Below are 115017 nucleotides of genomic sequence, written 5' to 3'. Positions count from 1 at the left end.
GCAGCATCAGCACGGCCGCCGCTACGAACACTCCTGCACTGCCTCCGAGGCTGAACATTGCACCGCCAGCGGCCGCGCCCGTTGCGATGGCGGACTGCACAGATGCCACCACCATGCCCCCGGCGCTTTCCGCCTGATCAGGTACCGCTCGGGCGACCCAGTTCGACCACGCCACCGGCACACCACCAAAGGCCAGGCCCCAGATCGCCAGCAGTACCGCCTGCCCCGGCACCGACGCCGGCAACAGCACCAACGCCAGTGCTGCGACGCCGACCAGCGAGGGCATCAGCACCAGAGTGGCCAGAGGGTGGCGCTCCAGAAACCTCCCGGCTAACAGCGTGCCGACGAAGTTCGCCACACCGAACCCCAGCAACATCAGTGACAGCCCTTGCGGGCCGATGCCGGTAGTCCCTTCAAGGAATGGCCGAACGTAAGTGAACATCGCGAAGTGCCCGCTGTGCACCAGCACGCAACCGAACATGCCCATGGCAATGCCCGGGCGCTGCAACACCTCGAGCACGGTGCGCAGGCGTGCCGGCCGGCGCGGCGCAAGGCGCGGGAGAGTGAGCGACTGGAAAGCCAGGGTCACTATGCCGACCGCCGCCGCTGCAAAGAACGCGCTGCGCCAGCCATATAACCCGCCCAGATAACTCCCCAGCGGCACTGCAACTACCGTCCCGATGGCAATGCCGCTGAAAATGATCGAAAGCGCCCGAGGCAACAAAGCACTCGGCACCAAGCGCATCGCTACCGCCGCCGCCATGCTCCAGAAACCGCCAAGGGCAATGCCCAGCAAGATGCGCATCAACAACAGCACCGCGAAGCTGGAGGAAATGGCGACCAACAGATTGGAAGCGACCATCAACGTGGAAAAACCCAGCAACACCCAACGTCGGTCGATGCCGCGGGTCAGGCCTGGCACCAACAAGCCAGCGAACAGCGCCACCACGGCTGTCACCGTTACCGCCTGGCCAGCCAGCGCTTCGGACACTCCCAGGTCGGTAGCCATCAGCGTCAACAAACTGGCCGGAAGGTACTCAGCGGTCAGTAACCCGAACACACCCATTGCCAACGAGAAGACGGCCATCCATGCGGGCGTCGCAGGCTCTACGTCCGCGCCGACGCCGGGATAGCGGTCGGATACGGCGTTACATACACAGTCAGTCATTGCTCGATCTCCCAATCTTCATTGCGAGCCGAAGTCTAGGCGCCGAAAACTGGATGATCTATGATCCTAAGTCTCAACTTTTTGACTAAAACACCTGAACGATGCCTGCAGATCAGTTTGCTCTTTCCTCGGACCTCATTAACGAGCTGTTGCGCGGCATGCGCCTGCGTGGCGTTGAATACCGGCGTATCCAGGCGGGTCCAACTTTTGGGCTGCGTTTCGCGGAAAAACCTGGGCACGCCTGGTTCCACTTCCTGGCCGTCGGCAATGCGGTACTGCGAATGGAGGACGGCAGCACCTACGCGCTGTCTGCCGGCAACGCCGTGTTCATCTCCCACGGCGCAGCTCATCAACTGTTTTCCCATCCGGACGCGCCTGTTCAGGACATTGATCGTCTAGGCGGCGCGCCCTTAGGTGACACCGTCAGCGCGGTGGATGCCGGAACCGATGCCAGTCCCACGCCGAGCACTATTTTGTTCAGCGGTTGCATGGAGTTTGAACTGGGTAGTATTCATGGCCTTGGCCGGCTGATGCCGGGCCTCATGCTGATTGATGCCGGCGGTCAGCGTTACCCCGGGCTGGTGCCGATACTGACCACCATGGAACGCGAGGTCAGCGCCGCCCGTGTCGGCTTCGCCGGGATCCTCGCGCGGTTGGCTGACGTGGTGGCTGCCATGGTCGTTCGTGGCTGGGTCGAGTGCGCCTGCGGGAATGCCTCTGGCCTGGTCGCCGCCTTGCGCGATCCACGCTTGGCCGGTGCACTGCTTGCGCTCCATCAACATCCGGGCCGCGACTGGACCGTTGCGCAGCTGGCCGAGCACTGCAATACCTCACGCTCGGTCTTCGCGGAGCGCTTCCAGGACACGATTGGCATGACCCCGCTGCGCTACGTCACCGAACTGCGAATGCGGCTTGCGAGCCAGTGGCTGACCCTCGAAAGGCTGCCGATTGAAGAGGTGGCGCAGCGTTTGGGCTATACATCCCAGGCCGCTTTCAGTCGTGCATTCAAGCGCATTACGGGTAAGACACCGGGTTTGAGTCGTAAGGTTAAGCAGCCCGCTACGACTTGAAACCGCGCGCAAGGAGTCGATGATCCGAGCCCCTGGCTCATTTACCACCCGTCACATCGAGGAATGTACCGGTAACAAATGACGCCTCCGCGCTGGCGAGCCATAGAATCGCCCGTGCCACTTCCTCGGGCTGACCGCCCCGCCCCATGGGGATCGAGTCCTTCACACGATCGACCCGCCCCGGCTCACCGCCACTGGCGTGCATGTCGGTATAGATATGTCCGGGGCGAATGCAGTTGACGCGTATCCCCTCCCGGGCCACCTCCTTTGCAAATCCAATGGTGAAGGTCTCCAAGGCGCCCTTTGACGCCGCATAGTCGACGTACTCATTGGGGCTGCCAAGGCGCGCCGAGGTCGATGAGACATTGATCACCACGCCTCCCGGGCCGTTGTGGCGGTAAGACATGCGCTTCACCGCTTGCTGAGCACAGAGTATTGGCCCAATGGCATTGACCGCAAAGATGCGCTGCATCCGCTCGAAGCCGAGGTCCTCCAGACGCGACTGATGCGCCAGCATCCCGGCGTTATTGACCAGGACGTCGATGCGTCCGAACGAGTGGTCGATGGCTGTGAACAAATCGCAGACTTGTTGCGGGTCCGCACGATGGGCGCCAGCGCCACCCCCGCTGCCGTGATGCGTAACGCCTTGCCACATTCAAATAACTGCAGTCCCCAGAGCGCCTCGAGATGCTTGAGCTGGTGACTGACCGCGCTTTGAGTAACATTTAGCTCCTGTGCGGCTGAAGTGAAGGTCAAGTGCCGGGTGGCAACTTCGAATGCGCGCAAGGTCGCGGTAGGCGGCAGGTCTCTCATAAGGGCAATATCCGGCGAGTGATCAAAACAGAGCATGCATGAACGCAAGCTCATGATAGAACCAAGCCCACTCGAAACAACACTTAGGGAACCATCGCATCAGCGTCAGCGGCTTCCCTCTCTTTTGAAGGTTCCACTGAGAGCCAGTGATTTTGTAGAGTAAAAACGCATAAAAATAAAAAGGGGTCGCGAGATAAAATCTCGCAACCCCTTGAATTATATGGTCGGGACGGAGTGATTCGAACACTCGACCCCTAGCACCCCATGCTAGTGCGCTACCGGACTGCGCTACGCCCCGACTAGGCGTGAATCTTGTTCCGCTTCTCAACGGAACGCTCAGGAATATATCGCAAGCTTTTGAAAACTGGAAGTATTTAAAGCAGAAATTTTATTTCTTGAGCACCACCAGCACATCTTCAAGCTCGGCGATCATCTGGCGGATCATTTGTTTGTACTGGGTTGTATCGTCCTTTGCCTCATCACCGGAGAGGCGCAGGCGTGCGCCGCCGATGGTGAACCCCTGGTCGTACAGCAGCGCGCGGATCTGCCGGATCATCAGCACGTCTTGTCGCTGATAATACCGGCGGTTTCCGCGGCGCTTGACCGGGTTGAGTTGAGGAAACTCCTGCTCCCAATAGCGCAGCACGTGCGGTTTTACCGCACACAGCTCGCTGACTTCACCAATGGTGAAGTAGCGTTTGCCCGGGATGACGGGTAGTTCGTCGTTATGACTTGGTTCCAGCATAAGCCTCAACTCGGGCCTTCAACTTCTGCCCTGGACGAAAGGTGACCACACGGCGAGCCGTGATCGGGATTTCTTCTCCCGTTTTCGGATTGCGGCCAGGCCGCTGGCGTTTGTCCCGAAGGTCGAAATTGCCGAAACCGGACAACTTGACCTGTTCGTTGTCTTCGAGAGCGTGCCTGATTTCTTCGAAAAACAGTTCGACCAATTCTTTGGCCTCCCGTTTATTCAGGCCCAGCTCCTCATACAGACGTTCCGCCATCTCAGCTTTCGTCAGAGCCCCCATACGTCACTTCCTTAACGTGGCGTTCAACCTGTTTTCGAGCGAGGTGAGGATATTCTGCGTTGCGGTATTCACCTCATCGTCATTAAGAGTGCGCGATGGATGCTGCCAGGTCAAGCCAACTGCAAGGCTTTTTCTATGCGGATCAATGCCTTTACCCTGATACACGTCAAATAGCCTGAGGTCCGTCAGCCATTCGCCTGCATTTTCACGGATTACCTCCAGCACAGCGCTGGATGCAACGTCGCGATCGGCCAGCAACGCAAGGTCACGACGCACTTCAGGAAAGCGCGATAACTCTTGGAATTTCGGCATTTTCCCTTGGGCCACTTCGGCCAACACCAGCTCGAAAACGAAGACTGGACGGTCGAGGCCCAGGGTTTTCGACAGTTCCGGGTGGATGGCACCGACATAGCCGACTTCACGCCCGTCTCGCTCGATGCGGGCGGTCTGCCCTGGGTGCAGCGCCGGATGCTTGCCTGGTACGAAAGTGAATGCGTCGAGCGCGCCGGCGAAGCCCAGCACCGCTTCCACGTCAGCCTTGACGTCGAAGAAGTCGACGACATCGCGACCTTGTGCCCAGCCTTCCGGCAAGCGACTGCCGCAGACGACACCGGCCAGCATCGACTCCTGCTTCAAGCCGTCCAGCTGACCGACGAAGCGCAGGCCGCTTTCGAACAGACGCACGCGATCCTGCTGACGGTTCAGGTTGTGCTGCAGAGACTTGACCAGGCCCGGCCACAGGGACGAGCGCATGGCCGCCATGTCGTTGGAAATCGGGTTGGCCAGCAACAGCGGCTCGACACCCGGATTGAACAACTCGAACTGGCGCGGATCGATGAAGCTGTAGGTGATCGCTTCCTGATACCCACGGGCCACCAGCAGGCGGCGCAGTTCCGGCAGGTCGCTGCGGGCTTCGGCCTTGGCTTGCGGGGCCAGGCGCGCTTGCGGGTAGCGGACCGGCAGACGGTTGTAGCCATACAGGCGGGCCAGTTCTTCGATCAGGTCGACTTCCAGGCTGATATCGAAGCGATGGCTTGGCACTTCGACGCGCCACTGCCCTGCCCCATCGGCGCTGATGTTCAGGCCGAGGGCGCTGAGCAGGCGTTCGACTTCGGCCGGCGCCATTTCCATGCCCAGCATCTGGGTGATGCGCTGGGCACGCAGAGTGACCGGTGCAATCTTCGGCAGGTGCTCTTCGCTGACGGTCTCGATGATCGGGCCGGCTTCGCCACCGGTGATCTCCAGCAGCAGGCCGGTGGCGCGCTCCATGGCTTCACGGGCCAGCTGCCAGTCCACACCACGCTCGTAGCGGTGCGAGGCATCGGTGTGCAGGCCATAGGAACGCGCCTTGCCAGCGACGGCGATCTGGTCGAAGAACGCGCTTTCCAGGAATACATCGCGGGTCGTGGCGGATACACCACTGTGTTCGCCGCCCATGACGCCAGCAATCGCCAAGGCGCGGGTATGGTCGGCAATCACCAGGGTGTCGCTGCGCAGGGTCACTTCCTGGCCATCGAGCAACACCAGCTTTTCACCCTCTTCGGCCATGCGCACGCGGATGCCACCCTTGATTTCGGCGAGATCGAACGCATGCAACGGTTGACCCAGCTCCAGCATCACATAGTTGGTGATGTCGACGGCGGCGTCGATGCTGCGCACGTCGGCACGACGCAGGCGCTCGACCATCCACAGCGGTGTTGGCTTGGACAGGTCGACGTTGCGGATCACACGCCCCAGGTAACGCGGGCATGCCGCCGGCGCCAGGACCTCAATCGAACGCACTTCGTCATGCATCGCCGGCACGGTTGCGACCACAGGACGCGTCACGGGGGCGGCATACAGCGCGCCGACTTCGCGGGCCAGGCCGGCCAGGGACAAGCAGTCGCCACGGTTCGGCGTCAGGTCGACCTCGATGCTTGCATCGTCCAGACCCAGGTACTCACGGATGTCCTGGCCCACCGGCGCATCAACCGGCAGTTCCATCAGGCCATCGTTACCCTCGCCGATCTGCAGTTCGGCCTGGGAGCACAGCATGCCGTTGGACTCGACGCCACGCAGCTTGGCCTTCTTGATCTTGAAGTCGCCTGGCAGCTCGGCACCGATCATGGCGAACGGGATCTTCAGGCCCGGACGCACGTTGGGTGCGCCGCAGACCACCTGGAAGGTTTCCGCGCCATTGCTGACCTGGCAAACCCGCAACTTGTCAGCGTCCGGGTGTTGCTCGGTGCTCAACACCTCGCCCACCACCACGCCGCTGAATTCTCCGGCGGCCGGCGTTACGCTATCGACCTCAAGACCGGCCATCGACAGGCGAGCGACCAGCTCGTCCTGGCTTACCTGCGGGCTTACCCAGCCGCGCAGCCATTGTTCACTGAATTTCATCCTGTTCTCCTAATAAATTCGTTACCACGACCTAGCGAAATTGCGCAAGGAACCGCAAGTCGTTGTCGAAGAACAGGCGCAAGTCATTCACACCGTAACGCAGCATGGCCAGGCGCTCGGCGCCCATGCCGAAAGCAAAACCCGAGAATTCTTCCGGATCGATACCGGACATACGCAGCACGTTCGGGTGAACCATCCCGCAGCCCATCACTTCCAGCCAGCCAGTCTGCTTGCAGACACGGCAGCCTTTACCGCTGCACATCACGCACTCCATGTCGACTTCAGCGGAGGGCTCGGTGAACGGGAAGTACGAAGGGCGGAAACGCACCGCCAGTTCTTTTTCGAAGAACACCCGCAGGAACTCTTCGATCGTGCCTTTAAGATCGGCGAAATTGATGTCGCGGTCGACCAGCAGGCCTTCGACCTGGTGGAACATCGGCGAGTGGGTGATATCGGAGTCGCTGCGGTACACACGGCCTGGGCAGACGATGCGGATCGGCGGCTGCTGCGATTCCATGGTGCGGACCTGTACCGGCGAGGTATGGGTGCGCAACAGCATGTTCGCATTGAAATAGAAGGTGTCATGCATCGACCGGGCCGGGTGATGGCCTGGGATGTTGAGTGCCTCGAAGTTGTGGTAGTCGTCTTCGACCTCAGGGCCTTCGGCAATGCCGTAGCCGATGTGGGTGAAGAACTGCTCGATGCGTTCCAGGGTCCGGGTCACCGGATGCAAGCCACCGGAAGTCTGGCCACGGCCAGGCAGGGTCACGTCGATGGACTCGGCGGCGAGCTTGGCAGCCAGGTCCGCCTCCTCGAGCAATGCCTTGCGCGCATTGAGGACTTCTGTGACACGCTCCTTGGCAACGTTGATCAGCGCACCGACCTGCGGACGCTCTTCGGCTGGCAGGTTCCCCAGGGTCTTCATCACCTGGGTCAACTCGCCCTTCTTGCCAAGGTAGTGAACCCGGATTTGCTCCAGGGCATTGATATCTTCAGCGCTTTGCACAGCCTCTAGTGCTTGAGCGACCAGCGCGTCCAGGTTTTCCATGTACAGACTCCAGATACAAAATAGGGGAAGAGCTTTAAGGCTCTTCCCCTATTTATGACGTTTGACACCTGGGCCCACAGAGGTGAGCCCGGGTGACTGCCGGGGGTACTTAAGCCAAGGTGGCTTTAGCTTTCTCGACAATCGCAGCAAACGCCGCTTTTTCGTTCACTGCCAGATCAGCCAGAACCTTACGGTCGATCTCGATGGACGCTTTTTTCAGGCCAGCGATGAAACGGCTGTAGGACAGACCGTTAACACGAGCACCAGCGTTGATACGAGCGATCCACAGAGCGCGGAACTGACGTTTTTTCTGACGACGGTCACGGTAGGCGTATTGGCCTGCCTTGATTACCGCTTGCTTGGCAACACGGAATACGCGGGAGCGCGCGCCGTAGTAGCCTTTAGCAAGTTTCAGAATTTTTTTGTGACGCTTACGGGCAATGACGCCACGCTTTACACGAGCCATGAGTTACTTCCTCTATTCTTGATCCAAAAATTAACGAAGGCGCAGCATGCGCTCGACTTTTGCCACGTCAGACGGATGCAGCAAGCTGCTACCGCGCAGTTGACGCTTACGCTTGGTCGACATTTTGGTCAGGATGTGGCTCTTGAAAGCGTGCTTGTGCTTGATACCGTTAGCAGTTTTCAGAAACCGCTTAGCAGCACCACTTTTGGTTTTCATCTTTGGCATGTTCGGATACTCCGCATTCAGTTGATAAACATAATCGCAAGGCCTGCCGTGCCCTGTTGATTACTTCTTCTTTTTCGGGGCGATGACCATGATCAGCTGGCGTCCTTCCATCTTAGGATGCTGTTCGACCGAACCGTACTCGAGCAGGTCTTGTTCAACCCGCTTGAGGAGTTCCATCCCCAGCTCCTGGTGGGCCATCTCACGGCCGCGGAATCGCAAGGATACCTTGGCCCTGTCCCCGTCACTCAGGAAACGTACCAGGTTGCGCAGTTTTACCTGGTAATCCCCTTCCTCCGTCCCTGGACGAAACTTGATTTCTTTTACCTGAATCTGCTTCTGGTTTTTCTTCGCCGCGGCAATCTGCTTCTTCTTCTCGAAGATCGACTTGCCGTAGTCCATCACCCGGCAAACCGGTGGGACTGCGTCCGCGGAAATTTCTACCAGATCAAGCTTTGCTTCTTCAGCAATACGAAGCGCTTCATCAATCGAGACGATGCCAATCTGCTCGCCGTCAGCGCCAATTAACCGAACCTCGCGTGCCGAGATATTCTCGTTGATCGGGGCTTTCGGTGCAGCTCGTTTATCTTGTCTCATTTCACGCTTAATAATAATTACTCCAAATCTGGGCGACCACGCCGGGAAACCGCTTGCGCGAGGAACTCAGCGAATTCGGCGACGGGCATCGAGCCCAGGTCAGCACCTTCACGAGTACGCACAGCGACAGTCTGCATCTCGACCTCCCGATCTCCAATAACCAAGAGAAAGGGAACCTTGAGCAAAGTATGCTCGCGGATTTTAAAGCCGATCTTTTCATTTCTCAAGTCGGACTTGGCACGAAATCCGCTTTGGTTGAGAGTTTTTTCGACTTCGGCGGCAAAATCTGCCTGTTTATCAGTGATATTCATGATCACTGCCTGGGTCGGTGCCAGCCACGCAGGGAACGCACCCTCGTAGTGTTCGATCAGAATCCCGACGAAACGCTCGAACGAACCGAGGATCGCGCGGTGAAGCATGACCGGGTGCTTGCGGCTGTTGTCTTCGGACACGTATTCGGCGCCCAGACGGATCGGCAGGTTAAAATCGAGCTGCAGGGTACCACACTGCCAGACGCGACCGAGGCAATCTTTCAGCGAGAACTCGATCTTCGGACCGTAGAAAGCCCCCTCGCCCGGCTGCAGGTCATACGCAAGGCCCGCGCTATCGAGGGCGGCGGCCAGGGCCGCTTCGGCGCGATCCCACAGCTCGTCGGAACCGACGCGTTTTTCCGGACGAGTGGACAGCTTCATCTCGACTTCGGTGAAACCGAAGTCCCGGTAGACGTCCATGGTCAGCTTGATGAAGGCGGCGGATTCGGCCTGCATCTGCTCTTCGGTGCAGAAGATGTGGGCATCGTCCTGGGTAAACGCACGCACACGCATGATACCGTGCAGCGCACCCGACGGCTCGTTGCGGTGGCAGGCACCGAACTCGGCCAGGCGCATCGGCAGCTCGCGGTAGCTTTTCAGGCCCTGGTTGAACACCTGCACATGGCACGGGCAGTTCATCGGCTTGATGGCGTAGTCGCGGTTTTCCGACTGGGTGGTGAACATGTTGTCGGCGTAGTTGGCCCAGTGCCCGGATTTCTCCCACAGGCTGCGGTCGACCACTTGCGGCGTCTTGATCTCCAGGTAGCCGTTTTCACGCTGGACCTGACGCATGTACTGCTCGAGCACCTGGTACAGGGTCCAGCCATTCGGGTGCCAGAACACCATGCCCGGGGACTCTTCCTGGGTATGGAACAGGCCCAGGCGCTTGCCGATCTTGCGGTGATCGCGCTTTTCGGCTTCTTCGATGCGCTGGATGTAGGCCGCCAGTTGCTTCTTGTCCGCCCAGGCAGTGCCGTAGACGCGCTGCAACTGCTCGTTCTTCGCATCGCCGCGCCAGTAGGCGCCGGACAGCTTGGTCAGCTTGAAGGATTTGAGGAAACGCGTGTTCGGCACGTGCGGGCCGCGGCACATGTCGACGTATTCTTCGTGGTAGTACAGGCCCATGGCCTGCTCGTCCGGCATGTCTTCCACCAGGCGCAGCTTGTAGTCCTCGCCACGGGCCTTGAAGACTTCGATGACTTCGGCGCGCGGGGTGACTTTCTTGATGACGTCGTAGTCTTTCTCGATCAGTTGCTGCATGCGCTGTTCGATGGCGGCCAGGTCGTCCGGCGTGAAAGGACGCTCGAAGGCGATGTCGTAATAGAAGCCTTCGTCGATGACCGGCCCGATGACCATCTTCGCGCTCGGGTACAGTTGCTTGACCGCGTGGCCAACCAAGTGTGCGCAGGAGTGGCGAATGATCTCCAGCCCCTCTTCATCCTTGGGCGTGATGATTTGCAGCGTCGCGTCGCTGTCGATGACGTCACTGGCGTCGACCAGTTTACCGTTGACCTTGCCGGCCAGGGTGGCCTTGGCCAGGCCCGCGCCGATGGATGCGGCGACCTCGGCTACGGAAACCGGGTGATCGAACGAACGTTGACTGCCGTCGGGAAGAGTAATAGTTGGCATGGCGCCTCCTCTCCTAGTGGTGACCCCTACCAAAGGTCACGTGGGTTGGGATGAGCCAGTACAAGATCCAGTCCAGGCCATTCAATGACGAACGCCTGCCTTACAGCGGCAGGAGCCTTGCGGCCAACCGGGAAAACCGAACCAGAGTGACTGGGATTCAAATCAGGGTTATTCGGACTCTTTGCCACCGGGACGAACGCTCGTCCGCAGCCTGGAAATAGCCGAGCCCGGCATGCTAGCACAGATGAACGGTCATCGATGCACAAGGCTGTCACAGGAAGGCAAATCGTCCGCTTTTATGCCAGAGTGCTGAACTTGATCGGCCCTAGCGCCCTCGAATCACAGAACATCGACCCACAAGGAGCATCCCCGCATGCGTCTCAATACCCTGTTCGCCGTAGTCGCCCCCATTGCTCTGCTGCTGCCGTTGAGTGCCCACGCCGAATGGCCAAAGGGCGAGCGGGATAAATACATGGCCCAATGCACGCAGGCGGCTACCCCGCAGATTGGCGCGGCGGCGGCCAAATCCCACTGCGCCTGTGGCGCCGACGCCATCAAGTCCTACCCGGCGAGTGATATCCAGGCGCTGATGGACAACCAGGCCACCCCGGAGCTTCAACAAAAAGCACTGGGCCAGATTGCAAAATGCAAGGCCACTGACAAGCCGAAAAAGTAAGGAAACAGGTCTTCCAGATAGACGCCACGAGGCTTAAAAACATTGATTTCAGGCTTTTTTGGACGATTTATTCAGGTTTTACAGCTTTTTTTATCGTCTTTACTTTCGGCTCAAGGCCTTTAAAACCGGGCCTTTCAGCGGGTAAAGGCGATAAAGTAAACACGACTGATTGGCAAACAGCGCCTGCGGGGGGCTCCCAAATCGAACATTTCGACTATGATACCCGGGTGTGCCCAGTTGGCCTGAGCAGCACAGTACACTGAAAATATATGTTTCTTGGAGATACACCATGTCTAATCGCCAAACCGGCACCGTTAAATGGTTCAACGATGAAAAAGGCTTCGGCTTCATCACTCCTCAAGGTGGCGGTGACGACCTGTTCGTACACTTCAAAGCTATCGAAAGCGACGGTTTCAAAAGCCTGAAAGAAGGCCAGACCGTTTCCTTCGTGGCTGAGAAAGGCCAAAAGGGTATGCAAGCTGCACAGGTTCGCCCAGAGTAATTTCTCGGCGCACAAAAAAACCCCGTCCATGTGACGGGGTTTTTTATGGGCGATTGAAAACCCTCAATCAGCCACAGTTCACCCGATTGATCACCAGGTTGGCATCGGTATTGAGGTTCAGGCGATCGGAGCGGTACTCGAGCGTGACCATGTCGTTGGGCTTGAGGATCCGGGCATTCTGCGCGCCGGCACGGGTACGGGCCTGCTCCAGCAACTGGGGCGAGGCCTTCTGGCCAATGGCGAACTCGGCGGCCTTTGCTTCGCAGCGGCTGTGACCGGTCTCGGCCGCCACAGGTTCGGGGGTCGATTCAGAGGTGCTGCTGCAACCGCTCAAGAGCATGGCGGCCAGCAAAGTACTCAATGACGCGAGCTTCCAAGGCATGAAGCCTCCTTTTTTCGATGAATAAACAGAGAGCGTGCGACAGCCTAAACGGCGCTTGGTTTCAACGCCGCAACCATCAGGCCGGGAAAGCTGGCAGTTTGCCTGAGCCCACGGCCCTGTTCAGGCCTGAATCGTGACTGGATATGAACGCGGCTCAATAAACGTCAATGTAATCGAAGGGCGGATTGGGCCAGTTGTCCTTCAGCGCGTTGTAGATCTGCATGACCCAGACCTCGTCGCTGGCAGCGACCCGGCCGACGTACCCCGAGCCCTTCGCCCACGTTTCGAGCCGAAACCGCAAACCCTCGATGTCAACGCCACCGACCACACCCGAGGACAGATAGGCGATGCCGTCCTTGGTCACGCGCAGCTGGGTATGCTCGTCGTCACTGGCCGAGGCCAGCAATTGACGAACCGCCTCGACGGTCAGGCCATCAGGAGCGTTCAAATCTATCTGCACGGCGAAGCCCCTTTGAAAAATAAAAGAACAAGTGTCGCACAGCCCTCCCCCAATGCCTAAGTCGCAGTGCCAAATCCCGGGCAAAAATGTTTAACTCAGCCTACAGACCTTCAACTCGCGAGCCCGACCATGAGTACCGTCAGTATCGAAGCCACCATCAATGCCAAATGGTCGGAGGGCCACAGCTCCTATAGCCCGGGCAGCCCGGAGGAGCTGGCAATCATCTGCATAGAATTGTTGGTGAAAGAGTTGGGGATAGAAGTCGCCCGCAACTTCATCCAGCAGACATTCGAGCGCTACCCGAGCATCGTCGACGCCGTGGATTGAGGCACGCGCCCGCAGGTCCAGCCTGGGGGCGCGCGATAGCCAGGCAGGTTATTTCAGGCGCGCCAGGCGCTCGGTCAGCAGGTCAAAGAACCCTTGGGCATCACCGTTTTCCACCCAGAACGCGTTCTTCGGCGCCTTCAGGCCGTCGTACCAGTCGACGATGGTCTGCCCGAACGTCGGCCCCTCGCGACTGTCCACGACGACATTGACTGAACGGCCAGTGAACAATTGCGGCTTGAGCAGGTAGGCAATCACGGTCGCGTCATGCACCGGCCCGCCCGTCATGCCGTAGTGCTCCATGTCGCCCTTGACGTATTCGTTGAGGATATCGCCCACCAGCTTGCTGGCATTGTTGTTCAGCGCCGCGATCTGCTTCAGGCGCGCCTCGCTGGTGAGAATCTTGTGGGTCACGTCCAACGGCAGGTAGGTCAGCTTCACACCGCTCTTGGCCACCACCTCGGCCGCCTGCGGATCGGCGAACAGATTGAACTCGGCCACCGGGGTGATATTGCCGCCGTTGAAGTGCGCACCGCCCATGATCACCACTTCTTTGATGCCCTGGACAATGTCCGGCTCCTGGATCAACGCCAGCGCCAGGTTGGTCTGCGGTCCCAGCATGGCAATGGTGATGCTGTGGGGCTTGGCCGCCTTCAGCGTGTCGATCAGGTAGTTGACGGCATTGCCTTCGGCGAGCCCCTTCTTCGGCTCATGCACCGTGACACCCGACAGGCCTTCCTTGCCATGGATGTTCTCTGCGTAGATGGGTGTGCGCATCAAGGGTTTCGGCGCGCCGGCGTAGACCGGCACGTCTTCGCGCCCCGCCCATTCACGGGCCAGGCGAGCGTTGCGCGAGGTCTTGTCCAGGCGCACATTGCCGGCGACGGTGGTCAGCGCACGGATATGCAGCTCCTCGGGCGACGCCAGGGCGAACAGCAGCGCCACCACGTCGTCGGCGCCTGGGTCGGTGTCGATGATCAGGTCGATCTTTTCCGCCGCCTGGGCGCTCGTTGCAGTGATCAATGACAAAAGCAGCAGACTCCGGATCAGTTGATGCATTTTCTCAGCATAGCGGTGCATGGCGCACTCCTTGTGCAGGGTTGAACAGGGTTAGAACGTCACTCCAGCGACCAGCACGATATTGCAGTACGGCGAGCATTCGCCTGTGCGAATGATCGCCCGCGCCTGTCGGCTGATGACCTTGAATTGCTCATGGCTGACCAACGCCCGCTCACCCAACGCCCCCTCGGCATTCAGTGACTCCAGGGTTGCCAGGGCCAACGGCTGTTTGTCGAGGATTTCCTCGGCCAGGACATGGCTTTCCACCTGCATTTCGCTGAGCACCACCTTCAAGGTACTGACGAAGTCAGGAATGCCATGGGTCAAGGCCAGGTCGATCAATTCGACCTGGGGCGGCACGGGCAGGCCGGCATCACCGATGACCACCTTGTCGCCATGGCCGAGGGAAGCGATCAGTCGGGACAGTGCCACATTCAACAACGGCGTCTTTTTCATGATTTGAAAGCCTGTACTTCCAGCAACGTGGGGATTGAAGGTTGCGCGCCGGCGCGGGTGACCGACAGCGCAGCGGCGACCTGGCCGAAACGAATCGCATCGACCTCGCTTTTGCCGCTGGCCAAGGCTGCCGCGAAGCCGCCGACAAAGGTATCCCCGGCGGCTGTGGTATCCACTGCCTTGACCCGCGGGGCCGGGAAATGCTCGAAGCTGGCGCCGTTGGCAAACATCAGCCCCTGGGCCCCCAGGGTGACGATCACCTTGCCGGCACCGGCGGCGATCAAATGCGCCGCGGCGGCCTCTGCGGTTTCCAGGGAATCCACCGCCAGCCCGCTCAGCACCGCGGCTTCGCTTTCATTGGGAATCAGGTAGTCGACGCAGGCGTACCAGTCGGCGGGCAACGCATGGGAAGCCGGCGCGGGGTTGAGGATGACGATTTTGCCCAACTCACGCCCGCGCTTGAGGGCATGGCCGACGGTGGCATCCGGCACTTCGAGCTGGCAGATGATGACATCGGCGCTTTGCAGCACGTCATCGACACCGTCCAGGACCTCGGCGGTGAGCGCACCGTTGGCACCGGCGACGATAACGATCGCATTCTGGCTGTTATCGTCGACGACAATCAGCGCCACGCCGCTGGACCCCTTCTCCACGCGGACCGCCTGGCAGTCGATGCCCTCGGCCAGCAACGCGCCGCGCAATTGTTCGCCATAGGCATCGTCGCCCACGCAGCCGACCATCGACACCTGCGCCCCCAGGCGCGCGACGGCTACCGCCTGGTTGGCGCCCTTGCCGCCCGGGATGGTGGCGAACGACTCGCCGATCAGGGTTTCACCGCCACGGGGCAAGCGCGGCGCCCGGGTCACCAGGTCCATGTTCAGACTGCCTATTACCACTACTTTTGCTGGCATACATCACTACTCATCAATTCGGTTCAGCGGTATTGGGCGAATGTACCGGACAGCGGTGCAGTCGACTCTCGCAAGACAATACTCGGCGTCACGATCCGCTGGTCGGTGGCAAGGCCCGGCGTAGCGATACGCCGCAGCAGCACTTCGGCCGCCATTTCCCCGAGCTGCAGGATCGACTGCCCCACCGTGGTCAACGCCGGGTAGACATAGCGGCTCATCTGGATGTCATCGAAACCGATGACCGACAGTTCGCTGGGCACACGCACATTGCGTTCAGCCGCGGCGCGCAGCACACCGATGCCGATCATGTCGTTGGCCGCGAAGATCGCGCTGGGCGGCAGCTGTTCAAGCAGTTGCGCAGCGGCGCGGTAACCGCCGGTACTGGTGAAATCGCTTTCGAGCATGCGCTCGACGGGCAGCTCGATCCCGGCCTCTTTCAGCGCCCGGCAGTAACCGGCCAAGCGCATCTGCGCCACGCTGGTATCGGCCGGACCGCCGATGAAGGCGATGTCGTGGTGACCCAACTCCAGCAGGTGCCGGGTCGCCAGGTAGGCGCCGTATTCATGATCGATGCGCACCAGGTCCGCGTCGACGCCATCGAGCCCACGGTCGACGATGACCATGGGCGTGCGCACGCTGGACAGGCCCTCGGCCAGGCCGACATCGCCTCCGGCGGACGCGAAGATCAGGCCATCGATGCGTTTTTCCAGCAGCACCCGCAGGTAGCTGCGTTGCTTGTCCGGGTTGTCGTCGGAGTTGCACAGGATCACGCAATAGCCGTTGCGCTCACAATAATCCTCGATGCCCCGGGCCAACTCGGCAAAGTAAGGGTTGAGGCTGTTGGGCACCAACAGGCCGATGGTCGCCGTGGTCTTGGCCTTGAGCGACCGGGCCACGGCGCTGGGCACATAGTCCAGGCGCTCGATGGCCGCCTCGACCTTGAGCCGCACCTCCTCGCTGACCGGCCGCGTCTTGTTCACCACGTGGGACACGGTGGTGTAGGAGATCCCCGCGAGCGCTGCTACATCCTTGATCGTCGCCATGGTTCAGCCCCGCCGACTGGCGCGCTGACTGCGATAGGTATCGAGTACGACCGCCACCACGATCACCGCGCCGGTGATGATGCGTTTGGTCGGCTCGGTAGCGCCGATCTGCGCCAGGCCCGCCGCCAGCACGGAGATGATCAACACGCCGAAGAAGGTACTGATGACCGAGCCGCGCCCACCCATCAGGCTGGTACCGCCGATGACCACCGCCGCGATCACCTGCAGTTCCAGCCCCGAGCCGGCGTTCGGGTCCGCGGCCTCCAGGCGGGAAATCTGGAACAATGCCGCCACGCCGGCCAGCAAGCCCATCAGGCTGAACACCAGGATCTTGTAGGGTTTTGGATTGATGCCGGCCAGGCGCACGGCTTCTTCATTGGTGCCGATGCCGATCAGGTAGCGACCGAATACCGTGCGGGTCAGCACCGCCTGGGCAATGAAAATCACCAGCAAGGCGATGATGAACGAAGGCGAGATACCGAAGGCGATGGGGTTGGACAGCCAGGCGAACGAGTCGCCGATGTAGGCGGTCCGGGACCCGGTCATCTGGTACGCCAGGCCCCGGGCCATTTCCAGCACGCCGAGGGAGACGATGAACGATGGAATCCGCCACGCAACGGTGATCGAACCGGTGACCGTACCCGCCAGCGCCGCCACGGCCATGCCGAGCAAGGCCGATGGCCAGACGCTCCAGCCCCAGCCGAGCACCGCCACGCTGACCGTCGAGGCCGCCAGTGCCAGCACCGAGCCCACCGACAGGTCGATGCCGCCGATGATCAGGATGAAGGTCATGCCGACCGCCAGCACCATCAAGTCGGGAATCTGGTTGGCCAAGGTGCTGAACGTGTCATAGGACAGGAAGTGGCTGCTCAGGGTTGAGAACAGCGCGACCATGGCCAGCAGTGCGCCAGCCAGGCCCAGGTAGGTCCCGAGGCCATAGAAGTTGCCACTTGATTTGCCAACGGCAGATGCGGTTTTCATGAAAAATCCCTAGGCGCTGCTTCGTTGAGCAACGCATCACGTTTCTGGTAGCCGGCGAATGCCGCGGCAAGCAAGTCATCCTGGGTCCAGCTGTCGCGCTCGAAGGTGTCGATCAGGCGCCCGGCGGACAGCACGCCGATCCGGTCGCAGATCAACATCAGTTCCCGCAGGTCACTGGACACCACGACCAGCGCCTTGCCCTGGCGAGTCAACTCGCCGAGCAGCGCATAAATGTCGAATTTGGCGCCGACGTCGATGCCGCGGGTCGGCTCGTCGAACAGCATGACGGCGCAATCGCGTTCGAGCCAACGCCCGATCACGACTTTCTGCTGGTTGCCCCCCGACAGCTCGGACACCAACTGGGTCGGGCTGGAACTGCGGATGCGCATGGCATCGACCTGGCGCTGCGCCAGGGCCAGTTCGGCGCTGCCATTGACCAGGCCGGCACTGGAAATCTCCGGCATGTTACCCAGGGCAATGTTGGCGGCGATGGACTGTGTCAGCAGCAAGCCTTCGCCCTTGCGGTCTTCGGTGATCAACGCGATGCCATGGGCCACGGCATCGGACGGCGAGCGAATGCTCACCACCCGGGCCGGCGAACCCAGCGCCACCGTACCGCTGTCGGCCGGATCGGCACCGAAGATCAACCGCAACAGTTCGGTGCGCCCTGCCCCGATCAGGCCGGAGATGCCGAAGATCTCGCCACTGCGGACTTCGAAGGACACGTCGCGGACCTTGTCGGAACGGGTCAGGCCCTTAACGGTCAACGCCGGCGCGCCGATCTGGCGAGGGCCAAGGTCGATATGCTCGCCCAGCTCCCGGCCGACCATCAGGGTCACCAGTTGCTCGCTGTCGTAGTTGGCCATCGGCTCGACGCAGACCAGGTTGCCATCGCGCAGTACCGCAATGCGCTGGGCGACCCGCGCCAGCTCTTCGAGGCGATGGGAAATGTAGATGATCGCCACGCCACGTGCCTGCAAGCGGGTGATCTGCTCAAAGAGCATTTCGACTTCGCGGGCCGTCAGCATGGCGGTCGGCTCATCGAGAATCAGCACATGGCAATCGCCAATCAGGTTGCGGGCGATCTCGACCATCTGCTGGTGACCGATCCCCAGCTCGCCGACCAGCGTGTCGGGATCGATCGCATCGAGCCCCACCTGGGCCATGGCCTCGATGGCCGCCTTGCGCAATTGCTTGCGACTGATCCAGCCGCCGTGGCTGGGCAGGTTGTCGAGGAACAGGTTTTCAGCCACGGACAGGGTCGGCAGCAGGTTGAGCTCCTGCATCACCATGCGTACGCCCAGCTCTTCAGCCTGGGTCCGGCTGCCAGGACGATAATCCTGCCCCTGAAATTGCATCTGCCCGGTCGTCGGCGTCACCAGCCCGCCGATGATCTTGGACAGGGTGCTTTTGCCGGCGCCATTTTCACCGGTCAGCGCCAGCACTTCACCGCGCATCAACGTCAGGTTGATATCGGTCAGTACCGGCTGGGCATAGGTCTTGCCGATACCGCTGACGCACAGGACAGCGTTCGGGTCGCGAACGGACATATCAAACTCTCCAATGCGCTCGCCCGGATGGGCGAGCACCGTTGTGTCGCCAGGATTACGGCTTGGTCACCAGCTCGACCGGAGTTTCGATAACGCCGTTGGTACCGCTGTCGACTTTTTCGCCCTTGAGCATCTTCAGCGCTGTTTCGATGCCGAACACGGCTTGCTTGGCGGCGAACTGGTCGGCAGTCGCCAGGACACGACCGTCCTTGAGCATTGGCTTGATGGCGTTGATGTTGTCGTAGCCCACCACCTGCACTTTGCCCGCCTTGCCCGCCGCGCGCACGGCCGATACGGCACCGACCGCCATGCTGTCGTTACCGGCCAGCAGTGCCTTGATGTTCGGGTATTCGCTGAGCATCGACGCGGCGACCTGGTTGCCCTTGTTGATTTCCCAGTCGCCGGATTGCAGGGACACGACCTTGATCTGCGCCGCGTCCATCGCATCCTTGAAGCCCGCGGTACGTGCCTGGGCGTTGGTGGTGGTGGAGACACCTTCGATGATGCCGACTTCGTCACCGGCCTTGAGTTGCTTGGCCAGGTACTCGCCCACCAGCCGCGCGCCCTTGCGGTTGTCAGGGCCTACGAACGGCACGTTGATGTTCTTGCTCTTGACCACGGCCGGATCGAGCTGGTTATCGATGTTGATGACCGTGATGCCGGCATCCACGGCTTTCTTGATCACCGGCACCATGGCCTTGGAGTCCGCTGGCGCGATGATCAGGGCATCGACCTTGGACACGATCATCTGCTCGACGATGCGGATCTGGTTGGCGGTGTCGGTTTCATCCTTGATCCCGTTGGAGATCAGGTCGAAATCGGCGGAGTGTTCCTTCTGATAGGCCTTGGCGCCGTCTTCCATGGTCAGGAAGAATTCGTTGGCCAGGGATTTCATGACCAGGGCAACCTTGGGTTTTTCTGCGCTCTGGGCGAATGCCGAGGAGAGAGGCAGCGCAGCGGATGCGGCCGCGAGCATGGCAACAGCGAGAAGGCGTCCAGCGAATGGCAACTTCATGGGTTCACTCCGATCTTATGATTATTGTGAGCAAATCAATGCACGGAACGCCGCGCAAACGTTTGCGTGAAGTGAACTATGGTAAGGCTTCGCAGATTTGTCAACGTTGCGGTTTGATCCGCAACGTCGCAGCTCAACGTAGAAGCTCAGGCCGTCGTATTGACCACCGAACCCGAACCGCTGCCCTTGGACAACTCCGTGACCAGGTGGCCAGTGACTTCCAGCAAAGCGCCACTGGTGTCGGCGATCTGCCCTTGGATTGCCATGACCGCCGAAGTCTTGGCTTCCTCCGAGGCATAGTCGCGCGCCTGGGCGGCGGCCAGTTGTTGTTGCTGCTCCCTGAGCTGCTGCTGAAGCTCTTGCATCCGCTTGAGCAGCACCTGGACCGCTACGCTCTGGGTGCTACCGCCCTCCTGCGCCTGATCGGTTGCTTCAGCGCCAGCGCCCATGCCCGTACGGACCTTGCCCGAGTCTTGCGTTGTACCCAGCGCCTCATCGGCGGCCTGGTCTTCTGCCTCGCTCAAAGCCTTCAGGGTGGCGGCGGATTTTCCGCCGATGGTCACCGCTGCCGCATTGGGAAAGCCGATGGAAAACGACATGTCAAAACTCCATAGAGGGGGATTCCTAGGAAGGACATCGCCCGCCGAAGCACTTTCTTTAGCGCCCGATGAAATCAATCAATAGCTTCGCTACATCGAGCAGGTGACACCTGTTTACGCAAACAGATAAAAAATTCCTTTCTCCTACACCAAAACGAAAAAAGTGCTGTCAGACGATCCTCTTGAATTTTAAGTAGTTGCGTAAATGCCTACGGTTAAATACTGTATGCCCGTACAGCTTAATAAGGATAACCCTGTGGCCACCCCCTCCGCTGCAACTACCCCCTTAGATTCCTATACGCGACTCGGCCTCCGGGTCTCGAAAATCATCAACGCCTCCACCGCGCAAAAAGCCAAGGCCGCCCTGATCTTCCGCCTGCCCGACGAGCCGGTGGATGAATGGGAACGTCTCCTGGAAGAAATCGACGAGAACGACAACGTGACCCTCGCCTATCGCGACGACGGCGGTGTGCAGGTTTTCTGGGTTGTGCCGAAGGAAGATTGAGCCTGATGAGTGTTCGCTGTTTAGCTTTTTTGCTTGTGTTCATCACCATGGGCGCACAGGCCGGTGCCCCGCGCACCTTCAACGAAGCCAAGAAAATCGCCTGGAAACTCTATGCCCCGCAATCCACCGAGTTCTACTGCGGCTGCAAATACACCGGCAATCGCGTGAACCTGGCCGCCTGCGGTTACGTACCGCGCAAGAATGCCAGCCGTGCCGCCCGCATCGAGTGGGAGCATATCGTCCCGGCCTGGCAGATCGGCCATCAGCGTCAATGCTGGCAACAAGGCGGTCGCAAGAACTGCACCCGCTATGATCCCGTCTATCAACGGGCCGAGGCCGACCTGCACAACCTGGTGCCGAGCATCGGGGAAGTGAATGGCGATCGCAGCAATTTCAGTTTCGGCTGGCTGCCGGAACAAAAGGGCCAATACGGCTCATGCCTGACCCAGGTGGATTTCAAGGCCAAGAAAGTCATGCCCCGCCCCTCCATCCGGGGGATGATCGCCCGGACCTATTTCTACATGAGTAAGCAATATGGCCTGCGCCTGTCGAAACAGGACCGGCGCCTGTACGAAGCCTGGGACAAGACCTACCCGGTCGAAAGCTGGGAACGCCAGCGCAACCAGAGCGTGGCGTGCGTCATGGGTCGTGGGAACGAGTTCGTGGGACCGGTGGACATGAAAGCCTGCGGTTGACCTCGCACTCGTGAACAGCACAAAACCAACTGTGGGAGCGAGCTTGCTCACGATAGCGGTGGATCAGCCAACGTTGATGTTGACTGACATGTCCCTATCGCGAGCAAGCTCGCTCCCACAGGTTTTGTGGCTTGGCTGACTTTTTGGGCTGCCCGATTATTGAGCCGTCGGGTAATCCACCACCAACGTCTCGATGTTGCGCTTCTTCGCCCGGACCAGGGCGGCCGTGACCTGTTCCTGCTTGGCTTGGGCTTCGGCCTCGGAGCTGAAAGGGCCGACCAGGACGCGCTCCTTGCCGTTCTCCCGCACCACGTTCGACATGAAGCTGTGCTCGATGAGCCAACCGGTCAGGTCGCTGACAGCCTGCGGTGTCTCGCCACGAACCTCGACGGCCCACTGCGGCGCGGCAGCGACGGCCGGTGCGGAGGTGGCGGCGGGCTTCGGCTTCGGTGCTTCGACGTCACGCCCTTCACCGCATCCTGCCAGCACCAATACCGCGATAACCCAAGCCAATTTACGCACAACGTTTCCCCTGGAAGACATGAGGCATGGATTTTAGCACCCGTGCCCGTCAAGATCGCCGCAAACAATGCTCAAAACACGAGAATCCTGCCCGGCGTCTCTGTATAGTCGCACCCTGGGAATTAATGCTGCGTCTGCACGTCAGAAAGAGGCACCCACATTGTGACACTTAGCACTAATCTATAAGCAGTACCGACATCTGCACTGTCTGAATCAGGTGCCCTATAAAGCAATCAAGGAGAACACCATGCTGATACTCACCCGCAAAGTCGGTGAAAGCATAAACATTGGTGACGACATCACGATCACCATTCTGGGCGTTAGCGGCCAACAAGTACGGATCGGCATCAACGCCCCGAAAAACGTTGCGGTGCATCGTGAAGAGATCTATCAGCGTATTCAGGCCGGCCTTACCGCTCCTGACAAGCCGCAAACTCCCTGAACATTGCAGCAGTCCGCAGCCAGCCCGTTTGCATCGTCGCAGTGGCTGGCTAAAGATCCTGGCCGACTGCGCCGTCCCCTGCCTCTCCCCGCCTTCTTTCACCCCGTCCGTGAATCGATACTAATGGCATGGCGCTTGGCAAGGCTGTCAGACGTTTCGTTTTAATGATGACGAAGCAGGCGTTCGCGGCCGGTCAGCCCAAGCCCACGCCGCGCGCCATGCCTGTGGCGGCGACGACCATCAGGATCAGCAACAAGGCTTCGATGTGGCTGATCCGTGCAAGTCGGCCGGCGTTCGAAGGATCGATCGCCACCCCTTTGCGCATTGCCATCCGCCATTTGATCAGGGCGATCATCGGTACGATCTCTAGCAGCAGAATCAGCAGCAACAACGTCATCTTCAAGTGAAAAAGCGGTTGATGCAGGTAATAGTCCGTGCCTTTTTCGTACCCGCCGAAAGCGCGCATCCCCCCGGTCACCAACAGCACCAGCGCCGACAGGCCCCACAGGTTGTCAGCCACCAAGACACCCCGGACCGCGTCCACACCGCCCGCCAGGCGCCGTAGCGCCGTGCCGCGGGTCAGCACCGCCCAGAATCCGAGGGCGAACGCCAGCAGATGAATTGCCGCAAGCGACCAATGAGCCAACATGGAAGACTCCTGACAGTGGGAACGTCGAATCGACCAGACAGTACTAGCTCATAAAGGAATGATTGCCAGGCTGAGCACAAAAAAACTGTGGGATCTTCAATGAATGCGATGCCTGTGGACCGCTCAAAAAACTGTGGGAGCGAGCTTGCTCGCGATGGCAATCTTTCATTCAACATGATCGTTGACTGATCCGACGCTATCGCGAGCAAGCTCGCTCCCACAGGGGGATTGGATTGTACGCGCTAAGAAATCCTAGTCCGCCAATCGCCAGGTCGTCCCGCCCTTCCCGTCTTCCAGCACCACGCCCATGGCGGTGAGCTGGTCGCGGATGCGGTCGGATTCGGCCCAATCCTTGTTGGCTCGCGCCGCCAGGCGTGCCTGGATCAATGCCTCCACCTCGGCGGCGTCCACGCGGCCCGCGGCACCGGCCTGCAGGAAATCATCGGCTTCGAGCTGCAACACACCCAGCACGCTGGCCAGTTCTTTCAGGCGGGCCGCCAGGCCGGCCGCTGCATTGAGATCGCTCTCACGCAGACGGTTGATCTCACGCACCATCTCGAACAGCACCGCGCAGGCTTCCGGCGTGCCGAAGTCGTCGTTCATCACTTCGGTAAAACGCGCCACGAACGCTTCGCCACCGGCAGGCGGCACGGCGGGCAGGCCCTTCAACGCATGGTAGAAACGCTCCAGGGCACCCTTGGCGTCCTTGAGGTTGTCTTCCGAGTAGTTGATGGCGCTGCGATAGTGGCTCGACACCAACAGGTAGCGCACGACTTCCGGGTGGTACTTGTCGAGCACGTCGCGGATAGTGAAGAAGTTGTTCAAGGACTTGGACATCTTCTCGCCGTTGATCCGGATCATGCCGCAATGCATCCAGGCATTGGCGTAGGTCTTGCCGGTGGCCGCTTCGCTCTGGGCGATTTCGTTTTCGTGGTGGGGGAATTCCAGGTCGCTGCCGCCGCCATGAATGTCGAACGTCTCGCCCAGGCAGCAGGTGGACATCACCGAGCATTCGATGTGCCAGCCCGGACGCCCGGCGCCCCATGGCGATTCCCAGCTTGGCTCACCCGGCTTGGCCGCCTTCCACAACACGAAGTCCAGCGGGTCCTGCTTCGACTCGTCGACTTCGATGCGTGCGCCGATGCGCAGGTCTTCGATCTTCTTGCGCGACAGCTTGCCGTAGCCCATGAACCTGGCGACGCGGTAGTACACGTCGCCATTGCCCGGCGCGTAGGCATAGCCCTTATCGATCAAGGCCTGGATCATCGCGTGCATGCCCGGAATGTGGTCGGTGGCACGCGGCTCCATGTCCGGCTTCTTGATATTCAGGCGCGCTTCATCTTCATGCATCGCGGCGATCATGCGCTCGGTCAACGCTTCGAACGACTCGCCGTTCTCGTTGGCGCGGTTGATGATCTTGTCGTCGATGTCAGTGATGTTGCGCACGTAGGTCAGGTCATAACCGCTGAACCGCAGCCAGCGGGTCACCAGGTCGAAGGCGACCATGCTGCGGCCATGGCCGAGGTGGCAGTAGTCGTACACGGTCATCCCGCAGACGTACATGCGCACCTTGTTGCCATCCAGCGGCTTGAAGACTTCTTTGCTCTTGGTGAGCGTGTTGTAGATCGTAAGCACGGTGTTTCCTTAAGACTTGATCACTGGCCCCACGAATCACGCAGGGTCACGGTACGGTTGAATACCGGCTGACCTGGTTTCGAGTCCTTGATATCCGCGACGAAGTAGCCTTCGCGCTCGAACTGGAAACGGTCTTCCGGCTGCGCATTGCCCAGCGAGGGTTCAGCACGACAACCGGTCAGCACTTGCAGTGAGTCAGGGTTGATGTTGTCCAGGAAACTCGCGCTGTCTTCGGCCTTCTCCGGGTTCGGAGAGCGGAACAGGCGATCGTACAGGCGCACTTCGCACTCGACGCTGGCAGCGGCCGGCACCCAGTGGATCACGCCCTTGACCTTGCGGCCTTCAGGGTTCTTGCCCAGGGTGTCCGGATCGTAGGAGCAACGCAGCTCGACGATGTTGCCGTCGGCGTCCTTGATCGCTTCGTCGGCACGGATCACGTAGCTGCCGCGCAGACGCACTTCGCCGTTCGGCTCCAGGCGCTTGTAGCCTTTTGGCGGCTCTTCCATGAAGTCATCGCGGTCGATGTAGATTTCACGGGCAAACGGCAGCTTGCGCACGCCGAGTTCTTCTTTTTGCGGATGACGCAGCAGTTCGAGGTTTTCGACCTGGTCTTGCGGGTAGTTGGTGATCACGACCTTCAACGGACGCAACACGCACATGGCGCGCGGGGCATTCGCATCCAGATCCTGACGGATGCTGAACTCGAGCATGCCGAAATCGACCACACCGTCGGAACGGTTGGTGCCGATCATCTCGCAGAAGTTGCGGATCGATGCCGGCGTGTAGCCACGACGGCGGAAGCCCGACAGCGTCGACATGCGCGGGTCGTCCCAACCGTTAACGTGCTTCTCGTCCACCAGTTGCTTGAGCTTGCGCTTGCTGGTGATGGTGTAGTTCAGGTTCAAGCGGCTGAATTCGTACTGACGCGGGGTGGCCGGTACGGGCAGGTGCTCGAGGAACCACTCGTACAGCGGACGATGACTTTCGAACTCCAGGGTGCAGATCGAGTGGGTGATGCCCTCGATGGCGTCCGACTGACCGTGGGTGAAGTCATAGTTGGGGTAGATGCACCATTTGTCGCCGGTCTGGTGGTGATGGGCGTGACGGATGCGGTACATGATCGGGTCGCGCAGGTTCATGTTCGGCGAGGCCATGTCGATCTTGGCGCGCAGCACCCGTGCGCCGTCCGGGAACTCACCGGCGCGCATGCGCGCGAACAGGTCCAGATTCTCTTCCACGCTGCGCTCACGGAACGGGCTGTTCCTGCCCGGCTCGGTCAGGCTGCCGCGGTACTCCTTGGCCTGCTCGGGAGTCAGGTCGCACACGTAGGCGTTGCCGGACTTGATCAACTCCACCGCCCAGTCGTGCAACTGGTCGAAATATTGCGAGGCGTAGCGCACCTCACCGGACCATTCGAAACCCAGCCACTTGACGTCGCTTTCGATCGCGTCGATGTACTCCTGGTCTTCCTTGGCCGGGTTGGTGTCGTCGAAACGCAGGTGCGTGACGCCGCCGAACTCCTGGGCCAGGCCGAAATTCACGCAGATCGACTTGGCATGGCCGATGTGCAGGTAGCCGTTGGGCTCCGGCGGGAAACGAGTGACGATCTGTGTGTGCTTACCCGAATCCAGGTCCGCCTGGATGATCGGGCGCAGGAAATTGACCGGCACGGCCGGGCCGGTCTTGGAATTCGAGGTAGGGTCGACAGTGGGCTTGCTCATAGGATCCTTGAACAGACAAGTGCGCGGCCGGGTGCGGCCTGATAAATCAAAGCCCGTATCATAGCCGATGCTGTCAAGTACCTGACAGGCCAGGCCGGCAAACGATTGAATTTAATCGACGGCCAGATGAAAAACAGCCTCGAAATTCGTGCCCGGCACGCTAAACTGCCCAACCTGGCCGATTGCAGCCAGACCGGTTGCGGGCGTTTGTGCCCCGAAACCCACGAATTCCTTGAAAGAGTACCGACCATGAGCAAAGTCAAACTGACCACCAACTTCGGTGACATCGTTCTGCAACTGAACGCCGAGAAAGCGCCGCTGACCGTGGCCAACTTCATCGAATACGTCAACGCCGGCCACTACGAAAACACCGTGTTCCACCGCGTCATCGGCAACTTCATGATCCAGGGCGGCGGCTTCGAACCGGGCATGAAGGAAAAGAAAGACAAGCGCCCGAGCATCCAGAACGAAGCCGACAACGGCCTGCCGAACAAAAAGTACAGCGTTGCCATGGCCCGTACCATGGAGCCGCATTCGGCCTCCGCGCAGTTCTTCATCAACGTGGCCGACAACAGCTTCCTGAACCACAGCGGCAAGACCGTACAGGGCTGGGGCTACGCGGTGTTCGGTGAAGTGATCGAAGGCACCGACGTGGTCGACAAGATCAAGGGCGTCGCCACCACGTCCAAGGCTGGCCACCAGGACGTCCCGGCAGACGACGTGATCATCGAGAAAGCCGAGATCATTGAGTGATATTGCTGATTTCAGACTTGCATCTGGAAGAGGAGCGCCCGGACATCACCCGGGCGTTTCTGGATTTACTCGCCACACGCGCTCGCTCGGCGCAAGCGTTGTACATTCTGGGCGACTTTTTCGAAGCCTGGATCGGCGACGATGCCATGACGCCGTTCCAGCGTTCCATCTGCCAGGCCCTGCGCGAATTGAGCGACAGCGGCACGGCCATCTTCCTGATGCACGGCAATCGCGACTTCATGCTGGGGCAGGCCTTTTGCAAAGCGGCCGGCTGCACCCTGCTCAAGGACCCGAGTGTCGTGCAGCTCAATGGCGAGCCGGTGCTGCTGATGCATGGCGACAGCCTCTGCACCCGCGACGAAGGCTACATGAAGCTGCGGCGCTGGCTGCGCAACCCGGTCACACTGTTCATCCTGCGTCACCTGCCGCTGGGCAGCCGCCAGAAACTGGCGCGCAAACTGCGCAGTGAAAGCCGCACGCAGACACGCATGAAAGCCAACGACATCGTCGACGTCACGCCCGAAGAGATCCCGCGGATCATGCAGCAATACGGCGTGAAGACCCTGGTCCACGGCCACACCCACCGCCCCGCCATCCACAAGCTGCAACTGGGCGAACACGCCGCCCGGCGCATCGTGCTGGGGGACTGGGACAAGCAAGGCTGGGCGTTGCAGGTGGATGAACAGGGGTTTGCGTTGGCGCCGTTTGGGTTCGCCCCGCCGCCGCTGTTATCAGCGCCCGAGACACCTCTCAGCCCGACCTGAATTCCCCTGTGGGAGCGAGCTTGCTCGCGATAGCGGTGTTTCAGTCAACATAAAAGTTGACTGTCATGCCGCCATCGCGAGCAAGCTCGCTCCCACATTGAATTGTATTGACCTTTGGATCAGTGCCCAGCCGACGCCGGCCCCGCCTTCGCCGCAAACGGCGGCTTCGCCAACCACACCAGCACGATCAACCCCATGAATGCCCAACCCAGCAGTGTGAAGTAATCCACGGTGGAGAGCATGTACGCCTGGCTGTTGAGAACCTGCTCGAGCCGGGCATAGGCCGGAGCACTCGCGCCGCCAAGCTGGTTGAGCGCCTCGCGGGTGGCCGGCTCGAAAGTGCTGATGCTTTCGCTCAGGTAGGCGTGATGCTGGTCGGCCCGGCGGATCCAAATCCAGGTGGTCAACGATGCGGCGAAGCTGCCGCCCAGGGTCCGCAGAAACGTCGCCAGCCCCGCGCCGTCGGCAATCTGGTGCGGCGGCAGGTCCGACATCAGGATGCTCAGGGTCGGCATGAAGAACAGCGCCACGCCGATGCCCATGAACAACTGCACCAAGGCAATGTGCTGGAAATCCACCTCGTTGGTGAACCCGGCGCGCATGAAGCAGCTCAGGCCGATGGCCAGGAACGCCAGCCCCGCCAGCAAACGCAGGTCGAACTTGTGCGCGTACTTGCCGACGAAGGGCGACATCAACACCGGCAGGATACCGATGGGTGCCACCGCCAATCCGGCCCAGGTCGCGGTGTAGCCCATCTGGGTCTGCAACCACTGCGGCAGGATCAGGTTGATGCCGAAGAACCCGGCATAACCGCCCACCAACACAATGGTGCCGATGCGGAAGTTGCGATAGGCGAACAGGCGGAGGTTGACCACCGGATGGCGGTCGGTCATTTCCCAGATCACGAACACCGCCAGGGCAATGGCTGAAATCAGCGCACCAATGACGATGAAGTTCGATTCGAACCAGTCCAGGTCGTTGCCCTTGTCGAGAATCACCTGGAGCGCGCCAACACCGATGATCAGCGTGATCAATCCCACGTAGTCCATCGGCTGATGGCTGGTGACCACCGGCCGCGCCTTGAGCTGCTGGCGCACCACCATCGCCGCGAAAACGCCGATGGGCACATTGATGAAGAAGATCCACGGCCAGCTGTAGCTGTCGGTGATCCAGCCGCCGAGGATCGGTCCGGCAATCGGCGCCACCACCGTGACCATCGCCAGCAACGCCAGGGCCATGCCCCGCCTGGCCGGCGGGTAGACGGCAATCAGCAAAGTCTGGGTCATCGGGTACAACGGCCCGGCCACCAGCCCCTGGATGACCCGGAAGCCAATCAGCTCCGGCATCGAGGTGGAAATGCCACACAAGAATGAAGCGAGCACGAACAGCATCGTCGCCCACAAAAACAGCTTCACCTCGCCAAACCGACGGCTGAGCCAGCCGGTGAGCGGCAGGGCGATGGCGTTGCTCACCGCGAACGAGGTGATCACCCAGGTGCCCTGCTCCGAGCTGACGCCCAGGTTGCCGGAAATGGTCGGCAAGGCGACGTTGGCGATGGTGGTGTCGAGCACTTGCATGAACGTCGCCAGCGACAGCCCGATGGTGCTGAGCAACAGGCTGGGCGGCGTGAAGGACGCGTTATTGCTCATTGCGAAATCCTATGAAGCGAAGAGAGTCAATCGCGGGCAAGCCTTGCCCCCACTGGATCCAGGGTTGCCTGAACTCAGTGGGTAGGACACAAGACCTGTGGGAGCCGAGCTTGCTCGCGATGAGGCCCTTGCAGTCAATATCTCTGTAGCCGGTCATACCGCTATCGCGAGCAAGCTCGGCTCCCACAACTGATCAGCGCTGCGCGGTTTTGCTCGCCGCGGAACTGTTGTCGTGGATCAGGCGGGTGATCATCGCGTCGGCCTCGGCCAACTGCTGGTCATAGACCTGGGTGCTGAACGAGGCTTTCTGCGGTGGCTGTTGGGCCAGCACCGGGCCGCTCTGGTCGTGCAGGTTGACGCTGACCTGGGTCGACAGGCCGACTCGCAGCGGATGCTTGGCCAGTTCTTCGGGGTTGACATGAATGCGCACTGGCACCCGCTGGACGATCTTGATCCAGTTACCGGTGGCGTTCTGCGCCGGCAGCAAGGCAAACGCACTACCGGTCCCGGCGCCCAGGCTGTCGATGGTGCCGCTGTACTTCACATCGCTGCCGTACAGGTCGGCCTCGATGTCCACCGGCTGGCCGATGCGCATGTCGCGCAGTTGGGTTTCCTTGAAGTTGGCGTCGATCCACAGCTGATCCAGCGGGATCACCGCCATCAACGCCGTGCCTGGCTGCACCCGTTGGCCCAGTTGCACGGTGCGTTTGGCCACATAGCCGGTGACCGGTGCGATCAAGGTACTGCGGGCGTTGGTCAGGAACGCCTGGCGCAATTGCGCGGCGGCAGCTTGCACGTCGGGATGGGACGACACCACGGTATCGTCCACCAAGGCGCTGGTGGTCTTGAGCTGTTGCCGGGCATTGGCCAGGGCATTCTGCGCCGAGGTCAGGTCATCCCGGGCGTGGGACAGCTCCTCCTGGGAAATCGCTCCGCCGGCGGCCAGGTTCTTGCGTCGGTTGTAGTTTTCCTGGGCTTTCTGCACTTCGGCCTCTTGGGCATTGACCTGCGCCCGCATGCCATCGACGTTGCTATACAAGCCACGCACCTGGCGCACGGTCCGGGCCAGGTTGGCCTGGGCACTTTGCAGCCCGACTTCGGCATCGTTCGGGTCGAATTGCACCAGCACCTGGCCTTCACGCACCAGGTCGCCGTCATCGGCACCGATGCTCACCACCGTGCCAGTCACCAGCGGCGTGATTTCCACCACGTTGCCGTTCACATAGGCATCGTCGGTGCTTTCGCTCCAGCGGCCATACAGTTCATGCCAGCCCCACACGCCCAGGCCCGCGAGAATGACGATCAGCGCCAGTGCCAACAGCATGACCTTGCGCTTGCGTGGGTTGCCGCTGTCTTGTGTATTTTCGGATTGAGTCGTTTCGGCAGTCGCCATGACAAGTACCTCGAATCAGTGGGTCGGCGTGGCAGGGGTCGGCGTGGCCGCCGCCAGGGTCTGGGCTTCGAAACCACCGCCCAGGGCCTGCATCAGTTGGATCGACAAATCGATCTGCTCGGCATTCAGGTTCGCCAGTTGGCGCTGGGCCTGGAGCAATTGCTGCTCGATGCTCAGCACGTCCAGGTAATTACCGATGCCCGAGCCGTAGCGCTGGACCACGGTGTCGTAAGAGTTCTGTGCGATGTCGGTGGCATGTTGCTGGGCACCGATCTGGCGAGCGATGTCGCGCAACTGGTTGATGGTGTCACTGACATCGCCAAGGGCCGTGACCAGGCTCTTGTTGTACTGCGCCACTGCCAGGTCGTAATCGGCGTCCCGGGCATCCAGGTCCGCCCGCAGGCGGCCACCGTCGAAGATCGGCAACGACACGGTGGGCGCCACATTGAAGAAGCGGCTGGCCGAACCGAACATCGCATCGCCGAGCAATGACTGCACCCCTGCCGCCGCGCTCAGGTTGAGGTTGGGGTAGAAGTTGGTCTTGCCGGCCTCGATGTTCTTGCTCGCCGCCTCGACCCGCCAGCGCGCCGCGACCAGGTCCGGACGACGGCCCAGCAACTCGGCCGGCAGGTTCGAGGGCAAGGCGACCGCGCTGGCTTGCAGCACGTTGGGCCGGGCGATTTCATTGCCGCGATCCGGCCCCTTACCCAGTAGCACCGCCAGGGCGATCTTGGCGCTTTGCAGGCGTTTTTCTGCGTCGATCAAGGTCGCATCGGCGCTGGCTTCCAGGCTTTCGGTCTGCTGGAACTGGTACTCGCTGTCGATCCCGGCGCTGAGGCGGCGCTTGCCCAGGTCGAGCATCTGCCGGGTGCGCTTGAGGTCTTCGGCGGCCAGGTCATGAATGATGTGGGCCTGGCCCAAGTCGCTGTAGGCCCGGGCCACGTCGGCGGCCAGGGTCAGTTGCGCGGCCTGGCGATCGATCTCGGCGGCGCGGGCCTGGCCCAGGGCAGCTTCCCAGGCGGCACGCTGGCCACCCCAGAGGTCGAAGTTGTAGTTGAAGTCCACACTCAGCGAACGCAGGGTGCTGTACGCCCCGCCCTGCCCTTGCGGATCCTGGTCACGGGCCAGACGCGAACGGCTGACGCTGCCACTGGCATCCAGGGTCGGCAGGCGCGCCGCGTTGGCGGCATAGGCCGCGGCACTGGCCTGGTGGACCCGGGCGCTGGCGACCTGCATGTCCGGGCTGTCGCGCAGGGCTTCACGGATCAGGCCGTCGAGCTGCGGATCACCGAGGTTTTTCCACCAGTCGTTTTTCGGCCACGCGGCCGGCGACAGCGTGACCCCGGTCAGGGACTGTCCAGCCTGGAGGCTCTTGGCCTCGAGGCTGACGCCTTCGGTCTTCAGGCCGCTGTAGCTGGCACAACCGGCGAGGCTCATGGCCAACAGCACCAGGCTCAAGCGGGTACGCAAGGTTTGACGTTTCATTTCTCCCCCAATCGCAACACGGTGATGGGATCACCGGCAGCGAGCAGTATTTTCTTGAGGATGTCTTCGAGGGTTTGCAGCTCCTCGCGGCTGATGGCGCCGGCCAACTGGTTCATGGCGTCGGCACCGATGAACGGCAGGCGATCGGCGAGGGCCTGGCCGGCTTCGGTCAGCACCAATTGCACCTGGCGCCGGTCCTCCGCCGAGCGTTGGCGGACCAGGAAACCTTTCTGCTCCAGGCGATCGAGCATCCGCGTCATCGAGCCACTGTCCAGGGACAGGTAGCGACACAGCTCGACCGGTGTGTCGATGCCGTGCTGGGCCATGATGATCAACACCTTGAACTGGGCGGCGGTAATGCCGACGGGCTCCATGTGGGTGTCGATGATCCGGTCCTTGAGCAGCGCGGCGCGGCCGAGCAGCATGCCGAGGTGGCATTTGTGAAATTCGTCTGGGGTGAAATGCTTCATCTGAGCACCGTTTGCTGCCTAGGCAGTGAATGTATGTCGAGATATTACTGCTTAGGCAGCAAATGTCAAACAAATAGTTAGCTTGCTACGCACAAGCAGACAAAATGCAGATATCCCTGTGGGAGCGAGCTTGCTCGTGATAGCGGTATGACCTTCAACATCGTCGTTGACTGACACGCCGCTATCGCGAGCAAGCTCGCTCCCACAGGGGATTGGCTTTATATGGGGTTTGGGGAAGGGTTAGAAATCGCGCTTGTAGAAGATATCCAGCGAACTGGCGACGCCGCTGGCGGCTTCGAGGTAAACCTTCTTGCTGAGCTTGTAGCGCAGGGCGATGGTGTTGGCCGGTTCGAACACGCCGACGCCGTAGCGCAGGCTGAGTTTTTCCGAGAGGTTGCCGCTGGCGACCACGCTGGTGGTGTTGCCGCTGCCTTGGGTGTCGAGTTGGAAGTCATCGATGCCCAGGTTATTGGCCAGGCTGCTGGTCACGCCCGAACTGCCCATCAACCCCAGGCCCAACGCCGCCTGGGCGAGCATGTTGTTGTCCTCGCCCGTGGTGCTCAGTGGCCGGCCCAGTACCAGGTAGGACAACGCCTGCTCCTGGCTCATGGCCGGCTCCGAGAAGATTTGCGTGGTCGGTTGCTCGGCGCTGCCGCTCAAGCGGATGCCGGCGATCACGTCGTCGGTCTGGCGAATCGCTTCGATGTCCAGGTAGGGCTGGTCGATGGGGCCGGCGAACAGCAGCCGGGCCCGACGTACCGTCAGCCGTTGCCCGTAGGCCCGATAGCGGCCGTCGTTGAGCCACAGTTCACCGCGGGTGTCCATGTTGTCGCCGATGTGCACCTGCCCCTGGACGTTGGCCGTCAGGCCGAACCCCGAGAACGCGAGTTTGTCCTGGCCGACGATCACGTCGATGTCCATCGCCATGGCTATCGGTGCCTTGCCCTCCTCGGTCTGGTGGCCGACGATCACCGTGTCATCCGACACCTTGACGGTGGACGGCGGCAGTTCGCGGACGGTGATCTCGCCTTTGGGCACCAGGACCTTGCCGGCAATGGAAAGCCGCTCGCCCTGCATCGTGATGTTCAGGTCCGGGGCGACATCGAGCACCGCGTACGGTTCGACGGTGACCGGCAGTTGCGAGCCCTTGAGAGCCAGGTTCAGGCTCAGGGCCTGGCCCCAGCCGATGTTCCCGGCCAGGCTGCCCTGCCCGTGCTTGCCGCTTTTCCAGGCGCCGTCGAGCCGTACCGTTTCACCGGCAATCATCGCCCGCACCTGCAGGGCTTCGAGGCTGACCGGCAGTTCCGGGCCGGAGACTTCGCCGTCGCTGAGCACCAGGTCGCCGTTGACCTGGGGCGCGAGCAAACCACCCGACAACGTCCCGCTGCCGTTCAGGTGACCGGTGAGGGTTTCCACCATCGGCACGAACGGCCGGGCCACGGACAGGTCCAGGCCGGTCAGGCGGAACGAGCCGCTCAAGGGCTTGCTGGCCGGCAGCGGATTGATCTGCGCCTGGAGCACCAGCTCGCCGAGCTTGGCGCCGACGAAATTCAGGTCGGTGTCGATGCGCTTGGGGGTCAGGCGGCTATTGAGCGTCAAGGTCTGGTAGGGGAAGTCCAGCCATTGCGCCTTGTCCCCCGCCTTGTCACGGATGCGCAACGTACCGCCACTGGCGTCCACCAGGATCCGGCCATTCGGGCCACTCGCCGGCAGGTCCAGTTGCAGGTCCGCATTGAGCCGGCCCTGCCAGGCAAAGTCCTTGGGCATCCACTGGGCCAGGCTTTCGATGGGGAACTGTTTGAGGTGATAGCGCAGCTTCGGCTCCGGCATCAGCCGCTGGTCTTCACCGCACAGGCTGGCATCAAAGGAACGCCAGCAGTGAGCGCCGACGTTGAGCGTGCCATCGGCCAGGCGTTCCAGTTTCGCCGGGGCTTGCAGGCGCCAGGCTTGACCGCCGGCCTGCACCTCGCCGCTGGCCAGGCGTCCGCGCCAATTGCCCTGGTCGAGGGCGCCGTCGAGCGCCAGGGTCGTGTCGAGCTGAGGCCCTTGCAAGTCCAGGTTGAGTGTTTGCCGTTTGATGTCGCCCTGTGCGCTGACGGTCAGCACGCCCAGGGACGTTTCGCCGGCGCGGATGCCGCTGGCCTTGAGGTCGAGCTTGCCGCGCTGGGCGCTGTCGAGGGTCGCGTCCAGGTTCAGGCTTTGCAGGCGATTGTCCTGCAACGCCAATTGCGTGCCTTGCAGACCGAGCTTGCCTTGGGGCACCTTGAGCGTGCCGGCGACATCGACCCGGCCAACGACCTGGCCGCGCAATTGCGGCCAGAGCTGGGCCAGGCGGGTGAGCTTGATGTCGATCTGGCCGGTGAGTTTCTGTTGCAGGCTGCCGGTGCCGTTGATGCGGTTATCCCCCAGGCGGATGTCCAGCGCGCTGAGGTTCCACTGCTCGCCGGCACCACTGGCCTTGGCCTGGAACAGCGCCGGTTGGCCGCGCAGCTTGCCCTTGAGATCCAGGTCCGCGTCGAGCTCGAGGCGGTCGTTCTTCATCGCGCCTTTGCTGCGCAACGGCCCGGCCAGGGTGCCGGGCAGCTCGCCGAGCCAGTACGCCGGGTTGATGGCCGACAGTTGCAGCGCCGTGTCCCAGGCAATGCCGTCGGCAAATTGCAGGCTCAGGTGTCCTTCGGCCTGGCCCTGTCCCGCGGCGAGCTTGAGTTGCGGCAGATGGATTTGCGTCAGGTCGCCACTGAACGGGCTGTCCAGGCTGAAAGCCCCGGCGGGGCCGTCCAGCCCGGCCTGGAAATTGCCCAGGTAGTTGCCATCGGTGTACGAGACTTCGCCATTGAAGCTGCGCAACGTCACCTGCGGCTCGTCGATCAGCGGATACAGGCGATGCCAGGGGAAATCCAGCCAGGCGACTTTCGCCTCGGCGCTCAAGCCGTCGCGCCAGTCCACTTGCCCGCTGAGTTTCAGGCTTTGCTGATTGCCGGCGTCCAGGTCCAGGCCGACGATCCGTGCGCCATTGGCGTCCACGGTGCCTTGCAGCAGCAATGCCACTGGTCCTTTTTCGGCGGGCAACGTCGCCTTGCCAAGCAATTGATAGCCACTTTTCAGATCGCCTTCGCCAGTCAATTCCAACTGATTGAGCAACAGCGTGTCCGGCAGATCGGCGCTGGCCTTGAAAGCGTCGGCGGTGATGCGCACCTTGGCGGGCAGGTTGTCCGCCAGCGGTTGCAGCTCACCGGTCAACTGGCCTTGCAGGTAGCCGCGACTGTCGGCCTTGAGGTTGAGGGTCTTGAGCAGGTTGCCGTCGACTTTCAGGTCCAGGGCCCAGGGCGTGGCACCTGGCGCTGGCAAGGTCAACCGGCCTTCGGCATTCAACGGCCAGTCGCCGCCGGGCTTGAGCAAGCCGGACAGCGTCAGACCCAGCTCGTCGCGCTGCAATTGCACCGAGTCGATCAGCAAGCCCTCGGCGGTCCAGTGGGCAACCAATCGCAGGCCCTTGAGTTGCTCGCTGCCGTTGAACGACAGGCTGCCGACTTGCACATCGCCCAGTTCGATCGCGAGCGGCAAGTCCAGGTCCGGCAAGCTGATCGGGCCGCTGCTCGGCGCATCGGCCGAGGCGGGCAACTGCAAGGCGACCTGGTCGGCCTTGAGCTGTTCGATGCACAGGGTCATGCGCGCCAGGCACAACGGCGACCAGGCGAATATCACTCGATCCATCGCCACCCGACTGTCGCCCTGCTGCCATAGCAGGTGATCGGCGCTCCACTGCCCGCCCAGCCGGCCCTGGAAATTCTCCACGGCCAGCCCCGGCACCAGGCCGAGGGCCCAGCGGCTGCCAAATGCCGTGCCCAGCACCGCGCTCAAGGCCAGCACGACCGCCAGCAGCCCCCCGGCGAGCGCCAGCAGCGTTATCTTCACACCACGCTTCACAGCTCAGGCCCCATGGAAAAGTGCAATCGAATACCGCCTTCATCGTCCATCGCATGGGCCAGGTCGAGGCGGATCGGCCCCACCGGCGACACCCAGCGCACGCCGACACCCACACCGGTCTTCAGGCTCGGCAGCTCCAGGCTGTTGAAGGCGTTACCCTGGTCGATGAACGTCGCCACTCGCCATTTTTCCGCGATGGAATACTGATACTCGAGGCTGCCGGCGACCATGTAGCGACCACCGATACGGTCGCCCTCGGAGTTTTCCGGCGACAGGCTCTGGTAGTCGTAACCCCGCACACTCTGGTCGCCACCGGCGAAAAAGCGCAGGGATGGCGGAATGGATTTGTAGCCATTGGTGGCGCTGCCGCCGATTTGCGCCCGCGCCAGCAAGCGATGCTTGTCGAACACCGTGGTCAGGCCCTTGACCATGGCGGTGCCGTATACAAGGTTATTGTCCGAGCCCAGTCCTTCCTTGGCGACCTTGGTGTCGAACTGCAAACGGTAGCCGTTGTGCGGGTCGATGCGGTTGTCGCTGCGCAGATAGGAATAGCTCACGCCCGGCATCAACAGCGTGCTCAGGCCCGCATCGTCGCCGAGGCGGTACTCCTCGCGCTGCCACTTGAGCGACACCACCCGCTGCCAGCCGCTGGGCAACTTGCTGTGCCATTCCGGGCCCACGGTGAGCAGTTTGCTGAGGCTGTCGGTACCGGCCAGTTCTTCATATTGATAACCGCCGGCGTAGCGCATCTTGTCGGTCAGCGGCGGGTCCAGCGGCACGTCGTACCACAGGCCGACATTCTGCCGGGGCGCCGACACTTCCGCTTCCCAGCCATAGCTGTGGCCCTGGGGGTTGACCCAGTGGCGCGTCCAGTTGGCTTTGGCCCGGGGCCCGACATCGGTGGAAAAGCCCAGGCCAAGGCCCATGGTGCGCGGCTTGCGCGTATCGAGCTTGACCGCCACCGGAATGACATTGTTGGTGGCGGCGGTGGGGGCCGCATCCACCCGAACGCCTTCGAAATAGCCGCTCGATTGCAAGGCCTGGTTGAGTTCGGCAATCAGCTCGGAGTCGTACGCCGTACCGGCCTTGAACGGTACCATGCGTTGCAGCAGGTCTTCGTCGAACGGCGTGTCGCCCTCGAAGCTCACCGGGCCCAAGGCATAGCGCGGGCCGCTGTCGTAGACCAGTTCGATGTCGGCGATGCCCGCCTGGGGGTCCACCCGGAGTTTCTGCTGGGTGAAACGACCGCTGAAATAACCGTAGCGCGAGGCCTGGTTCTGGATCGCCCGCTTGGCGTCTTCATAGCGACCATGGTTGAGCACCGCGCCGGGCTTCAGCGCGGCGTTGTCGGGCACGCGAAAAGCCTTGAGCGAAACCGCCGGCCCATCGATGCGCACGGTGACGTTGCGCAGGTGCACCGGCTCGCCGGGGTCGATGGTCAGCACCAGCCGTGGATCCTTGCCGCCCTTGACCTGGCTGTCGATCTGCGGCTGGTAGTAGCCCAGCGCCTGGGCGGCCTTGCGCGCCTGTTCCTCGGCGCCGCGACTGAAGCGCAGCAAGGCCTCCTCGTCACGATCCCCCACGCCTCCGATGTAACCTTCGACGTTGGCCTTGAGTTCATCATTGGACGGCTGGACGCGTACTTCCAATTCACTGTTTGCCAGTGCCGCGCAGCTGAGGGACAGCAAAAGCGCGCCACCGGTCATTCTTCCTGGGAGGTTCATGGCGCGGATGCTATCACGAGCGTAGGTGCCTGATAGAGCCGGACATTTCCTAAAAGTTCGCCCGACTATGCCCTTGCACTTTGCAGAATCTGCGGGTTGGCGTGGAAGAACACATGCTCGCGGATCGGTCCTACCGCGACTTCACCGATTTCCTCGTATCCCTGGCGTTTATAGAACTCAAGGTAGCGCGGGTTGCCAGTGTCCAGCACCACCCCTTGGGAATGCTCGTCCACCGCACACCAGTTATGGACCGCCTCGAGCAACTGCTCGCCGAAATGCTTGCCCTGGAACTGTGGGTGCACCCCCAGCAGCGGCAACACATGGACCGCATCCGACGGCAGGCAGGCCAGCACCGCCGCGTGGTACTCCAGATAGCGCCGGGTGCAGCGAAAACCGGTGCTCAAGACCATGCGCAGGCGCCAGGCCCAGCTTTCGGTGATGCCCAGGCGTCGCTGCGGCGGGGCGATCAGGGCGATGCCAATCAGGCGGTCGTTGACCAGCAGGCCGATGGCCGGCAGGTCCTGGAGAAAATGCTGCTTGACCAGCTCGCGCACCGTGGCCCGTACCCGCTGTTCATAACCGGGACGCTCGGATTCGAACAGGTAGCTGAAGGTAGGCTCATGGCGATAGGCCTGGTACAGCAACGAACGGGCTTCACGGGAATAACCACTGTCGAGCATATGGACGTCGGCGATGGCGGTGGCGGTTTCAGGCATGGTGTTGGATCTCCTGGGGCGAGGCTCGATGAGGCCCTGCTCTTATGAGTACGAACCCGATGGGGTCGTGATCGTTCCTACATGCAAAGGACATTAGCAGCGCATTTGTCCTACTGCCACGCTGGCTCCCTTCCCACATGTCAGCTAGCATCGCAGTTTTGCCAGGACAGCCGACCATGAAGATCGTCTCCTTCAACATCAACGGGCTGCGCGCCCGCCCCCATCAGCTGGCGGCGCTGATCGAGAAGCACCAGCCGGATGTGATCGGGCTGCAGGAAACCAAGGTTCACGACGAACAATTCCCCCTGGCCGAGGTGCAGGCCCTGGGTTACCACGTGCATTACCACGGGCAAAAAGGCCACTACGGCGTCGCCCTGCTCTCCCGCCAGGCGCCGCTGAGCCTGTACAAAGGCTTCGAAAGTGACGACGAGGACGCCCAGCGTCGCTTCATCTGGGGCACCTTCGCCGATGCCAACGGCGTACCGGTGACCATCATGAACGGTTACTTCCCCCAGGGTGAAAGCCGTGACCACCCGACCAAATTCCCGGCCAAGGAGCGCTTCTACAACGATTTGCAGCAACTGCTGGAAAGCCGCTTCAGCAACGACCAGCCGGTGGTGGTGATGGGCGACGTGAACATCTCCCCGGAAGACTGCGACATCGGCATCGGCCCGGACAACATGAAGCGCTGGCTGAAAACCGGCAAATGCAGCTTCTTGCCGGAAGAGCGCGAATGGATGGACCGCCTGAAGAACTGGGGCCTGGTGGACAGCTTCCGCCACCTGAACCCGGACGTCACCGACCGTTTCAGCTGGTTCGACTACCGCAGCCGCGGTTTCGAGGACGAGCCCAAGCGCGGCCTGCGCATCGACCTGATCCTCACCTCCCACGGCCTGCTGCCGCGGGTCAAGGACGCTGGCGTGGACTATGAGCTGCGGGGCATGGAAAAACCGTCGGACCATGCGCCGATCTGGTTGCAGTTGAGCTGATTGCGTCACACCACCCCCTGTGGGAGCGAGCTTGCTCGCGATAGCGATCCAGCTGTCACATTGATCTTGAATGTGCCGCCGCCATCGCGAGCAAGCTCGCTCCCACATTGGATTTCGGTGCTCCGTCGCACCCCTGTCACCTTTCAGTAACCTGACTGACTTAATCTTCCGGCACTTCCTCGGGTTCAGAAGGTGCCGGCATGCGGCTGTGTGTTGTGGTTTTCATGGGCCTCTGGCTGCCGTTCGTGGCATGGGCCGGCAATTTGCCCATTCCCGAACAAGGCCCCGCCTTGCGCCTCCAGGGCTCCAATACCATCGGCGCGGCGCTGGGACCGGCCTTGGTCAGAGGCTTGATGGAAGATCAGGGCCTGCTCAGGGTCAGCAGCGAAATCACCGGGCGCGACAACGAGCAACGCATCGTTGGCCAGACCGCCGATGGCCGACGGGTGGAAGTCGACATCGCGGCCCACGGCTCCAGCACCGGTTTCACCGCCCTCAAACAAGCCAGCGCCGACCTGGCGGCCTCTTCCCGGCCAATCAAGGACAATGAACTGAAGGAATTATCGTCCCTGGGCGACCTGAAAAGTCCTGCCGCCGAGCAGGTCATCGCCATTGATGGCCTGGCGATCATCCTTCATTCCTCCAACCCGCTGCGCCAACTCGATACCGTGCAACTGGCGCGGATATTCAGCGGCGAGGCAAAAACCTGGGAGGCCGTCGGCGGAACGGGCGGGCCGATTCATTTGTATGCCCGGGATGAACAGTCCGGCACCTACGACACTTTCAAGGAACTGGTCCTCAGCCGACAGGGAAAACGACTGGATCCTGCCGCGCGGCGCTTCGAGTCCAGCGAACAGTTGTCCGACGCGGTCAGCCAGGACCCGCAAGGCATCGGTTTCATCGGTTTGCCCTACGTGCGCCAGGCCAAGGCGCTGGCCATTGTCGACGGCGCTTCCCAACCCATGCTGCCGCTCAACCACCTGATCGCCACCGAAGACTACCCACTCTCCCGGCGCCTGTTCTTCTATTTGCCCCCCTGGGGCACCAACCCGTGGGCCGAGGCATTGGTGGCGTTTACCCAAAGCGACAAAGGCCAGGCCATCGTCGCGGCCAACGGGTTTATCGCCCAGACCGTCGAGGCCATGGCCGTCACGCCGAATGCACTGATGCCCGAGGGGTACCAGGCCCTGAGCCGCCACGCACAACGCTTGACCGTGAATTTCCGCTTCGAAGAAGGCAGCGCCAGCCTGGACAACAAGGCCCACCAGGACCTGAGCCGCGTGCTCGACTATATACAGCAGCACGGCAAAGCCGACCGACGCGTGACCCTGGTGGGTTTTGGCGACGCCAAGGACGACCCGGCGCGGGCCGACCTGCTGTCCAAACTGCGAGCCATGGCGGTGCGCCGTGAACTGGTCAAATACGGCGTGGCGTTGCGGGAAGTACGCGGGTTCGGCGCCTTGATGCCGGTGGCGGCCAATAGCGAGGATGAAGGCAGGGTTCGGAATCGGCGGGTGGAGGTGTGGGTTTACTAGAACGACGCCATCAAAAAGCGCACCCGCTTTTGTGGCGAGGGGATTTATCCCCGCTCGGCTGCGCAGCAGTCGTAATCCGGCTGGCGCGGTTCATCTGTTTTTCCGTGGTGTCTGGTGTGGGGCTGCTGCGCAGCCCAACGGGGATAAATCCCCTCGCCACAGGAGTTTGTCCTTGCCGCAGGTTGTTTGCAGGGCTGAATGCTATCGATTAGCCAACTCCATGATCATCCTCGACAGCAGATAAATCCGGGGCACCACGCTCTCGACTTCCGCGTATTCCTCCGGCGTATGGATATTTCCGCCGACGATGCCAAAACCATCCAGCGTCGGCGTGCCGACACCGGCCGAGAGGCTGGCATCCGCCGCGCCGCCGCTGCCTTCCTCGGTGAGTTTGCGCCCCAGTTCGCCATAGATGCCTTGGGCCATGGCCATCAACCGGTCCGACTCCGCCGTCTGGGGCATCGGTGGCAGGCCGCGCTTGAGGCTGGTGGTGACTTCGGTATCGGCGATCAACTTGTCCTGCGAGACCCGGGCCAGGTCTTTTTCGATGCGCTCGAATTCTTCCGGCACCGCCGCCCGTACATCGGCCTTGGCGCTCGCCTGGTCGGGAATCACGTTGGTCCGGTCGCCAGCGTTGATCACCGTGAAGTTGATGGTGGTTTTCTTTTCCGCGTCGCCGAGCTTGCCCAGTTGCAGGATCTGGTGCGCGGCTTCCATCGCCGCATTGCGCCCCAGTTCCGGCGCGACGCCGGCGTGGGACGCCTTGCCCTTGACCTCCACCAGCGCCGTGGCACTGCCCTTGCGCCAGACCACCAGGCCGTCGGCCGGGCGACCCGGTTCGAGGTTGAGGGTCACGTCATGGGCCTTGGCGGTTTTCTTGATCAGGTCGGTGGCGGCGTCCGAGCCGGTTTCTTCGCTGGCGTCGAGCAGGAAAGTAATCTGCGCGTAGTTCTTGAAGTCCAGGTTCTTGAGCACCTTCAAGGCGTAGATCCCCGCGACGATACCGCCCTTGTCGTCCATCACTCCCGGCCCGTAGGCGCGGCCATCCTTGATATGGAACGGGCGTTCGGCGGCCGAGCCCTCCTTGAACACCGTGTCCATGTGGGCCATCAGCAGGATTTTCGCTTTACCGGTGCCCTTGAGGGTCGCCAGGATGTGCTGGGTACCGTCCGAGTTCGGCACCTTCTCGATGGTCGCGCCCAATTTTTTCAGTTCGTCGATGGCAATGTCGCCGACCTGGGTCAGCCCCGGCACATACCCGGAGCCGGAGTCGATATTCACCAGCCGCTCCAGCAACTTCAGGGCCTCGCCCTTGTACTGCTGCGCATCGCTCAGGATTTGTTGATGGGGTTGGGCAAAGACCATGGGGGTAAAGGCGCCAAGGGCCAGGCTCAGGCCGAGGCTGACGGCCAGACGGGAGCGAACAGCGGTCATCGTCATGATTTCATCCTTGTTCCGTATCGAAAGAGTGCCATGGGCACCCTACCCGACAATGAACCAAGGCTCCAGGCAGCAAGAGGCCATCTCAGACAGAAACGGTCGACGCTTCCAACACCGGTCGATGGCGGTGGCAAATGACCCGGTTACGCCCGCTGGTCTTGGCTTCGTACAGCGCCTGGTCTGCATCGTCGAGCCAGAGGGTCGCGTCGGCATATGCCGGGTTGAAGACCGCGACGCCAATACTCAGGCTCACTTTCAGCGCCGGGTCCCGCTCGTAGCTGAGGGTCGCGAAGCGTTCACGCAAACCGTCCATGGCCTGCACCGCGTTGTGTTGGGTCAGGTCCGGCAGAATCACGCCAAACTCGTCGCCACCATAACGCCCGACAATGTCGGCGGAGCGCAGGTTCTGCCTGAGCAGCTTGCCGAGCTGACGCAGCACGATATCGCCAGCCCCGTGGCCGTAGGTGTCATTGATGATCTTGAAATGGTCGATGTCGATCAATGCAATCGCGCCACGGGGCGTCCCGTCCGCTGGTTGGCGCACGCAACGCTGGAATTCCTCGTTGAGGCGATCTTTCCAGGCGCCATGGTTCAGCAACCCGGTCAGGCTGTCGGTACGACTCAGGGCCAGCAATTCACGCTTTTGCCGACCCAGGGTGTAGGCCTGGCGAAAGCAGATCCAGCCCAGTGCCATCGGATACAGGCACAGCAGCGGCAGACACGCGTAGATCTGCGCCGGGCTGGTCATGGGCACGCTGGTCAGCGGGAAGATGACCGTGCCCACGGCGATGCCTGCCACCTGAGCCATCACGCCAACGAGCAGGAAACGCAGGCCACCGATGGCGACGTTGTTCATCGCCATCATCGCCAGCGTGACGGCCGTGGGCAGCGGGTTGAATTGCATCGCCACGACCCAGAAGCCGCCGAGAAAGGCATCGATGAGCAGATTGCGGTGTTCGGCGTGGTACGGCACCGCGCTGCGACAGGCCCACCAATAAGACAGGTGCGGCCAGAGCAGGCCGTTGAACAGCATGAAACCCCAGACCCAGGGTGCCGGATCGAGGGGATAAAGCGCGGCGCTGACCAGCAGCAACCCCAGCGTCAGACCCAAGGCGCGCGATACATAGAGCCTCCTGGCCAACGACAGTCCCTTTTTTCCCGTTTTTTGCATGGACGCCTCTGCACCGCGGGTTCCCGAGTCATCGGGATGGGGTTGTCTGGAGTCTATCAGGGCAGCATCAAATAGCCACCACTGATGCAAGGGTATTTATTCACATTCAAATGCGAGACTCTGCCGGGATCTTGGCTATATATGACAAGGCATCCGTAAGCCTTGCGAAAGGAGGCCCCTGGGTAACGATGTTGCGGGTTTAAGCTTCACTTATCACCGACCGATCCGTTTGATCACATTCTGTCGCAGCCCATGGAGGGCAAAACATGCTGGTGTTGTTGGTAGTTCTTGCTGTACTTATCGCCTGGAGCTGGTTGACGTATCCCGGCATCGGCCATGTGATCTACGACATGAGCATGGCCTTGGAGGCACGCCTTTACCGGTTACGCAAAATCACCGTGCCCATCAGCGAGATGACCGTGTCGACCTGGCAGGGCGGGCCTTATGAAGCGTCCGCCAGCATCCTGATGCTGCATGGCTACAGCGGCGACAAGAACCTCTGGCTGCGTGTTGCCCGGCATTTTGTCGGCGATTACCGGGTGGTGATCCCTGATCTCCCCGGCCATGGCGAAACCGGCTTCAAGGCCGGCGGCGGCTACGACATCCCGACCCAGGCCCGGCGGATCATCGAGTTGCTCGACGCCTGCGGCCTGGACAAGGTCCATGTGATCGGCAACTCCATGGGGGGCCATCTCGCCGCGTGGCTGGCGGCCACTTCGCCTGATCGCGTGCTGACCCTGGCGCTGCTCAATCCGGCCGGCGTCACCTCCCCCCAGCCCAGCGACATGGACCGCCAACTGGCCGCCGGTCGTAATCCGTCCCTGGTGCATTCGCAGGAGGAGTTCATGCCGTTCTATGCAATGACCATGGCCTCGCCGCCCTGGGTACCGGGCATGGTGATGGCGGCCGTGGCCGAGCGTTATGTACAACACCGCGAAGAACTGGCGGAGATCTACGCAGACTTTCGCGCCAGCCCATCGATGGAGCCCCACCTGGCCGACATTCGCGCCCCTTCGCTGCTGCTCTGGGGCCGCCAGGACCGGGTGATCGATGTCAGCAGCGTGCCGGTGTGGAGCAAGGGCATCACGGACTTGCGCGTGGAAATCTGGGACGGGATCGGCCACCTGCCGATGATCGAGCAACCGGGGAAAACCGCTGCGCTGTACCGTGGCTTTCTCAAGGGGTTGGGGCAGTGATGGCGATGCGTAAAACAACATGAACCCCTTGTGGGAGCGAGCTTGCTCGCTCCCACAAGGATTCGTGGCGACTGAGGGGGTATCGACTCCATGAACATCCTCTACGACGAACACCTCGACGGCTCCTTGCCGAAGGTGGACAAACAGGCCCTGCTGCAAGCCCTCCAGGCACAGATTCCAGACCTGGACATCCTGCACCAGGAGCAAGACCTCAAGCCCTACGAGTGCGATGGCTTGTCGGCCTATCGCACCACGCCCCTGCTGGTGGTCTTGCCCAGGCGGGTCGAGCAGGTGCAGGCGCTGCTCAAGCTCTGCCATGAACAGAACGTCCCGGTGGTCGCCAGGGGGGCCGGAACCGGTCTGTCCGGCGGCGCCCTGCCCCTGGCCAGTGGCGTGTTGCTGGTAATGGCGCGGTTCAACCAGATCCTGCACATCGACCCCGACGCCCGCACCGCACGGCTTCAGCCGGGTGTGCGCAACCTGGCGATCTCCCAGGCAGCGGCGCCGTTCGGGCTGTATTACGCGCCGGACCCTTCTTCCCAGATCGCCTGTTCCATTGGTGGCAATGTCGCGGAAAATGCCGGCGGCGTGCACTGCCTCAAGTACGGCCTGACGGTGCACAACCTGTTGAGACTGGAAATCCTCACCGTCGAAGGCGAACGCCTGACCCTGGGCAGCGAAGCCCTGGATTCGCCGGGCCTGGACCTGCTGGCGCTGTTCACCGGCTCCGAAGGCTTGCTCGGGGTGATCACCGAAGTGACGGTCAAGCTGTTGCCCCGGCCCCAGGTCGCCAAGGTGCTGCTGGCCAGTTTCGATTCGGTGGACAAGGCCGGGCGGGCGGTGGCCGATATCATCGCCGCCGGCATCATTCCCGGAGGCCTGGAAATGATGGACAACCTGGCGATCCGCGCCGCCGAGGACTTCATCCACGCCGGCTATCCAGTGGACGCCGAAGCGATCCTGCTGTGCGAACTGGACGGGGTCGAGGCCGATGTCCATGACGACTGCGAACGGGTCCGTCAGGTGCTGGAGCAGGTCGGGGCCACCGAGGTGCGCCAGGCGCGGGACGAGGCCGAGCGACTGCGGTTCTGGGCCGGGCGCAAGAACGCCTTCCCGGCGGTGGGGCGCCTGGCGCCGGATTATTACTGCATGGACGGCACCATCCCCCGACGCGCCCTGCCCGAGGTGCTGCAACGCATCGCCAGCCTGGGTGCCGAGTATGGCCTGCGGGTCGCCAATGTGTTTCACGCCGGCGACGGCAACATGCACCCACTGATCCTGTTCGATGCCAACCAGCCCGGCGAACTGGAGCGCGCCGAAACCCTGGGTGGGAAAATCCTCGAACTGTGTGTCCAGGTGGGCGGCAGCATCACCGGCGAGCACGGAGTTGGCCGGGAAAAGATCAATCAGATGTGCACACAGTTCAACAGCGACGAACTGAACCTGTTCCACGCGGTAAAAGCGGCGTTCGATCCTCGAGGCCTGCTCAACCCCGGCAAAAACATCCCGACCCTGCACCGCTGCGCCGAGTTCGGTGCCATGCACATCCATGGCGGGCAGTTGCCGTTTCCCGAACTGGAGCGTTTCTGATGAGCCGCGAAGCCGACCAGGACGCCAGCGACCTGTTGCTCGAACAGGTCAATCGCGCACGGGCCAACGCCACGCCGTTGCGCATCCAGGGTTCGAACAGCAAGGCGTTCCTGGGGCGGAAAGTGGCCGGCGAAGTGCTGGACACCCGCGTGCACCGTGGCATCGTCCATTACGACCCCACCGAGCTGGTCATCACGGCGCGGGCCGGCACCCCGTTGCGGGAACTGCTCGCCGCCCTGGAGGCCGCCGGGCAACGCCTGCCCTGCGAACCGCCGACGTTCGGCGACGACGCCACGGTCGGCGGCATGGTCGCCGCCGGGCTGTCGGGGCCGCGTCGCCCCTGGGCGGGTTCGGTGCGCGACTTCGTCCTGGGTACGCGCCTGATCAGCGGCCACGGCACGGTGCTGCGTTTCGGCGGCGAGGTGATGAAGAATGTCGCCGGCTATGATCTCTCGCGCCTGCTGGCCGGCAGTTTCGGTTGCCTGGGGGTGATCACCGAAGTGTCCTTGAAGGTCCTGCCCAAGCCCCGCCACAGCCTGAGCATCCGTCTGGAACTGGGCAGCGCCGAAGCCTTGGAGACACTCGCCGAATGGGGTCGCCAGCCCCTGCCCATCAGCGCCGCCAGCCATGACGGCGACTGCCTGCACCTGCGCCTGGAGGGGGGCGAAGGCTCGGTCAGCGCCGCTCATCAACGTTTTGGTGGCGAGGTGATCGACGATCGATACTGGACGGCACTGAATGAACATCGGTTGGCATTTTTCGACGAAGGCTTGCCGCTGTGGCGCCTGTCATTGCCCAACCACATCGGCCCCCTCACCCTGCCCGGCGCTCAACTGATCGATTGGGGTGGCGCGCAACGCTGGTTGAAAACCGAGGCCGGCACGGTGCAAGCCCTGGCCCATGAAGTGGGCGGCCATGCCACCTGCTATCGCCAGGGTGCCAGCGACACACCGTTCCAGCCACTGGCCCCGGCGCTGCTGCGCTATCACCGGCAACTCAAGGCCCAGCTCGACCCCCTGGGACTGTTCAACCCTGGTCGGATGTACCCGGAGCTTTAGTGCCCTGTGTCGCAAATGCGTTCCTTTTTTGACGAGTGGCTGTTGTCGTCAGGCAAGGCGCCGCGACGAGTCATAGCCCGCTATGGCGAGGAGCGGCAACGCAGCATGACGACAACAGACGCCGTCAAAAAGGAACAGCATTTGTGATACAGGACACTAACTATGCAGACTCGGTTCAGTGAGGAAAGCAAAAACCTGCCCCGGGCCGAAGAAGCCGAACGGATCCTGCGCAGTTGCGTGCATTGCGGCTTCTGCAATGCCACCTGCCCCACCTACCAATTGCTCGGCGATGAACTGGACGGCCCGCGAGGTCGGATCTACCTGATCAAGCAAGTACTCGAAGGCCAGCCGGCGACAGCCAGCACCCAGTTGCACCTGGATCGCTGCCTGTCGTGTCGCAACTGCGAGAGCACCTGCCCGTCCGGCGTGGATTACCACAACCTGCTGGATATCGGCCGGGCGGTGGTCGACCAAGCCGTGCCGCGCCCCGCCGGCCAACGCGCACTGCGCCTGGGGTTGCGCAGCCTGGCCGTCAGTCCCGAACGGTTCAAGGCCCTGCTGCGCCTTGGGGCGGTCTTCCGTCCGTTGCTGCCGACGAACCTGAGCGCCAAGTTGCCCCGCCCCGCCCCATCCCACAGCGACCGCCCACCGCTGCGCCATGGGCGAAGGGTGTTGATGCTCGAAGGCTGCGTGCAACCAGGCCTGTCGCCCAACACCAACGCCTCGGCAGCGCGAGTACTGGATCGACTCGGCATCAGCGTGATCCCTTGCGCGCAGGCCGGCTGCTGCGGTGCGCTGGATTATCACCTCGATGCCCAGGCCACCGGACTGGACCGCGCCCGACAGAACATCGACGCCTGGTGGCCGCACCTGGAGCACGGCGCCGAAGCCATCGTCCAGACCGCCAGCGGTTGCGGCGCCTTCATCAAGGACTACGGGCACCTGCTGGAGCATGACCCTGCCTATGCCGCCAAGGCCAAGCAGATAAGCGAACGAGCGCTGGACCTGGTGCAAGTGCTCGGCAACGAACCGCTGGAACAGATCTGCGCAGCCAGGAACCAGCGCATCGCCGTCCATTGCCCATGCACCTTGCAGCATGCGCAGAAACTCGGCGGCAGCATCGAAGCACTGTTGACGCGGCTGGGCTTCAACCTCACCGAGGTGCCCGACGGCCATTTGTGTTGCGGTTCGGCCGGCACCTATTCGCTGACCCAGCCGGCCTTGGCGCGGCAGTTGCGCGACAACCGCCTCAATGCCCTGGAAAGCGGTCAGCCGGAGATGATTGTCACGGCCAACGTCGGCTGCCAGAACCACCTCGACGGCGCCGGTCGCACGCCCGTGCGGCACTGGATCGAGCTGGTGGATCAGTCCCTGGCAGAATGAAGTCCTGAAGATTCTTCGTTTGCCGGGGCCGGCGAAGGCTGCGATCTTTCGTTCAACTTTCCCACAGCCCTCGCCAGGAACTCTCACGATGAGCTTCGTCAGCCCCGACCTGATCCGCCAACGCTTCTCCAGAGCGATGTCCGACATGTACCGCGACGAGGTGCCGCTGTATGGCGCCCTGATGAAGCTGGTGGAGCACACCAACGCCCAGGTACTGGCCGAACAGCCGCAACTGGCCGCACACCTGCGCAGCACCGGCGAACTCGAGCGCCTGGACCTGGAACGCCACGGCGCGATTCGCGTCGGCACCGCCGCCGAACTGGCGACCCTGGGGCGACTGTTCGCGGTCATGGGCATGCAGCCGGTGGGCTACTACGACCTCACGCCGGCCGGGGTGCCCGTGCATTCCACAGCGTTTCGCGCCGTGCATGAAAGCGCGTTGCAGGTGAGCCCGTTCCGAGTGTTTACCTCGCTGCTGCGCCTGGAACTGATCGAGAATACCGAGCTGCGGGCCTTTGCCGAGTCGGTGTTGACCAAACGGCAGATCTTCACCCCCGGCGCCCTGGAGCTCATTGACCTGGCCGAGCGCCAGGGTGGCCTGACGCAAGCCCAGGCCGAGGACTTCGTCCTGCAGGCCCTGGAAACCTTCCGCTGGCACCACAGCGCCACCGTCACCGCCGAACAGTACCGGCAACTGAGCGCCCAGCATCGCCTGATCGCCGACGTGGTGGCGTTCAAGGGCCCGCACATCAATCACCTGACGCCACGCACCCTGGACATCGACATCGTCCAGGCGCGGATGCCGTTGCATGGCATCACTCCCAAGGCTGTGATCGAAGGCCCACCCCGTCGCCAATGCCCGATCCTGCTGCGCCAGACCAGCTTCAAGGCACTCGACGAACCCGTCGCCTTCACCGACCAGCCACAGGCCCAAGGTAGCCACAGCGCCCGCTTCGGCGAAATCGAACAACGCGGCGCCGCGCTCACGCCCAAGGGCCGCGCGCTCTACGACCAATTGCTGAACGCCGCACGCGATGCGCTGGGGGCGTTTCCCAACGAAGCCAACGCCGAACGCTACAACGCGTTGATGGCCGAACACTTTGTCGCATTCCCGGACAACCACGATGAGTTGCGCCAACAGGCGTTGGCGTATTTCCGTTATTTCCCGACGCCCAAGGGCCTCGCCGCCAAGGGCACCCTCGAGCCAGCAGCGTCCCTGGAACACTTGCTCGAACAGCAATACCTGCGCGCCGAGCCCTTGGTGTACGAAGACTTCCTGCCGGTCAGCGCCGCCGGCATCTTCCAGTCGAACCTCGGCGATGCCGCCCAGAGCCATTACGCCGGACAGTCCAACCGCCAGGCCTTCGAAGCGGCGCTGGGGCGCACGACCATCGATGAGTTGGGGCTGTACGCCGAGACGCAACAGCGTTCCATTGATGAATGCAGAGTTGCGTTGGGCGTATAGGAACGGACTGAAAGTCGGCCATGTAAGAAGTTGCGCTATAGATCGGCCACAAAACTCGATAATGAGCCGCCCCGCCTAAGGAGCCTCCGCGCCAACCCGAGACGCATATAGATGGCATTGCTCCGAGCGACCTCTTGCGCACATTCCGCCCTGCCGGAGCTATGAACTCATACAGAAACAACACAACCTACTGATTTGTATCGTTTTTTTATAAATGGCACGGCTCTTGATAACCGTTTGGCCACCTCGGACAACTGCTGTCCCAGGCCATTTTAGTTATCCAGGAAGGAGAGCGTCCATTGGCTACCCCCGCGTATATGATCATCAAAGGCATCAAGCAAGGTCTGATCACGGCTGGCGCGTTTACGGCCGACTCGGTTGGCAACTTCTATCAGGAAGGTCGCGAGGACCAAATCATGGTGCAGCGCTTCCAGCACCAAGTGACCATCCCGCGCGATCCTCAATCCGGCCAGCCAACCGGCCAACGCGTGCATCACCCCCTCGTCATCACGAAAGTGTTCGACAAGGCCACGCCGCTGCTGCAAGCGGCCCTCACCAGTGGTGAACTCCTTGAAGAAATTGTGATTCATTGGTTCCGGACTTCGGCGGCGGGCACCCAGGAACACTACTTCACCACCACACTGTTTGACGCGATCATCGTCGAGATCAAAGATTACATGTTCAATTGCCAGGATCCGGCGAATGCGCATTTCACCCATCTGGAGGATGTGCACTTCTCCTATCGCAAGATCACTTGGAATCACGAAGTCTGCGGCACGATGGGCTCCGACGACTGGCGTGTACCCGTCGCCGGTTAAACACACACAGCTGTCAACACATCGGCCAGGGCTGCTGTCCGATGTGCATTGAAGTAAACGGTGATATGCCCTGAGAGGTGTTCGCCCAGTGCGACGGCCTCGGCAATCCATGCACTGGTAAAGAGCCTGACACTGGGCGAACAGGCACAATAATAATGGAACTTTCAGAATATGTCCGCGAGGCTGTTTAAATAATTGTTTATTATTGAGACTATGCCGGTTGTGCAGGCGCTGAGTAGGAGCTGTCGAGTGCAACGAGGCTGCGATCTTTTATCTTTCGCTTGAGACTCAAGTGTTTCGGGAAAGATCGCAGCCTCGTTGCACTCGACAGCTCCTACACGCATAACTGTACAAACAGTTATACAAAACATGGCAGATGCAAAAGCTATCTGCACAGAAAAATTAAACAGTCATTAAAAAACTCTTTTTAATACCAGCCGGACTTCAGCCACGCCGCCCGGTTTTTTGCGCATCGGTGTCCCCCGCTTCAGGGTCACCCCGTTGCTGTTTGCGCTTGGCCGGGTCATTGGGTCGCAAGGCATCGTTATCGCGTTCCACTTCGCCGGGCAATGCGGGTGCGTCCGGGTTGGACGGGGTTCGATCGGGGTTGTGCTTCATGGCGAACTCCTTGGATATCGGGATTCAGGCATCGGGGTCGGCGACTTCTTCAGCGACATTGGCATCCGGAGAGCGCTGGTGCAGTTGCTCGGCCTGGTTCTTCAAGTCCTGCCAACGCGCCAGGTCGATGGCGCCCAGGCCGAACAGATCATTGGCCACCCGCATCAGCTCGGTGAAGTGGGCATCGGGGGACTGCTGCCAATAGGCCTTGTCGTCGAACAACTGCTGCCAGTCGGCCAGCGACGGAGGTTTGAGGTCATCGCTCATGGCGGGCTCCTGCGAGACATTCATCAGTTATGAGGGTCGAGGTTCGCAGGGAGTTCCGGCGATTCTCAGTAGCCGGTCATTTCCAGGTAACCCGTGCCGCCCTGGTTGCCACTGAGTCGTACCGGGCCTTCCCAATAGGGAATGCGCAGGTCCATCCAGGCCTCGGGGTTGAGTGCCTGAAGGGTCACGTCGAGTTGTTTGCCGGGGATCTTGATGGCCCAGCGTACCGGCATCGAACGTCCGGCGACCTGGGTGGTGTCCATAGGCACGAGACTGATCTCTGCGGCGTGCAGGGTTTGCGCCCCACCCTGGGCGTCGATCCAGGTACCCGTAAGGTACGGCGCGCCGTCCTTGTGGCGCATGCGATAGAGCATCAGGTGCTCGCCATTGTCCAGGTGCAGGGAGAACCAGTCCCAGCCGGTCTGGTTGGCGGTCAGGGGCTGACTGCTCCATTCGCGGTCAAGCCAGGCCGGGCCGCTGACCGTGTAACGCTGACCGTCGATTTCCAATTCACCGCTGGCCTGGAAAAACGGCTGGCTGTAGTAGTACGACGCCTGCCCCTGCGCGGATTTCTGGCTGAAACCTTGATCGCCCTGCAACACCAACGGGCGGCTCGACGTCAGCCGCAACGCATAGCTGAAGCGTCGGTCGCGCGCCTTCAATTGCATGTCCGCCAACGGCTCGGCCGCAGCAGCCTGGCTGGTGAATTGCCAGTCGTCGATCCAGGCATCGAAAGGCATCGCCTGCACCCCAGCCTGCCCCACTCCGCCTCGGGCATAACGCTCGGCGGCATGGTGCACGGTGGCAGAAGTGACCGCCGCATGGCCGAGCCAGATCGTCTGGTTGCGCCAGCCGCTGGCCTGGGGCGCGGCATCCAAGGCGTTGCGAAACAGCGTCCATTGCACACCGAAATCCCGGCCCTGGGCATCCTTGAGGTTGGCAGTGACGTACCACCACTCGATACGGAAACCGTCATGAATGCCGTGGTCGGCCGGAAAACCGAACGCCCGCCCAGGCACGACAGGCGTGAACGCGACGGCCTGGTCGCCGAGGCCGGCAAAGCCCTTTTGTGGCGGCGCTGAGTCATCACAACCGCTGAGCAACGCCAGCAGCAACACGCCAATTTTAATCTTCATGGGCAAAGGTCCTCAGCAAATCCGCCGGCTGCGTGCGGTACAACGCATACAGCGGCCAGGCCGATGCCAGGAGCGTGGCGAACATCGCCAGGGCCAGCAACTGCACCAATTGCAACGGGAACACCCGCAATGGCAGGCGCCAGCCGAAGGCCTGCACATTGATCACCGCGTCCAGGCACCAGGCCAGGGCAATGCCCAGCGGCAAGGCCAGGACCAGGGTCAGCAGCGCCAGCAACCAGGTCTGGCCGAGGTTGAGCAACATCAATTGCCGACGCGTCACCCCCAGTGCCCACAGCGGCGCCAACTGACCGAGACGACTCTGGCTCTGGGTCAGCAGGCTGATGAACAACGCCACCCCCGCCACCGCCAGGGTCAGGCTGTTAAGGGCGGCGGTGGCGGCGAAGGTGCGCTCGAACACCTGGGTCGACCAGCCCTTGAGCCGGGCCTGATCGACGATGCGGCTGTCGTCCAGGCTGAACCGGCTCTGCAACGCTGTCAGCATCGAAGCCATCGCGGACGGCTCGATACGCAGGTTAAAGCGATTCGGCGTCAGGTTCGGCCAGTGCGCCAGCAAATGATCGGCATTGACCAGCACATGCCCCTTGGGGTTGCCATAGTCGGCATAGATCCCGACGATCCGCGGCGTCCACGGCCCGCTGGGCGTCGGGATAGTCAACGGGTCGCCAATCCTCATCTTGAGGCGCCGGGCCAGCTGTTCGCTGAGCATCAGCGTGTCGGCATGGGTGAGTTGCCCCCAAGGCTCGTCACTGGCCGATTCCAACAGCGGCCAATGCTGGCGATAGTGGGGATGATCGATGATGCCGTGGATGTCCGTCGGCCAGCCTTGCAGCGGGATCGATACCTGCCAGATGGGCACGACGGCAGTGATCGCCGGTTGCTGCTTGAGCCAGGCGTGCAACTCCACCGCCTGGGCCGGGGTTTGCGGGTTGATGTACAACTCGGCGCTCAGCCGTTGTTCGAGCCAGTTGCTGAAGGTCTGGCGGAAGCCGGCAGTCATGCTGCCTGCACCGATATTGGCCGCCAGCGCCAACAACAAGGCCATCAGCGCCAGGCTCAACGTTGGCAGTTGCTGGCGGCAATCGGCGAGAAACCATTGCCCGAGCACCGAGCGGCTGCGGCGCACCAGCAGGTTCAGCGCGCGATTGAGCAACACCGGCAAGGCCAGCGCCGCCCCCAGCAACAAGCTGGTCATCAAGACAAAACCACTGGCCAGGCTGTCCCCCCCGATCAATGCCGACACGGCGATCAACCCCGCCCCTGTCGCCACCCAACCCTGGCGTCGCAGCCAGCGCCCATGGGCCTGATGCCAGGCCTGGGGATTGGCCAGCGCCAGCAAGGGCAAACGCGCCGCCCGCAGCAGGCTGTCGGCCCCGGCCAGCAGCGCGCCGAGCAGGCTCAGGCCGACACCGCTGAGCCACCACCCCAGGCTGAGGTTCAAATGCCCGGCCACTTCGGCACCGTACAAACCCCGCAGGCTCGCCGCGACATCGGGCAACAACAGGCCCGCCAGCCAGTAGCCGCTGAGTACCCCGGCGATCCCGCCCAGCAAGGCCAGCGCGCCCAGCTCAATCGCCAGACTGGTGACCAGCATCCGCGCACTGACGCCACAGGCCCGCAGGGTTCGCAGCAGGCTGCGGCGCTGTTCGAGGGCCAGGCCGATGGCGGCGTGAACGATGAACAACCCCACCACGAACGATAAAAACCCCAAGGCGTCGAGGTTCAGGTGAAAACTTTCGGTCAGGCGCGACAGGTTGTTTTCTTCATCGGCACGCGTCAATTGCAGCCGATCACGGAAGGCCTCCGGCAGCGCGGCGTTGAACGTGACGGGCAACAACAGCCGCGACAGCTGGTCCGGCAACCCGAGTACCGCTTGGGCAAAACCGATGTCCATCAACAGCACGCCCGGCGCCATGTCCACTTGGACATGCAGCGGCGGCAGCGATTGCCCATCGACTGTACGAGGCCGGTCGCCCTCGCCCAGCCCCAAGGCCTGCAAGGTTTGCGGGGCGACCCAAGTGCGACCGGGGTCGGTAAAAAACTCGACCACCTCGCTCATATCCCGCGCCTGCCCCGCCAGGGCCGTGCCGGGAGGCAACGACACCGGGTCGATGCCCATCAGTTGCAGGCGCTGATCCTCGTGCCCCTTGAGCAGCACCCGGGCCTGCAACACCGGCGATACCGGCCAGCCCTGGCGCCGCAAGTCGATAAACCATTGCTGAGGGAAGGTGCCGCCACCGGGGGCATTGAGACTGGCCTGGGGTTGGCCGCCGATCAATTGGCTGGCCCGGGCGTAGCTGTCCCGGGCCTGACTGTTCAGCGCTTGCACGCCGGTGAGCAGGCTGGTGGCGAGCCAGAGGCCGGTCAGCACGCTGAAGAATTGCACCGGGTGTTGGCGCCAATGGCTGAGCAGGGCCTTGAGGGTCTGGCGAAAGATCATCACCCCTGGGCCACCTGTGCCAACCGTCCGCCGTGCAACACCACGCGTAGGGCCAGGCGCGCCGCCACCCGTGGACTGTGGGTCACCATCAGCAGACTGGTGGGGCTGCCTTCCAGCAGCTCCAGCAACAGTTGCAACACTTCGTCGCTGGTGGCTTCGTCGAGGCTGCCGGTGGGTTCGTCAGCCAGCAACAAGGGTGGCCGCGAGGCCAGCGCCCGCCCCAGCGCCACCCGTTGTTGCTGCCCGCCGGAAAGCTGTTCAGGGTAACGCCGCAGCAACGCTGCAAGCCCGAGTCGCTGCACCAGATGGGCTTGCCAGGCCGCGTCATGGCGGCCGCACAGGCGCGCCTGGAACGCCAGGTTGTCTTCCACCGACAAGCTGCTGATGAGGTTGAACTGCTGGAACACCAGACCGATTTCCGTGCGCCGCCAGTTCGCCAGCTGGCTTTCGCTCATGCCGTCGAGCCGATATTCACCACTGCGGATGCTGCCGCGATCCACCTTGTCCAGCCCGGCGACCAAGTGCAGCAAGGTGCTCTTGCCACTGCCGGACTCCCCCATCAGCGCCAGACTGCTGCCAGGCATCAGGGTCAGGTCGACGCCCTGCAGCACCGGTAACGGGCCTTGGGGCGTGGGGTAGCTTTTAAAGACATCGCGGACTTCAAGCATGAACAGGCTCGATGAATGAACGTGAGGCTCAGGATAGCGGAATTAGCCGTAATGCCGGCCCAGGCGAGAGCTCGCGAAGGCGGTGTATCAGCTGGCGGTGATGTGGATGGGCAGGCCTCATCGCGAGCGAGCTCGCGCCCACAGGGCTCTGCGGCGTATGTGCAGTTTGTGGCTGCCGAAAATCCATGTGGGAGCGAGCTTGCTCGCGAAGGCGGCGTCATAGTCGATGAAGATGTTTGCCGGCCTCATACGAGCAAGCCCACTCCCAAAGAGCTCAGCGTATAGCGTCAATGCCCCACTGCCATTTCAACCTGGCCGGAATGCGGTGTCACGATGTTGTCCAGGTCGATATGTTTCCACGCTGGTTTCGCCCCCAGCCGCGCGTTGAAGCGGTAGTTGAAGGTGAAGTCGTCATCGGTCGGCTGGTTCAGGGATTTTCCATAGGCCGATTCGACCCCGACCGGGTCGTAGCCCATCAACTGCAACAACGTCGGGAAGATGTTGTAGTGGCTGGAGCGGTCCTTGTTCCGGGCCCAGGCATTGCGCCAATCGAGGGTCTGCAATTGGCTGCCCTGGATCACCACCAACGGCACCAAGCCTTCTTCGGCCACCGGGTCGCCGCCGCAATGGGTGTTAAGCCCGGGATTGCCGCGCTCGTGCAGATCCTGGCCGTGGTCGGAGGTGTAGATCAACACGGCATGGCTCAAATCGGCCTGTTGGAAGATTCGCTTGAAGAACTCGCCGACATTCCACAGCAAGGTGTTCTGGTAAGCGTTACGGTACAGCAGCCAGTCATCTTGCTGGCCATTGAAACCGTCGCGCCTGCCGGTGTCGGCCACTTCCTGGAACTGCCCGCGCGGCAAGGCCGGACGGTAGTTCATGAAGTCGTCGGGGTATTTGTCGTGCACTGGAAAATGCGCCCCCACCTTGTTGATCACCACCAGTTCGGCCTGGTGGTCGCCCAACAGCTCGATCAACTTCGCCGCCGCCGCCATGTCGCGGTCACGCACGCTGGCCTGGTCGAATTGGACGAATTCGTCGATGTCCTTTTTTTCCAGGTCGGTCATCAGGTTCTGCAGATTGCCGCCAGTGCGCTGGGCGTCGATGTAGACGGTGCGCAAGCCGGCCTGCTTGGCGTACTGCCAGATCGACGGCCGGGTGCTGTTGATGCGCATGTAGTCAGCGCGAGTACCGCCGTAGCGCAAGGTGACATTGGTGTCGGCGCTGCAATTGGCGATGGAAGCCGCGTAGCCGAAATTGAAAATATCCACGCCCTCGGGCGGTGTCTTCAGGCCGCTGTGCACGCCAGACGGCGTGTTGATATCCAGGTAATTGCCGCCAATGCTTTCATCGATGATCAGCACGATGTCCTGCTCGATCAAAGACGATCGCCGCGTCAGGGTGACCGGTTCCCGGGGGCCGATGGTGTTGTGCAAGGACTCGTAGGCGAAGAGATTCAAATAGGCCAACGGCGTGTACATCACCGGCAGGCCGCGCGCGCCCTCGCCCGCCCGCACGAACAGCACGCCACTGAGCGACACCACACCCAGCACGGGCGCGAGCACCGGCAGATAACCGGGCACTCGCAGCGCCCGACGAGGCTTGAGGGCGATGCCGAACAACAGCAACAAGCCGCCGATCGCCGCGTTGATGATCACCTCGCGATACTGATAGGCCGCTTCCTGGATGAACCCTCCCGAGTACACCAGCGAGACGAACTGGCTGTAGGTCAGGTAACTGTCCGTGACCTGGGTGTACACCTCGAAAAAAACCGCTGAAACGAACAGCGCCAAGGCAAACACATGCCTGACCATCGTCTGGCGTATGTAGGCGCACATCCACAGCGCCAGCACCAACAGCACGAACATGGCGCCGAACAGCAAGGTGGCCAAGCCCATGCCCAACGCATCGAGACGGTCGAGGTAATAGGCGTACCCCTTGAGCAGGTACAAAAACAGCAGCAATTCCTTGAGGTAGCGGGCCATGTTTTCCTCAACCGGATCGCGGTGTCGAAAGCACTTCGTTCCTGCACGTTAGCAGCCGATTTTCAAAGCGCAAGAAATGCCCCTCCCCAACCACGCGTCAAAAAAAAGTTGCCCCAAAAACGACACGAAAATAGGTAACAAAATATAAAAATCTATGGATAACGACCGTTTATCGTTTTCTTAAATGCCAGTCATACCCAGTAAAACAGCCACTTTGCTAGATCAGTCAATGACTTGATATCAGAAGGCCCGATTTCACTTGAATTGCCAACACTGACAACTGTCATTTTGCTGACACGCTTTTCTGAAGCTGCGCTATACCCCTCTAAACAGTTTCATCCGGGTTACATCATTCGGTCTGCGAGGCACGCCAAAAATGGACGTGAGCGTATTTGGTACGGGGTATGTCGGGTTGATCCAGGCGGCCGCAATGGCCGACGTCGGACACCGCGTTTTATGCATCGACATCGACCCGAACAAGATCCGGCAACTGCAACAGGCCGTCCCCACCATCAGCGAGCCGGGGCTGTCCAACCTGCTCGAAGACAACATCAAGGCCCGACGCTTGTCGTTCAGTTCCCAGGCCAGCGACGCGGTCAATCACGGCGAGCTGATTTTCATCGCCGTCGGCACCCCCGCCGATGAAGACGGCTCGGCCGACCTGAGCCATGTGCTGGCCGTCACCCGGCAGATCGCCGACTTCATGGACAGCGACCGCACCCTGGTCATCAAGTCCACGGTGCCGGTGGGCACCGCCGACAAGGTGGCCGAATGCGCCCGCCAGGCGTTGGCCCGGCGCGGCCTGAAACAGCTAAACGTGCGGGTGGTGTCCAATCCCGAATTTCTCAAGGAAGGCAGTGCCTTGGCCGACTGCATGCGGCCGGACCGGATCATCGTCGGCACTGCCGACCCGGTGGCCCGCGACCAGATGACGGAGCTCTACGCGCCCTTTTGCCGCAACCACGAAAAACTGATGTTCATGGACAACCGCAGCGCCGAACTGACCAAGTACGCCGCCAATGCCATGCTCGCCACCCGCATCAGCTTCATGAACGAACTGGCCAACCTCACCGAACGGCTGGGCGCCGACATAGAAGCGGTGCGCAAGGGCATCGGCTCGGACCCGCGCATCGGTTATCACTTCATCTACCCCGGCTGCGGTTTCGGCGGCTCGTGCTTTCCCAAGGACCTGCGGGCCCTGCTGCACACCGCCGAACAAAGCGGCATGCCACTGCGCCTGCTGCGCAGCGTCACCGACGTCAACGACAGCCAACGGCACATCCTCTTCGAGAAACTGGCGAAGCAATTCCCGGATGGCCTGGCCGGCAAATCGATTGCCATCTGGGGCCTGGCGTTCAAGCCCAACACCGATGACATGCGCGAAGCCCCCAGCCGCTACCTGATGGAAGCGCTGTGGCGCGAAGGCGCCCGGGTCCAGGCCTATGACCCGGAAGCCATGTCCGAATGCCGCCGTCTCTACGGCTACCGCAAGGACCTGAACCTCTGTGCGACCCGCGATGACACCCTGGAAGACGCCGACGCCCTGGTGATCTGCACCGAGTGGAAGAACTTTCGCGTGGTGGATTTCGACCTGCTGGCCAGCAAGTTGCGCGCCCGTGTGATCATCGATGGCCGCAACCTGTACAACCCCGAACACCTGGCCGCCGCCGGGCTGTTGTATCGCGGTATCGGGCTGCGCCACACCGTGCCCGGCACCCCGGCACCAGGGCCACAGGCGTGAACATCCTGGTCACCGGCGCAGCCGGTTTCATCGGCGCCCATGTCGTGTTGCGGCTGCTGCGCGACGGCCATCGGGTGTGCGGGCTGGACAATTTCAACGACTACTACGACCCGCAGCTCAAGCACGACCGCGTGGCCTGGGTGAACGACCAGGTCGGCACCTTCCCCTTGGCGCGGCTCGACCTGGCCGACGCACCGGCCATCGACGAATGGTTCCAGGCCCGGCGCCCGGACGTGGTGATTCACCTCGCGGCCCAAGCCGGCGTGCGCTACTCCCTGGAAAACCCGCAGGCCTATGTCGACAGCAACATCACCGGCTTCCTGAACATCCTGGAAAGCTGCCGCCGGTATCCGGTCAAGCACCTGATCTACGCCTCCTCAAGCTCGGTATACGGCGCCAACCCGCGCACGCCTTATTCGGTGCAGGACAATGTCGATCATCCACTGTCGCTGTACGCGGCCAGCAAGAAATCCAATGAACTGATGGCCCACAGCTACAGCCACCTGTTCGGTATTCCCTGCACCGGCTTGCGGTTCTTTACGGTGTACGGCCCTTGGGGCCGGCCGGACATGTCGCCGATCCAGTTCGCCCGCGCCATTACCGAAGACCGTGTGCTGCAGCTGTTCAACCACGGCGAGCACCAGCGCGATTTCACCTACATCGACGACATCGTCGAAAGCATTGCCCGCCTGATCGAACAGGCGCCCCGGGTCACGCCCTTGCTGGATCACGAACAACCGGGCCCGGCCACCAGCCGCGCACCCTGGCGGATCTACAACATCGGCGGACAGCACCCGGTGGCGCTGCGCACCTATGTCGCGCTGCTGGAAAAACACCTGGGACGCACTGCCCGCGTCGAACTGCTACCTCTGCAAGCGGGCGACGTGCTCAACACCTGCGCCGACGCCAGCGACCTGGCACGGGCCACCGGCTTCACGCCGGGCATCGAACTGGACGACGGCCTGGGCCGCTTCATCCAGTGGTTCCTCGAGTACTACCCACTGCCTGCCCACGCGCCGCTTGCGGCCCAATCTCAGCGGAGGAGTCTATGACCCGACATGAGCAAATCATTGCGATCAATGCCCCCGGACGCGATAAACGTGTCGATCCCGAGCACCGCAGGCGCCTGGACGCGGCCATTCACCGCCAAGGCCGTGGTTGGTTGACCGGTCGCGACGGTGGCCGGCCCTGGACGGTCTCGCGCACCAATCGGGTGGTGGCCGGCCTCGGCGCACTGGCGATCCTGGTGGTCTTCTGCCCGCTGTTGCTGGGCCTGGCACTGCTGGTCAAGTTTTCCAGCCCGGGCCCGGTGCTGTTCGTACAGAAACGCACCGGCTATCGCGGCCGGGTGTTCGGCATGTACAAGTTCCGCACCATGGTCGCCGACGCCGAAGCCCTCAAGGAGTCGCTGCGCCACCTCAACAAACACGGTGCCGATGCCATCGATTTCAAGATCGACAACGACCCGCGCATCACACCTATCGGCCGGTTCCTGCGCCGCAGCAGCCTCGACGAACTGCCGAACCTGATCAACGTAGTGACCGGCGACATGCGCCTGGTGGGCCCGCGGCCGACCTCGTTCAACGCCTATCGCTACAAGGACAACCATCTTGTGCGCCTGAGCATCTACCCCGGCATGACCGGCCTGTGGCAGATCTCCGGGCGCAGCAATATCGACTTCGACCAGCGCGTGGAATTGGACCTCAGCTACATCGCTGAACAAAGCCTGTGGCTGGACTTGAAGATCCTGATGCTTACCCCCTTCAAAGTTTTCAGCGGCCACGGAGCGAGTTAAATGGACGGTTCAACGAATATCCTGACCATAGCCAGCCCGAGCGAGACCAACCTGACCTCGACCGTGCTCGACCCTTCCCTGCGGACCCTGCTCTTGACGTCCGCCAACACCGGCACCGGCACCAGCACCAGCGCCATGGCACTGGCCGCTCAGCTGGCGCAGATGAGCAACGGTCGCGTCCTGCTGGTGGATGCCAGCCAGTCACCGCGCAACCTCAGCCAGCAACTGGCGTTGCACAAGGAACGCGGTTTCACCGACCTGCTGTTCAACAGCCTCGCTCCGCCCCTGTTGCAGGACTGCGTGGTGCAGGCATCCAGCCTGCCCTTCGACGTACTGCCCCACGGTCGCCTGGGCCGCAATGCCGAGCGCCTGAACCCCGAGCGCCTGCGCCCGCTGTTCAGGCAACTGGCGGCGCAGTACCGCTTTGTGGTGATCGACGCCGACGCGGTGTACTCGGCCAGCGACACGCTGGTGCTCAGCACCCAGGTCGATGGCGTGGTGCTGGTGGTGCGCGGTGAAGACACCCGCTGGGAAGTGGCCCAGGCCGCCCGCCAGCGCCTGTCCCAAGCCGGCGCGAAAGTGGTCGGCAGCGTGTTCAATCGCCGCAAGTACTACATGCCCAAATGGCTCTACAACAACCTGTAAGCCCGCAAAAGGATGACGAGATGAACGCCAGAATGCTTGTCCTGCTGTTGCTGCCGCTTGCCGGTTGCTCCAGCACCAGCGATACCCGCTCGATGCCGGTGCAGATCCTCACGGCCGCACCGGCCAACGCCCAGGCCACCGACATGCCCAAGGTCGAACAGACCCTGCGGCCTCAGGACGTGCTGGATGTGATCTTCCACATCAGCACCACCGGGCCCCAGGCCTATCGGGTGCAGCCGGGCGACCAGGTGGCCCTGAACTTCACCGCCGCCAGCCAGCTCAACGGCACGCAACAGGTGATGCCCGACGGCAGCATCGAACTGCCAGGGGCCAACACCTCAGTGAAAGTCGCCGGCCTGACCACCGACGAAGCCCGCCTGGCGGTCCAGCGTGCCTATGACCAGAAGATGCTGTTCCAGCCCAATCGCAACCAATTGACGGTAATGGTGACCAGCCCGCTGAGCAGCGAGACAAACCTGCGCAACACCCTGACCCACCCGGCCACTGGCATGAGCCGGGAGATCATCGTGGGCCGGGATGGTTACGCAAGCTTCCCGGAAATCGGTGCCGTGCCACTGCAAGGCATGACCGTGACCCAACTGGAAACCTTCCTCAACGAGCGCTACGCCCAGTTGCCAGGCCACATGACCGTCGACGTGCTGCTCAAGTCCACCGCCGGCAACGAGATCTATGTCCTCGGTGAGGTGGCGCAGCCTGGTTCCTACCCGATCCGCCGGCCTATCTCAGTCCTCGAGGCCCTGACCCTGGCTCGTGGCACCAACGTCAAGGCCCGGCTCGACTCGGTGGTGATCATGCGGCGCAACGGCAACCAGGTCGAAGCCCGCCACTATGACGTGGAAAAAGCCCTGAGCGGTGACGCCTCGCAGATCGCCTACTTGCAGCCGGAAGACATGCTGTACGTGCCCAAGACCGGCTTGGCCAAAGCCGGTGAAATGGCTCGGCAACTGGCCGACGTGGTGCTGTTCCAGGGCGTTGGCGTCAGCCTCGGCTACCGCCTCGACAACAAAAGCAGCGGCAACAACTGACCCAGGTGACCGATCATGAACCCCAAGGAAAACTATCTGCACGAGTTCTTCAGGATCTTCTTCGCCAACAAGCAGTGGGTGAAGCGCGTCTTCCTGATCTTCGCCGTGATCGCCCTGGTGCTGCCGTTGATGCTCAAGCAGAGCTTCGACATCACCGCCCAGGTGATCGTCCAGTCGAAAAAACTCTCCCAGGGCGACGCCACCACGTCGCTGAACCAGGAAAACGCCACCTTCATCCCGCCATCCCTGGCGGACATGGAAACCGAGAGCAATATCCTGCGCTCACCGGCGTTGATCCGGCAGACCATCAGTGCCCTGCGCGACCAGGGCGACTACACCCCAAGCCCAGGTATTCTCAACAAATGGGTGAGCGAGCCGCTCAAGATGTACATCACCCAGCCCCTGCGCGAGTACGTCATCAACCCGCTGCGCGATGGACTGGGGCTGGAGGTCGATCCGGTGCGCGACACCGTGCTCGATACGCTGACCGACGAGGCCATCGAAAACCTGAAGATCGAGACCCTGCCCGGCTCCAACGTCATCTCCATCGTCTACAGTTTCGGCGACCCGGCCCAGGGCACCCGGTTCGTGGCGCAACTGCTGCAGAACTATCTCAGCAGCCGCCAGGACCTGCAATCGATCGAACTGCCGCAGACCTTCTATGAGCAGAAGAAAGCCCAATACCAGACCCGCCTCGACGGCCTCGAAGGTACTCGGCTGGGGCTGTTGGAAAACATCGGTTCGTCCGATCCCAAGGAAGAAATCACCTTCCGCCTGAACGCCATCAACACCGAAGAACAGGCCCTGAACCTGTACCAGGATCGCCTGCTGCAAAGCCAACGCTGGCTCGATTACCTCAAGACCAGTCTGGCGGCGGCGAACAGCTCCCGGTTCAACGACTACACCTTCCCGTTCACCTTCACCACCACCGTGGACAACATTGCCTTCGAGGACCGGGAGATCAAACAACTGGGCGAGCAACTGACCAGCCAGGTCAGCCGCTACATGAATGACCTGGCGATCTTCCAGCCCAGCAGCGAACCGATGCTGCTGGCCCGGGAACAGATCGTCCGCACGCGCCAGCAGTTCCTGAAAGTGGTCAACAACCGGATCCAGGAACGCACCACCGATCTGGCGGTGGTCAGTTCGGTGATCAATCAGAAAGTCGAACGCATCGCCGCCTTCAAGGAGCGCATCCATCAGTTGCAGGAAACCCAAAGCAAGCTGCGGCAGATGGACACCGAGATCAACGCCTTGCATGCGGCCTTCTCCACCTACGCCCAGCGCTTCGCCGAAGCCAGCACCGCGCGCTCGCTGGACAACGACCTGTCCAACGCCCGGGTCCTGAGCCCGCCGTTCGAACCGACCGCTGCGGCCTTTCCCAAGCCGATGCTGATCATTGTCTTCGGCATGTTCAGCGGCCTGCTGCTGGCGATCGCCCTGGTCTACGTGCGTGAGTTCTTCGATCACCGCTTCAAGCACCCAGCGCAAATCACCCGGCAGTTGGAAGTGCCGGTGCTGCTGGTGATCAACGAACAGTCCCCCGAGCAGGTCAACCCGCACCGCAACTGGAGCCTGCCTAGCCTTGTCCATTGGGTGCGAAATTGAACGCGCCGTTCGACCCGCCCCACCACAGCGGCCCCCTGTCGATCATTCATCTGCTCGACAGCGGTGGCTTCTATGGGGCCGAGCGGATGCTGCTCGATCATTGCCTGGCAACGCCCGGACAGCACCAAGTGCTGTTCCTGGCGGCGCCGCCGACTTTGATCACACGTTTTCGCCAGGCTGGGGTCGATTGCCATCACTGCGCCAGTTGGGCCGAACTGTTGCAGCACCTGCGCCAGCGCCGGGACGAGCGACCGCTGATCAACACCCACAATTTCAAAGGGCTGTTGTTCGGCTGGTCGGCCGCCACACTGCTGCGCCTGCCGCTGGTGATCACCCAGCATGGCTTCACGCCGCGCAGCCCCAAGCAGCGTTTCTACACCTGGCTGAGCCTGCAACTGTGCCGCACCGCCTCGGTCAAGCGAGTGGTCTGCGTGGCCGAAAGCATCGCCACGCTGCACCGCCGGGCCAGCGTGCGAGCGGAAAAACTCGACGTGATTCCCAACGGTCTGCCGGCGGTCACCGCGCCGCTGGCCCACCGCGACGACGAGCAGCACTGGCGGGTCGGCTATGTCGGCCGCTTGAGCAGCGAGAAAGGCCCGGATTTGTTCCTCGACGCCATGATCCCCCTGTGCCAGCGGCATTCGTCGCTGCACGCGGTGATGCTCGGCGATGGCCCGGAACGCCAGGCGCTGCTCAAACGCATCACCGACGCCGGGCTGCCCACGCGCATCGAATTACCCGGCTACCAGACCGACATGAACGCCTGGTGGAGTCGCCTCGACGCGCTGGTGATCAGCTCGCGCACCGAAGGCACCCCGATGATTCTGCTCGAAGCCATGCAGGCCGGCGTGCCAGTGGTGGCGTTCGGCGTCGGCGGCATACCCGACGTGTTGCAGGACCGCCATAACGGCCTGCTCGCGGCACCGGCCGACAGTGCGGACCTGGCGGCGCAGATCGAAACGCTGTTCAGCGAACCGCCCCTGGCACGGATCCTGGCCAACAACGCACGCCGCACCCAACAGGACCGCTACGACCTGCGCACGCTGGCTGAACGCTGGTCGCAGCTTTACATCCGCACGGCACGGGAGGCTCGCTCATGATTGTCCCACTCTCGATCATCAGCCTGCTGGGCCTGGTGTGCCTGGTGTTGCTGGCCAGCCCTTATCCGTTCCTCGCGCCGGGCGCGGTGCTCGGCCTGGTCGGCGTCGCCGCGCTGTACCGCAAGCCCGGCTGGGGTCTGTTGGGCATTGCCGCGCTGGTGCCATTCGAAGGCCTGTTCAAGGACAACGCGTTTTCCGGCAGCAAGTTCTTTGGCCTGGCGCTGATCCTGATCCTGATGCTGCAACTGGCCCTGCACCAGATTCCCGCGACACGCCTGCGCAGCAATATCTGGAAGCCTCTGATCGGCTTCATGATGCTGTACGGCCTGAGCCTGTTGATCTCGGAAAACATGGACATGTCCCTGACCCACCTGCGAGAGCTGACGGTGGGGCTGATTCTATTCGTGATCACCTTGCTGATCGGTCGTGAACTGAACCTGGAGCTGTTCGCCCGCCTCATGACGGTGAGCGTTTCCACCACATGCGTGCTCGCGATGTTCTCGGCCAAATATCAGGATCAGGGCCGCGCTTCCGGCCTGCTGGAGGACCCCAACGCCTTTGCGCTGTTGATTGCGTTCACCGTACCGCTGGCTTTGTGGCTGGTACTGCGCAGCCCGAACCTGTTGCACCGATTGTTCTGGAGCGGGGGTTTCATCCTGTTGCTGGGCGGCATGACCAAGACCGAGTCACGTTCCGGACTGGTGGTGCTGTTGCTCAGTCTCGTGATCGGCTTGTACCACTATCGTGCACAGCTGCCGCGCATCCGTCCGCGGCACCTGGGCTTCGCCATGCTCGGGCTGGCATTGATGATTCCCCTGGCGGTCGCGGTGATGCCCGCCGGCTACGTGGCACGCATCCAGTCGTTGAGCATACTCAGCGCCGGCACCAATGCCCACAAGGACGAATCCCTGGGCCGTCGCGCCTCGTACATCCTGGTCGGCAGCCAGATGATCCGCGAGAACCCGATACTCGGGTCAGGGCCCGGAACCTTCCCCCTGCACTACGCGCCCACCGGCTATGCCAAGGCGTTCTCGGCCAACCGCAAGCTGGGGGACCTGTATCGCCGGGCCCATAACACCTACCTGGAAATCTTCAGCGAAATCGGCGTGCCGGGCGGGCTGATGTTCGTCGGCATGCTTGGCCTTGGCCTGTACAACCTGCTGCACGCCCGTCGGCTCTGGTTGCAGCGCCGCGATTGGGAACAGGCGGACTTGCTGACGCACCTGGGCATGAGTTTCCTGTCGCTGGGGCTGTTCTTGATGTTTCTCAGTGCGCCGAACCACAAGTTGCTGTGGATCATGCTCGCCCTCACCAGCGTGTTGCGCTACGACGCCGAACACGCCGCGCCACAGGAGGCTCGTCCATGAGTGGCGTCAGCATTGTGATCCCGATGTACAACGAGGCCCGGCACATCGGCCGGACCCTGCAGGCGGCCCGGGAAGCAGCCCGCCAGGCAGGCTTGGCGTGCGAGTTGATCGTGGTGGACAACGGCTCCGACGACCATGGCCCGCGCATCGCCAACGAGCTGGGCGCGCGGGTGCTGATCGTCCCGGGCGTGCATATCGGCGCCCTGCGCAATCGCGGCGCGGCTCTCGCCAGCGGCGATTGGCTGGCGTTCATCGACGCCGACATCGAAATGCCGGCCGACGGGTTCAAGCTGTTGCTGGAACTCGAGGGCAATCAGGGCGACGTACTGGGCCTGGACCTCGACACGCCCCGGCAGGCACCGTGGTTCGCCGAAGCCTGGCAGCGCCGCAGTCAACGCCCGGGATCACGCCTCTTGCATCGGGTGCAGTGGCTGCCCAGCGCCAACCTGTTGATGCGCCGCAGTTGGTTCGAGCGGGTCGGCGGCTTCGACGAAACCCTGCGCACCGGCGAAGACAAGGACTTTTCCCTGCGCCTGCGCCAGGCCGACGCGCAATTGCTGTTGGTCAACGAAAGCGTGGCCCTGCACTGGGGCTACGAAGGCAGTTGGCGCGAGTGGATGAGCAAGGAACTGTGGCGCCAGGGCAGTCATCTGCAATTGCTGCGCAGCCATGGCCCGAGCCTGCGCCTGCTGCGCTTCCCGGCCCTGTCCATCGGCGCTTGGTGCTTGGACCTGCTGGCCTTGCTCGCGGTGCTCCAGGGGCAGTTGCGCCTGGCGCTGATGCTGTTGCTGGTCACGGCGCTACCGCCTCTGCTGCTGAGCCTGCGCCAGAGCCGGCGCGACCCGCGCCTGACCCTGCAATTGTGGGCTTTGCATGGGGTGCGCCTGCACCTGACCGGCGCCGCCTTGCTGCTCAACCTGTGTCATTGGAACGTCAGGAGACCTGCCCGTGGCTGAATTCATTTATTGGTCGTGCCTGTTGTTGCCGGTGTACGCCTACCTCGGTTACCCCCTGATGCTGAGCCTGCTGGTGCCGCTGTTTCCGATCCGGCGCTACACGGGGGTGTTGCCGATGAACGTCAGCATTGTCATCGCCGCCCATAACGAGGCGCGGCACATTGAAGAGAAACTGCGCACCTTGCTCGCTCAGGATTACCAGGCGCACTCACTGCAAATCATCCTCGCCAGCGACGGTTCCACCGACGACACGGTGGCTTGCGCGCGCAAGGTGAGCGACCCGCGTATCACCGTGCTCGACCTGCCGCGCCAGGGCAAGGCCGCCGCCCTCAATACCGGTGTCGCCCACAGCCGCGGCGAGATCCTGGTGTTCACCGACGCCGACAACCAATGGGCCGTCGATACCCTCGGCCACCTGCTGGCGCCCCTGGGCGATCCGGAAGTCGGCGCCTGTGCCGGGCATATGGAAATCCCGGTGCCGGGCAAGGGCCTGAGCCTGGGCGACAGCCTGTATCGCCATTACGAAGGCTGGTTGCGGCGGGTGGAGAGCCGCACCGGCTGCATGGTCTCGGCTGACGGCGCCTTGCTGGCCCTGCGCCGGGAACTGTTCCAGCCGATACCGGCGCAGGTCAACGACGACTTCTTCCTCAGTACCTGCGCGCCAGCGGCCGGCAAATCCATCGTCTATGCCCCTCTGGCCCGGGTCACCGACCAGGGCGTGGACGAGGCCGACAAGCAGTTTCGCCGGCGCCAGCGAGTCACCGTTGGCGGATTGCAGAGCCTGGCCCAACGCCGGGAGCTGCTCAACCCGCTGCGTCATGGCCTCTACGCCATCGGGCTGATCAGCCACAAGTTGATCCGCCGCCTGGCGCCGGTGTTGCTGTTGCCCCTGTTGCTGAGCAATGCCTGGCTGTGGAACGACCATCCGTTCTACCGCCTGAGCCTGCTGGCACAGTTGTTCGGCTACGCCATGGCACTGATCGGCTTGATGGATGCCGACCACCGTTTGCCCCGACCCTTTCGCTTGGCCGCGTTCGTGCTGGTGACGCTGGCGGGCATGAGCATCGGGCTCTGGCAGTTCCTGCGGGGTCATCGCTACAGCCAATGGAACCCCGAGCAGAATCGCTAAGGAGAAGAGCCGATGTCGATCAAACAAGTCTTCAAGCGCACCGGCGGCTGGCTGTACCTGAACACGTCCCTGGGCCGCCACCCCCTGCGTGGTGCTGGCGTGATCCTGATGCTGCATCGCGTACTGAACAACGACCGCGCCGCCGAACTGCCCCACCGCAACGAGCTGTGCGTGGGGCCCGACGCGTTTGAACACTTGCTGACCTGGCTGCTACGGCATTTCGAGTGTGTGCCGCTGATGAGCTTGTTGCTGGCTGATCCGGAAAGCGTCCCGAACCGCCCGCGGGTGGCCTTGACCTTCGACGACGGCTGGCGCGACAACGCCATGAACGCCTTTCCGTTGCTGCGCCAATACCAGGTGCCGGCGAGCATTTTCCTGTCCACCGATTTCATCGGCAGTCGCCAGCACTTCTGGTGGGAAAGCATTGGCGAGACCCTGTGGGGCAGCCATGGCCAGGTGGCGCGGCATTCGTTGATCGAGCACTTGCAGCACGCCGGCCGCCCGTTGCCGGTGCTGCTCGATGACATCGACGACGAGCGTCGCAGCCTCGCGTTGCTGCATTACCTGCAAAGCCTCAAGAGCCTCGATCCTAGTACCTTGAGCGAACTCACCGACGCCTGCCCGCAGGGTTCCCAACCTCAGGCCCTGGACTGGTCCCAGGTGCGCATGCTCGAAGATTCCGGCCTGATCCGCTTCGGCCCCCATGGTGCCAGCCACGCGATTCTGACCGGGCTGGACGACCAGCGCCTGCACGAAGAACTGACGCGCAGTTGGACGGCCCTGGAAAACGGTTGCGCACAGCCCTTGCCGGTGTATTGCTACCCCAACGGCGATCACGATGCCCGCGTGCGCCAGCAGGTGGCGGCCCACGGTTTCACCTTCGCCCTGGGCACCGAGGCGGGGCTGTATCGCAACGACGGCGACCCCTTGAATCTGCCGCGCTTCGGCGTCAGTCAGCGCAATGCCCAACATCCTGAATTGCTAGCCTGGCGCATTCGCCGAGGGACACGCCCATGAGCCGCGCCCATTACCTCAAGCACCTGGCTCTGAGCATGGGCACGCGCCTGGCGATGATCGGCCTGCGCCTGCTGCGCAATGTGCTGCTGGCACGGATTCTCGGGCCCAGCGAACGGGGGTTGTTTGCCTTGCTCAGCACCCTGCCGGACCTGATCAGCGCCGCCACCAGCGGCGGCCTGAATTCCGCCGTGGGTTATCAGGCGGCGCAGCAGCGTTCAATGGGTTTGTTACTCAGCCAGGTGCTGGTGTTCGGTTGCCTGCTGGCCGGGCTGCTGACCTTGCTGGTGGTGGCGCTGGTGCGCGAGTTCGGCGGCGAACTGGACATCACCACGCAACTGGGGTTGCTCGCCTGGCTGCTGTTGCTGGCCGTGCCGTTGACCGTGCTCAAAAGTGGCCTGCTGACGCTGCACAACGCCTCCGGTGGCGTAGGCGCCTTCAATGCCTTGCGCCTGCTGGAATCCCTGGCGCCCCTGCTGTTGTTTATCGCGCTGTTCTGGATGTGGAAAGACACGGCACTGGAAGCGGCGTTGATCAGTTGGCTGGCAGGCCTGAGCCTGGTGGTGCTGGCCGGTTGGATGTGGTTGCGCCGCGATCATGTGGTCACCCTGCGCTGGGATCGCAGCCGACAGAACGAACTGTTGCGCTACAGCGCCCGCAGCCACCCGGACCTGTTGTTCCAGCAAGTGATACTGCGCTCGGACTACCTGTTCATCGGCGCCCTGCTGGGCAGCACCGCCCTGGGTCACTACGCGATGGCCAGCGCCGCTGCCGAACTGCTGCTGATCGTGCCGGAAGCCGTCACCACGCCACTGATGAAACGCCTGCTGCAGCAAGACAGCGACATGCAGCGCCTGACCCCCCTGGCCCTGCGCCTGACCGCCACGGTGATGCTCGGCGCGTGCCTGGGCATGGCGCTGATCGGCGAATGGCTGATCGTCACCCTGTTCGGTGTCGCCTACCAACCGGCTTACCCCGCCTTGCTGGCATTGCTGCCAGGGCTGTTCGGGCTGTGCTACGCGAGCATCCTGCGCCTGGATCTGCTGGGCAAGGACCGACCCGGCACGGTGTCGCTGCTGATGGGCGTGGGCGCGCTGCTGAACCTGGCGCTGAACCTGATCCTGATTCCCCGCTACGCCATCGTCGGCGCCGCCGCCGCGTCATCAATCGCCTACCTGGGCGTGACCCTGGCACTGCTGGCGATGTACTGCCGCCTCAGCGGCGTGGCGCTGTGGCAGACACTGATCATCCTGCCCAGCGACTTGCTGCCGATGCGCCAGATGCTGCTGGGGAAATCGGCATGAGCATGGTTGCCCGCCAGACCGCCATCGCGAGCAAGCTCGCTCCCACAGGGTGCGGGGTTGTCCTTGTGAAGGTGGTGGATCAGCTTGCATCCATGGTGAATATGCTGTCCTCTGTGGGAGCGAGCTTGCTCGCGATGGGGCCAGTACGGCATGGGTGGAAAATGGCTGCCGGCCTGTGCCTCTGGGGCCTGGCCTTGTTGGCCCATGGCGCGGCCATGCAATGGACCGGCATCCGCGACGGCAGCCTGTACTTGCAGACCGACCGCCCGGATTACGTGACCGTGCGCTGGGTACCCGCCTGGCAGGCCGACGCCAACACAGAACACCTGTACCTGCTCGACGGCCAGGGGCGCCTGGTGGGTGAACGCCTGATCAAGGCCGCCCAGGAACGTGGCGAGCAGCAGTGGCCTTTGCTGCCGGGGGCCGCCAGCTATCGCCTGGAAATTCCCGGCTACAGTTTCCGCCGCTACACCGTCGAGCACGACGCCCATACCCGGGCGCTGTTCGCCCCTGCCAAAGTACATTTCAATGCCGAAACCCACGACGGCGATGAGCTGTATTTCAAGGTCGCCCCCGGCGAACAGGCCGTGCTGGCGGGCAAGTTCCACGGCGGCGTGCGCAGCCTGCAAGCCCGGCGCGTCGCCGACGGCAAACAGGTGCAGTTGAACCTCAAGCCGTATCCGGTCTATGGGCAGTTCGATCAAGTCGCCCTGCCCGTCGCCAATGTCGAGCAAACCTGGCGCCTGCAATTGCAGGGCAACGGCAAGGCGGCATTCTGGCTGGATGGCACGGCGAACCTGTTCGCCCAAAACCCAGAGCATCTGCAACCGCTGCGCCAGGACCCAGGGCAGGCGCGCCTGAAACTCTATGGCAATGTCCTGGGAACAACCCCGAAACTGGGGGTCTACCTACCCTACGTCATGCCCCCGCCATCGGCCTACCCGGTGATCGAAGCCATCAAGCCCCAGGCCGCCAGCTACTACAGCATGGTCGACATCACCGCAGGCAGGCCGGACTATGAAAATCAGTTTCGGCGCCTGTACCAGGACCACTTCGGCATCACCCGCGACATCACCCTGCTGGCTGGTAGCGCGCGCAAGGCCGACCTGCAGGCCGACCGTGTCAGCATCAACGGTTTGCAAGCCTGGCTCAAGGCGACCCGCGCCCTGGGCGGCAAAGGTGTCCACTACCTCAGTTTCGCCGATGAGCCGAACCTCAATTACCCAGGGTTCGCCAGTTTCCAGCAAGTGTTCCAAAGCATGGCTGCCCAGGTCCGCGCCGATCCTGCCAACGCACGTGCCGGTGTCCGCATCGCCATGCCGGCCAGCTCCCGGTTCACCAACGGCCCCCTCACCGAAAATGCCGCTGACAAGCGCGGGATCGACTGGGCACGGCGTCTACTGGCGACGTCCGACGACCAGATCGACGCCCTGGCCTGGCACGAATGGATGATCCGCGACCTGCTGGCAACGCGGGTCTATCGCCATAGCGTTCGTCAGGCTGCCCACCTTGTGGGATTGAATAGCCAGGGCCGTCCGCGCAAAACCTTACTGCTGGACCAGACCAACATGTCCAGCGGCTCAAGCCTGAGCCCCTACGATCAGGAAACCCACTACGCGGCCCTGTGGTGGACATCCGTGGTCATCAACGCCTCGGCCGACGGCTGGCTGGACATGCTCAACTGGTTCATGCTCGCCGACGAAACCGAGTACCCCAAAGGCATGGTGCGGGTGCTGGACAACCAGCACTTCGAACTCAAGCCGGCGGGGCTGGCCCAGCAGTTCATCCAACAGCATTGGCTCAACCAGGTACTACGCCTGGATAACGACGCCTTCGAAGTCGACGTGCTGGCCATGGCCTCCGACGCGAGACGCAGCCTCCTGGGCGTGAACAAAAGCACGCGCCCGCAACAGGTCAGCCTGGACGGCGCATCCTGCCCCCAGGCGCATGCAGAGCTAGTGTATTTCGGCCCTGACAACCAAAGCCGCAGCGCCCCGTTCAACTGCGAAGCCGGGCAGATCCGTTTTCTCCTGCCAGGGGAAACCGTGTTTGCCCTCGGCTGGACCGCCCTCTCTTCCCCCCAACCCGCCACCCGTCAGGAGGCACCATGAGCGTTCTGCAAGCATTACGTGATGGCATTCAGAAAAAAGGCCTGCGCGCCGTTCTCAAACAGCTGTTCAGGCGCTACGTGTTTTTCCACACCCGACTGGTGTGGCTGGAGCACGATGTGCGGACCCCACTCCCCCCGCATAACCTCAAGCCCTACCCACCGATGCGCCTGGAGTTCATCACAGTCGATAATGCCGATGCTTTTGCCCGGCACTTCGGCGACCGCGTCGAAACCATGCGCGAGCTGGCGGCCGAAGGCTACACAGGCTTGATGTACCTGGATGCTCAGGGCGACACCGTGGGTTTCGCCTGGGGCAGCACGCGAGACTATTTCGACCGCCATTTCTATCGCTGCAACTTCCCGATCAAGCCTGGCGAGTACTTTCAGTTCGGTGGCGAGATGATCCGCGCCTACTGGGGTTCCAGCATGTCGGCGGACATGCAGTTGCAAATGTGGAAAATCATGGCGGACAACGGCTGCGACACGATGGTCGATGTCTGCGATTTGCAAAACACCCCGGCGATCAAGATGCACCTGCGCATGGGCTTCCAGGAGCGCGGCAAGATCACCCACGTGTATCGCCTGTTCGGTCGCTGGCGGTTTTTCCGCGATGCGTTCTACCGCGGCTCGGCACTGAACGCCTTTCGTAAACCGACCCCGCCGCTTGCATCGACTGCGCCGGCCTGATGTCCATGGCAATCCAACTCCCCATCGCGAGCAAGCTCGCGATGGGGTCTTTCCCCAACCGGCCCCCGCCAGGAGGCACCATGAACGTTCTGCAAAAATTGCGTGATCGCATTCGGAAAAAAGGTCTGCGCGCCGTTCTAAACCAGCTGTGCAGGCACTACGTGTATTTCCACGAACAACTGGTGTGGATGGAGCGCGACCTGGTCAGCCCGATACGGCCCAACAACCTCAGGCCCTATACGCCGTTGCGCCGGGAAATCATTACCACCAGTAATGCCGATGCCTTCGCCAGGTACTTTGGCGACCGCGTCGAGACCATGCGCGAACTGGCTGCCGAAGGCCACACCGGGCTCATGTACCTGGACGACAAGGGCAACACCGTCGCTTTCATCTGGGGCAGTACACGGGACTATTTCGACCGCCATTTCTTTCGCTGCTGGTTCCCGGTCAAACCGGGCGAGTTCTTCGAGTTCGGCGGTGAGCTGTACCGCGCTTACTGGGGAACCCAGCTATCGGTGGATTTCCAGCTGGATCTGTGGAAAGCCATGGCCGAGCAGGGTTGCAACAAAGTGGTCGACGTCTTCGAGCTGAGCAACATTCCAGCCGTCAAGCTGCACCTGCGCATGGACTATCAGGAGCGCGGCCAGATCACCCATATGCATTGCTTGTTCGGTCGCTGGCGTTTTTTCCGTGACTCGTTCTACACCGGCTCGATACTGGACTCCTTTCGTAAACCGGCCAAGCCGGTTCCATCCACTGCGGCGGCCTGACGTCCATGACCATCCGGTTCCAATGGTGTCGCTCCCTGGGCGCGGAGGACTTTCCTGTATCAGCTTATGAACAGCTGCGAACCCAGGTGGCCGACGCAACGCCGTTCAACACCCTGGCCTGGCTGCAAGCGGCGGAATTTGCCCTCTTGCCTGATCAGCAATTGCATGTGTTACTGGGCTGGCAGGACCAGGACTTGTCGCTATGCCTGCCCCTGGTTTCGGGACATGAGCGTATCGGCGGACTGCGGTTCCGGGTGTTGCATCACTTGGGTTACCCCTTGGCCGACCGCATCGCCCTGCTGGTGCGCCTGGATGCCGAGGGCATGGGCCAGGCACTGATGCAGATCCGTCAGCAGGTGCCCCACGCGATGTTGCAACTCAATGAAGTGGTGGAGCCGGTCGGCGAGCAAAGCGTCCTTAGTGCCTGGATGGCACTGAGTTCCACCGGAGAGCGGCGACTCAGCTGCCGGGTTCCAGTGCACTTGATCAGCGACAGTGATCATCAGGAAGTCTCTGGCGATCCACGCTACAAGCTGCGTCGGGCGCGCAAGCGGATCGCCGCTTGCGGTGCCGAAATCCGCCGAGTGACGCCGGACGCCATCAGCATCGGACAGCTGTTGCGAGCCTTGGCCGACGTCGAGGCCGCCAGCTGGAAAGGCGAGGAAGGTGTCGGCATCTTCGCCGACCCCAGGCGCCGGCAATGGATGAACCATGCCTTTACCGCTCTCGCCGCCCAAGGACAGGTGCGGGTGGTGATGCTGGAGCTGAACGGTGAATGCATCAGCTATCGCCTCGGCCTGCTGGACCAAGGCCGATTGTATGACTACAACCTGGCGTTCCTGCCGCAGCACGCCGACCTGGGCAGCGGCCGGGTATTGCTCGAGGAGTGGATTCGTTGGGGGTTGGACGAGAACTGGCGCTGGATCGATGCATCACGGGTCAGCCTGGAGAACTCCAGCCATCAGTTACACGAACGCATGACCGGACAACTGGAACACTGGCGTTGGAGTTTTTATTCCTGGCAACCCGATGGCCTGATCCTCGGGCTCGCCTTGCGACTCTGGAAAAGTCTTAAACCCTGGGTTCGCAAACACCCTCCCCAAAAAACCATGGCGACAGATTCCCCCTCTATCCCCAAGGAACAGGAGACCTCGCATGCCCCGCCAAGTGATCATCAACGCTGACGACTTCGGGTTGTGTTTCAGCGAAAACGCGACAATCGTTCGAGCCTTCGAAGCAGGGGTGATCAGTTCCGCCACCGTCATGGCCAATATGCCGGGCTTCGAACAGGCGTGTGTACTGGCCCGACTGCCCCGGCTCAAAGGGCGCATCGGCCTGCATTTCAATCTCAGCCATGGGCAGCCATTGAGCCAGGCCATACAGTCGCGCCCGGCGTTTTGCGATGGGGACGGCCAGTTCGCCTTCAGCCTGTCACGCTATTGCCTGCATCTGGGCTCAAAGGACCTCGCCGCAATACAGGACGAACTGCAGGCGCAATGGCAACGTTGCCTGGACCACGGATTGCGCCCAAGTCACCTCGACTCCCATCAGCACGTACATAACATCTGGCCCATCGGAGCATTGGTGGCGCGCTTCGCTGCGCGGCAAGATGTCCCCATTCGCCTGGCGCGCAACCTCGGACCAAACCTGAATGTCCCCAAGCGCATCTTCAAGACCTTACTCAACCGCCGCCTGCGTCGTCTGTGCGGCGCGACGGCCGACTATGTCTGCACGCCAGCCGACTTGCAGCACGCCGCAGCACCGGACCATGGTTTGCTGGAAGTGATTGTTCATCCAGTGCAATTGGATGGGGATTTCGGCGACACCTACCTGGCTCCTGGCTGCTCGTTGACCCAGGTGCTGCATCAGCGCCTGGCGGGGGTACCGAAGGTGGGGTATGGCAACACTGAGCGGACGTTCGAGCTGGTTCAGCTTGAGGATGCGTAACGCCCCCTGCCATAGAGGCTTGATCGTGGGGAGGGGATTCATTCCCTCCCCCACAAGATTCTCAATCACCGCAGCACACCCCCACCAGCGAAGCACGGCGATCGATGGCCTCGCGCAACCGACGCTTCTGCGCCTCCCAGACGTTGGCATCTACCCGGGGTGAACGCATCAGCGCCAGCATGGCCTCCTTGGCGCTGACGTATTCGCTCCACGCATCCCGGGCCTTGAGACTGCGTCTTTCTTCATCGCTCATGTCCATGCGCCGCAGGGCCAGGGCACATTCGTCCTGGATCAACGGCCCGAGGGTCATCTGGATCTTGTGGGGAGCCCTGAAACACGTCTCTCCGGCAATGATATCCCGCGCCCGGTCCAGGCCCCACTCCAACGCCTGGGCCAGCGGTTCATGCAAGGTACGGTCGTAGAATTCCTCGACCCACACCTGCGCGCTCGGCCGATGGACACCGACAAAAACCTGGGTCATGCCCTGGAGATTGATCCGCGCCTGGACCTCGACTTGCGTGCCGTCCTCCAATAGTTCTTCGTGGTCGCGGCCCGGCAGCCGGCTGTTAACCCAGAGCCAATACTGTGCGCTTCTACGTCGCATCGCGTTGTCCTCCCCTGAAGGAATAGGGAGTAAGGCACAGGGGTTGGGGATTTTCCAGCACCGAAAAGTGCGCTTCGGACGAATGACAGTCGCAAATCCCTGCGCCGTTTTCGGAGAATCTGCTACAAGGCATCTTTGGTTTCGAATAGCGAAGGGCATCGATGTCTTCACTCTTACTTTCCGGCCTGAAACGCCGCTGGTTGGCCTGGCTGTGCATGGGCGCATTGATGGTCGGCCTGCCGGTGGGCTGTGCCGTGTTGCAGCATAAGGAGCGTGAACTGGTCTTTCGCATCGAACCGGGGACGGCGAGCTGGTTCAGTGGGCTGCCCAGCGGCGTGCAGGAGTTCGATCTCAAGCCAAAAAGCTTCAAGGCCGGGGAAAACATCCACGGCTGGTGGTGGCCGGCCGAACGCAAGAATGCACCGGCCATCCTGTATTTGCACGGTGTGCGCTGGAATTTGACTGGCCAGTTGTTTCGTATCCAGCAACTGCGGGCGCTGGGCTATTCGGTGCTGGCCATCGACTACCGGGGCTTTGGCAAAAGCCAGGGAGATCTGCCATCGGAAGCGAGTGTCTATGAAGATGCGCGCATCGCCTGGGAGCATCTCGAAGCGCTGCAACCGGACCCAAGCCTGCGGCTGATCTATGGTCATTCCTTGGGCGGCGCCGTCGCGGTGGATCTCGCTGCGCAGCTCGGTCAGCAGGCAGCGAAAGATGGCAAAGCCCAGGTCCGGGGCCTGGTGATCGAATCCACGTTCACCTCCCTGGGCGATGTCGCCACCGCGATGGCGAATACATCCCTGCCGGTGCGCTGGTTGCTGTCGCAGAAGTTCGACTCCATCGACAAGATCGGCGAGATCAACATGCCGCTGCTGATTGTCCATGGCGCCGCCGACGGCTACGTGCCGCCACGCTTCAGTGAGCAACTGTTCAACGCCGCCCGGGAACCCAAGCGCCTGCTGCTGGTGCCCGGGGCGACGCATAACAACAGCATGAGCCTGGCGGGCAAAAACTACCGGCAGGCGTTGGATGCCCTGATGAAAAGCGCCCCCGCCCCCATGGCCGGAAACGCCCCCACCGGCCCGGCCAAAGCGGGCTGACCCACGGAAATATCCACGCCTCTGCTGTGGGAAGCGGTGGGTCAGTGATGGAATGTTGGGTGTGCCGCCGCCATCGCGAGCAAGCTCGCTCCCACCGTTGAGAACACCTCGAAAAAAACGGTGGGAGCGAGCTTGCTCGCGATGGCAGTGGGTCAGGCGACGATGAACCGTCAGGATCCCGCGCCAAACCGATCACGGCTGTTGGTCAGGTGCAGCCACATGGCGGCGCGGGCGGCGTCCGGGTCCTGGCGCTTGATCGCGTTGAAGATCGCCTCGTGCTCAAGGTTGGCCAACTGCGCCAGCTTGCTGAGATCGGCCTGGCCGCGCTCGGCCACGTTCACGCGGGTCCGGGGAATCATCGCACTGCCCAGGTGCTGCATGATTTCGACAAAACAGGCGTTGTCCGTGGCTTCGGCGATGAGCAGATGGAAACGCCGGTCGGCTTCGACACAGCTGTCGTTGTTGTTGGACAACCGCTGATAGTCATCCAGCGCCTGGCGCATCTGCTGCAACTGGGGTTCGCTGCGGCGCTGGGCCGCCAAGGCGACGGCCTGGGTCTCCAGGCCCAGGCGCAGTTCCAGGATCGCCCGCACCCCCGCGGCGGTGTCGACATTCAGGCGCAACCCTGGCTCGCCGGTTTGCGCCAGCACGAAGGTGCCGATGCCGTGGCGGGTCTCTACCAGCCCCGAAGCCTGCAACTTGGAAATCGCCTCGCGCACCACCGTCCGGCTGACGCCATGGGCCTGCACGATGGCACCTTCCGATGGCAGCTTCTCACCCGGTTTCAACTGCCCCAGCAAGATGCTCTGGCTCAGCTTCGTCACCAGGTCATGGGCCAGGTTATGGGTACGCTTGCGCAGGGGCGCGTCGGTGTCTTGCGGCATCGCCGGGGTTCCTTGAAAACAGGCTGACTGATCGTATCACCAGCCGACGTCGGAAATCTCATCGTCAAGCCATCAACTTGTATGACAACACTCAAGATCAACCCATCGGAGCAAAAATCACCCCTTTAAAAAACGGCTTCGCGCAAGCCAGACAGACGCTGGATAAAATCACAATAGCCGGACATCCCCAACAAATACGGCATAAAAACGCCATTCACCTAATCCAATGATGCTGAAAAACCGCTTGTCATCCAAAAAAATCAAGTTGTATGATGTCTATCAACATCGGCACTTGCACGATGCCCCGCATAAAAATAACGAGTGGGAGAAAAACCAGTGAACACATCCAGCCCCAAGGCGAATGCCGGCGCGGATCCGGTGCTGCTGTCGGCCATTTCCAAGGTCAAGCGCCACATCCTGCCGCTGTTCGTCATCATGTTTATCGTCAACTACATCGACCGCGTGAACATCGGCTTCGTCCGTGCCCACATGGAGCACGACCTGGGGATCGGTGCCGCCGCCTACGGCTTAGGCGCCGGCCTGTTCTTCGTCGGCTACGCGCTGTTCGAAGTCCCGTCCAATATCCTCCTGCAACGCATCGGCGCCCGCATCTGGCTGACCCGCATCATGCTCACCTGGGGCCTGGTGGCGGCGGCCATGGCCTTCATCCAGAACGAAACCCACTTCTACATCCTGCGCTTTTTGCTGGGCGTGGCCGAAGCCGGGTTCTTCCCGGGGGTGATCTACTATTTCACCCGCTGGCTGCCCGGCGTCGAGCGTGGCAAAGCCATCGCCATCTTCCTCAGCGGTTCAGCCATTGCGTCGCTGATCTCCGGCCCGCTGTCGGGGCTGCTGCTGCAAATCAACGGCCTGGGCATGCACGGCTGGCAGTGGATGTACTTCATCGAAGGGATGTTTTCCGTCTGCCTGTGCGTCTTCGTCTGGTTCTGGCTGGACTCCAAGCCCCATGACGCCAAATGGCTGAGCCGTGAAGAACAGGATGTGCTGGTCAAGGCCATCGACGATGAGCAGCGGGCACGGGAAGCCGCCTCGCCGATCAAACTGTCCATCGGCCAGTTGCTCAAGGACCGCCAGATCATCCTGTTTTGCCTGATCTACTTCTTCATTCAATTGACGATCTATGCCGCCACGTTCTGGCTGCCGAGCATCATCAAGAAAATGGGCGAACTGAGCGACATTCAGGTCGGGCTGTTCAATTCGATCCCGTGGTTGCTGTCCATCGTCGGCATGTACGCCTTCGCCTCGCTGTCGGCCAAGTGGAAATTCCAGCAGGCCTGGGTCGCCGCAGCCCTGTTGATCGCGGCGGCCGGGATGTTCATGTCTACCACCGGCGGACCGATTTTCGCCTTCGTCGCCATCTGCTTCGCGGCCCTGGGTTTCAAATCGGCATCGTCGTTGTTCTGGCCGATTCCCCAGGCTTACCTGGACGCCCGGATCGCCGCCGGGGTGATTGCCCTGATCAACTCGGTGGGCAACCTCGGCGGGTTCGTCGCCCCGACTACGTTCGGCCTGCTGGAAGAGCACACCGGCTCGATCCAGGGCGGCCTCTATGGCCTGGCGGCCACCTCGATCATTGCCGCGATCATCGTGTTTGCCGCACGCAACACGCCTAAGCCCAAAGCCGTGACGACGCCGTCCGATCCGGCCACCAGCCACCTCTGATCATTCGATTGCCAAGGATAAGTACAGATGAGTATTCCTGAAACCCGCAAAGCCCCGATCATCACCAGCATGCAGGTCGTGCCCGTGGCCGGCCATGACGGCATGCTGCTGAACCTCAGCGGCGCCCATGGTCCGTTCTTCACCCGCAATATCGTCATTCTCAAGGACAACGCCGGCCACACCGGCGTAGGCGAAGTGCCCGGCGGCGAGCGCATTCGCCAGACCCTCGAAGACGCCCGCTCGCTGGTGGTCGGCAGCCCCATCGGCACGTACCAGAAGATCCTCAACACGGTCCGCCAGGCCTTCGCCGACCGCGATGCCGGCGGCCGTGGCCTGCAGACCTTCGACCTGCGCATCACCATCCACGCGGTCACTGGCCTGGAAGCGGCGCTGCTGGATCTACTCGGCCAACACCTGGACGTACCGGTCGCCGCCCTGCTCGGCGAAGGCCAGCAGCGCGACGAAGTGAAGATGCTCGGCTACCTGTTTTATGTCGGTGATCGCCAGCAGACCGACCTGGCCTATCGCAGCGAACCGGACGCCGACAACGACTGGTTCCGCGTGCGCCACGAAAAGGCCCTGGACGCCGACGCCGTGGTCCGCCTGGCCGAAGCGGCCCAGGCCCGCTATGGCTTCCAGGACTTCAAGCTCAAGGGCGGCGTGCTCCAAGGCGACGCAGAAATCGAAGCGGTCACGGCATTGGCCGAACGTTTTCCCCAGGCACGCATCACCCTGGACCCGAACGGCGCCTGGTCACTCAAGGAAGCGATCCGTTTGTGCCGTGACCAACACAACGTGCTGGCCTATGCCGAAGACCCTTGCGGTGCCGAGAACGGCTATTCGGGGCGCGAGGTCATGGCCGAATTCCGCCGCGCCACGGGCCTCAAGACTGCGACCAACATGATCGCCACCGACTGGCGCGAGATGGGTCACGCCATCACCTTGCAGTCCGTGGACATTCCCCTGGCCGACCCGCACTTCTGGACCATGCAGGGTTCCGTGCGGGTAGCGCAGATGTGCAACGAGTGGGGCCTGACCTGGGGCTCGCACTCCAACAACCACTTCGACATTTCCCTGGCGATGTTCACCCACGTGGCCGCCGCGGCACCGGGCGACATCACCGCCATCGACACCCACTGGATCTGGCAGGACGGCCAGCGACTGACCAAGGCGCCCTTGCAGATCCAGGGCGGCTGCGTACAGGTGCCGAAAAAACCGGGGTTGGGGATCGAGCTGGACCTCGACCAATTGGCCAAGGCCCATGAGTTGTACAAAGGCATGGGCCTGGGGGCGCGGGACGATGCGGTGGCGATGCAGTTCCTGATTCCGGGCTGGACGTTCAACAACAAGCAGCCGTGCCTGGTTCGTTAAAGCGACCGATATCCCTTGTGGGAGCGAGCTTGCTCGCGATGGCGGTGGGTCAGCCACATTGCTGTCGACTGACACTCCGCTATCGCGAGCAAGCTCGCTCCCACATTTGGATTCATGAGCGCCACCGTCATCGTTCGCCTTCAGGCTTTTGTAAAACCTAACCCTCCGGCCGCATGATCAACACCGCCAACGGCGGCAGGTTCAGTTCCAGCGACAGGGCCTGGCCATGGCTGGGCACCTCTTCGGTGAAGGCGCCGCCGCCGTTGCCGTAGTTGGAACCGGCGTAGGTGTCGGCGTCGCTGTTGAGCAATTCCACCCAACGACCGGCGAACGGCACGCCGACCCGGTAGGCCTCGCGCGGCACCGGGGTGAAGTTGGCAACCACCAGCACCGGCTTGCCCTCCTTGCTCCAGCGCAGCCAGGCGTAGACGCTGTTGAGCGCATCGTCGCCAATCAGCCACTGGAAGCCCTGGGGCGCATCATCCTGGTCATGCAGCGCCGGTTCTTCGCGGTACAGCCGGTTCAGATCGCTCACCAGCTTCTGCACACCCCGGTGCTCAGGGTATTGCAGCAGGTACCAATCCAACTGCTGGTCGTGGTTCCACTCGCGCCATTGGCCGAACTCGCACCCCATGAACAACAGCTTCTTGCCGGGATGGCCCCACATGAAGCTGAGGTAGGCCCTCAGGTTGGCGAATTTCTGCCAGCGGTCACCGGGCATCTTGTCGATCAGCGAGCGTTTGCCATGGACCACTTCGTCGTGGGAAATCGGCAGTACGAAACGTTCGGACCAGGCATACACCAGGCCGAAACTCAGTTCGTTATGGTGATGGGCGCGGTACACCGGGTCTTGCTGGATGTAGTGCAGCGAATCGTGCATCCAGCCCATGTTCCACTTGTAGGCAAAACCCAGGCCGCCCTGCTGGGTACTCTGGCTGACCCCCGGCCACGCGGTGGACTCTTCGGCGATGACCAGCGCACCAGGGGTTTCCAGCGCCACCACATCGTTGAGGTGCCGGAGGAAATCGATGGCTTCGAGGTTTTCCCGACCGCCGTGGCGGTTGGGCACCCACTCGCCGGCCTTGCGCGAATAGTCGCGGTACAACATCGAGGCCACGGCATCCACCCGCAGGCCATCGACGTGGAAATGCTTGAGCCAGTGCAACGCCGAAGCCAGCATGAAACCGTGCACTTCGGTGCGGCCCAGGTTGTAGATCAGCGTGTCCCAATCCTGGTGGAAACCCTCCAGCGGGTTGCCGTATTCGTACAGCGCGGTGCCATCGAACTGGGCCAGGCCGTGGGTGTCGGTGGGGAAATGCGCCGGCACCCAGTCGAGGATGACGCCGATATTGGCCTGGTGACAGGCGTTGACGAACGCGGCGAAATCGTCGGGCGATCCGAAGCGTGCCGTTGGCGCGAATTGCGACAGCGGCTGATAGCCCCAGGAGCCGCCGAACGGGTGTTCCATGATCGGCATCAGCTCGATGTGAGTGAAGCCCAGATCCCTGACATACGGAATCAGCCGCTCGGCCATTTCATGCCAGTTGTATTGCCGGGCCACCTCGCCCGCTTCGTCGATTTCGCACTGCCAGGAGCCGGCATGCAACTCATAGATCGACAAGGGCGCGCCCGGTAGCTGGCGTTCGCGACGACTCTGCATCCACTCGTCGTCCTGCCACTCGATCTTCAAGGGCGAGGCGACTTTCGACGCCGTGTCCGGCGGCATCTGCGTGGCCAGCGCCACCGGGTCGGCCTTGAGGGGCAGGATGCCGTGGGCGCCGAGGATTTCATATTTGTAACCTTCACCGGGGCCAAGCCTCGGGATGAAGATCTCCCACACGCCGGATGGATAACGGATGCGCATCGGATGCCGGCGCCCGTCCCAGACGTTGAAGTCCCCCACCACCGAGACGCGTCGTGCATTCGGTGCCCACACGGCGAAGCGCACGCCCTCGACACCGTCGACGGTGGTCAGCTGTGCACCGAGGCAGGAACTGAGGTCGCGGTGATTGCCCTCGGCGAACAGGTAGAGGTCCATCTCCCCCAGCAATGGGCCGAAGCTGTACGGGTCTTCGGCAACCTGCTCGCCGCCGGCCCAACGGGTGCGCAGCAAGTACGCCTGGGCGCGATCGAAATGGCCGACGAACAATCCCGGGGTTTCGGTGGGTTGCAGTTCCCCCAGTTCTTCGCCGCCCTCCCGGGCCAGCACATGCACGCTCAAGGCGCCAGGCAGGTAGGCGCGGATGAACTGGCCGCCGGCGCCGTCGCCATGGGGACCCAGGATGGAAAACGGATCGTGATGTTCGGCGCGCACCAGCGCGTCGATGTCATGGAGGGCCGGCAACAAGGATTCATTGGCCTGCCCCTGGGGTTCTTTGTTCGAGACGCTCATGATTCTCTCCACTAAATCGGTCCGGCTAAGTCGGAAAAGGGTTGCAGCCCACTCAACAACCCGACCAGACCGTGCAACGGCACGGGCAGCCAGGCGGGGCGATTCTCGGCTTCATAGGCCACTTCATAGGCCGCCTTCTCCAGGCCGAACAACGCCAGCGCGGCGTCTTCGCCTTCAGCATCCTTCCACTCATGGGCAAGACTAGCTGCCGCCAGCCGATATGCCTCGACAAATGCCCGGCGGGCCTCTTTCAAATAACGCTCGGCGACCCGTTGCCGCGCCGCATCGGCATCGGCCGTGCTGTCGACGGTATTCAAGTGAATCGCCATGGCCGCCGCATAATCGAAGGAACGCAACACGCCGCTGACGTCCTTGTATGGGCTGTGCTTGCCCCGTCGTTCATGCAATGGCCGCGCCGGCTCACCTTCGAAATCGATCAGGTAGGCGTCGCCCTTGATCACCAACACTTGGCCCAGATGCAGGTCGCCATGGACGCGGATACGCAAGCCACCGACGGCCTTGCCGGCCAACGCCTGGACATGGGCCAGGACGGTTTTCCTGTGCTCCAACAAACGTGCGACCATGGCCTGGTCCGCGGGGTTCAATTGGCTCTGGTTCTGCTTGAGCAGACGCAAGGCGTTTTCCACCTGGCCGGCCACGTCCTTGCCGATGGCCTGGGCTTCCTTGGCGTTGGTGGCCTGCGGCGCGAAGTCCGGGTCGTCGGTAGCCTGGGCCAGTACCCGGTGCATTTCTCCCAGGCGCTGGCCGAGCATGCCGGCGAAATCCTTCAGTTCGCCCAAGGCGTTGTAATGCTGCTCCTGCTCGGACACGGCGTCCGCCAGCTCATCGCGCAAGGCGCGTTCGAGGTTGTTCTGGGTCCACTCCCAGGCGTCGCCCTGATTGCTCAGGTAGCCCTGGGCGATCATCAGCAAGGCATCTTCACCTTCAGCATCGCGGCGAACCACCGAACCCAGCAGCGGTGAAATATTGCTGAAACCCGCGGCGGTCAGGTAGGCGCTCATTTCCAGTTCCGGGTGCACGCCCGAGGCCACCTTGCGGATCAGCTTGAGTACCAGACTCCCCCCCACCACCACCGAACTGTTGGACTGTTCAGCGGACAGGTAGCGAACCTCCGGCTCGTCTCCCAGGTTCAATGCCGCCAGGCCTTCGGTCGGCTCGAAGCGCAACTCACCTTCGGCAAGTGGCAGCACCGTGGCGGTCTGCATGCTGTGCAGCACGGCGCGCACGAAGCTTTCCAGGCTGAATGCATCGGTGATCAATCCCACCTGACGCCCCCGACGTACCCGCGACAAGGCCAGCTGCTGCGGCAAGGCCGCACCGACCTGGTCTTCGGCGAGCAAGCCGAACGGCAACTGATAACGCAGGGTCTGGCCGCCACTGGTGACATCGATTTCACTGAGTAGCACGGGGCGCTGCGGATCGCCGAAGCGCACGCCATAGACAATGTCGACCTTCTCGATCGCACTGTCCTTGCCGGCGAACCAGCGCCGGTTCTGCAACCAGCTCGGCAGGATGGTTTGCTCCAGCGTGGTGCGCGATGGCGCCTCGAGCAATTCTTCCAGGCGTTTTTTCAGTACCAGGGTGGTGAAGTCCGGCAGGCTCTGGGCCGGTTCCACGTGCCAGCTCGGCATCTGGTTTTCCGCCGCCAGGACGAACCAATAGAAACCGTACGGCGCCAGGGTCAGCAGGAAGTTCAACTGGCCGATGGGCGGGAACGCGTTGCCACCGAGCATCTCCACCGGAACCATGCCGGCGTAGACCGACAGGTCCAGTTCGGCGGCCTGGGCGCTGCGGGACACGTTGGCCACGCACAGGATGATTTCGTGCTTGCCGTCGGGGCCGGTGTATTCGCGGGTGTAAGCCAGGATCCGGCGGTTGCTGGGCGAGAGCATTTTCAGCGTGCCCCGGCCAAAGGCCTTGGACTGCTTGCGCACCGCCAGCATCCGCCGGGTCCAGTTGAGCAACGAATGCGGGTCGCCGGCCTGAGTCTCGACGTTGACCGACTGGTAGCCGTACTGCGGATCCATGATCGGCGGCAGCACCAGGCTGGCCGGGTCGGCGCGGGAGAAGCCGCCGTTACGGTCGATGGACCATTGCATCGGCGTACGCACGCCATCGCGGTCGCCCAGGTAGATGTTGTCGCCCATGCCGATTTCATCACCGTAGTACAACGTCGGCGTGCCGGGCATCGACAACAGCAGGCTGTTGAGTAACTCCACGCGACGCCGATCGCTCTCCACCAGCGGCGCCAGGCGTCGGCGAATCCCCAAGTTGATGCGCGCCCGACGGTCGGCCGCGTAGTAATTCCACAGGTAGTCGCGCTCCTTGTCGGTGACCATCTCCAGGGTCAATTCATCGTGGTTGCGCAGGAAAATCGCCCACTGGCAATTGGCGGGGATCTCCGGGGTCTGGCGCAGGATGTCGGTGATCGGGAAACGGTCTTCCTGGGCCAGTGCCATGTACATGCGCGGCATCAGCGGGAAGTGGAAAGCCATGTGGCATTCGTCACCGTTCATCCCTTGGGCGTCGACATCACCGAAGTACAACTGGGTGTCTTCCGGCCACTGGTTGGCTTCGGCCAGCAGCATGCGGTCAGGATAGTTGGCGTCGATTTCGGCACGGATCAGTTTCAGGACGTCATGGGTCTCGGGCAGGTTTTCATTGTTGGTGCCGTCGCGCTCGATCAGGTAAGGGATGGCGTCCAGGCGCAGGCCGTCGATGCCCATGTCCAGCCAGTAGCGCATCACCGACAACACGGCCTTGATGACCTGCGGGTTGTCGAAGTTGAGGTCGGGCTGGTGGGAGTAGAAACGGTGCCAGAAGTATTGGCCCGCCACTGGGTCCCAGGTCCAGTTGGACTTTTCGGTGTCGAGGAAGATGATCCGCGTGCCGTCGTACTTGTGGTCGTCATCGGACCAGACATAGAAGTCCCGCGCCTTCGAACCCGGCTTGGCCTTGCGCGCGCGCTGGAACCAGGGGTGCTGGTCCGAAGTGTGGTTGATGACCAGCTCGGTGATGACCCGCAGGTTGCGCTTGTGGGCTTCGGCGATGAACCGCCGCGCATCGGCCATGGTGCCGTAGTCGGGGCTGACGCCACGGTATTCGGCGATGTCATAACCGTCGTCGCGCCGGGGGGAAGGATAGAACGGCAGCAACCAGATGGTGTTGACGCCCAGGTCGGCGATGTAGTCGAGTTTCTCGATCAGGCCGGGGAAATCGCCGATCCCGTCGTTATTGGAGTCGAAATAGGATTTAACGTGGACCTGGTAAATCACCGCGTCCTTGTACCAGAGCGGATCCTTGATAAAGGTGGCAGACCGGGGTTTCTTCGCCATTTGCAACTCCTGATAATTCATTAAAGCCGCGGGATACAGGCTTGAGCGGTCTTTTTATGGGGTGAGGCCTGCGCTTTGTGGGAGCAAAGCTTGCTCGCGATACAGGCGCCTCGCCCCCTCAGGGGACCCGCCCCCTCTTCAGCGCAGGCAAGCCTTGCTCCCACGGCGTCACGCCACGCTGATCCGCCAAATCCCGAACGGCTGGTACGCCGGATCGATGCGCATGAACTGGTACTTGCCGTACCAGGTCCAGCGATGCCCGTTCATCAAATCCTCGCCTTGGGTCTGGGCGTCGTCGGGCAGGCCCATTTCCCACAACGGCAATTCGAAACTGGCTTCCTGCGGGTTGTGCGGATCAAGGCTCACCGCCACCAGGATGAAATTGCTGCCGTCGGCGGTGCGCTTGCCGAAATAGAGAATGTTGTCGTTCCACGCGTTGTAGATTTTCAGGCCCAAGTGGGTATGCAGCGCCGGGTTCTGTCGGCGGATGCGGTTGAGCTGGGCGATCTCGGCAATGATGTTGCCCGGCGCGGTGAAGTCGCGAGGACGGATCTCGTATTTCTCCGAATCGAGGTATTCCTCTTTGCCCGGTACCGGGGCCGATTCGCACAGTTCGAAGCCCGAATACATGCCCCACAGGCCCGAACCCATGGTTGCCAGGGCTGCGCGGATCAAGAAGCCCGGGCGCCCCGACTCATGGAGAAAGGCCGGGTTGATGTCTGGCGTGTTGACGAAAAAGTTCGGCCGGTAGCATTCACGCCAAGGCGACTCGTTGAGCTCGGTGAAGTAGGTGGCCAGTTCGGCCTTGGTGTTGCGCCAGGTGAAATAGGTGTAGCTCTGGGAATAACCGACCTTGCCCAGTCGCGCCATCATGGCCGGGGTGGTGAACGCTTCAGCCAGGAAGATCACTTCGGGGTATTGGGCCCGGACATCGGCGATCAGCCATTGCCAGAACGGCAGTGGCTTGGTGTGAGGGTTGTCGACGCGAAATATCTTCACGCCTTCCTCGACCCAGCCCACCACGATGTCCCGCAGTTCCAACCACAGGCTGGGAATCGCATCGGCCGCGTAGAAATCGACGTTGACGATGTCCTGGTATTTCTTCGGCGGGTTTTCCGCGTATTTGATCGTGCCGTCCGGCCGCCAGCTGAACCAGCCCGGGTGCTGCTTGAGCCAGGGGTGGTCCTGGGAACACTGGATCGCGAAGTCGAGGGCAATCTCCAGGCCGTGCTGCGCGGCGGCCGCCACCAGGCGCCGGAAATCTTCACGGCTGCCCAATTGCGGGTGAATGGCCTCGTGCCCGCCCTCCTCGCTGCCGATGGCATAGGGGCTGCCCGGGTCGTCGGGACCGGCCGTGAGGGAATTGTTCGGACCTTTGCGGAAACTGCGACCGATGGGGTGGATCGGCGGGAAGTACAGCACGTCGAACCCCATGTCCTGGATCACCGGCAGGCGCGAATGCACGTCATTGAACGTGCCATGGCGCTGGGGATCGTCGGTGATCGAGCGGGGAAACAGCTCATACCAACTGGCAAACTCGGACAGCTTGCGCTCCACATCCAATGGGTATTCGGGGCTGATGCTCAAGTAAGGTCGATGATCGGCCAGGGACATCAGGTCGGCACTGCGCGGTGCCAGGAACAGCGCCACCTGCTCCGTCGGCAACAGGCCGGAAAGCTCGTGGTGCAAGGCCGCCAGTTGCTCGCTCAGTTCCCCTGTGCTGCGCTCGACGGCCATTTGCACTTGGTTGCGTCCTTCCTGCAACTCCAGGCTGATCGGCACCCCGGCACCGAATTTCTTCTCCAGTTCGTAGCGGAAACTGGCGAACTGATCGATCCAGGCCTCGATGCAGAAGACATAGCGACCTTGCTCCGGCACGTTGAACTGGCCGCGCCAGCCGTTATTGCCCAGGTCGCTCATGACCTCGCTGTTCCACAGCTCATCCTGCAGCGAACGCCAGCGAATGCGCACCGCCAGCTTGTCGTGACCGTCGGCGAACACTTTACTGGTCACCGTCACGTCCTGCCCGGCCACGGCCTTGGCGGCAAATTGCCCGCCGTCGATCACCGGCATGGTGTTTTCAATCGCGATACGCGGTAACAACAAGGCTTGAGACAACGGCAAATGCGGGTTGTAGGCCAGGTCAGACGGGTGTTCAGCAGTCATCGAGCATCGCTCCTTTTACGCCCCATGGACGCGCTTGTGGCGGTAAAGGCCCAACGGGTCCCTGAAAAAAACTCACTTAAACTCCGAACCGGGACGACGGCTAAAAGTTCAGCGGGATTTACCCTCGATGTATCCGGGATCAAACCCGGTACAGGATGGTCAACAACCATAAGCACGACTCAAGCCATGTGCGTTACGGAGACCCGTCCCGATGAATATTCCCATTCCGGCCGAAACACCCGATCCGAACATTGACGACCCCACCTTGCCCCCGCCCGGTCCTGATCCGGAACCGATTCCAGAGAAAGACCCGCCGCTGACCCCACAACCGCCCAAGGGTGACCCGCCCAGCGAGGCGCCGCCGGAGCGGGTTTGATTCAACGACTCGGTGCCAATCCCTGTGGGAGCGAGCTTGCTCGCGATAGCGGAGTGTCAATCAGCATAGTGGCTGGCTGATCCTCCGCCATCATCGGAACGCCGCTCGGAGCGAGCGTGCTCCCACAGGTCTTATGTTCAGGCGGATGGCTTGTCGCCCTTCTCCAGTGCCCGAACAATGACCGGCATCACACTGAAGATCACCAGGGCCAACACCGTACTGAGTAACGCAGTCGCTTCCCGGCCCAGCCCGGCGGCGACGCCAATGGCCGCGGTCATCCACAGGCCGGCGGCGGTGGTCAGGCCCTTGACGTGACCTTCGTCGCCAGCGTTGTTTTTCAGGATCGTGCCAGCCCCCAGAAAACCGATGCCGGCGACCACCCCTTGTATCACCCGGCTCATGGCGTCGGCCTGGGACCCGGACATCTGCGGCACCAATACGAACAACGCCGCCCCCAGCGCCACGAGCATGTGGGTTCGCACGCCGGCAGCCTTGCCCTTGTGTTCGCGCTCGAAGCCCAGGATGCCGCCCAACAGCGCGGCCATGACCAGCCGCACCGTGACCCGGGTCATCTGCTGGGCATCGGTGATGTCGGCGAATTCCGCCTGCAGGGTTATCCAGACTTCATGCCACCAGGCTTCCATGGACCGTCCTCTTTCTCATTGGATAGACGATGGACCGCAAGCGAAGCCAGAGGTGCGCCCGACCGCTGATCAGCCACAACGAACCCTGGCCAGCGGCTGGGACCTAATACTCAGGACATTCAGGAAGGAGCGACGTCATGATTGAGCGAATCGACAAAGACAATACCTGCCATATCAAAACCGCCAACGGAACCAAGCTGCGCCCCGCCAGCGAGTTGGTCATCATCACTGACCCGGACAAGGCCATGTCAGCCGTGGAAATCAATGGCGACCGGATCTATATCACCGAAGCCGAGGCCGATGCACTGACCGTGGCCGGCGCAGTCGACGGGCGCAAGCACCTGAAGGCCAGCGACAGCGGCTCGGCGATCTGACGCCACCCACCAACTGCGACCTGTACGAACTGCGTAGGAGCTGTCGAGCGAAGCGAGGCTGCGATCTTTCCATTCCTCATTGAGTCCAAAGCGAAAGATCAAGATCAAAAGATCGCAGGCTTCGCCAGCTCCTACAGAGCCCAACGCGAGCAAGGTGTTGTTCGCTCGCCCCCCGATGCATCAAAGTGTCGCAGCGACTGGGCTTCGCGGCATCTGATCCGGTTTTTATCGAAACACCTGAGTCTGTTATGCAAACAGTTCCATGGTCATAGTGCGCCGGCCAGATAGAGGCTGATGAGCGACCGACCATGAGCGATAGAATCCCCGTCCAGTTGATACAGACGTTCGAACCTGCGCCGACGAAGATCAAGGCCAGGACCACCGACAACCTGATCCACACCCGTAGCTTCACCGGTTTGTTCCGCACCTTGCGCATCAGCGGTGCGGGGGTTCTGTTCCTGCTGTTCTTTGGCACGGTGTGGTTGAACTGGGGTGGCCGCCAGGCGGTGCTCTGGGACCTTTCCGAAAGCAAATTCCATATTTTTGGTGCGACCTTCTGGCCCCAGGACTTCATCCTGCTGTCGGCCCTGTTGATCATCGCCGCCTTCGGCCTGTTTGCGATCACCGTGTTTGCCGGTCGCGTGTGGTGTGGCTACACCTGCCCGCAGAGTTCCTGGACCTGGCTGTTCATGTGGTGCGAGAAAATCACCGAAGGCGAACGCAACCAGCGGATCAAGCTGCAAGCGGCCCCCTGGGGCCTGAACAAACTGTTGCGCCGTAGCGCCAAGCACAGCTTGTGGCTGGCCATCAGCCTGCTCACCGGCCTGACGTTCGTGGGTTACTTCACGCCGATCCGTCCCTTGGCCGAAGAGCTGCTGACCCTGCAGATCGGCGGCGTCAGCCTGTTCTGGGTACTGTTTTTCACCGCCGCCACCTACCTCAACGCCGGCTGGCTGCGGGAAGCGGTGTGCATGCACATGTGCCCCTATGCACGCTTTCAGAGCGTGATGTTCGACAAGGACACGTTGACCATTTCCTACGACACGGCCCGTGGCGAAATCCGTGGCCCGCGCAAACGCGAGGTGAAGCCGGCCAATATTGGCCTGGGCGACTGCATCGACTGCCAGGTGTGCGTGCAGGTCTGCCCCACCGGCATCGACATCCGCGACGGCTTGCAGATGGAATGCATCGGCTGCGCGGCGTGCATCGACGCCTGCGACTCGATCATGGACAAGATGGGCTACGCCCGTGGCCTGATCAAATACACCTCGGAACATCAATTGCAGGGGGGCAAGACTCACCTGCTCAGGCCTCGGCTGATCGGCTATACCGCCGTGCTGCTGGTGATGATCGGCGCGCTGGCCCTGGCCCTGGTGCAACGGCCCATGGTGTCGCTGGATGTCAGCAAGGACCGTGGCCTGTTCCGCGAAAACAGCGCAGGCCAGATCGAGAACATCTACAGCCTGAAAATCATCAACAAGACCCAGCAACGCCAGGACTATCACCTGTCCCTGGTGGATGGCGACGAATTCGTCCTCCAGGGCAAGACCCAACTGAGCCTGGCGCCAGGGGAAATCGTCGATGTGCCGGTGTCGGTGGCGATGCTCAGCGAGCGGCCTCGCAGCGGCTCTCAGGAAATGACCTTCAAGGTGGCCGACAGCGATGAACCCGGCATCTACAGCCTGGCCAAGAGCCGTTTTGTCGCGCCGATGAATCGTTGAGGCTTAAGATGCCGGGCGCCCTGTGGGAGCGAGCTTGTGGGAGCAAGGCTCCCCACAGTTTAAAAAGCGCAAACCATGTGTCACTCAAGACTGGGCCCGCCATGAAACGCTATGAAAAATTCGCCGACGACATTGCTGAACTGATCCGCTCCGGCATGCTGGGGCCCGGCCAGCGTGTGCCCTCGGTGCGTTATGCCAGCCAGACCTACGGCGTCAGCCCGTCCACCGTGTTCCAGGCCTATTACCTGCTGGAGCGACGCGGCCTGATCCGCGCCCGGCCGCGCTCGGGCTATTTCGTCAACACCCATGCGCCAAGCCCGTTTTCCGAGCCGGCCATCAGCACCCAACTGCACGAGTCCACCGAAGTGGACGTCAGCGAACTGGTGTTTTCGGTGCTGGACTCGATCAAGGACCCGGCCACCGTACCGTTCGGATCGGCGTTCCCCAGCCCGCTGCTGTTTCCGTTGCAACGCTTGTCGCGCTCGCTGTCCAGCGCCACACGGGACATGGACCCACGGGTAGTGGTCACGGACATGTCGCCAGGTAATCCACAATTGCGCCGCCAGATCGCCTTGCGCTACATGGTGGGCGGGTTGATGCTGCCCATGGAAGAACTGCTGGTCACCAACGGTGCCCTGGAAGCCTTGAACCTGTGCCTGCAAGCCGTGACCGAGCCCGGCGACCTGGTGGCGATCGAGGCACCGGCGTTCTACGCCTGCCTGCAAGTGCTGGAACGACTCAAGCTCAAGGCCGTGGAAATTCCCGTCCATCCACGCGACGGCATCGACCTGGAGGTGCTGGAACAGACCCTCGAACGCCATCCGATCAAGGCCTGCTGGTGCATGACCAGTTTCCAGAACCCCCTCGGCGCGACCATGCCCGAGGAAAGGAAAAAGGCCCTGGTGGAGCTGTTGCGCCGCCACCAGGTGCCGTTGATCGAAGATGACGTGTACGCCGAGCTCTATTACGGCCAGCAGGCCCCCAAACCCGCCAAGGCGTTCGACACCGAAGGGCTGGTGATGCATTGCGGTTCGTTCGCCAAGAGCCTGGCCCCAGGCTATCGCATCGGCTGGGTCGCCGCCGGGCGCTATGCGCAGAAAATCGAACGGCTCAAACTCATGACCTCGCTATGCGCCTCGATGCCGGCCCAGGCCGCCATCGCCGACTACCTGCAACACGGCGGCTACGACCGTCACCTGCGCAAACTGCGCTACGCCCTGGAAGAACAGCAAAGCGCGATGCTGAGCGCCATCGCCCGTTATTTCCCGGCCCAGACCCGGGTCAGCCAGCCGGCGGGCGGCTACTTCCTGTGGCTGGAGCTGCCGGAGCAGATGGATTCGCTGAAACTGTTCCAGATGGCCCTGGCCCAAGGCATCAGCATCGCCCCGGGACCGATCTTTTCGCCGACCCGACGCTTCAGGAATTGCATTCGCTTGAACTACGGCAGCCCATGGACCGAGGCCTCGGAAAAAGCCATGGAGACGCTGGGGCGGATTATTCGGTCGTTTTGATAGGGATTGTCGGTAAGGACGCCATCGCGAGCAAGCTCGCTCCCACATTGGAACACCGTCCCCTGTGGGAGCGAGCTTGCTCGCGATGGGGCCAGACCAGACAACCCAGGGCTCAGCGCCCACCCCCCAGGTCCACGAACGTCCCGGTCGCATACGAAGCCTTGTCCGACAGCAGCCAGATAATCGCCTCGGCGACTTCATCCGGACGACCGCCCCGGGCCATGGGAATCGCCGATTCCAGTTTGCTGACCCGATCCGGGTCGCCGCTCAGGGCATGGAAGTCGGTATAGATGTAACCCGGGCGTACCGCGTTGACGCGAATGCCTTCGCCGGCCACTTCCTTGGACAGGCCGACGGTGAAGGTGTCCAGCGCGCCCTTGGAGGCCGCGTAGTCGATGTACTCGTTGGGGGAGCCCAGGCGAGCGGCCACGGACGAAACGTTGACGATGCTGCCGCCCTGCCCGCCATGCCGGGGCGACATGCGCAGCACCGCGTGCTTGGCGCAGAGAATCGGGCCCAGCACGTTAGTCTTCATAATCTTGAGAATGCGGAATTCGGACATTTCATCGAGCCGGGCTTTCTGGGCAACCGTCCCGGCATTATTCACCAATGCCGTGACACGCCCCAGCTCGGCATCCACCCGGTTGAACAGGCCGATCACTTCGTCCTCGATGCTCACATCGGCGCGCACGGCAATCGCCTGTGCGCCCTTGGCCCGGACCTGTTCGAGCACCTCTTGCGCGGCGCTTTCATCGGACTGGTAGTTGATGCAGATCCGATAGCCCAACTCGGCAGCCAACAGCGCCGTGGCCGCCCCGATTCCGCGGCCGCCACCGGTGATGACGATGACTTTATCCACGCTTGCTTCTCCCATTCCACGGATAGACGTCCGGCCCAAGGATAGCGTTCACGTCACGCTTTGCACAAACCGCTGCGCCTACCGGGCCAAGGCGCGCAGATCCAGGCGTCCGTCCAACAATGGCGGGCACCAGTAATAGCCGCCGGTGATCGGTCGGCTCATGCGGTACAGGCCGTCGGTGATGCCGTCTTCCAGGCCGCTCATCCGCCGCAATTGGGCCTCGAAGGCATCGAGGGAGAAACCGAACGCCAGGAACATCAGCCCTGCACGGTCGCCTTCGATCCAGGGCATGGACCGACGGACCACGAATGCCTCCGGGGCAAAGCTTTCCTGGGCGGTGCGCTTGACGTGGGCCGATTCCGGCGCGTCGTCGATTTCTTCGTTGTCGCTCAGGCGCCGGCCCATGATGTTGTCGCGCTCATGGGGCTGCATCGCCGCGAAACCGTCCAGGTCGTGTTGCCACTGCTGGATCGCGGCGAAACTGCCACCGCGCACCCCGTCGGCGCCCTGGGCCAGGGCGGCGGCGATGGCCGCTGCGTCGTGGGGGTTTTCGGTGCCGTCTTCATAGCCGGTCAAGTCATGGCCGGTCATGTGGCGGAAAGTTTCGTTCATCTGCACCAGGCGCAGCGCCGGGGCCAGCGCCGCTTCGATGGCGCGGCTGCGGTGCATCAGCTCGCCGCGGTCTTCACCGTGCAGCCAGCACCACAGGGCATGTTGGGTCGAGGGGTTGTCCACGCCTACGCCGGCCAACGCCGGAAAAGCCCGCAGGCCAGCGACCTGGGCACCCAGCGCCTGGACCAGCGATTCGCCAAAGCCGATCACGGCCCGGCCATCGAGCAACAACAGGAGTTTGTCTAGCGCAGCCGGCAATGCCTCGACCGATTCCAGGGCAAAAAACAAATGACGGGCCTGAGGCGGAACAGGGGTGGCGAGAATGCCGGGCTGGTAGTAACTCATGTGAACTCCTTCAGAAAGAGCCACGAGTTTACCCGGCGGCTGCCGCTTTGTGTGGTTTGGCTTGAGGTCCGGTCGCGTCGGGCAACCCGAGCGTTTTGTGGGAAGGTTCCCGTGGCCCCGTCAGACAACTCAGAAACATCCCCCCGGCCCGATGGCCTCGGATTGCCGGGGCGCCAAAAACGCCCTAGATTGAGCCCCCTCCAGGAAGGCCAATGAGAACGCTGCACCATGCCAATTGCCAGATCGATACTCGCCGGGATTTTTTTCCTGGTCTGCGGGACGTCCGTAAGCTTTGCCCAGGAACGCATTGAAGACACGGTCAATGCCGTCATCCAGCCCTTGATGAAACAACAGGACATCGCCGGCATGGCCGTGGCGATCACCTACAACGGTCAACGCCATTATTTCAACTACGGCGTGGCCTCCAAGGACACGAAAAAGCCGGTCACCGACCAGACCCTTTTCGAAATCGGCTCGGTCAGCAAGACCTTCACCGCCACCCTCGGCGCCTATGCCCAGGCCCAGGGCAAACTGTCCCTGGCGGATCCGGCCAGTCGCTTTGCGCCCGAGCTGCGCGGCAGCGCCATGGAGGGCACCCGCCTGCTCGACCTTGCCACCTACACCGCCGGCGGCCTGCCCTTGCAGTTTCCCGACGAGGCGGATCATCCGGACCGGATGTTCAGTTACTACAAGAACTGGAAACCGCTCTACCCGGCCGGCACCCAGCGGCTCTATTCAAACCCGAGCATCGGCCTGTTCGGCTACCTGGCAGCCCGCAGCCTGGGGCAGCCATTTGATGAGGTGATGGAACGCACGCTGATGCCAGGGCTGGGCCTCAAGCACAGCTATGTGCGGGTGCCGCAGGATCAGATGGGCCGATACGCCCAAGGCTATGCAAAGGACGGCAAGCCCGTGCGAGTCGGTGCCGGCGCACTGGATTCCGAAGCCTACAGGGTCAAGACCAGTTCAACGGACCTGATTCGTTTCGTCGAGGCCAACCTGCGACCTGAAAAACTGGACGCAAGCCTGAAGCAAGCCATCGCCACGACGCATACGGGTTTCTACAAGGTTGGCGGAATGAATCAGGGGCTGGGCTGGGAGTTCTACCCCGCCCCGTTCACCTTGGACGACCTGCTCGCCGGCAACACACCGCAGATGGCCCTGGCCCCACAAAAAACCGAACCTCTCGAGCCGCCCCGCCCGGCGCCGGACGGCGCCTGGATCAACAAGACCGGATCCACCAACGGTTTCGGCGCGTACGCAGCGTTCGTGCCCGGGAAGGACATGGGGATCGTCCTGCTTGCCAACAGGAACTATCCGATCGAGGAACGGGTGAAGGCGGCACACCGGATCCTGATGGCGATGGGTGGCCAATAGCCTGTAGGAGCTGCCGAAGGCTGCGATCTTTTGATCTTTTGATCTTTTGATCATTCGCTCCGACTCAATTGCCTGGAACAAGATCGCAGCCTCGTTGCACTCGTCAGCTCCTACATAGCGCAACCCAGCGGGAGCAAGCTCCCTCGCTCGTCGTTACTGGAAATCAATCATCCAGCGGCTTCGCCGGCCCCGCCGGCTTGGTTGCCTTGCCAGGCTTGGTGCCTTTCGCATCCTTGGCCGGTGCGGGCTCCGGCGCGGGAGGTGGCGCCGGGGGCGTCGCTTCTTTTTCCGCGGCGGGGAGTTTATCGACGGTGTCGAAGAGGTCTTTCAATTCGATCGCCCCGGAATGTTCAAGCTTCTTTTCCCCGTCCTTGCCCACCAGGATGATCTTGGTCTGGGCCCCGGCGCCCAGCTTGAGGGAGCGGATCAGCGCCATGGTGCTTTGCGGGTCCAGGTCCTTGCCATCGCGCTGCCCAATGGTATTGAGCACGGTGTAGAGCACCATGTTGCGCTCGGAAAACCCCTGTTTGCCCGCCGGCTCATCCAAGGCCTTTTTCAGGCTGACCCAGGCCGGGTCGACCGTGCTGGGCGCGATGACGATCAGGGGACGTGCCCTGCCTGCATCCGCCACCAAAGGTGAGTCGCCATCGGCAGCGAACAGGGGGCCGGCGATGGCCAGCAAGGTAGCGAAGGTCAACGACCGAATGAGCATGCGCCTCTCCTTTTGATATTTACGCTGTACTGATTGCACAGGGCGGCGATTGTTCCGCGAGAGTCGCTCAATACTGCGCCTGCCTGCCTTGAAGCTTAGGCCAGGGGGATCATTGCGCAACCGTGAGGAGCGTTCGGCGCGAGAGTTGGGACCTGGGCCACTGTGGGAGCGAGCTTGCTCGCGATAGCGGCATGACAGTCACATCGAAGTCGACGGTTCGATCGCTATCGCGAGCAAGCTCGCTCCCACATTGGACCGGTGTGATCGTTCTAGAACGCCAGCTTGAACCCGATCATCGCCAGCATCACCGCCAGACAGGGGCGCAGCAGCTCGTCGGAGATACGCCCCGACAAATGACTGCCCAGGTAGATTCCCGGCAACGAACCGACCAGCAGGAAACCCAGGATGTGCCAGTCCATGTTGCCCATGCTCGCATGGCCCAGGCCAGCGACCAGGGTCAGCGGCACGGCGTGGGCGATCTCGGTGCCCACCAGGCGCTTGGTGACCAGGAACGGGTAGAGAATGAACAGCGCGACTGTGCCCAGGGCGCCGGCGCCAATGGACGTCAACGCGACCATCGTCCCCAGCACGAGACCGGTGATGACCGTCAGCACATTGAGACGCGTGCCAGAGGGGTTGTAGTGACCGCCAGCGCGGTCGTGGGCGAATTGCAACAGACGCTTCTTGAACAGGATTGCCAGGGCCGTGGCGAACAACACGAAGCCCAAGGCTTGCTTGATCACCGCGTTCATGGCGTCGGGCGAGCTGTGCAGGCTGCTGAGGAACCACAAGGTCAAGCCGACCGCCGGCACGCTGCCCAACGTCAACCAGCCGGTGATGGCCCAGTCGATGTTGCGGTTCTTGGTATGGACCAACACGCCGCCAGACTTGGTAATGGCCGCATACAGCAGATCCGTACCCACCGCCGTCGCCGGGTTGATACCAAACCACAACAGGATCGGGGTCATCAGCGAACCACCACCGACGCCGGTCATTCCAACGATGAAGCCGACCACCAGGCCCGCAACGACTAAACCGACATTACCGAAATCCATTAAACCCGTCTCAACACGACCGCGTGAAAAATCTGGCCGCGAGCATAGCGATTTTTCTTATAACTCCCTATATCGATATGATCTATCTTTATTCCCTTTTCGCCTCTAATCACTGAACCGGCAGGAAATTGAGGAACAGCAGGCTCTGGGCATAATTCAAACCGATACGCCGGTAGCGCTCGTCGAGCATCTGGGTCAGCAGGTCCAATCGAGCGACAATTTTCCCGAACTCGACGGCGAAACTCAGATTGCTGCCCTCCTCCGAAATCTCATTGGAAAACAGCATCGGCTTACCGTCCTTGTTCTGCCGCTGGCTAAGCAGCCAGGTGGCTTTTTCGATATTGCGCGCCGCATTGCTGACAAAACGCGGGTCGATGGTGTCGGTCATGTAGAACTCGAGGCGATTGCCATGAGCGGTGACCAGCATGCTGCCGATGGCATAGATGAACGCCCCGACCCGATCACCGAGAAACTCCGGGCTCATGGCGTAGCTCAGGGCGGCCAGGTCCTTCTTGCCACCCAGGGTCGGCAAGGGTTGTTGCTGCTCGATGGCCATGCGCACCTGTTTTTCCGCGGTTCGGGCGTCGAGAAAGCCGGATTTGCGTAGCTCCTCGGGGTTGCGCAGATAAAGCTTGCTCATCAGCAGGTAGAGGCTTTGCAGGTTGTCGTGCATGGCCAGCGTCGCCATGCGGTCGACACTGGTCTGCAAGAACTCCTGGGGCCTGGCATTGCTGAACTGCGTCACCATGTCCTGCCCCTGTTGATGGCTGCAGCCGCTGAACAGCATCGCCACACCGACCAACCCTGCCATGCAGGCACGGCGCAACCACGTCACAGAAGAAAAAACACCGGCCATCGAGTCTCAATCTGGGCAGGGGAAGCGATGGGAGTCGCCGCTTCCAGGCCATGGATAGAGCGGAAAAAATCGCAAAAGTGCAGTGGCCAGAGAAAATCCTCGACCTTTAGCAGAGTCTTTTTTGTCTAATTAGTCTTACTTTTTAATTGATAAATCTTCATTTATGACTATAAATCCCTTTTCATCCTTCAAATAGAAAGACTACTAGACACAAAAGCCTTCATCGCTGTCCGACCAATAACGGACTCGACCCGCGTTAAAACAACAACAAAACAACAGGAAGGAAGGTCACCATGCTTGAATCAAAACAACTGCTCACGGCCCTCGGAGTGTCTCTGATGATCGCCACCTCGGCTTCCCAGGCTGCCGGCCTGACCAATGAACGCGGAGCGTTCGGCAAGACCGACGACGGCACCGCGGTGGAAAAATTCGTACTGCGCAACAGCCATGGCATGGAGGCTACGGTCATTACCTATGGCGGCATCCTCCAGTCATTGAGCGTGCCGGACAAAAACGGCAAGGTCGCCGACATCGTGCTCGGTTTCGACGATGTACAGGGTTACCAGAAGAATGGCAGCGTGTATTTCGGCGCGACCATCGGCCGTTTCGGCAATCGCCTGGCCGACGGGGCTTTCGAGCTGGACGGCAAGCGTTACCAAGTGCCGCAGAACGACCATGGCAATTCCTTGCACGGCGGGCCGCAAGGGTTCGACAAACGTGTCTGGAAGGCCCAACCCCATAATGCCAAGGACTCGGTGGGTGTCACCCTGACCTACCTGTCACCCGATGGCGAGATGGGCTTTCCCGGTGCACTGAAAACCGACGTCACCTACAGCCTCAACGAACAGAACGAGTTGCGCATCGAGTACAAGGCCACCACCGACAAGCCCACGGTGCTGAACCTGACCAACCACAGCTATTTCAACCTGGCAGGCGCGGGTAACGGCGACATACTCGAGCAGGTCGCGACCCTGCACGCGGCCCACTACACGCCGGTCACCGGTAAACTCATTCCCACCGGCGAGCTGGCCCCGGTGGCCGGCACACCGATGGATTTCACCCAACCCACCGCCATCGGCACCCATATCAAGGCTGATCACCCACAGCTCAAGTTCGCCGAACCGAAACAGGGCGGCTTCGACTTCAACTGGGCACTGGACGCCAAGGGCGATGTGAAAAAACTGGCGGCCGAGGTGTATGACACGGAGTCCGGACGACGCCTGCAGCTGTACACCACCGAGCCTGGCGTGCAGTTCTACACCAGCAACTTCCTCGATGGCACCGTCAAGGGCAAGCAAGGCAAGGTCTATCCGCATTGGGGCGCGTTCACCCTGGAAACCCAGCACTACCCCGACTCGCCAAACCAGCCGAACTTCCCTTCGACACGGCTTGATCCGGGCCAGACCTACACCCAGACCATGGTGTTGAAATTCTCCGCGAAGTAACCCTCCGCCGAATCGTTCCCATGTTCTTGTGGGAGCGAGCTTGCTCGCGATAGCGGTGTCTGCGTGTGATGATGCTGGATGGGCCGACGCCTTCGCGAGCAAGCTCGCTCCCACGGGTTCGTGCTGAGTTCGGATGCTGCGGGCTCGCGCAGAGCATGGGAACGATCCATGCGGGAACGCTTGGTCTATCCTGCTGCCACACGTCAAAGCAAAAAACAGGAGATAGACATGAGGACGCTGGAATTGGCGGGTGTGTCCGTACCGGTAATCGGCCAGGGCACCTGGCGCATGGGTGAAGAACCGTCCCATCACAAGAAAGAAGTCGCGGCCCTGCGGTTGGGGATCGAACTGGGCATGACCCTGATCGACACGGCGGAGATGTATGCCGAAGGCGGTGCCGAGACCGTCGTTGGCGAAGCGATCACCGGCCTGCGCGACCAGGTGTTCCTGGTGAGCAAGGTCTATCCCCACAACGCCAGTCGCAAAGGCATCCCCCTGGCCTGCGAACGCAGCTTGCGCCGGCTCGACACTGATTACATCGACCTTTATCTGTTGCACTGGCGCGGGCAGTACCCCTTGGCAGAAACCGTCGAAGCGTTCGAACGCCTGCGCGAAGAAGGCAAGATCGGCCGTTGGGGTGTGTCGAACTTTGACGTCGATGACCTCGAGGAGCTGGCCTCGCCGGCCTGCGCCACCAATCAGGTGCTGTACAACCTGCAGCAACGCGGCATCGAGTTCGACCTGCTGCCCTGGTGCCAGCAACGGCGCATGCCGATCATGGCTTACTGCCCGGTCGGCCAGGGCGGGCACCTGCTCAAGGATCACACCCTGGGAAAAATCGCCGAACGCCATCGGGCAACACCCGCGCAGATCGCACTGGCCTGGTTGCTGCGCCAGGACAATGTGATCGCCATCCCCAAGGCCGTGAAACCTGAACATGTGCGCCTGAATGCCGAAGCGGCCAGCCTCAGGCTCGAGCCTCAGGACCTGGCCGCCCTGGACCTGATATTTCCCCAGCCCCAGGGCAAGCAGCGGTTGGCGATGGTGTAGGAGCTGTGTAGGAGCTGTGTAGGAGCTGTCGAGTGCAACGAGGCTGCGATCTTTCCCCTAACACTTGAATCTCAAGCGAAAGATCAAAGATCAAAAGATCACAGGCTTCGCCAGCTCCTACACAGCCCAGCGGGAGCAAGCCCCCTCGCCACAAAGGCATCCAGCCAATAACAGGACCTCCTGTCAGAACAACCCCATCTGCCCCCCCACCAACGTCGAAAAATCATCATCCACAAACGGCAGGATCGCATCCGCCACCGGCTGCAGTTGTTTGGTCACGTAGTGGTCGTAATCGATTGGCGCACTGCGAATTTCCAGCGGCTCGGGGCCTGCGACGGTGATGACGTAGCTGATCCAGCCGCCATTCTGGTATTGCCGAGGACGGCCCTGGCGCTGGTTGAATTCATCGGCCAGCCGCGCGGCCCGCACGTGAGGTGGAACGTTGCGCTCGTAATCTTCCAGCGGCCGTCGCAGGCGCTTGCGGTAGACCAGCCGATCGTCGAACGCACCGGCCAGGGTCTGCTGCACATAATCGCGCACATACTCCTGGTAGGGCTGGCGGTGGAAGATCCGCCCGTACAACTCCTGCTGGAACTGCCGGGCCAGCGGCGACCAGTCGGTACGCACGGTTTCCAGGCCTTTGTAGACGATTTCATCGCTGCCGTCGGCGCGGGTCACCAGCCCGGCGTAGCGTTTCTTGCTGCCCTCCTCGGCCCCCCGGATGGTCGGCATCAGGAAGCGCGTGAAGTGCGTTTCGAACTGCAGCTCCAGCGCGCTCTCCAACCCGAATTCGGCACGCACCTGCTCGCGCCACCATTGGTTGACGTGTGCCACCAACTCGCGACCGATCCTGGCCGCTTCCTCCTGACCGTGGGCACGACGCAACCAGACGAACGTGGAGTCGGTATCGCCATAGATCACCACATGGCCCTGGGCTTCGATCAACTGGCGGGTGCGCTGCATGATCTGGTGGCCGCGCAAGGTGATGGACGAGGCCAGGCGCGGATCGAAGAAGCGACAACCACTGGAGCCGAGCACGCCATAAAAGGCGTTCATGATGATTTTCAACGCTTGGGACAGCGGCGCATTGTGTTCGCGCTTGGCGGTCTCCCGGCCTTCGGAGACCCGCGCGACGATGGCCGGCAGGCAATGTCGAGAACGGGAGAAGCGTGCCCCGCGAAAACCCGGCACCGACTCGCGGTCATCCGGGTGGCGCAGCCCTTCGATCAAGCCCACCGGGTCGATCAGGAAGGTGCGGATGATCGACGGATACAGGCTCTTGTAGTCCAGCACCAGCACCGACTCGTAGAGCCCCGGCTGGGAATCCATGACAAAACCACCCGGGCTGGCCTCGGGCGGACGCTGGCCGAGATTGGGGGCAACAAAACCCTGGCGGTGCATCAGCGGCATGTACAGGTGCGTGAAGGCCGCCACCGAACCGCCGCTGCGGTCCGCTGGCAGGCCGGTGACGCTGGCCCGCTCCAACAGGAACTTGAGCAGTTCGGTCTTGGCGAAGATCCGCGTCACCAGCTCGCAGTCCTTGAGGTTGTAGCGGGCCAGGGCCGGCTTGTCCTCGGCGAACATGCGGTTGATCTCGTCCATGCGCTGGTACGGGTTGTCGATGGACTTGCCCTCTCCCAGCAGCGTCTGGGCGACGTTTTCCAGGCTGAACGACGGGAAGCTCCAAGTCGCCGAGCGCAGGGACTCGATCCCGTCGATGATCAGCCGACCGGCCGCCGAGGCGAAGAAGTGGTTGTTGCGCGCGCCGTGCTCGCGCCATTGCATTTCTTCGCCACCGCGCCCCAGGCGCAACGGCACCGCCAGCCGCCGGGCATGTTCATGCAGCACCCGCAGGTCGAATTGCACCAGGTTCCAGCCAATGATCGCGTCGGGGTCGAAACGGGCGAACCAGTCGTTGAGTTTCTTCAGCAGCAGTGTGCGCGATTCGCAGTATTCCAGCTGGAAATCCACGCCGCTATCGTCGCCATTAGATGGCCCGAGCATATAGACCTGGCGCTCGCCGCAGCCTTCCAGGGCAATGGAATACAAATCGCCCTGGGCGGTGGTTTCGATGTCCAGGGACACCAGGCGCAACGATGGACGGTAGTCGGGCGCCGGTTTCATCTGGGTATCCACCAGCAGGCCATCGGCGGCCGGCGTACCGCCGAACCACACCGGGGCGGTGATGAAGCGCTCCATCAGGTAGCGCTCCGGCGGCCGGATGTCCGCTTCGAACACCTCCACACCGGCGCGGCGCAAGGTGCCGTCCAGGCGCATCAGTTGGGCGTGTTGCTGGCAATACAGGCCCAGCACCGGGCGATGCTCGAAATCCAGCAGGTCCAAGGGGCGTAGCTCTACCTCCTTCTCCCCTTGCAGCAAGGCTTCGAGCTGGCCGCGCTGGATCTGCGGCACGAAGGCCACCGATGTCTGCACCGGCAGGCGCACGCGCCGGGGACCGGCATCGGTCACCAGCCAGAACTCGACTTCGGTGCCGGACGGGGTGTCGCGCCAATGCCGGGTCAGGACGAAGCCCTGCTGTAAATCCACCGCTGAAACCTCGAATTTTGCGTAGGCGACGATTCTACCTGTGGCGAGGGGACTTCACCCGCTCAACTGACATGCTCTTGTGGCGAGGGCGCTTGCTCCCGCTGGAGCACGCCCGTAGGAGCTGTCGAGTGCAACGAGGCTGCGATCTTCCCCAGACACTTGAGTTTCAAGCGAAAGATCAAAAGATCGCAGGCTTCGCCAGCTCCCACAGAAGCCCAGCGGGAGCAAGCGCCCTCGCCACAGTAGTGCACGGCCTCATAGTGAGGGTGAATTGAGCAGTCATGACGCTTTTGGACGATTGGCCGCCGCTTTACCGCTTGCTCTGCGCCGTTGGGTCTACGATGCTTTAACAACCAGCAAAAACAACACCCCGACCCGAGGCTTCCCCATGAAAACCGTCGCGCAGTTGCTCCGGCTAAAAGACGATAAGAACCAGCAAGTGCACACCATCTCACCGGACGACATGGTATTGCAGGCCCTGATGCGCATGGCCGAGAAGAACGTCGGCGCCTTGCTGGTGGTGAAGGACGAAAAAGTGCTGGGGATCATCAGCGAGCGCGACTATGCACGCAAAATGGTCCTGCACGGTCGCTCATCCGTGGGCACGAAAGTGAGCGACATCATGGTATCCCCCGTGATCACCATCGACCCGCACCAGAATGTCGAGACCTGCCTGAGCATCATGACCGACAAGCACTTGCGACATTTGCCAGTGGTGGAAGACGGCAAGCTCGTCGGCCTGCTGTCCATTGGCGACCTGGTCAAGGAAGCCATCGCCGAACAGGCCGACCTGATCCGACAACTGGAGCAATACATTCGCGGCGAATGATCCTTTCCATCGGGTTGCTCATTCCCGACACACTTCTATATTGAAGGGGTTGTTCCTGCGAGCATCCCGATGGCCGCCACCGACCGACTGATCATTTGTGAACATTGCGATGCGGTGTACGAGCCGGTTGTGCTCGCCCCGCATCAAAAGGCCACGTGCGTGCGCTGCCACGCGGTGATCCAGCGCTACAACGGCCTGACCGTCGAACAGCGCCTGGCCTTGAGCGTGACGGCCGCGGTGCTGTGGGCTTTCGCCAACCTCTACCCGGTGATGAGCATCCGTCTCCAGGGCCTGAGCAACAGCGCGACGTTGTGGGATTCCATCGTGGCGCTGAGCCAGGGCCCCATCACCTTCATCGCCCTGGTGACAGCGGTGGCGATCATCGTTGCACCGGCCTTCCAACTGGCGCTGCTGCTCTGGGTACTGGGCCATGCCTACCTCCAGCGGCGGGCGCCAGGGTTCAGCCTGTGCATGCGCAGCCTGGAAACCCTGCGACCCTGGAGCATGCTGGAGGTGTGCCTGCTGGGCGCGCTGGTGGCAGTGATCAAGCTCGCCGGCCTGCTGGATGTGCTCCCGGGTATCGGCCTGTTCGCCCTGGCGGCCTTGAGTCTGCTGATGATCCGTATCGCCGGGCGCGATGTCCGCGACCTGTGGGACACCCCATGAACGGCCAGCCGCAGGACACCCCGCCAGAGGCCCGCGACCTGGACCTGTGCCTGTGCCACAGCTGCGGCCTGGCCTGCGACATGGCCGACGGCCCCCAGACCTGCCCGCGTTGCGACGCCGCCCTGCACCGCCGCAAACCCGATGCCATCACCCGCACCTGGGCCTACATGCTCGCGGCGCTGGTGTTCTACATCCCGGCCAACCTGCTGCCGGTCATGAATACCCGGATGCTCGGCGAAGGCGCCGACAGCACCATCATCAGTGGTGTCATCGAGTTCTGGCAAAGCGGCGCCTGGGACATCGCGCTGATTATCTTCATCGCCAGCATCGCGGTGCCCGGCATCAAGTTCGTGGTACTGACCCTGCTGCTGGTGACCGTACAACGACGCAGCACCTGGGCCCAGGTCCAGCGGGCGAAGCTGTACCGGCTGGTGGAAGTCATCGGCTATTGGTCGATGCTCGATGTGCTGGTGGTGGCCCTGGTGGCCGCCCTGGTCAAGTTCCAGGCACTGAGCGATATCGAGCCACGACCGGGTATCCTGTTCTTCGGCCTCGTGGTGCTGTTCACCATGCTGTCGGCCATGAGTTTCGACCCCCGCCTGATCTGGGACACTCAACCATCCGAGGAGGTCATGGATGAAGTCGCAAGCCACTGACGGGCAACAACCCGTCCCCGGCCGGGCCCACGTCACCACCCGCCGCTGGACGGTGTCGCTGGTATGGATCGTGCCGATCATCGCGGTGCTGGTGGGCGTTTCCCTGGTGGTCCACAACTGGCTGCAGGAAGGCCCGACCATCACCATCACCTTCAAGACCGGCCAGGGCCTGACCGCCAACAAGACGCAGGTGAAATACCGCAACGTGGTCATCGGTCAGGTCACCGACGTGCAACTGAGCCAGGACCAGAAGAACGTCACCGCCACGGTCAAGCTCGCCAAGACCGCCGACACCTTCACCCACGAAGACTCGGTGTTCTGGGTCGTACGGCCGCGCATCGGGGCCGGTGGGATCTCGGGCATCGACACGCTGCTGTCCGGTGATTTCATCGGTGCCGACGCCGGGCAGTCGAAAGTACGCGCCAAATCCTTCACAGGGCTGGAGAACCCGCCGCCGATCACTTATGGCGAACCGGGCAAGCGCTTCACCCTGCACGCCCAGGACCTCGGTTCGCTGGACATCGGCTCGCCGGTGTACCTGCGCAAGATCCCGGTGGGCCAGGTGGTGTCCTATGCCTTGGACGCCGACGGCAAAGGCGTCAACATCGACGTGTTCATCAACGCGCCCAACGATGTGTATGTCACCGAAAACACCCGGTTCTGGAACGTCAGCGGCGTGGACGTGAACGTCGGCGCCAATGGTTTCGCCGTCAAGACCGAATCGCTCTCGGCCTTGCTGCTGGGCGGCATCGCGTTCCGGGCACCGGAGTACAGCCCCAACGACACCGCCGCCAGCGAAGAAAAGACCTTCGAACTGTTTGCCGACCAGCAGAGCGCCCTCGCCCCGCCCGATGGCAAGGGCCAATACCTGGCCTTGCGTTTCGACCAGGCCCTGCGCGGGTTGCGCGTCGGTGCGCCGGTAGAGTTCCTCGGCGTGGAAGTCGGCAGGGTGGTGGCCATCAACCTCGATTTCGATGAGAAGCAACGCAGCTTTCCGGTCAACGTCGGCGTGGTGATCTACCCTCAGCGCCTGGGCAAGGCCCATGAAAAACTGCTCAAGTCGCTCAACCACGATCCTGAAGACGAAGCCGCCAGTGCCCGCCTGATGGGCAGCTTCGTCGAGCGCGGCCTGCGTGCCCAGGCCCGTAGCGGCAACCTGTTGACCGGGCAGTTGTACATTTCGCTGGACTTCTACCCCAAGGCCGAAAAAGTGGCCTTCGACCCCAGCGCCCGCCCCGTGCGTATCCCGACCCTCCCGGGCAGCCTCCAGCAATTGCAGGAACAACTGCAGACGATGGTCGAGCGAATCAACAAGCTGCCACTGGAGAGTATCGCCGGCAACCTGGATGGCAATCTGGTGGAGCTGCGCAAAGGTCTGGCCCAGTTCAACAGCAAGACCCTGCCAGGGGTGCAAAACACCTTGCAGGACGTCAGCAAGACCCTGCAATCGGCCAACTCGACCCTGGCCGAAGATTCACCCCAGCGCGAACAACTGACACAAACCCTGGACGACCTGGGGCGCATGTCGCGCTCGCTGCGCGAGCTGTCGGACTACCTGAGCCGCCATCCCGAGTCGCTGCTTCGCGGTCGTCCCAAGGACGCACCGGCACAGAACCTCACATTGCCGGTGAAAGAATGAGTACAGGAGCCCGCCCCATGCCACTGACGCTGAAATTCACCCTGGTCGCCGTGGCACTGCTGCTCGGTGCCTGTCGCAGCGATCCGATTCATTACCACACCCTGAGCCCGGCTCAGCCGAAAGGCCCGTCACGCGCCGGCGTGGATATCCAGATCGAACAGGTGAGCGTCCCACCCCAGGTGGATCGCACCCAAATGGTCATTCGCCAGGGCAACAGCGGGTTGGCGATCCTGGAAACCGAATGGTGGGGCGCCAGCCTGGCAGATGAACTGCACAGCGCCTTGGACGAACAACTGAACAACCCTGGCGCGCCGAAATCATCGCTGCGGGTGGACGTGCAGCGCTTTGACTCGATCCCCGGCCGCTATGCCCGCATGGACGTGCAATGGCGCCTGCGCAACCTGGGTGGCGATACCCGCCCCCTCACCTGTCGCAGCAGCCTGCAAACGCCGGCGGGGGCCAGTATCGACGAACTGGTGACGGCGCATCAGCAGAACGTCCGGCAATTTGTCGACTTGGTTGAGCAGGCGGCTGTACGCAAGGCGTGTCCTTGACCCATAGGAGCTGCCGAAGGCTGCGATCTTTTGATCTTTCGCTTGAGACTCCAGCGTTAGCGCAAAGATCGCAGCCTCGCTTCGCTCGGCAGCGCCTACGAAGGCCAATGCAACGACAGCATCGGTGCGACGCGCGGATGGTGGTCGATGCGCTCCAACAATCCGTAGAACGCCGGACGGGCGTTCAGCATTGCTTCGCGCGTGTTTCTCCACTTCGTGATCACGGCCGCCAGGATATCCATCGCCCCCGGCTCGGCACCGCCAAGGAAAGGCTGGGCCGGGAACTGATCGGCAAACAGCGCCCAGTTGCGGTACAGCCGTTGCTGGGTGCCCGCTACCAAGCGCTGTCGAGTCGCTTCATCCGCATCGTCCAGCCAGCGTTCCGGAAAATCGATGATGCCGATGGGCGTGTAGCAATTGGCTGCGATATAGACCAGCCCCCGTATGGCTTGCGCACGCTGGGTTGGGTCCTCAGGGAGCAGCTTCGAGGCCGGAAAGGTCAGCCCGAGGTGAATCAGGATCGCCGCCGCTTCGGTCAGCACCGAGCCATCCGGCAACTGCAAGGTCGGGACCTGCTTCTGGGGGTTGAGTGCCTCGAGCGCTTTCGCCGCGTCGCTGTCCTGGGTCGAATAGGCATCCACCCGCCGATACGCCACATCACAAAGATCCAGTGCAATCTCCACCGCCGCGGAACCGGATTGCCTGTAACCGAATAACTGATACATGAACTTGCCTCCTGCCTGTGGGTTATCCGGTAGAGCCCACAGACCTGGCGGTGTTCCACCCGGAGGACGACGCGTACGTTGTGACTCAGCTTCGCTGGATCAACCGACATCGATGGGACTGACGAGCTATCACTGCCGTCGATGTTCACCATCATGCCAATGAAGTTCTCTTGATGATCGCCCGGGACAACAATGGCCCCACACAAACCACTGCACCCCCGGAGCACACCATCATGAAACGCCAAGTCATCCTCAGCCTCGCTTTCTCCGTACTGGCCGCCAACGTATTTGCCGCCTCCTCGCAACCCGTCGTCGCCGAAGGCGGTTCTGATCGCCTGATCGAAAACCGCGTCGCTGAAGGTGGTGCCGATCGCCTGCTGGAACGTCGCGTCGCCGAAGGTGGCTCCGATCGCCTGATCGAAAACCGCGTCGCTGAAGGCGGTGCCGATCGCCTGCTGGAACGTCGCATCGCCGAAGGTGGCTCCGATCGTCTGATCGAAAACCGCGTCGCTGAAGATGGCTCCGATCGCCTGCTGGAACGTCGCGTCGCCGAAGGTGGCTCCGATCGCCTGATCGAAAACCGCGTCGCTGAAGATGGCTCCGATCGCCTGCTGGAACGTCGCGTCGCCGAAGGTGGCTCTGATCGCCTGATCGAAAACCGCGCATGAGTTGCTTGACCGCAATGCCTGGAAATATCGCAAATCATGTGCAACACACCCCGTGGCAAGGGAGCTTGCTCCCGCTCGGGCGCGCAGCGGCCGCAACCTTCACGCAGCCGCTACGCAGTTCACCCGACACACCGCTCCAGAACACCCCCAGACCCAACCCATCACAGTAAAAGCCCGGCCTCATCCGCCGGGCTTTTTCATGCCTCAACGCCTGGCTAGCGCCCCGCCGCCCGCGCCATGCAGCGTTGATAACGCTCATCCACCCGCTTGGCAAACCACGCCGTGGTCAGCTTGCGCGTGATTTTCGGGCTCTTGAGCACGATCCCCGGCAATACCGCCCGCGGCAACGGCTTGCCCTCGGCCCGCTCAGCCAGTTCGAACACACGCTTGTAGAGCTTGCTGTCCTCGAACGCCAGGCTGTCGCCCTGCTCCAATTGATCGCGAATGGTCGGGTTGCGCAGTCCCAACGACTTGCCCAGCGTGCGTACCGCCAGCTCCGTGCTGCCCGGCATGATTGAATCATGGGCAACCAGATCGCCATCCAGCGCCAGGGAAATGCCCGACGCAACACTCACCGCATGCTGGAAAGCCGCGTTGCGACTGGCGTACCAGCCGGCATTGAAATCGGCGAAACGATACAACGGCTCGGTATAGTTCACCGGATAGCCCAGCAAATGTGCGATACCGAAATACATCCCGCCACGGCGACTGAACACTTCGCGACGAATCGAGCCATCCACCGGATAGGGATAATCCCGCGCATGGGCCTGGGCAAACGCGATACTGACCTGCATCGGCCCACCCGTGTGCACCGGATTGAAACCGCCGAACAGGGTCTTGCCCAGCGGCACCATGCCGATGAAATCATCGAAAATCCCGCTCAGCTCTTTCTCGCTACGGGCCGCGTCGAGCCGGTCGCTGTAGCTTTTGCTATTGGGAGAACGCACCTGGAGCGCGCCGCTGACCAACAACTCCGGAATGTGCACCTTCGCCGCACGGCGGTTGATCTCCTGACGAGCGATCTTGCCCAGCCCCGGCACCGGCGGGTCGGCCTGGAACGTCGACTCCTGCTCGGTCACCGCCAGGACCGCGCAGATATTCTGCGTCGTGGACGGAATCTGCTGGGCCGCAAAGGCCACGTAAATATCAGCCGCCCAACCTTCACGATCCGCCGTCTTGGCCGGCAACAACTGCACGATCTGCTTCTTGACCTCAGCAGGCGGGCGCTCGGGCTCCTGCAACTGACGGCTGCCGCAACCGGCCAGGGCCAGCAACGCCGCGAGGCTGATCATCAATTGATTGAATTGCATGGTGCTCCATCGCGTTCGTTATTCCGGAGCAACCATACGATCAAAAGTGGATGCGGGCTATGCCCGATGTGGGAGCGAGCTTGCTCGCGATGACGGTGGCACAGTCACCCTCGAAGCAAGCCGATCCACCGCTATCGCGAGCAAGCTCGCTCCCACAGGAGAATGGCGGTGTACCCGAATCTTCCGTCCAAC

Annotated in this window: 102 protein-coding genes, 1 tRNA gene and 2 pseudogenes (1 of these 105 only partly in view); 50 read left to right on the top strand and 55 right to left on the bottom strand. The window is 62.1% G+C overall.

Translation table 11 applies throughout. The features are described from left to right. A protein-coding gene (locus tag BLU85_RS05585; protein WP_092198989.1) for an MFS transporter crosses the window boundary here: on the bottom strand, window positions 1–1168 show its 5' portion. It extends 83 nt beyond the left edge of the window; only the first 1168 of its 1251 coding nucleotides appear in the window; it begins with the start codon at window positions 1166–1168; its stop codon lies beyond the left edge, outside the window. A 101-nt stretch (window positions 1169–1269) separates the two neighbouring features. Between BLU85_RS05585 and BLU85_RS05580 the strand changes: the two genes are divergently transcribed. Then, window positions 1270–2238: an AraC family transcriptional regulator gene (locus tag BLU85_RS05580; protein ID WP_092198992.1), complete on the top strand. Its 969-nt coding sequence runs from the start codon at window positions 1270–1272 to the stop codon at window positions 2236–2238. A gap of 37 nt (window positions 2239–2275) precedes the next feature. Here the strand turns inward: BLU85_RS05580 and BLU85_RS05575 are convergent. The 11 genes and pseudogenes from BLU85_RS05575 to thrS all read right to left on the bottom strand — a co-directional run. Continuing rightward, window positions 2276–2848: pseudogene (locus BLU85_RS05575) on the bottom strand (SDR family oxidoreductase); the annotation flags it as partial. After that, a pseudogene (locus BLU85_RS05570) lies at window positions 2836–3051 on the bottom strand (LysR family transcriptional regulator); the annotation flags it as partial. The pseudogenes BLU85_RS05570 and BLU85_RS05575, both read right to left, overlap by 13 nt. A 221-nt stretch (window positions 3052–3272) precedes the next feature. After that, window positions 3273–3349, bottom strand: a tRNA-Pro gene (locus BLU85_RS05565). A gap of 90 nt (window positions 3350–3439) precedes the next feature. Further along, entirely contained in the window at window positions 3440–3796 is a 357-nt protein-coding gene (locus tag BLU85_RS05560; protein WP_003179985.1) for a MerR family transcriptional regulator, read from the bottom strand. Further along, entirely contained in the window at window positions 3777–4079 is a 303-nt protein-coding gene (gene ihfA / locus BLU85_RS05555) for an integration host factor subunit alpha (RefSeq protein ID WP_002553164.1), read from the bottom strand. Before ihfA ends, BLU85_RS05560 begins: the two co-directional genes overlap by 20 nt. A 3-nt stretch (window positions 4080–4082) precedes the next feature. Continuing rightward, window positions 4083–6461 (bottom strand): phenylalanine--tRNA ligase subunit beta, encoded by a 2379-nt coding sequence (gene pheT / locus BLU85_RS05550; protein WP_092198995.1) that lies wholly within the window; start codon window positions 6459–6461, stop codon window positions 4083–4085. Between the two features lie 31 nt (window positions 6462–6492). Then, entirely contained in the window at window positions 6493–7509 is a 1017-nt protein-coding gene (gene pheS, locus BLU85_RS05545) for a phenylalanine--tRNA ligase subunit alpha (protein ID WP_092198998.1), read from the bottom strand. 109 nt (window positions 7510–7618) lie between these two features. After that, the gene (gene rplT / locus BLU85_RS05540) at window positions 7619–7975 is read right to left on the bottom strand and encodes a 50S ribosomal protein L20 (protein WP_002553161.1); all 357 of its coding nucleotides are present in this window, start codon (window positions 7973–7975) and stop codon (window positions 7619–7621) included. 30 nt (window positions 7976–8005) lie between these two features. Further along, window positions 8006–8200, bottom strand: coding sequence for a 50S ribosomal protein L35 (gene rpmI, locus BLU85_RS05535; RefSeq protein WP_002553160.1), 195 nt, complete (start codon window positions 8198–8200; stop codon window positions 8006–8008). 60 nt (window positions 8201–8260) lie between these two features. Beyond that, window positions 8261–8812: a translation initiation factor IF-3 gene (gene infC, locus BLU85_RS05530; protein WP_169432615.1), complete on the bottom strand. Its 552-nt coding sequence runs from the start codon at window positions 8810–8812 to the stop codon at window positions 8261–8263. Next, entirely contained in the window at window positions 8812–10734 is a 1923-nt protein-coding gene (gene thrS, locus BLU85_RS05525; RefSeq protein ID WP_092199001.1) for a threonine--tRNA ligase, read from the bottom strand. Before thrS ends, infC begins: the two co-directional genes overlap by 1 nt. A gap of 373 nt (window positions 10735–11107) precedes the next feature. Here thrS and BLU85_RS05515 point away from each other — a divergent pair, with 373 nt between their 5' ends. Then, a complete protein-coding gene (locus tag BLU85_RS05515; protein ID WP_092199004.1) occupies window positions 11108–11410 on the top strand; it encodes a TrbG/VirB9 family P-type conjugative transfer protein in 303 nt (100 codons plus the stop codon). A 289-nt stretch (window positions 11411–11699) separates the two neighbouring features. After that, complete coding sequence (locus BLU85_RS05510; RefSeq protein WP_003179963.1) at window positions 11700–11912, top strand: cold-shock protein; 213 nt, start codon at window positions 11700–11702, stop codon at window positions 11910–11912. 67 nt (window positions 11913–11979) lie between these two features. Here the strand turns inward: BLU85_RS05510 and BLU85_RS05505 are convergent, their stop codons facing one another. Together BLU85_RS05505 and BLU85_RS05500 are read right to left on the bottom strand one after the other, a co-directional pair. Beyond that, window positions 11980–12294: an I78 family peptidase inhibitor gene (locus BLU85_RS05505; RefSeq protein ID WP_092199007.1), complete on the bottom strand. Its 315-nt coding sequence runs from the start codon at window positions 12292–12294 to the stop codon at window positions 11980–11982. A gap of 154 nt (window positions 12295–12448) precedes the next feature. Continuing rightward, window positions 12449–12754: a hypothetical protein gene (locus BLU85_RS05500; protein WP_060738178.1), complete on the bottom strand. Its 306-nt coding sequence runs from the start codon at window positions 12752–12754 to the stop codon at window positions 12449–12451. Between the two features lie 129 nt (window positions 12755–12883). Here BLU85_RS05500 and BLU85_RS05495 point away from each other — a divergent pair, with 129 nt between their 5' ends. After that, complete coding sequence (locus BLU85_RS05495; RefSeq protein ID WP_072405216.1) at window positions 12884–13081, top strand: hypothetical protein; 198 nt, start codon at window positions 12884–12886, stop codon at window positions 13079–13081. Between the two features lie 48 nt (window positions 13082–13129). Here the strand turns inward: BLU85_RS05495 and BLU85_RS05490 are convergent, their stop codons facing one another. The 8 genes from BLU85_RS05490 to BLU85_RS05455 form a co-directional block, all read right to left on the bottom strand. Further along, window positions 13130–14158 (bottom strand): nucleoside hydrolase, encoded by a 1029-nt coding sequence (locus BLU85_RS05490; protein WP_092199010.1) that lies wholly within the window; start codon window positions 14156–14158, stop codon window positions 13130–13132. Between the two features lie 30 nt (window positions 14159–14188). Then, the gene (gene rbsD / locus BLU85_RS05485) at window positions 14189–14593 is read right to left on the bottom strand and encodes a D-ribose pyranase (RefSeq protein WP_092199013.1); all 405 of its coding nucleotides are present in this window, start codon (window positions 14591–14593) and stop codon (window positions 14189–14191) included. Beyond that, entirely contained in the window at window positions 14590–15504 is a 915-nt protein-coding gene (gene rbsK / locus BLU85_RS05480; RefSeq protein WP_092199016.1) for a ribokinase, read from the bottom strand. The genes rbsD and rbsK overlap by 4 nt, the downstream gene beginning before the upstream one ends. A 23-nt stretch (window positions 15505–15527) precedes the next feature. Further along, a complete protein-coding gene (locus BLU85_RS05475) occupies window positions 15528–16547 on the bottom strand; it encodes a LacI family DNA-binding transcriptional regulator (protein WP_092199019.1) in 1020 nt (339 codons plus the stop codon). Window positions 16548–16550: 3 nt separating this feature from the next. Further along, window positions 16551–17528, bottom strand: coding sequence for an ABC transporter permease (locus BLU85_RS05470; protein WP_060738184.1), 978 nt, complete (start codon window positions 17526–17528; stop codon window positions 16551–16553). Continuing rightward, complete coding sequence (locus BLU85_RS05465) at window positions 17525–19078, bottom strand: sugar ABC transporter ATP-binding protein (RefSeq protein WP_092199022.1); 1554 nt, start codon at window positions 19076–19078, stop codon at window positions 17525–17527. The genes BLU85_RS05470 and BLU85_RS05465 overlap by 4 nt, the downstream gene beginning before the upstream one ends. A gap of 55 nt (window positions 19079–19133) precedes the next feature. Next, window positions 19134–20093: a sugar ABC transporter substrate-binding protein gene (locus BLU85_RS05460; protein WP_092199025.1), complete on the bottom strand. Its 960-nt coding sequence runs from the start codon at window positions 20091–20093 to the stop codon at window positions 19134–19136. A 146-nt stretch (window positions 20094–20239) separates the two neighbouring features. Beyond that, complete coding sequence (locus tag BLU85_RS05455) at window positions 20240–20692, bottom strand: hypothetical protein (protein ID WP_092199028.1); 453 nt, start codon at window positions 20690–20692, stop codon at window positions 20240–20242. 205 nt (window positions 20693–20897) lie between these two features. Between BLU85_RS05455 and BLU85_RS05450 the strand changes: the two genes are divergently transcribed. Together BLU85_RS05450 and BLU85_RS05445 are read left to right on the top strand one after the other, a co-directional pair. After that, window positions 20898–21197 carry a DUF1654 domain-containing protein gene (locus BLU85_RS05450; RefSeq protein WP_092199031.1) on the top strand — a complete coding sequence of 100 codons (300 nt, stop codon included), beginning with the start codon at window positions 20898–20900 and terminating at the stop codon, window positions 21195–21197. Window positions 21198–21202: 5 nt separating this feature from the next. Further along, entirely contained in the window at window positions 21203–21892 is a 690-nt protein-coding gene (locus BLU85_RS05445; RefSeq protein ID WP_092199034.1) for an endonuclease, read from the top strand. Window positions 21893–22048: 156 nt separating this feature from the next. Here BLU85_RS05445 and BLU85_RS05440 read toward each other — a convergent pair whose 3' ends face one another. Continuing rightward, window positions 22049–22414: a penicillin-binding protein activator LpoB gene (locus tag BLU85_RS05440; RefSeq protein WP_092199037.1), complete on the bottom strand. Its 366-nt coding sequence runs from the start codon at window positions 22412–22414 to the stop codon at window positions 22049–22051. A 247-nt stretch (window positions 22415–22661) separates the two neighbouring features. Between BLU85_RS05440 and csrA the strand changes: the two genes are divergently transcribed. After that, window positions 22662–22856: a carbon storage regulator CsrA gene (csrA, locus tag BLU85_RS05435; RefSeq protein WP_003179932.1), complete on the top strand. Its 195-nt coding sequence runs from the start codon at window positions 22662–22664 to the stop codon at window positions 22854–22856. A 193-nt stretch (window positions 22857–23049) separates the two neighbouring features. Here csrA and BLU85_RS05430 read toward each other — a convergent pair whose 3' ends face one another. The 3 genes from BLU85_RS05430 to BLU85_RS05420 form a co-directional block, all read right to left on the bottom strand. Continuing rightward, entirely contained in the window at window positions 23050–23505 is a 456-nt protein-coding gene (locus tag BLU85_RS05430) for a DUF2214 family protein (protein ID WP_092199040.1), read from the bottom strand. 252 nt (window positions 23506–23757) lie between these two features. Continuing rightward, window positions 23758–25140: a cysteine--tRNA ligase gene (gene cysS, locus BLU85_RS05425; protein ID WP_092199043.1), complete on the bottom strand. Its 1383-nt coding sequence runs from the start codon at window positions 25138–25140 to the stop codon at window positions 23758–23760. A 20-nt stretch (window positions 25141–25160) separates the two neighbouring features. Continuing rightward, a complete protein-coding gene (locus tag BLU85_RS05420) occupies window positions 25161–26861 on the bottom strand; it encodes a glutamine--tRNA ligase/YqeY domain fusion protein (RefSeq protein ID WP_092199046.1) in 1701 nt (566 codons plus the stop codon). 249 nt (window positions 26862–27110) lie between these two features. Here BLU85_RS05420 and BLU85_RS05415 point away from each other — a divergent pair, with 249 nt between their 5' ends. Continuing rightward, on the top strand, window positions 27111–27614 hold the full coding sequence (locus tag BLU85_RS05415; protein WP_092199319.1) for a peptidylprolyl isomerase: 504 nt from the start codon (window positions 27111–27113) through the stop codon (window positions 27612–27614). Then, window positions 27611–28378: a UDP-2,3-diacylglucosamine diphosphatase gene (locus tag BLU85_RS05410; protein WP_092199049.1), complete on the top strand. Its 768-nt coding sequence runs from the start codon at window positions 27611–27613 to the stop codon at window positions 28376–28378. Before BLU85_RS05415 ends, BLU85_RS05410 begins: the two co-directional genes overlap by 4 nt. A gap of 119 nt (window positions 28379–28497) precedes the next feature. Here the strand turns inward: BLU85_RS05410 and BLU85_RS05400 are convergent, their stop codons facing one another. From BLU85_RS05400 to BLU85_RS05370, 7 genes are all read right to left on the bottom strand, one after another. Then, entirely contained in the window at window positions 28498–30027 is a 1530-nt protein-coding gene (locus tag BLU85_RS05400; protein WP_092199055.1) for a DHA2 family efflux MFS transporter permease subunit, read from the bottom strand. A gap of 193 nt (window positions 30028–30220) precedes the next feature. Then, window positions 30221–31420 carry an HlyD/EmrA/EmrK family protein gene (locus BLU85_RS05395; protein WP_092199058.1) on the bottom strand — a complete coding sequence of 400 codons (1200 nt, stop codon included), beginning with the start codon at window positions 31418–31420 and terminating at the stop codon, window positions 30221–30223. 15 nt (window positions 31421–31435) lie between these two features. Then, window positions 31436–32905, bottom strand: a complete 1470-nt coding sequence (locus BLU85_RS05390) for an efflux transporter outer membrane subunit (protein WP_092199061.1) — start codon at window positions 32903–32905, stop codon at window positions 31436–31438. Further along, a complete protein-coding gene (locus tag BLU85_RS05385; RefSeq protein ID WP_092199064.1) occupies window positions 32902–33375 on the bottom strand; it encodes a MarR family winged helix-turn-helix transcriptional regulator in 474 nt (157 codons plus the stop codon). The genes BLU85_RS05390 and BLU85_RS05385 overlap by 4 nt, the downstream gene beginning before the upstream one ends. 240 nt (window positions 33376–33615) lie before the next feature. Next, window positions 33616–37302 carry a translocation/assembly module TamB domain-containing protein gene (locus BLU85_RS05380; RefSeq protein ID WP_092199067.1) on the bottom strand — a complete coding sequence of 1229 codons (3687 nt, stop codon included), beginning with the start codon at window positions 37300–37302 and terminating at the stop codon, window positions 33616–33618. Further along, entirely contained in the window at window positions 37299–39026 is a 1728-nt protein-coding gene (locus BLU85_RS05375) for an autotransporter assembly complex protein TamA (RefSeq protein WP_218190003.1), read from the bottom strand. The genes BLU85_RS05380 and BLU85_RS05375 overlap by 4 nt, the downstream gene beginning before the upstream one ends. A 65-nt stretch (window positions 39027–39091) precedes the next feature. Continuing rightward, complete coding sequence (locus tag BLU85_RS05370; protein ID WP_092199073.1) at window positions 39092–39742, bottom strand: GNAT family N-acetyltransferase; 651 nt, start codon at window positions 39740–39742, stop codon at window positions 39092–39094. Between the two features lie 176 nt (window positions 39743–39918). On the opposite strand from BLU85_RS05370, the gene xthA reads away from it, so the two are divergent. Both xthA and BLU85_RS05355 read left to right on the top strand, forming a co-directional pair. Beyond that, window positions 39919–40731 carry an exodeoxyribonuclease III gene (gene xthA / locus BLU85_RS05360; protein ID WP_092199076.1) on the top strand — a complete coding sequence of 271 codons (813 nt, stop codon included), beginning with the start codon at window positions 39919–39921 and terminating at the stop codon, window positions 40729–40731. A gap of 200 nt (window positions 40732–40931) precedes the next feature. Continuing rightward, window positions 40932–42266, top strand: coding sequence for a substrate-binding domain-containing protein (locus tag BLU85_RS05355; protein WP_092199079.1), 1335 nt, complete (start codon window positions 40932–40934; stop codon window positions 42264–42266). Window positions 42267–42467: 201 nt separating this feature from the next. Here BLU85_RS05355 and BLU85_RS05350 read toward each other — a convergent pair whose 3' ends face one another. Together BLU85_RS05350 and BLU85_RS05345 are read right to left on the bottom strand one after the other, a co-directional pair. Beyond that, window positions 42468–43706, bottom strand: a complete 1239-nt coding sequence (locus BLU85_RS05350; protein ID WP_092199082.1) for a M20/M25/M40 family metallo-hydrolase — start codon at window positions 43704–43706, stop codon at window positions 42468–42470. A gap of 85 nt (window positions 43707–43791) precedes the next feature. Further along, entirely contained in the window at window positions 43792–44877 is a 1086-nt protein-coding gene (locus BLU85_RS05345; RefSeq protein ID WP_092199085.1) for a diguanylate cyclase, read from the bottom strand. A 266-nt stretch (window positions 44878–45143) separates the two neighbouring features. Here BLU85_RS05345 and BLU85_RS05340 point away from each other — a divergent pair, with 266 nt between their 5' ends. From BLU85_RS05340 to BLU85_RS05315, 6 genes are all read left to right on the top strand, one after another. Beyond that, window positions 45144–46073, top strand: coding sequence for an alpha/beta fold hydrolase (locus BLU85_RS05340; RefSeq protein ID WP_092199088.1), 930 nt, complete (start codon window positions 45144–45146; stop codon window positions 46071–46073). 90 nt (window positions 46074–46163) lie between these two features. Beyond that, window positions 46164–47663, top strand: coding sequence for a glycolate oxidase subunit GlcD (glcD, locus tag BLU85_RS05335; RefSeq protein WP_092199091.1), 1500 nt, complete (start codon window positions 46164–46166; stop codon window positions 47661–47663). After that, window positions 47663–48721, top strand: coding sequence for a glycolate oxidase subunit GlcE (gene glcE, locus BLU85_RS05330; RefSeq protein ID WP_092199094.1), 1059 nt, complete (start codon window positions 47663–47665; stop codon window positions 48719–48721). Before glcD ends, glcE begins: the two co-directional genes overlap by 1 nt. A 162-nt stretch (window positions 48722–48883) precedes the next feature. Continuing rightward, on the top strand, window positions 48884–50104 hold the full coding sequence (gene glcF, locus BLU85_RS05325; RefSeq protein ID WP_092199097.1) for a glycolate oxidase subunit GlcF: 1221 nt from the start codon (window positions 48884–48886) through the stop codon (window positions 50102–50104). 88 nt (window positions 50105–50192) lie between these two features. Further along, entirely contained in the window at window positions 50193–51569 is a 1377-nt protein-coding gene (locus BLU85_RS05320; RefSeq protein ID WP_092199099.1) for a 2-oxoadipate dioxygenase/decarboxylase HglS, read from the top strand. Between the two features lie 299 nt (window positions 51570–51868). Further along, window positions 51869–52387: an Hcp family type VI secretion system effector gene (locus BLU85_RS05315; protein ID WP_092199102.1), complete on the top strand. Its 519-nt coding sequence runs from the start codon at window positions 51869–51871 to the stop codon at window positions 52385–52387. Window positions 52388–52831: 444 nt separating this feature from the next. On the opposite strand, the gene BLU85_RS31090 is transcribed toward BLU85_RS05315, so the two are convergent. The 6 genes from BLU85_RS31090 to BLU85_RS05290 form a co-directional block, all read right to left on the bottom strand. Continuing rightward, a complete protein-coding gene (locus BLU85_RS31090; RefSeq protein WP_170847568.1) occupies window positions 52832–53005 on the bottom strand; it encodes a hypothetical protein in 174 nt (57 codons plus the stop codon). 24 nt (window positions 53006–53029) lie between these two features. Then, window positions 53030–53272 (bottom strand): hypothetical protein, encoded by a 243-nt coding sequence (locus tag BLU85_RS05310; RefSeq protein WP_092199105.1) that lies wholly within the window; start codon window positions 53270–53272, stop codon window positions 53030–53032. Between the two features lie 65 nt (window positions 53273–53337). Beyond that, window positions 53338–54408, bottom strand: a complete 1071-nt coding sequence (locus tag BLU85_RS05305; RefSeq protein WP_092199108.1) for a lipocalin-like domain-containing protein — start codon at window positions 54406–54408, stop codon at window positions 53338–53340. After that, window positions 54398–56869, bottom strand: a complete 2472-nt coding sequence (locus BLU85_RS05300; protein ID WP_092199111.1) for an ABC transporter permease — start codon at window positions 56867–56869, stop codon at window positions 54398–54400. The genes BLU85_RS05305 and BLU85_RS05300 overlap by 11 nt, the downstream gene beginning before the upstream one ends. Then, window positions 56866–57534, bottom strand: coding sequence for an ABC transporter ATP-binding protein (locus BLU85_RS05295; protein WP_092199114.1), 669 nt, complete (start codon window positions 57532–57534; stop codon window positions 56866–56868). Before BLU85_RS05295 ends, BLU85_RS05300 begins: the two co-directional genes overlap by 4 nt. A 287-nt stretch (window positions 57535–57821) precedes the next feature. Beyond that, entirely contained in the window at window positions 57822–59519 is a 1698-nt protein-coding gene (locus BLU85_RS05290) for a sulfatase-like hydrolase/transferase (protein WP_092199117.1), read from the bottom strand. A gap of 376 nt (window positions 59520–59895) precedes the next feature. On the opposite strand from BLU85_RS05290, the gene BLU85_RS05285 reads away from it, so the two are divergent. The 17 genes from BLU85_RS05285 (at window position 59896) to BLU85_RS05205 (ending at window position 78738) form a co-directional block, all read left to right on the top strand. Next, complete coding sequence (locus tag BLU85_RS05285; protein ID WP_092199120.1) at window positions 59896–61260, top strand: UDP-glucose dehydrogenase family protein; 1365 nt, start codon at window positions 59896–59898, stop codon at window positions 61258–61260. Continuing rightward, the gene (locus tag BLU85_RS05280) at window positions 61257–62312 is read left to right on the top strand and encodes an NAD-dependent epimerase (RefSeq protein ID WP_092199123.1); all 1056 of its coding nucleotides are present in this window, start codon (window positions 61257–61259) and stop codon (window positions 62310–62312) included. Before BLU85_RS05285 ends, BLU85_RS05280 begins: the two co-directional genes overlap by 4 nt. Then, window positions 62309–63055 carry a sugar transferase gene (locus BLU85_RS05275; protein WP_092199126.1) on the top strand — a complete coding sequence of 249 codons (747 nt, stop codon included), beginning with the start codon at window positions 62309–62311 and terminating at the stop codon, window positions 63053–63055. Before BLU85_RS05280 ends, BLU85_RS05275 begins: the two co-directional genes overlap by 4 nt. Continuing rightward, window positions 63056–63700, top strand: coding sequence for a CpsD/CapB family tyrosine-protein kinase (locus BLU85_RS05270; RefSeq protein ID WP_092199129.1), 645 nt, complete (start codon window positions 63056–63058; stop codon window positions 63698–63700). It abuts the gene before it with no gap. Between the two features lie 20 nt (window positions 63701–63720). Continuing rightward, window positions 63721–64746: a polysaccharide biosynthesis/export family protein gene (locus BLU85_RS05265; RefSeq protein ID WP_092199132.1), complete on the top strand. Its 1026-nt coding sequence runs from the start codon at window positions 63721–63723 to the stop codon at window positions 64744–64746. A gap of 15 nt (window positions 64747–64761) precedes the next feature. Beyond that, complete coding sequence (locus tag BLU85_RS05260; protein WP_092199135.1) at window positions 64762–66354, top strand: GumC family protein; 1593 nt, start codon at window positions 64762–64764, stop codon at window positions 66352–66354. Continuing rightward, window positions 66351–67454, top strand: a complete 1104-nt coding sequence (locus BLU85_RS05255; RefSeq protein ID WP_092199138.1) for a glycosyltransferase family 4 protein — start codon at window positions 66351–66353, stop codon at window positions 67452–67454. Before BLU85_RS05260 ends, BLU85_RS05255 begins: the two co-directional genes overlap by 4 nt. Continuing rightward, window positions 67451–68821 carry an O-antigen ligase family protein gene (locus BLU85_RS05250; protein WP_092199141.1) on the top strand — a complete coding sequence of 457 codons (1371 nt, stop codon included), beginning with the start codon at window positions 67451–67453 and terminating at the stop codon, window positions 68819–68821. Before BLU85_RS05255 ends, BLU85_RS05250 begins: the two co-directional genes overlap by 4 nt. Continuing rightward, window positions 68818–69777 (top strand): glycosyltransferase, encoded by a 960-nt coding sequence (locus BLU85_RS05245; RefSeq protein ID WP_092199144.1) that lies wholly within the window; start codon window positions 68818–68820, stop codon window positions 69775–69777. Before BLU85_RS05250 ends, BLU85_RS05245 begins: the two co-directional genes overlap by 4 nt. Continuing rightward, window positions 69770–70906: a glycosyltransferase family 2 protein gene (locus BLU85_RS05240; protein ID WP_092199147.1), complete on the top strand. Its 1137-nt coding sequence runs from the start codon at window positions 69770–69772 to the stop codon at window positions 70904–70906. The genes BLU85_RS05245 and BLU85_RS05240 overlap by 8 nt, the downstream gene beginning before the upstream one ends. A 12-nt stretch (window positions 70907–70918) precedes the next feature. Next, window positions 70919–71923 carry a polysaccharide deacetylase family protein gene (locus tag BLU85_RS05235; protein WP_092199150.1) on the top strand — a complete coding sequence of 335 codons (1005 nt, stop codon included), beginning with the start codon at window positions 70919–70921 and terminating at the stop codon, window positions 71921–71923. Beyond that, entirely contained in the window at window positions 71920–73224 is a 1305-nt protein-coding gene (locus BLU85_RS05230) for a lipopolysaccharide biosynthesis protein (RefSeq protein WP_092199153.1), read from the top strand. Before BLU85_RS05235 ends, BLU85_RS05230 begins: the two co-directional genes overlap by 4 nt. A 161-nt stretch (window positions 73225–73385) precedes the next feature. Continuing rightward, window positions 73386–75335, top strand: a complete 1950-nt coding sequence (locus BLU85_RS05225; protein ID WP_256326595.1) for a hypothetical protein — start codon at window positions 73386–73388, stop codon at window positions 75333–75335. Continuing rightward, window positions 75332–76021, top strand: coding sequence for a GNAT family N-acetyltransferase (locus tag BLU85_RS05220; protein WP_092199156.1), 690 nt, complete (start codon window positions 75332–75334; stop codon window positions 76019–76021). Before BLU85_RS05225 ends, BLU85_RS05220 begins: the two co-directional genes overlap by 4 nt. Before the next feature lie 80 nt (window positions 76022–76101). Beyond that, window positions 76102–76791, top strand: a complete 690-nt coding sequence (locus tag BLU85_RS05215; protein WP_092199159.1) for an N-acetyltransferase — start codon at window positions 76102–76104, stop codon at window positions 76789–76791. Window positions 76792–76796: 5 nt separating this feature from the next. Then, window positions 76797–77975 carry a GNAT family N-acetyltransferase gene (locus tag BLU85_RS05210; RefSeq protein WP_092199162.1) on the top strand — a complete coding sequence of 393 codons (1179 nt, stop codon included), beginning with the start codon at window positions 76797–76799 and terminating at the stop codon, window positions 77973–77975. After that, the gene (locus tag BLU85_RS05205) at window positions 77947–78738 is read left to right on the top strand and encodes a ChbG/HpnK family deacetylase (RefSeq protein ID WP_092199165.1); all 792 of its coding nucleotides are present in this window, start codon (window positions 77947–77949) and stop codon (window positions 78736–78738) included. Before BLU85_RS05210 ends, BLU85_RS05205 begins: the two co-directional genes overlap by 29 nt. A 61-nt stretch (window positions 78739–78799) precedes the next feature. Here BLU85_RS05205 and BLU85_RS05200 read toward each other — a convergent pair whose 3' ends face one another. Continuing rightward, window positions 78800–79342: a hypothetical protein gene (locus BLU85_RS05200; protein ID WP_092199167.1), complete on the bottom strand. Its 543-nt coding sequence runs from the start codon at window positions 79340–79342 to the stop codon at window positions 78800–78802. A 161-nt stretch (window positions 79343–79503) separates the two neighbouring features. On the opposite strand from BLU85_RS05200, the gene BLU85_RS05195 reads away from it, so the two are divergent. Beyond that, window positions 79504–80442, top strand: a complete 939-nt coding sequence (locus BLU85_RS05195) for an alpha/beta hydrolase (RefSeq protein ID WP_256326594.1) — start codon at window positions 79504–79506, stop codon at window positions 80440–80442. Window positions 80443–80612: 170 nt separating this feature from the next. Here the strand turns inward: BLU85_RS05195 and BLU85_RS05190 are convergent, their stop codons facing one another. Further along, entirely contained in the window at window positions 80613–81326 is a 714-nt protein-coding gene (locus tag BLU85_RS05190; RefSeq protein WP_092199170.1) for a FadR/GntR family transcriptional regulator, read from the bottom strand. Window positions 81327–81662: 336 nt separating this feature from the next. On the opposite strand from BLU85_RS05190, the gene BLU85_RS05185 reads away from it, so the two are divergent. Beyond that, window positions 81663–83009, top strand: a complete 1347-nt coding sequence (locus BLU85_RS05185; RefSeq protein ID WP_092199173.1) for an MFS transporter — start codon at window positions 81663–81665, stop codon at window positions 83007–83009. A gap of 27 nt (window positions 83010–83036) precedes the next feature. Beyond that, a complete protein-coding gene (gudD, locus tag BLU85_RS05180; RefSeq protein WP_092199176.1) occupies window positions 83037–84380 on the top strand; it encodes a glucarate dehydratase in 1344 nt (447 codons plus the stop codon). A gap of 157 nt (window positions 84381–84537) precedes the next feature. Here gudD and glgB read toward each other — a convergent pair whose 3' ends face one another. The 3 genes from glgB to BLU85_RS05165 all read right to left on the bottom strand — a co-directional run bounded on the left by glgB (window position 84538) and on the right by BLU85_RS05165 (window position 92294). After that, window positions 84538–86772: a 1,4-alpha-glucan branching protein GlgB gene (glgB, locus tag BLU85_RS05175; protein ID WP_092199179.1), complete on the bottom strand. Its 2235-nt coding sequence runs from the start codon at window positions 86770–86772 to the stop codon at window positions 84538–84540. Window positions 86773–86783: 11 nt separating this feature from the next. Continuing rightward, window positions 86784–90128, bottom strand: a complete 3345-nt coding sequence (gene treS / locus BLU85_RS05170; protein WP_092199182.1) for a maltose alpha-D-glucosyltransferase — start codon at window positions 90126–90128, stop codon at window positions 86784–86786. A gap of 168 nt (window positions 90129–90296) precedes the next feature. Further along, window positions 90297–92294 carry an alpha-1,4-glucan--maltose-1-phosphate maltosyltransferase gene (locus BLU85_RS05165; RefSeq protein ID WP_092199185.1) on the bottom strand — a complete coding sequence of 666 codons (1998 nt, stop codon included), beginning with the start codon at window positions 92292–92294 and terminating at the stop codon, window positions 90297–90299. A 211-nt stretch (window positions 92295–92505) separates the two neighbouring features. On the opposite strand from BLU85_RS05165, the gene BLU85_RS31085 reads away from it, so the two are divergent. Beyond that, entirely contained in the window at window positions 92506–92670 is a 165-nt protein-coding gene (locus BLU85_RS31085; protein ID WP_170847569.1) for a hypothetical protein, read from the top strand. Between the two features lie 137 nt (window positions 92671–92807). Here the strand turns inward: BLU85_RS31085 and BLU85_RS05160 are convergent, their stop codons facing one another. After that, entirely contained in the window at window positions 92808–93314 is a 507-nt protein-coding gene (locus BLU85_RS05160; protein ID WP_092199188.1) for an MgtC/SapB family protein, read from the bottom strand. A 137-nt stretch (window positions 93315–93451) separates the two neighbouring features. Between BLU85_RS05160 and BLU85_RS05155 the strand changes: the two genes are divergently transcribed. From BLU85_RS05155 to mapR, 3 genes are all read left to right on the top strand, one after another. Next, the gene (locus BLU85_RS05155; protein WP_092199191.1) at window positions 93452–93688 is read left to right on the top strand and encodes a DUF3203 family protein; all 237 of its coding nucleotides are present in this window, start codon (window positions 93452–93454) and stop codon (window positions 93686–93688) included. Window positions 93689–93996: 308 nt separating this feature from the next. Continuing rightward, window positions 93997–95409, top strand: a complete 1413-nt coding sequence (ccoG, locus tag BLU85_RS05150) for a cytochrome c oxidase accessory protein CcoG (protein WP_092199194.1) — start codon at window positions 93997–93999, stop codon at window positions 95407–95409. A 101-nt stretch (window positions 95410–95510) separates the two neighbouring features. Next, on the top strand, window positions 95511–96920 hold the full coding sequence (gene mapR / locus BLU85_RS05145) for a GntR family transcriptional regulator MpaR (protein ID WP_092199197.1): 1410 nt from the start codon (window positions 95511–95513) through the stop codon (window positions 96918–96920). Between the two features lie 112 nt (window positions 96921–97032). Here the strand turns inward: mapR and BLU85_RS05140 are convergent, their stop codons facing one another. Next, entirely contained in the window at window positions 97033–97779 is a 747-nt protein-coding gene (locus BLU85_RS05140; protein ID WP_092199200.1) for an SDR family oxidoreductase, read from the bottom strand. A 78-nt stretch (window positions 97780–97857) separates the two neighbouring features. After that, window positions 97858–98736: a Dyp-type peroxidase gene (locus BLU85_RS05135; protein ID WP_092199204.1), complete on the bottom strand. Its 879-nt coding sequence runs from the start codon at window positions 98734–98736 to the stop codon at window positions 97858–97860. A 228-nt stretch (window positions 98737–98964) separates the two neighbouring features. Between BLU85_RS05135 and ampC the strand changes: the two genes are divergently transcribed. Further along, window positions 98965–100113, top strand: coding sequence for a class C beta-lactamase (gene ampC / locus BLU85_RS05130; protein WP_092199208.1), 1149 nt, complete (start codon window positions 98965–98967; stop codon window positions 100111–100113). 163 nt (window positions 100114–100276) lie between these two features. Here the strand turns inward: ampC and BLU85_RS05125 are convergent, their stop codons facing one another. The 3 genes from BLU85_RS05125 to BLU85_RS05115 form a co-directional block, all read right to left on the bottom strand. Further along, window positions 100277–100825, bottom strand: a complete 549-nt coding sequence (locus BLU85_RS05125) for a DUF4174 domain-containing protein (RefSeq protein WP_092199211.1) — start codon at window positions 100823–100825, stop codon at window positions 100277–100279. A 269-nt stretch (window positions 100826–101094) separates the two neighbouring features. Beyond that, window positions 101095–101880, bottom strand: a complete 786-nt coding sequence (locus BLU85_RS05120; RefSeq protein WP_092199214.1) for a sulfite exporter TauE/SafE family protein — start codon at window positions 101878–101880, stop codon at window positions 101095–101097. 109 nt (window positions 101881–101989) lie between these two features. Next, entirely contained in the window at window positions 101990–102691 is a 702-nt protein-coding gene (locus BLU85_RS05115; RefSeq protein ID WP_256572846.1) for a hypothetical protein, read from the bottom strand. 338 nt (window positions 102692–103029) lie between these two features. Between BLU85_RS05115 and BLU85_RS05110 the strand changes: the two genes are divergently transcribed. Continuing rightward, on the top strand, window positions 103030–104181 hold the full coding sequence (locus BLU85_RS05110; protein ID WP_092199220.1) for an aldose epimerase family protein: 1152 nt from the start codon (window positions 103030–103032) through the stop codon (window positions 104179–104181). 228 nt (window positions 104182–104409) lie between these two features. Next, on the top strand, window positions 104410–105231 hold the full coding sequence (locus tag BLU85_RS05105) for an aldo/keto reductase (protein WP_092199223.1): 822 nt from the start codon (window positions 104410–104412) through the stop codon (window positions 105229–105231). Between the two features lie 183 nt (window positions 105232–105414). On the opposite strand, the gene BLU85_RS05100 is transcribed toward BLU85_RS05105, so the two are convergent. Further along, entirely contained in the window at window positions 105415–107778 is a 2364-nt protein-coding gene (locus BLU85_RS05100; protein WP_092199226.1) for a DNA polymerase II, read from the bottom strand. 388 nt (window positions 107779–108166) lie between these two features. Between BLU85_RS05100 and BLU85_RS05095 the strand changes: the two genes are divergently transcribed. From BLU85_RS05095 to BLU85_RS05075, 5 genes are all read left to right on the top strand, one after another. After that, entirely contained in the window at window positions 108167–108607 is a 441-nt protein-coding gene (locus BLU85_RS05095) for a CBS domain-containing protein (protein ID WP_060738251.1), read from the top strand. 69 nt (window positions 108608–108676) lie between these two features. Continuing rightward, on the top strand, window positions 108677–109273 hold the full coding sequence (locus tag BLU85_RS05090) for a paraquat-inducible protein A (RefSeq protein WP_092199230.1): 597 nt from the start codon (window positions 108677–108679) through the stop codon (window positions 109271–109273). Next, a complete protein-coding gene (locus BLU85_RS05085; RefSeq protein ID WP_092199233.1) occupies window positions 109270–109929 on the top strand; it encodes a paraquat-inducible protein A in 660 nt (219 codons plus the stop codon). The genes BLU85_RS05090 and BLU85_RS05085 overlap by 4 nt, the downstream gene beginning before the upstream one ends. Beyond that, a complete protein-coding gene (locus tag BLU85_RS05080; protein WP_092199236.1) occupies window positions 109910–111568 on the top strand; it encodes a PqiB family protein in 1659 nt (552 codons plus the stop codon). Before BLU85_RS05085 ends, BLU85_RS05080 begins: the two co-directional genes overlap by 20 nt. A gap of 17 nt (window positions 111569–111585) precedes the next feature. Beyond that, entirely contained in the window at window positions 111586–112122 is a 537-nt protein-coding gene (locus BLU85_RS05075) for a PqiC family protein (RefSeq protein WP_092199239.1), read from the top strand. A gap of 95 nt (window positions 112123–112217) precedes the next feature. On the opposite strand, the gene BLU85_RS05070 is transcribed toward BLU85_RS05075, so the two are convergent. Beyond that, window positions 112218–112847, bottom strand: a complete 630-nt coding sequence (locus BLU85_RS05070) for a glutathione S-transferase family protein (RefSeq protein WP_092199242.1) — start codon at window positions 112845–112847, stop codon at window positions 112218–112220. A gap of 233 nt (window positions 112848–113080) precedes the next feature. Here BLU85_RS05070 and BLU85_RS05065 point away from each other — a divergent pair, with 233 nt between their 5' ends. Next, on the top strand, window positions 113081–113515 hold the full coding sequence (locus tag BLU85_RS05065) for a phage infection protein (RefSeq protein WP_175497010.1): 435 nt from the start codon (window positions 113081–113083) through the stop codon (window positions 113513–113515). Between the two features lie 215 nt (window positions 113516–113730). Here the strand turns inward: BLU85_RS05065 and BLU85_RS05060 are convergent, their stop codons facing one another. Further along, entirely contained in the window at window positions 113731–114825 is a 1095-nt protein-coding gene (locus BLU85_RS05060) for a DUF1615 domain-containing protein (RefSeq protein WP_092205610.1), read from the bottom strand. Window positions 114826–115017: the final 192 nt, after the last annotated feature.

The sequence above is a fragment of the Pseudomonas sp. NFACC14 genome, from assembly GCF_900106885.1.
Lineage (GTDB): Bacteria > Pseudomonadota > Gammaproteobacteria > Pseudomonadales > Pseudomonadaceae > Aquipseudomonas > Aquipseudomonas fluorescens_AA.
Note: the sequence above shows the minus strand (reverse complement) of the source record. Positions and strands in the feature narration are given on the sequence as shown.

What these genes read in the sequence shown, in the direction of transcription:
- BLU85_RS05125 (WP_092199211.1), bottom strand. Translation starts at nt 100,825, where the DNA reads ATGCTCATTCGGTCGTTGACCTTCGCTACCTTGCTGGCCATCGCCGGC.
- ampC (WP_092199208.1), top strand. Translation starts at nt 98,965, where the DNA reads ATGCCAATTGCCAGATCGATACTCGCCGGGATTTTTTTCCTGGTCTGC.
- BLU85_RS05390 (WP_092199061.1), bottom strand. Translation starts at nt 32,905, where the DNA reads ATGAAACGTCAAACCTTGCGTACCCGCTTGAGCCTGGTGCTGTTGGCC.
- BLU85_RS05245 (WP_092199144.1), top strand. Translation starts at nt 68,818, where the DNA reads ATGAGTGGCGTCAGCATTGTGATCCCGATGTACAACGAGGCCCGGCAC.
- BLU85_RS05205 (WP_092199165.1), top strand. Translation starts at nt 77,947, where the DNA reads ATGCCCCGCCAAGTGATCATCAACGCTGACGACTTCGGGTTGTGTTTC.
- BLU85_RS05075 (WP_092199239.1), top strand. Translation starts at nt 111,586, where the DNA reads ATGCCACTGACGCTGAAATTCACCCTGGTCGCCGTGGCACTGCTGCTC.
- BLU85_RS05470 (WP_060738184.1), bottom strand. Translation starts at nt 17,528, where the DNA reads ATGAAAACCGCATCTGCCGTTGGCAAATCAAGTGGCAACTTCTATGGC.
- BLU85_RS05090 (WP_092199230.1), top strand. Translation starts at nt 108,677, where the DNA reads ATGGCCGCCACCGACCGACTGATCATTTGTGAACATTGCGATGCGGTG.
- BLU85_RS05195 (WP_256326594.1), top strand. Translation starts at nt 79,504, where the DNA reads ATGTCTTCACTCTTACTTTCCGGCCTGAAACGCCGCTGGTTGGCCTGG.
- BLU85_RS05295 (WP_092199114.1), bottom strand. Translation starts at nt 57,534, where the DNA reads ATGCTTGAAGTCCGCGATGTCTTTAAAAGCTACCCCACGCCCCAAGGC.
- BLU85_RS05560 (WP_003179985.1), bottom strand. Translation starts at nt 3,796, where the DNA reads ATGCTGGAACCAAGTCATAACGACGAACTACCCGTCATCCCGGGCAAA.
- BLU85_RS05190 (WP_092199170.1), bottom strand. Translation starts at nt 81,326, where the DNA reads ATGCCGCAAGACACCGACGCGCCCCTGCGCAAGCGTACCCATAACCTG.
- BLU85_RS05065 (WP_175497010.1), top strand. Translation starts at nt 113,081, where the DNA reads ATGAAACGCCAAGTCATCCTCAGCCTCGCTTTCTCCGTACTGGCCGCC.
- BLU85_RS05355 (WP_092199079.1), top strand. Translation starts at nt 40,932, where the DNA reads ATGCGGCTGTGTGTTGTGGTTTTCATGGGCCTCTGGCTGCCGTTCGTG.
- BLU85_RS05580 (WP_092198992.1), top strand. Translation starts at nt 1,270, where the DNA reads ATGCCTGCAGATCAGTTTGCTCTTTCCTCGGACCTCATTAACGAGCTG.
- pheT (WP_092198995.1), bottom strand. Translation starts at nt 6,461, where the DNA reads ATGAAATTCAGTGAACAATGGCTGCGCGGCTGGGTAAGCCCGCAGGTA.
- rplT (WP_002553161.1), bottom strand. Translation starts at nt 7,975, where the DNA reads ATGGCTCGTGTAAAGCGTGGCGTCATTGCCCGTAAGCGTCACAAAAAA.
- BLU85_RS05455 (WP_092199028.1), bottom strand. Translation starts at nt 20,692, where the DNA reads ATGTCGTTTTCCATCGGCTTTCCCAATGCGGCAGCGGTGACCATCGGC.
- BLU85_RS05250 (WP_092199141.1), top strand. Translation starts at nt 67,451, where the DNA reads ATGATTGTCCCACTCTCGATCATCAGCCTGCTGGGCCTGGTGTGCCTG.
- BLU85_RS05515 (WP_092199004.1), top strand. Translation starts at nt 11,108, where the DNA reads ATGCGTCTCAATACCCTGTTCGCCGTAGTCGCCCCCATTGCTCTGCTG.
- BLU85_RS05415 (WP_092199319.1), top strand. Translation starts at nt 27,111, where the DNA reads ATGAGCAAAGTCAAACTGACCACCAACTTCGGTGACATCGTTCTGCAA.
- BLU85_RS05490 (WP_092199010.1), bottom strand. Translation starts at nt 14,158, where the DNA reads ATGCACCGCTATGCTGAGAAAATGCATCAACTGATCCGGAGTCTGCTG.
- BLU85_RS05085 (WP_092199233.1), top strand. Translation starts at nt 109,270, where the DNA reads ATGAACGGCCAGCCGCAGGACACCCCGCCAGAGGCCCGCGACCTGGAC.
- rbsK (WP_092199016.1), bottom strand. Translation starts at nt 15,504, where the DNA reads ATGCCAGCAAAAGTAGTGGTAATAGGCAGTCTGAACATGGACCTGGTG.
- BLU85_RS05230 (WP_092199153.1), top strand. Translation starts at nt 71,920, where the DNA reads ATGAGCCGCGCCCATTACCTCAAGCACCTGGCTCTGAGCATGGGCACG.
- glcD (WP_092199091.1), top strand. Translation starts at nt 46,164, where the DNA reads ATGAACATCCTCTACGACGAACACCTCGACGGCTCCTTGCCGAAGGTG.
- BLU85_RS05165 (WP_092199185.1), bottom strand. Translation starts at nt 92,294, where the DNA reads ATGACTGCTGAACACCCGTCTGACCTGGCCTACAACCCGCATTTGCCG.
- BLU85_RS05430 (WP_092199040.1), bottom strand. Translation starts at nt 23,505, where the DNA reads ATGTTGGCTCATTGGTCGCTTGCGGCAATTCATCTGCTGGCGTTCGCC.
- mapR (WP_092199197.1), top strand. Translation starts at nt 95,511, where the DNA reads ATGAAACGCTATGAAAAATTCGCCGACGACATTGCTGAACTGATCCGC.
- BLU85_RS05340 (WP_092199088.1), top strand. Translation starts at nt 45,144, where the DNA reads ATGCTGGTGTTGTTGGTAGTTCTTGCTGTACTTATCGCCTGGAGCTGG.
- BLU85_RS05465 (WP_092199022.1), bottom strand. Translation starts at nt 19,078, where the DNA reads ATGTCCGTTCGCGACCCGAACGCTGTCCTGTGCGTCAGCGGTATCGGC.
- BLU85_RS05510 (WP_003179963.1), top strand. Translation starts at nt 11,700, where the DNA reads ATGTCTAATCGCCAAACCGGCACCGTTAAATGGTTCAACGATGAAAAA.
- BLU85_RS05285 (WP_092199120.1), top strand. Translation starts at nt 59,896, where the DNA reads ATGGACGTGAGCGTATTTGGTACGGGGTATGTCGGGTTGATCCAGGCG.
- rbsD (WP_092199013.1), bottom strand. Translation starts at nt 14,593, where the DNA reads ATGAAAAAGACGCCGTTGTTGAATGTGGCACTGTCCCGACTGATCGCT.
- BLU85_RS05370 (WP_092199073.1), bottom strand. Translation starts at nt 39,742, where the DNA reads ATGCCTGAAACCGCCACCGCCATCGCCGACGTCCATATGCTCGACAGT.
- BLU85_RS05155 (WP_092199191.1), top strand. Translation starts at nt 93,452, where the DNA reads ATGATTGAGCGAATCGACAAAGACAATACCTGCCATATCAAAACCGCC.
- pheS (WP_092198998.1), bottom strand. Translation starts at nt 7,509, where the DNA reads ATGGAAAACCTGGACGCGCTGGTCGCTCAAGCACTAGAGGCTGTGCAA.
- BLU85_RS05460 (WP_092199025.1), bottom strand. Translation starts at nt 20,093, where the DNA reads ATGAAGTTGCCATTCGCTGGACGCCTTCTCGCTGTTGCCATGCTCGCG.
- BLU85_RS05235 (WP_092199150.1), top strand. Translation starts at nt 70,919, where the DNA reads ATGTCGATCAAACAAGTCTTCAAGCGCACCGGCGGCTGGCTGTACCTG.
- BLU85_RS05080 (WP_092199236.1), top strand. Translation starts at nt 109,910, where the DNA reads ATGAAGTCGCAAGCCACTGACGGGCAACAACCCGTCCCCGGCCGGGCC.
- BLU85_RS05060 (WP_092205610.1), bottom strand. Translation starts at nt 114,825, where the DNA reads ATGCAATTCAATCAATTGATGATCAGCCTCGCGGCGTTGCTGGCCCTG.
- BLU85_RS31090 (WP_170847568.1), bottom strand. Translation starts at nt 53,005, where the DNA reads ATGAAGCACAACCCCGATCGAACCCCGTCCAACCCGGACGCACCCGCA.
- BLU85_RS05200 (WP_092199167.1), bottom strand. Translation starts at nt 79,342, where the DNA reads ATGCGACGTAGAAGCGCACAGTATTGGCTCTGGGTTAACAGCCGGCTG.
- ihfA (WP_002553164.1), bottom strand. Translation starts at nt 4,079, where the DNA reads ATGGGGGCTCTGACGAAAGCTGAGATGGCGGAACGTCTGTATGAGGAG.
- BLU85_RS05070 (WP_092199242.1), bottom strand. Translation starts at nt 112,847, where the DNA reads ATGTATCAGTTATTCGGTTACAGGCAATCCGGTTCCGCGGCGGTGGAG.
- BLU85_RS05320 (WP_092199099.1), top strand. Translation starts at nt 50,193, where the DNA reads ATGAGCTTCGTCAGCCCCGACCTGATCCGCCAACGCTTCTCCAGAGCG.
- BLU85_RS05375 (WP_218190003.1), bottom strand. Translation starts at nt 39,026, where the DNA reads ATGAACCTCCCAGGAAGAATGACCGGTGGCGCGCTTTTGCTGTCCCTC.
- treS (WP_092199182.1), bottom strand. Translation starts at nt 90,128, where the DNA reads ATGGCGAAGAAACCCCGGTCTGCCACCTTTATCAAGGATCCGCTCTGG.
- BLU85_RS05115 (WP_256572846.1), bottom strand. Translation starts at nt 102,691, where the DNA reads ATGGCAGGGTTGGTCGGTGTGGCGATGCTGTTCAGCGGCTGCAGCCAT.
- BLU85_RS05420 (WP_092199046.1), bottom strand. Translation starts at nt 26,861, where the DNA reads ATGAGCAAGCCCACTGTCGACCCTACCTCGAATTCCAAGACCGGCCCG.
- BLU85_RS05310 (WP_092199105.1), bottom strand. Translation starts at nt 53,272, where the DNA reads ATGAGCGATGACCTCAAACCTCCGTCGCTGGCCGACTGGCAGCAGTTG.
- BLU85_RS05305 (WP_092199108.1), bottom strand. Translation starts at nt 54,408, where the DNA reads ATGAAGATTAAAATTGGCGTGTTGCTGCTGGCGTTGCTCAGCGGTTGT.
- BLU85_RS05120 (WP_092199214.1), bottom strand. Translation starts at nt 101,880, where the DNA reads ATGGATTTCGGTAATGTCGGTTTAGTCGTTGCGGGCCTGGTGGTCGGC.
- BLU85_RS05260 (WP_092199135.1), top strand. Translation starts at nt 64,762, where the DNA reads ATGAACCCCAAGGAAAACTATCTGCACGAGTTCTTCAGGATCTTCTTC.
- BLU85_RS05225 (WP_256326595.1), top strand. Translation starts at nt 73,386, where the DNA reads ATGGCTGCCGGCCTGTGCCTCTGGGGCCTGGCCTTGTTGGCCCATGGC.
- xthA (WP_092199076.1), top strand. Translation starts at nt 39,919, where the DNA reads ATGAAGATCGTCTCCTTCAACATCAACGGGCTGCGCGCCCGCCCCCAT.
- BLU85_RS05135 (WP_092199204.1), bottom strand. Translation starts at nt 98,736, where the DNA reads ATGAGTTACTACCAGCCCGGCATTCTCGCCACCCCTGTTCCGCCTCAG.
- BLU85_RS05095 (WP_060738251.1), top strand. Translation starts at nt 108,167, where the DNA reads ATGAAAACCGTCGCGCAGTTGCTCCGGCTAAAAGACGATAAGAACCAG.
- BLU85_RS05110 (WP_092199220.1), top strand. Translation starts at nt 103,030, where the DNA reads ATGCTTGAATCAAAACAACTGCTCACGGCCCTCGGAGTGTCTCTGATG.
- BLU85_RS05505 (WP_092199007.1), bottom strand. Translation starts at nt 12,294, where the DNA reads ATGCCTTGGAAGCTCGCGTCATTGAGTACTTTGCTGGCCGCCATGCTC.
- glcF (WP_092199097.1), top strand. Translation starts at nt 48,884, where the DNA reads ATGCAGACTCGGTTCAGTGAGGAAAGCAAAAACCTGCCCCGGGCCGAA.
- BLU85_RS05220 (WP_092199156.1), top strand. Translation starts at nt 75,332, where the DNA reads ATGAGCGTTCTGCAAGCATTACGTGATGGCATTCAGAAAAAAGGCCTG.
- BLU85_RS05350 (WP_092199082.1), bottom strand. Translation starts at nt 43,706, where the DNA reads ATGACGATGACCGCTGTTCGCTCCCGTCTGGCCGTCAGCCTCGGCCTG.
- BLU85_RS05270 (WP_092199129.1), top strand. Translation starts at nt 63,056, where the DNA reads ATGGACGGTTCAACGAATATCCTGACCATAGCCAGCCCGAGCGAGACC.
- thrS (WP_092199001.1), bottom strand. Translation starts at nt 10,734, where the DNA reads ATGCCAACTATTACTCTTCCCGACGGCAGTCAACGTTCGTTCGATCAC.
- BLU85_RS05210 (WP_092199162.1), top strand. Translation starts at nt 76,797, where the DNA reads ATGACCATCCGGTTCCAATGGTGTCGCTCCCTGGGCGCGGAGGACTTT.
- BLU85_RS05475 (WP_092199019.1), bottom strand. Translation starts at nt 16,547, where the DNA reads ATGGCGACGATCAAGGATGTAGCAGCGCTCGCGGGGATCTCCTACACC.
- BLU85_RS31085 (WP_170847569.1), top strand. Translation starts at nt 92,506, where the DNA reads ATGAATATTCCCATTCCGGCCGAAACACCCGATCCGAACATTGACGAC.
- BLU85_RS05400 (WP_092199055.1), bottom strand. Translation starts at nt 30,027, where the DNA reads ATGAGCAATAACGCGTCCTTCACGCCGCCCAGCCTGTTGCTCAGCACC.
- glcE (WP_092199094.1), top strand. Translation starts at nt 47,663, where the DNA reads ATGAGCCGCGAAGCCGACCAGGACGCCAGCGACCTGTTGCTCGAACAG.
- glgB (WP_092199179.1), bottom strand. Translation starts at nt 86,772, where the DNA reads ATGAGCGTCTCGAACAAAGAACCCCAGGGGCAGGCCAATGAATCCTTG.
- gudD (WP_092199176.1), top strand. Translation starts at nt 83,037, where the DNA reads ATGAGTATTCCTGAAACCCGCAAAGCCCCGATCATCACCAGCATGCAG.
- BLU85_RS05265 (WP_092199132.1), top strand. Translation starts at nt 63,721, where the DNA reads ATGAACGCCAGAATGCTTGTCCTGCTGTTGCTGCCGCTTGCCGGTTGC.
- BLU85_RS05275 (WP_092199126.1), top strand. Translation starts at nt 62,309, where the DNA reads ATGACCCGACATGAGCAAATCATTGCGATCAATGCCCCCGGACGCGAT.
- BLU85_RS05445 (WP_092199034.1), top strand. Translation starts at nt 21,203, where the DNA reads ATGAGTGTTCGCTGTTTAGCTTTTTTGCTTGTGTTCATCACCATGGGC.
- ccoG (WP_092199194.1), top strand. Translation starts at nt 93,997, where the DNA reads ATGAGCGATAGAATCCCCGTCCAGTTGATACAGACGTTCGAACCTGCG.
- rpmI (WP_002553160.1), bottom strand. Translation starts at nt 8,200, where the DNA reads ATGCCAAAGATGAAAACCAAAAGTGGTGCTGCTAAGCGGTTTCTGAAA.
- BLU85_RS05215 (WP_092199159.1), top strand. Translation starts at nt 76,102, where the DNA reads ATGAACGTTCTGCAAAAATTGCGTGATCGCATTCGGAAAAAAGGTCTG.
- BLU85_RS05290 (WP_092199117.1), bottom strand. Translation starts at nt 59,519, where the DNA reads ATGGCCCGCTACCTCAAGGAATTGCTGCTGTTTTTGTACCTGCTCAAG.
- BLU85_RS05105 (WP_092199223.1), top strand. Translation starts at nt 104,410, where the DNA reads ATGAGGACGCTGGAATTGGCGGGTGTGTCCGTACCGGTAATCGGCCAG.
- csrA (WP_003179932.1), top strand. Translation starts at nt 22,662, where the DNA reads ATGCTGATACTCACCCGCAAAGTCGGTGAAAGCATAAACATTGGTGAC.
- BLU85_RS05385 (WP_092199064.1), bottom strand. Translation starts at nt 33,375, where the DNA reads ATGAAGCATTTCACCCCAGACGAATTTCACAAATGCCACCTCGGCATG.
- BLU85_RS05345 (WP_092199085.1), bottom strand. Translation starts at nt 44,877, where the DNA reads ATGCAAAAAACGGGAAAAAAGGGACTGTCGTTGGCCAGGAGGCTCTAT.
- BLU85_RS05160 (WP_092199188.1), bottom strand. Translation starts at nt 93,314, where the DNA reads ATGGAAGCCTGGTGGCATGAAGTCTGGATAACCCTGCAGGCGGAATTC.
- BLU85_RS05395 (WP_092199058.1), bottom strand. Translation starts at nt 31,420, where the DNA reads ATGGCGACTGCCGAAACGACTCAATCCGAAAATACACAAGACAGCGGC.
- BLU85_RS05495 (WP_072405216.1), top strand. Translation starts at nt 12,884, where the DNA reads ATGAGTACCGTCAGTATCGAAGCCACCATCAATGCCAAATGGTCGGAG.
- BLU85_RS05450 (WP_092199031.1), top strand. Translation starts at nt 20,898, where the DNA reads ATGCCTACGGTTAAATACTGTATGCCCGTACAGCTTAATAAGGATAAC.